This window comes from Microbacterium tenebrionis (assembly GCF_020682665.1).
Lineage (GTDB): Bacteria > Actinomycetota > Actinomycetes > Actinomycetales > Microbacteriaceae > Microbacterium > Microbacterium tenebrionis.
The window spans coordinates 169,022-280,863 of record NZ_JAGTTM010000001.1 but is presented as its reverse complement, the minus strand read 5'-3'; the positions used below and the strand labels follow the sequence as shown (position 1 = coordinate 280,863).

The 111,842-nt window shown below is 69.0% G+C and carries 107 protein-coding genes, 2 pseudogenes and 1 riboswitch (2 of these 110 running past the window's edge); of the genes and pseudogenes, 68 read left to right on the top strand and 41 right to left on the bottom strand.

All coding sequences use genetic code 11. The annotated features are described in order from the left end of the window. Both KEC56_RS01405 and KEC56_RS01400 read left to right on the top strand, forming a co-directional pair. On the top strand, positions 1 to 206 hold the end of the coding sequence (locus tag KEC56_RS01405) for a glutamate-1-semialdehyde 2,1-aminomutase (RefSeq protein ID WP_227529518.1). It extends 1,123 nt beyond the left edge of the window; the window shows 206 of its 1,329 coding nt (coding positions 1,124-1,329); the start codon falls outside the window, past its left edge; it ends in the stop codon at positions 204 to 206. A 168-nt stretch (positions 207 to 374) separates the two neighbouring features. After that, complete coding sequence (locus KEC56_RS01400; protein ID WP_175984952.1) at positions 375 to 824, top strand: hypothetical protein; 450 nt, start codon at positions 375 to 377, stop codon at positions 822 to 824. A gap of 2 nt (positions 825 to 826) precedes the next feature. Here the strand turns inward: KEC56_RS01400 and KEC56_RS01395 are convergent, their stop codons facing one another. After that, positions 827 to 2,401 (bottom strand): ABC transporter ATP-binding protein, encoded by a 1,575-nt coding sequence (locus KEC56_RS01395; protein ID WP_227529517.1) that lies wholly within the window; start codon positions 2,399 to 2,401, stop codon positions 827 to 829. Between the two features lie 109 nt (positions 2,402 to 2,510). On the opposite strand from KEC56_RS01395, the gene KEC56_RS01390 reads away from it, so the two are divergent. The 3 genes from KEC56_RS01390 (at position 2,511) to KEC56_RS01380 (ending at position 7,609) form a co-directional block, all read left to right on the top strand. Then, positions 2,511 to 3,572 (top strand): enoyl-CoA hydratase/isomerase family protein, encoded by a 1,062-nt coding sequence (locus KEC56_RS01390; protein ID WP_227529516.1) that lies wholly within the window; start codon positions 2,511 to 2,513, stop codon positions 3,570 to 3,572. Between the two features lie 162 nt (positions 3,573 to 3,734). Further along, positions 3,735 to 5,462 carry an ABC transporter ATP-binding protein gene (locus tag KEC56_RS01385; RefSeq protein ID WP_227529515.1) on the top strand — a complete coding sequence of 576 codons (1,728 nt, stop codon included), beginning with the start codon at positions 3,735 to 3,737 and terminating at the stop codon, positions 5,460 to 5,462. After that, positions 5,459 to 7,609 (top strand): ABC transporter ATP-binding protein, encoded by a 2,151-nt coding sequence (locus KEC56_RS01380; RefSeq protein WP_227529514.1) that lies wholly within the window; start codon positions 5,459 to 5,461, stop codon positions 7,607 to 7,609. Before KEC56_RS01385 ends, KEC56_RS01380 begins: the two co-directional genes overlap by 4 nt. 94 nt (positions 7,610 to 7,703) lie before the next feature. Here the strand turns inward: KEC56_RS01380 and KEC56_RS01375 are convergent, their stop codons facing one another. Continuing rightward, positions 7,704 to 9,215 carry a D-alanyl-D-alanine carboxypeptidase family protein gene (locus KEC56_RS01375; RefSeq protein WP_227529513.1) on the bottom strand — a complete coding sequence of 504 codons (1,512 nt, stop codon included), beginning with the start codon at positions 9,213 to 9,215 and terminating at the stop codon, positions 7,704 to 7,706. Positions 9,216 to 9,282: 67 nt separating this feature from the next. Next, positions 9,283 to 9,394: riboswitch (TPP riboswitch) on the top strand. Here KEC56_RS01375 and KEC56_RS01370 point away from each other — a divergent pair. The 3 genes from KEC56_RS01370 to KEC56_RS01360 all read left to right on the top strand — a co-directional run bounded on the left by KEC56_RS01370 (position 9,387) and on the right by KEC56_RS01360 (position 12,329). Continuing rightward, positions 9,387 to 10,025, top strand: coding sequence for an ECF transporter S component (locus tag KEC56_RS01370; RefSeq protein WP_227529512.1), 639 nt, complete (start codon positions 9,387 to 9,389; stop codon positions 10,023 to 10,025). It overlaps the preceding riboswitch by 8 nt. A 1-nt stretch (position 10,026) precedes the next feature. Next, on the top strand, positions 10,027 to 11,523 hold the full coding sequence (locus KEC56_RS01365; RefSeq protein WP_227529511.1) for an ABC transporter ATP-binding protein: 1,497 nt from the start codon (positions 10,027 to 10,029) through the stop codon (positions 11,521 to 11,523). Beyond that, on the top strand, positions 11,520 to 12,329 hold the full coding sequence (locus KEC56_RS01360; RefSeq protein WP_227529510.1) for an energy-coupling factor transporter transmembrane component T family protein: 810 nt from the start codon (positions 11,520 to 11,522) through the stop codon (positions 12,327 to 12,329). Before KEC56_RS01365 ends, KEC56_RS01360 begins: the two co-directional genes overlap by 4 nt. Here KEC56_RS01360 and KEC56_RS01355 read toward each other — a convergent pair. Together KEC56_RS01355 and KEC56_RS01350 are read right to left on the bottom strand one after the other, a co-directional pair. Next, on the bottom strand, positions 12,326 to 12,607 hold the full coding sequence (locus tag KEC56_RS01355; RefSeq protein ID WP_227529509.1) for an MmcQ/YjbR family DNA-binding protein: 282 nt from the start codon (positions 12,605 to 12,607) through the stop codon (positions 12,326 to 12,328). The two genes, KEC56_RS01360 and KEC56_RS01355, sit on opposite strands and share 4 nt — an antisense overlap. Continuing rightward, positions 12,604 to 12,966, bottom strand: coding sequence for a DUF488 domain-containing protein (locus tag KEC56_RS01350; RefSeq protein ID WP_227529508.1), 363 nt, complete (start codon positions 12,964 to 12,966; stop codon positions 12,604 to 12,606). Before KEC56_RS01350 ends, KEC56_RS01355 begins: the two co-directional genes overlap by 4 nt. 95 nt (positions 12,967 to 13,061) lie before the next feature. Between KEC56_RS01350 and KEC56_RS01345 the strand changes: the two genes are divergently transcribed. Beyond that, entirely contained in the window at positions 13,062 to 13,823 is a 762-nt protein-coding gene (locus tag KEC56_RS01345; protein ID WP_227529507.1) for an SDR family NAD(P)-dependent oxidoreductase, read from the top strand. 31 nt (positions 13,824 to 13,854) lie between these two features. Further along, on the top strand, positions 13,855 to 14,688 hold the full coding sequence (locus KEC56_RS01340; protein ID WP_227529506.1) for an SDR family oxidoreductase: 834 nt from the start codon (positions 13,855 to 13,857) through the stop codon (positions 14,686 to 14,688). A 30-nt stretch (positions 14,689 to 14,718) separates the two neighbouring features. On the opposite strand, the gene KEC56_RS01335 is transcribed toward KEC56_RS01340, so the two are convergent. Beyond that, positions 14,719 to 15,456 carry a sulfite exporter TauE/SafE family protein gene (locus KEC56_RS01335; RefSeq protein WP_227530121.1) on the bottom strand — a complete coding sequence of 246 codons (738 nt, stop codon included), beginning with the start codon at positions 15,454 to 15,456 and terminating at the stop codon, positions 14,719 to 14,721. A 2-nt stretch (positions 15,457 to 15,458) separates the two neighbouring features. After that, entirely contained in the window at positions 15,459 to 16,097 is a 639-nt protein-coding gene (locus KEC56_RS01330; RefSeq protein ID WP_227529505.1) for a bifunctional 4-hydroxy-2-oxoglutarate aldolase/2-dehydro-3-deoxy-phosphogluconate aldolase, read from the bottom strand. Positions 16,098 to 16,211: 114 nt separating this feature from the next. On the opposite strand from KEC56_RS01330, the gene rlmN reads away from it, so the two are divergent. The 3 genes from rlmN to KEC56_RS01315 all read left to right on the top strand — a co-directional run bounded on the left by rlmN (position 16,212) and on the right by KEC56_RS01315 (position 20,330). After that, complete coding sequence (gene rlmN / locus KEC56_RS01325; protein ID WP_227529504.1) at positions 16,212 to 17,462, top strand: dual-specificity RNA methyltransferase RlmN; 1,251 nt, start codon at positions 16,212 to 16,214, stop codon at positions 17,460 to 17,462. Between the two features lie 43 nt (positions 17,463 to 17,505). Then, a complete protein-coding gene (locus KEC56_RS01320; RefSeq protein WP_227529503.1) occupies positions 17,506 to 19,125 on the top strand; it encodes a DUF4407 domain-containing protein in 1,620 nt (539 codons plus the stop codon). 191 nt (positions 19,126 to 19,316) lie between these two features. Continuing rightward, a complete protein-coding gene (locus tag KEC56_RS01315; protein ID WP_227529502.1) occupies positions 19,317 to 20,330 on the top strand; it encodes an aldo/keto reductase family protein in 1,014 nt (337 codons plus the stop codon). An 18-nt stretch (positions 20,331 to 20,348) separates the two neighbouring features. On the opposite strand, the gene KEC56_RS01310 is transcribed toward KEC56_RS01315, so the two are convergent. The 6 genes from KEC56_RS01310 to KEC56_RS01285 are packed head-to-tail and all read right to left on the bottom strand — an operon-like array spanning position 20,349 to position 23,578. After that, the gene (locus KEC56_RS01310) at positions 20,349 to 20,852 is read right to left on the bottom strand and encodes a glycine cleavage system transcriptional repressor (RefSeq protein ID WP_227529501.1); all 504 of its coding nucleotides are present in this window, start codon (positions 20,850 to 20,852) and stop codon (positions 20,349 to 20,351) included. 18 nt (positions 20,853 to 20,870) lie between these two features. Beyond that, positions 20,871 to 21,041, bottom strand: a complete 171-nt coding sequence (locus KEC56_RS01305; protein ID WP_308012988.1) for a hypothetical protein — start codon at positions 21,039 to 21,041, stop codon at positions 20,871 to 20,873. A 52-nt stretch (positions 21,042 to 21,093) separates the two neighbouring features. Next, positions 21,094 to 21,345, bottom strand: coding sequence for a hypothetical protein (locus KEC56_RS01300; protein WP_227529500.1), 252 nt, complete (start codon positions 21,343 to 21,345; stop codon positions 21,094 to 21,096). A 32-nt stretch (positions 21,346 to 21,377) separates the two neighbouring features. Then, a complete protein-coding gene (locus KEC56_RS01295; RefSeq protein WP_227529499.1) occupies positions 21,378 to 22,193 on the bottom strand; it encodes a GntR family transcriptional regulator in 816 nt (271 codons plus the stop codon). Continuing rightward, the gene (gene rbsD / locus KEC56_RS01290; RefSeq protein ID WP_227529498.1) at positions 22,194 to 22,592 is read right to left on the bottom strand and encodes a D-ribose pyranase; all 399 of its coding nucleotides are present in this window, start codon (positions 22,590 to 22,592) and stop codon (positions 22,194 to 22,196) included. Between the two features lie 17 nt (positions 22,593 to 22,609). Next, on the bottom strand, positions 22,610 to 23,578 hold the full coding sequence (locus tag KEC56_RS01285) for a ribokinase (RefSeq protein WP_227529497.1): 969 nt from the start codon (positions 23,576 to 23,578) through the stop codon (positions 22,610 to 22,612). A 98-nt stretch (positions 23,579 to 23,676) separates the two neighbouring features. On the opposite strand from KEC56_RS01285, the gene KEC56_RS01280 reads away from it, so the two are divergent. After that, positions 23,677 to 24,345 (top strand): transaldolase family protein, encoded by a 669-nt coding sequence (locus KEC56_RS01280; RefSeq protein ID WP_227529496.1) that lies wholly within the window; start codon positions 23,677 to 23,679, stop codon positions 24,343 to 24,345. Between the two features lie 75 nt (positions 24,346 to 24,420). On the opposite strand, the gene KEC56_RS01275 is transcribed toward KEC56_RS01280, so the two are convergent. Beyond that, the gene (locus KEC56_RS01275) at positions 24,421 to 25,098 is read right to left on the bottom strand and encodes a FadR/GntR family transcriptional regulator (RefSeq protein WP_175984974.1); all 678 of its coding nucleotides are present in this window, start codon (positions 25,096 to 25,098) and stop codon (positions 24,421 to 24,423) included. A gap of 55 nt (positions 25,099 to 25,153) precedes the next feature. Here KEC56_RS01275 and KEC56_RS01270 point away from each other — a divergent pair, with 55 nt between their 5' ends. Then, positions 25,154 to 26,035, top strand: coding sequence for an amidohydrolase family protein (locus KEC56_RS01270; protein ID WP_227529495.1), 882 nt, complete (start codon positions 25,154 to 25,156; stop codon positions 26,033 to 26,035). A gap of 19 nt (positions 26,036 to 26,054) precedes the next feature. Here KEC56_RS01270 and KEC56_RS01265 read toward each other — a convergent pair whose 3' ends face one another. Further along, entirely contained in the window at positions 26,055 to 26,807 is a 753-nt protein-coding gene (locus tag KEC56_RS01265) for an SDR family NAD(P)-dependent oxidoreductase (RefSeq protein ID WP_227529494.1), read from the bottom strand. Then, on the bottom strand, positions 26,804 to 27,664 hold the full coding sequence (locus KEC56_RS01260) for a fumarylacetoacetate hydrolase family protein (RefSeq protein ID WP_227529493.1): 861 nt from the start codon (positions 27,662 to 27,664) through the stop codon (positions 26,804 to 26,806). Before KEC56_RS01260 ends, KEC56_RS01265 begins: the two co-directional genes overlap by 4 nt. A gap of 139 nt (positions 27,665 to 27,803) precedes the next feature. On the opposite strand from KEC56_RS01260, the gene KEC56_RS01255 reads away from it, so the two are divergent. The 3 genes from KEC56_RS01255 (at position 27,804) to KEC56_RS01245 (ending at position 30,569) form a co-directional block, all read left to right on the top strand. Further along, a complete protein-coding gene (locus KEC56_RS01255; protein WP_227529492.1) occupies positions 27,804 to 29,099 on the top strand; it encodes an L-fuconate dehydratase in 1,296 nt (431 codons plus the stop codon). Between the two features lie 76 nt (positions 29,100 to 29,175). Continuing rightward, a complete protein-coding gene (locus tag KEC56_RS01250) occupies positions 29,176 to 30,150 on the top strand; it encodes an aldo/keto reductase (protein ID WP_227529491.1) in 975 nt (324 codons plus the stop codon). Beyond that, a complete protein-coding gene (locus tag KEC56_RS01245; RefSeq protein WP_175984980.1) occupies positions 30,150 to 30,569 on the top strand; it encodes an RbsD/FucU family protein in 420 nt (139 codons plus the stop codon). The genes KEC56_RS01250 and KEC56_RS01245 overlap by 1 nt, the downstream gene beginning before the upstream one ends. A gap of 7 nt (positions 30,570 to 30,576) precedes the next feature. Here KEC56_RS01245 and KEC56_RS01240 read toward each other — a convergent pair whose 3' ends face one another. Further along, positions 30,577 to 31,449, bottom strand: coding sequence for a sugar phosphate isomerase/epimerase family protein (locus KEC56_RS01240; RefSeq protein WP_227529490.1), 873 nt, complete (start codon positions 31,447 to 31,449; stop codon positions 30,577 to 30,579). 195 nt (positions 31,450 to 31,644) lie between these two features. Between KEC56_RS01240 and KEC56_RS01235 the strand changes: the two genes are divergently transcribed. The 3 genes from KEC56_RS01235 (at position 31,645) to KEC56_RS01225 (ending at position 35,249) form a co-directional block, all read left to right on the top strand. Next, positions 31,645 to 33,147, top strand: a complete 1,503-nt coding sequence (locus KEC56_RS01235) for a sugar ABC transporter ATP-binding protein (protein ID WP_227529489.1) — start codon at positions 31,645 to 31,647, stop codon at positions 33,145 to 33,147. Next, a complete protein-coding gene (locus KEC56_RS01230; protein WP_175984983.1) occupies positions 33,147 to 34,181 on the top strand; it encodes an ABC transporter permease in 1,035 nt (344 codons plus the stop codon). Before KEC56_RS01235 ends, KEC56_RS01230 begins: the two co-directional genes overlap by 1 nt. A 66-nt stretch (positions 34,182 to 34,247) precedes the next feature. Next, complete coding sequence (locus KEC56_RS01225) at positions 34,248 to 35,249, top strand: ABC transporter substrate-binding protein (RefSeq protein ID WP_175984984.1); 1,002 nt, start codon at positions 34,248 to 34,250, stop codon at positions 35,247 to 35,249. Between the two features lie 182 nt (positions 35,250 to 35,431). Here the strand turns inward: KEC56_RS01225 and KEC56_RS01220 are convergent, their stop codons facing one another. From KEC56_RS01220 to xylB, 4 genes are read right to left on the bottom strand one after another with little or no spacing between them, the layout of a single operon-like run. After that, a complete protein-coding gene (locus KEC56_RS01220) occupies positions 35,432 to 36,397 on the bottom strand; it encodes a phosphotriesterase family protein (RefSeq protein ID WP_227529488.1) in 966 nt (321 codons plus the stop codon). Further along, the gene (locus KEC56_RS01215; protein WP_227529487.1) at positions 36,397 to 37,326 is read right to left on the bottom strand and encodes a shikimate dehydrogenase family protein; all 930 of its coding nucleotides are present in this window, start codon (positions 37,324 to 37,326) and stop codon (positions 36,397 to 36,399) included. The genes KEC56_RS01220 and KEC56_RS01215 overlap by 1 nt, the downstream gene beginning before the upstream one ends. Continuing rightward, a complete protein-coding gene (locus tag KEC56_RS01210) occupies positions 37,323 to 38,279 on the bottom strand; it encodes a phosphoglycerate dehydrogenase (protein ID WP_227529486.1) in 957 nt (318 codons plus the stop codon). The genes KEC56_RS01215 and KEC56_RS01210 overlap by 4 nt, the downstream gene beginning before the upstream one ends. Next, positions 38,279 to 39,766: a xylulokinase gene (xylB, locus tag KEC56_RS01205; protein WP_227529485.1), complete on the bottom strand. Its 1,488-nt coding sequence runs from the start codon at positions 39,764 to 39,766 to the stop codon at positions 38,279 to 38,281. The genes KEC56_RS01210 and xylB overlap by 1 nt, the downstream gene beginning before the upstream one ends. Positions 39,767 to 39,864: 98 nt before the next feature. On the opposite strand from xylB, the gene KEC56_RS01200 reads away from it, so the two are divergent. Continuing rightward, positions 39,865 to 40,467, top strand: coding sequence for a glucose-6-phosphate isomerase family protein (locus KEC56_RS01200; protein WP_227529484.1), 603 nt, complete (start codon positions 39,865 to 39,867; stop codon positions 40,465 to 40,467). A 4-nt stretch (positions 40,468 to 40,471) separates the two neighbouring features. On the opposite strand, the gene KEC56_RS01195 is transcribed toward KEC56_RS01200, so the two are convergent. Further along, positions 40,472 to 40,807 (bottom strand): CGNR zinc finger domain-containing protein, encoded by a 336-nt coding sequence (locus tag KEC56_RS01195; protein WP_372456220.1) that lies wholly within the window; start codon positions 40,805 to 40,807, stop codon positions 40,472 to 40,474. A gap of 54 nt (positions 40,808 to 40,861) precedes the next feature. Between KEC56_RS01195 and KEC56_RS01190 the strand changes: the two genes are divergently transcribed. From KEC56_RS01190 to KEC56_RS01165, 6 genes are all read left to right on the top strand, one after another. After that, complete coding sequence (locus KEC56_RS01190) at positions 40,862 to 41,233, top strand: EamA family transporter (RefSeq protein ID WP_227529483.1); 372 nt, start codon at positions 40,862 to 40,864, stop codon at positions 41,231 to 41,233. Positions 41,234 to 41,310: 77 nt separating this feature from the next. Next, entirely contained in the window at positions 41,311 to 41,670 is a 360-nt protein-coding gene (locus tag KEC56_RS01185) for a VOC family protein (protein WP_227529482.1), read from the top strand. A gap of 73 nt (positions 41,671 to 41,743) precedes the next feature. After that, positions 41,744 to 42,442 (top strand): GntR family transcriptional regulator, encoded by a 699-nt coding sequence (locus KEC56_RS01180; RefSeq protein WP_227529481.1) that lies wholly within the window; start codon positions 41,744 to 41,746, stop codon positions 42,440 to 42,442. Then, positions 42,439 to 43,956: an MmgE/PrpD family protein gene (locus KEC56_RS01175; RefSeq protein WP_227529480.1), complete on the top strand. Its 1,518-nt coding sequence runs from the start codon at positions 42,439 to 42,441 to the stop codon at positions 43,954 to 43,956. The genes KEC56_RS01180 and KEC56_RS01175 overlap by 4 nt, the downstream gene beginning before the upstream one ends. A gap of 142 nt (positions 43,957 to 44,098) precedes the next feature. After that, positions 44,099 to 44,998: a methylisocitrate lyase gene (prpB, locus tag KEC56_RS01170; RefSeq protein ID WP_227529479.1), complete on the top strand. Its 900-nt coding sequence runs from the start codon at positions 44,099 to 44,101 to the stop codon at positions 44,996 to 44,998. A gap of 31 nt (positions 44,999 to 45,029) precedes the next feature. Continuing rightward, positions 45,030 to 46,214: a bifunctional 2-methylcitrate synthase/citrate synthase gene (locus KEC56_RS01165; protein ID WP_227529478.1), complete on the top strand. Its 1,185-nt coding sequence runs from the start codon at positions 45,030 to 45,032 to the stop codon at positions 46,212 to 46,214. A 6-nt stretch (positions 46,215 to 46,220) separates the two neighbouring features. Here KEC56_RS01165 and KEC56_RS01160 read toward each other — a convergent pair whose 3' ends face one another. After that, complete coding sequence (locus tag KEC56_RS01160) at positions 46,221 to 46,808, bottom strand: antibiotic biosynthesis monooxygenase (RefSeq protein WP_175984997.1); 588 nt, start codon at positions 46,806 to 46,808, stop codon at positions 46,221 to 46,223. Between the two features lie 121 nt (positions 46,809 to 46,929). On the opposite strand from KEC56_RS01160, the gene KEC56_RS01155 reads away from it, so the two are divergent. Beyond that, positions 46,930 to 48,108, top strand: coding sequence for a thiolase family protein (locus KEC56_RS01155; RefSeq protein WP_227529477.1), 1,179 nt, complete (start codon positions 46,930 to 46,932; stop codon positions 48,106 to 48,108). Between the two features lie 55 nt (positions 48,109 to 48,163). Here KEC56_RS01155 and KEC56_RS01150 read toward each other — a convergent pair whose 3' ends face one another. Continuing rightward, on the bottom strand, positions 48,164 to 49,063 hold the full coding sequence (locus tag KEC56_RS01150) for a putative endonuclease domain-containing protein (protein ID WP_227529476.1): 900 nt from the start codon (positions 49,061 to 49,063) through the stop codon (positions 48,164 to 48,166). A gap of 503 nt (positions 49,064 to 49,566) precedes the next feature. Here KEC56_RS01150 and pulA point away from each other — a divergent pair. The 5 genes from pulA (at position 49,567) to KEC56_RS01125 (ending at position 60,349) form a co-directional block, all read left to right on the top strand. Then, on the top strand, positions 49,567 to 55,773 hold the full coding sequence (gene pulA / locus KEC56_RS01145; protein ID WP_227529475.1) for a pullulanase-type alpha-1,6-glucosidase: 6,207 nt from the start codon (positions 49,567 to 49,569) through the stop codon (positions 55,771 to 55,773). A 141-nt stretch (positions 55,774 to 55,914) separates the two neighbouring features. Beyond that, on the top strand, positions 55,915 to 57,417 hold the full coding sequence (locus tag KEC56_RS01140) for a CoA-acylating methylmalonate-semialdehyde dehydrogenase (RefSeq protein WP_227529474.1): 1,503 nt from the start codon (positions 55,915 to 55,917) through the stop codon (positions 57,415 to 57,417). Between the two features lie 17 nt (positions 57,418 to 57,434). Then, a complete protein-coding gene (locus KEC56_RS01135) occupies positions 57,435 to 58,643 on the top strand; it encodes an acyl-CoA dehydrogenase family protein (protein WP_227529473.1) in 1,209 nt (402 codons plus the stop codon). Continuing rightward, positions 58,640 to 59,527: a 3-hydroxyisobutyrate dehydrogenase gene (mmsB, locus tag KEC56_RS01130; protein ID WP_227529472.1), complete on the top strand. Its 888-nt coding sequence runs from the start codon at positions 58,640 to 58,642 to the stop codon at positions 59,525 to 59,527. The genes KEC56_RS01135 and mmsB overlap by 4 nt, the downstream gene beginning before the upstream one ends. 45 nt (positions 59,528 to 59,572) lie before the next feature. Next, on the top strand, positions 59,573 to 60,349 hold the full coding sequence (locus KEC56_RS01125; protein ID WP_227529471.1) for an enoyl-CoA hydratase: 777 nt from the start codon (positions 59,573 to 59,575) through the stop codon (positions 60,347 to 60,349). A 218-nt stretch (positions 60,350 to 60,567) separates the two neighbouring features. On the opposite strand, the gene KEC56_RS01120 is transcribed toward KEC56_RS01125, so the two are convergent. Beyond that, positions 60,568 to 61,104 (bottom strand): MarR family winged helix-turn-helix transcriptional regulator, encoded by a 537-nt coding sequence (locus KEC56_RS01120; protein WP_227529470.1) that lies wholly within the window; start codon positions 61,102 to 61,104, stop codon positions 60,568 to 60,570. A 128-nt stretch (positions 61,105 to 61,232) separates the two neighbouring features. Between KEC56_RS01120 and KEC56_RS01115 the strand changes: the two genes are divergently transcribed. Genes KEC56_RS01115 through KEC56_RS01105 form a run of 3 tightly spaced genes read left to right on the top strand, consistent with a single transcriptional unit; the run spans position 61,233 to position 64,608 of the window. Beyond that, positions 61,233 to 62,009 (top strand): electron transfer flavoprotein subunit beta/FixA family protein, encoded by a 777-nt coding sequence (locus KEC56_RS01115; protein WP_227529469.1) that lies wholly within the window; start codon positions 61,233 to 61,235, stop codon positions 62,007 to 62,009. A 2-nt stretch (positions 62,010 to 62,011) separates the two neighbouring features. Next, positions 62,012 to 62,983, top strand: coding sequence for an electron transfer flavoprotein subunit alpha/FixB family protein (locus KEC56_RS01110; protein ID WP_175985007.1), 972 nt, complete (start codon positions 62,012 to 62,014; stop codon positions 62,981 to 62,983). A 2-nt stretch (positions 62,984 to 62,985) separates the two neighbouring features. Continuing rightward, positions 62,986 to 64,608: a cytochrome b/b6 domain-containing protein gene (locus tag KEC56_RS01105; RefSeq protein WP_227529468.1), complete on the top strand. Its 1,623-nt coding sequence runs from the start codon at positions 62,986 to 62,988 to the stop codon at positions 64,606 to 64,608. A 91-nt stretch (positions 64,609 to 64,699) separates the two neighbouring features. On the opposite strand, the gene KEC56_RS01100 is transcribed toward KEC56_RS01105, so the two are convergent. After that, positions 64,700 to 65,209: a GNAT family N-acetyltransferase gene (locus KEC56_RS01100; RefSeq protein WP_175985009.1), complete on the bottom strand. Its 510-nt coding sequence runs from the start codon at positions 65,207 to 65,209 to the stop codon at positions 64,700 to 64,702. A gap of 130 nt (positions 65,210 to 65,339) precedes the next feature. On the opposite strand from KEC56_RS01100, the gene KEC56_RS01095 reads away from it, so the two are divergent. The 9 genes from KEC56_RS01095 (at position 65,340) to rocD (ending at position 73,758) form a co-directional block, all read left to right on the top strand. Next, positions 65,340 to 65,900 carry an acyl-CoA thioesterase gene (locus KEC56_RS01095; RefSeq protein WP_227529467.1) on the top strand — a complete coding sequence of 187 codons (561 nt, stop codon included), beginning with the start codon at positions 65,340 to 65,342 and terminating at the stop codon, positions 65,898 to 65,900. 73 nt (positions 65,901 to 65,973) lie between these two features. Beyond that, positions 65,974 to 66,411 (top strand): DUF4190 domain-containing protein, encoded by a 438-nt coding sequence (locus KEC56_RS01090; protein ID WP_227529466.1) that lies wholly within the window; start codon positions 65,974 to 65,976, stop codon positions 66,409 to 66,411. Between the two features lie 4 nt (positions 66,412 to 66,415). Next, a complete protein-coding gene (locus KEC56_RS01085; protein WP_227529465.1) occupies positions 66,416 to 66,874 on the top strand; it encodes a hypothetical protein in 459 nt (152 codons plus the stop codon). A gap of 43 nt (positions 66,875 to 66,917) precedes the next feature. Continuing rightward, positions 66,918 to 70,565 (top strand): proline dehydrogenase family protein, encoded by a 3,648-nt coding sequence (locus KEC56_RS01080; protein ID WP_227529464.1) that lies wholly within the window; start codon positions 66,918 to 66,920, stop codon positions 70,563 to 70,565. A 101-nt stretch (positions 70,566 to 70,666) separates the two neighbouring features. Beyond that, positions 70,667 to 70,879 (top strand): hypothetical protein, encoded by a 213-nt coding sequence (locus tag KEC56_RS01075; protein ID WP_227529463.1) that lies wholly within the window; start codon positions 70,667 to 70,669, stop codon positions 70,877 to 70,879. Beyond that, positions 70,879 to 71,094 carry a helix-turn-helix transcriptional regulator gene (locus KEC56_RS01070; protein ID WP_227529462.1) on the top strand — a complete coding sequence of 72 codons (216 nt, stop codon included), beginning with the start codon at positions 70,879 to 70,881 and terminating at the stop codon, positions 71,092 to 71,094. The genes KEC56_RS01075 and KEC56_RS01070 overlap by 1 nt, the downstream gene beginning before the upstream one ends. A 3-nt stretch (positions 71,095 to 71,097) precedes the next feature. Beyond that, a complete protein-coding gene (locus tag KEC56_RS01065) occupies positions 71,098 to 71,520 on the top strand; it encodes a zinc-binding dehydrogenase (RefSeq protein WP_227529461.1) in 423 nt (140 codons plus the stop codon). A 145-nt stretch (positions 71,521 to 71,665) separates the two neighbouring features. Continuing rightward, entirely contained in the window at positions 71,666 to 72,562 is an 897-nt protein-coding gene (gene ddaH, locus KEC56_RS01060; RefSeq protein WP_227529460.1) for a dimethylargininase, read from the top strand. Next, positions 72,559 to 73,758 carry an ornithine--oxo-acid transaminase gene (gene rocD, locus KEC56_RS01055; protein WP_227529459.1) on the top strand — a complete coding sequence of 400 codons (1,200 nt, stop codon included), beginning with the start codon at positions 72,559 to 72,561 and terminating at the stop codon, positions 73,756 to 73,758. The genes ddaH and rocD overlap by 4 nt, the downstream gene beginning before the upstream one ends. 76 nt (positions 73,759 to 73,834) lie before the next feature. On the opposite strand, the gene KEC56_RS01050 is transcribed toward rocD, so the two are convergent. Genes KEC56_RS01050 through KEC56_RS01040 form a run of 3 tightly spaced genes read right to left on the bottom strand, consistent with a single transcriptional unit; the run spans position 73,835 to position 77,545 of the window. After that, positions 73,835 to 75,736: a BCCT family transporter gene (locus tag KEC56_RS01050; protein ID WP_227529458.1), complete on the bottom strand. Its 1,902-nt coding sequence runs from the start codon at positions 75,734 to 75,736 to the stop codon at positions 73,835 to 73,837. A gap of 37 nt (positions 75,737 to 75,773) precedes the next feature. Next, positions 75,774 to 77,099, bottom strand: a complete 1,326-nt coding sequence (locus tag KEC56_RS01045) for an MFS transporter (RefSeq protein ID WP_227530120.1) — start codon at positions 77,097 to 77,099, stop codon at positions 75,774 to 75,776. 5 nt (positions 77,100 to 77,104) lie between these two features. Further along, complete coding sequence (locus tag KEC56_RS01040; RefSeq protein WP_227529457.1) at positions 77,105 to 77,545, bottom strand: MarR family winged helix-turn-helix transcriptional regulator; 441 nt, start codon at positions 77,543 to 77,545, stop codon at positions 77,105 to 77,107. Positions 77,546 to 77,589: 44 nt separating this feature from the next. Here KEC56_RS01040 and KEC56_RS01035 point away from each other — a divergent pair. The 4 genes and pseudogenes from KEC56_RS01035 to KEC56_RS01020 all read left to right on the top strand — a co-directional run bounded on the left by KEC56_RS01035 (position 77,590) and on the right by KEC56_RS01020 (position 81,022). Then, positions 77,590 to 78,158: pseudogene (locus KEC56_RS01035) on the top strand (copper homeostasis protein CutC). Positions 78,159 to 78,190: 32 nt separating this feature from the next. After that, positions 78,191 to 79,045, top strand: coding sequence for an alpha/beta hydrolase (locus KEC56_RS01030; RefSeq protein ID WP_227529456.1), 855 nt, complete (start codon positions 78,191 to 78,193; stop codon positions 79,043 to 79,045). Positions 79,046 to 79,070: 25 nt separating this feature from the next. Further along, entirely contained in the window at positions 79,071 to 80,120 is a 1,050-nt protein-coding gene (gene lplAB / locus KEC56_RS01025) for a lipoate-protein ligase LplAB (protein WP_227529455.1), read from the top strand. Next, positions 80,117 to 81,022, top strand: coding sequence for a DNA-methyltransferase (locus KEC56_RS01020; protein WP_372456219.1), 906 nt, complete (start codon positions 80,117 to 80,119; stop codon positions 81,020 to 81,022). The genes lplAB and KEC56_RS01020 overlap by 4 nt, the downstream gene beginning before the upstream one ends. 201 nt (positions 81,023 to 81,223) lie before the next feature. Here KEC56_RS01020 and KEC56_RS01015 read toward each other — a convergent pair whose 3' ends face one another. The 3 genes from KEC56_RS01015 to galE form a co-directional block, all read right to left on the bottom strand. Then, positions 81,224 to 82,705, bottom strand: a complete 1,482-nt coding sequence (locus tag KEC56_RS01015) for a carboxylesterase/lipase family protein (RefSeq protein WP_227529454.1) — start codon at positions 82,703 to 82,705, stop codon at positions 81,224 to 81,226. Between the two features lie 110 nt (positions 82,706 to 82,815). Then, a complete protein-coding gene (locus KEC56_RS01010; RefSeq protein ID WP_175985022.1) occupies positions 82,816 to 83,349 on the bottom strand; it encodes a GNAT family N-acetyltransferase in 534 nt (177 codons plus the stop codon). Positions 83,350 to 83,352: 3 nt separating this feature from the next. Then, entirely contained in the window at positions 83,353 to 84,330 is a 978-nt protein-coding gene (galE, locus tag KEC56_RS01005) for a UDP-glucose 4-epimerase GalE (RefSeq protein WP_227529453.1), read from the bottom strand. 113 nt (positions 84,331 to 84,443) lie between these two features. Here galE and KEC56_RS01000 point away from each other — a divergent pair, with 113 nt between their 5' ends. After that, positions 84,444 to 85,547: a glycerate kinase gene (locus KEC56_RS01000; protein ID WP_227529452.1), complete on the top strand. Its 1,104-nt coding sequence runs from the start codon at positions 84,444 to 84,446 to the stop codon at positions 85,545 to 85,547. Here KEC56_RS01000 and pgm read toward each other — a convergent pair. After that, complete coding sequence (gene pgm / locus KEC56_RS00995; RefSeq protein WP_175985025.1) at positions 85,544 to 87,187, bottom strand: phosphoglucomutase (alpha-D-glucose-1,6-bisphosphate-dependent); 1,644 nt, start codon at positions 87,185 to 87,187, stop codon at positions 85,544 to 85,546. The genes KEC56_RS01000 and pgm overlap by 4 nt on opposite strands. A gap of 51 nt (positions 87,188 to 87,238) precedes the next feature. On the opposite strand from pgm, the gene pheA reads away from it, so the two are divergent. Next, positions 87,239 to 88,189, top strand: coding sequence for a prephenate dehydratase (gene pheA, locus KEC56_RS00990; RefSeq protein WP_227529451.1), 951 nt, complete (start codon positions 87,239 to 87,241; stop codon positions 88,187 to 88,189). 7 nt (positions 88,190 to 88,196) lie between these two features. On the opposite strand, the gene KEC56_RS00985 is transcribed toward pheA, so the two are convergent. Together KEC56_RS00985 and KEC56_RS00980 are read right to left on the bottom strand one after the other, a co-directional pair. Continuing rightward, positions 88,197 to 88,406 carry a methyltransferase gene (locus KEC56_RS00985; RefSeq protein ID WP_175985027.1) on the bottom strand — a complete coding sequence of 70 codons (210 nt, stop codon included), beginning with the start codon at positions 88,404 to 88,406 and terminating at the stop codon, positions 88,197 to 88,199. A gap of 66 nt (positions 88,407 to 88,472) precedes the next feature. Next, positions 88,473 to 89,519: an LLM class flavin-dependent oxidoreductase gene (locus KEC56_RS00980; RefSeq protein ID WP_227529450.1), complete on the bottom strand. Its 1,047-nt coding sequence runs from the start codon at positions 89,517 to 89,519 to the stop codon at positions 88,473 to 88,475. Positions 89,520 to 89,573: 54 nt separating this feature from the next. On the opposite strand from KEC56_RS00980, the gene KEC56_RS00975 reads away from it, so the two are divergent. The 5 genes from KEC56_RS00975 to KEC56_RS00955 all read left to right on the top strand — a co-directional run bounded on the left by KEC56_RS00975 (position 89,574) and on the right by KEC56_RS00955 (position 94,107). Beyond that, complete coding sequence (locus tag KEC56_RS00975; RefSeq protein WP_227529449.1) at positions 89,574 to 89,756, top strand: hypothetical protein; 183 nt, start codon at positions 89,574 to 89,576, stop codon at positions 89,754 to 89,756. Then, positions 89,747 to 90,460 (top strand): cation:proton antiporter domain-containing protein, encoded by a 714-nt coding sequence (locus tag KEC56_RS00970; RefSeq protein ID WP_227529448.1) that lies wholly within the window; start codon positions 89,747 to 89,749, stop codon positions 90,458 to 90,460. Before KEC56_RS00975 ends, KEC56_RS00970 begins: the two co-directional genes overlap by 10 nt. A gap of 304 nt (positions 90,461 to 90,764) precedes the next feature. Next, positions 90,765 to 91,820 carry a tyrosine-type recombinase/integrase gene (locus tag KEC56_RS00965; RefSeq protein ID WP_227529447.1) on the top strand — a complete coding sequence of 352 codons (1,056 nt, stop codon included), beginning with the start codon at positions 90,765 to 90,767 and terminating at the stop codon, positions 91,818 to 91,820. Continuing rightward, positions 91,810 to 92,145, top strand: coding sequence for a helix-turn-helix domain-containing protein (locus tag KEC56_RS00960; RefSeq protein ID WP_175985030.1), 336 nt, complete (start codon positions 91,810 to 91,812; stop codon positions 92,143 to 92,145). The genes KEC56_RS00965 and KEC56_RS00960 overlap by 11 nt, the downstream gene beginning before the upstream one ends. A gap of 732 nt (positions 92,146 to 92,877) precedes the next feature. Beyond that, positions 92,878 to 94,107 carry a hypothetical protein gene (locus KEC56_RS00955; protein ID WP_227530118.1) on the top strand — a complete coding sequence of 410 codons (1,230 nt, stop codon included), beginning with the start codon at positions 92,878 to 92,880 and terminating at the stop codon, positions 94,105 to 94,107. 68 nt (positions 94,108 to 94,175) lie between these two features. On the opposite strand, the gene KEC56_RS00950 is transcribed toward KEC56_RS00955, so the two are convergent. Beyond that, entirely contained in the window at positions 94,176 to 94,565 is a 390-nt protein-coding gene (locus tag KEC56_RS00950) for a heavy metal-responsive transcriptional regulator (RefSeq protein WP_017828519.1), read from the bottom strand. A gap of 116 nt (positions 94,566 to 94,681) precedes the next feature. Here KEC56_RS00950 and merA point away from each other — a divergent pair, with 116 nt between their 5' ends. Genes merA through KEC56_RS14160 form a run of 3 tightly spaced genes read left to right on the top strand, consistent with a single transcriptional unit; the run spans position 94,682 to position 97,166 of the window. Continuing rightward, the gene (merA, locus tag KEC56_RS00945) at positions 94,682 to 96,106 is read left to right on the top strand and encodes a mercury(II) reductase (RefSeq protein ID WP_227529446.1); all 1,425 of its coding nucleotides are present in this window, start codon (positions 94,682 to 94,684) and stop codon (positions 96,104 to 96,106) included. 48 nt (positions 96,107 to 96,154) lie between these two features. Further along, entirely contained in the window at positions 96,155 to 96,817 is a 663-nt protein-coding gene (gene merB / locus KEC56_RS00940; protein WP_017828517.1) for an organomercurial lyase MerB, read from the top strand. Positions 96,818 to 96,845: 28 nt separating this feature from the next. Continuing rightward, on the top strand, positions 96,846 to 97,166 hold the full coding sequence (locus tag KEC56_RS14160) for a MerC domain-containing protein (RefSeq protein ID WP_081603833.1): 321 nt from the start codon (positions 96,846 to 96,848) through the stop codon (positions 97,164 to 97,166). Between the two features lie 154 nt (positions 97,167 to 97,320). Here the strand turns inward: KEC56_RS14160 and KEC56_RS00935 are convergent, their stop codons facing one another. Together KEC56_RS00935 and cmtR are read right to left on the bottom strand one after the other, a co-directional pair. Beyond that, entirely contained in the window at positions 97,321 to 99,234 is a 1,914-nt protein-coding gene (locus tag KEC56_RS00935) for a heavy metal translocating P-type ATPase (protein WP_227529445.1), read from the bottom strand. Then, a complete protein-coding gene (cmtR, locus tag KEC56_RS00930) occupies positions 99,231 to 99,590 on the bottom strand; it encodes a Cd(II)/Pb(II)-sensing metalloregulatory transcriptional regulator CmtR (RefSeq protein ID WP_060960787.1) in 360 nt (119 codons plus the stop codon). The genes KEC56_RS00935 and cmtR overlap by 4 nt, the downstream gene beginning before the upstream one ends. Before the next feature lie 315 nt (positions 99,591 to 99,905). On the opposite strand from cmtR, the gene KEC56_RS00925 reads away from it, so the two are divergent. From KEC56_RS00925 to KEC56_RS00895, 7 genes and pseudogenes are all read left to right on the top strand, one after another. Beyond that, on the top strand, positions 99,906 to 100,211 hold the full coding sequence (locus KEC56_RS00925; protein ID WP_175985033.1) for a nucleotidyltransferase family protein: 306 nt from the start codon (positions 99,906 to 99,908) through the stop codon (positions 100,209 to 100,211). Then, positions 100,201 to 100,554 (top strand): HepT-like ribonuclease domain-containing protein, encoded by a 354-nt coding sequence (locus KEC56_RS00920; protein WP_227529444.1) that lies wholly within the window; start codon positions 100,201 to 100,203, stop codon positions 100,552 to 100,554. The genes KEC56_RS00925 and KEC56_RS00920 overlap by 11 nt, the downstream gene beginning before the upstream one ends. Before the next feature lie 70 nt (positions 100,555 to 100,624). Then, positions 100,625 to 102,116: pseudogene (locus tag KEC56_RS00915) on the top strand (DUF3375 domain-containing protein). Beyond that, positions 102,113 to 102,805: a DUF4194 domain-containing protein gene (locus tag KEC56_RS00910; protein ID WP_227529443.1), complete on the top strand. Its 693-nt coding sequence runs from the start codon at positions 102,113 to 102,115 to the stop codon at positions 102,803 to 102,805. The pseudogene KEC56_RS00915 and the gene KEC56_RS00910 overlap by 4 nt, the downstream one beginning before the upstream one ends. Then, positions 102,792 to 106,115 (top strand): ATP-binding protein, encoded by a 3,324-nt coding sequence (locus KEC56_RS00905; protein ID WP_227529442.1) that lies wholly within the window; start codon positions 102,792 to 102,794, stop codon positions 106,113 to 106,115. The genes KEC56_RS00910 and KEC56_RS00905 overlap by 14 nt, the downstream gene beginning before the upstream one ends. Beyond that, entirely contained in the window at positions 106,115 to 107,269 is a 1,155-nt protein-coding gene (locus tag KEC56_RS00900) for a Wadjet anti-phage system protein JetD domain-containing protein (RefSeq protein ID WP_175985037.1), read from the top strand. Before KEC56_RS00905 ends, KEC56_RS00900 begins: the two co-directional genes overlap by 1 nt. 59 nt (positions 107,270 to 107,328) lie before the next feature. Next, positions 107,329 to 108,840 (top strand): HNH endonuclease signature motif containing protein, encoded by a 1,512-nt coding sequence (locus KEC56_RS00895; protein ID WP_227529441.1) that lies wholly within the window; start codon positions 107,329 to 107,331, stop codon positions 108,838 to 108,840. Between the two features lies 1 nt (position 108,841). Here KEC56_RS00895 and KEC56_RS00890 read toward each other — a convergent pair whose 3' ends face one another. Genes KEC56_RS00890 through KEC56_RS00875 form a run of 4 tightly spaced genes read right to left on the bottom strand, consistent with a single transcriptional unit; the run spans position 108,842 to position 110,752 of the window. Further along, complete coding sequence (locus KEC56_RS00890) at positions 108,842 to 109,060, bottom strand: hypothetical protein (protein WP_175985039.1); 219 nt, start codon at positions 109,058 to 109,060, stop codon at positions 108,842 to 108,844. Further along, positions 109,060 to 109,320: a helix-turn-helix domain-containing protein gene (locus KEC56_RS00885; protein ID WP_227529440.1), complete on the bottom strand. Its 261-nt coding sequence runs from the start codon at positions 109,318 to 109,320 to the stop codon at positions 109,060 to 109,062. The genes KEC56_RS00890 and KEC56_RS00885 overlap by 1 nt, the downstream gene beginning before the upstream one ends. Further along, the gene (locus KEC56_RS00880) at positions 109,317 to 109,991 is read right to left on the bottom strand and encodes a hypothetical protein (protein ID WP_227529439.1); all 675 of its coding nucleotides are present in this window, start codon (positions 109,989 to 109,991) and stop codon (positions 109,317 to 109,319) included. Before KEC56_RS00880 ends, KEC56_RS00885 begins: the two co-directional genes overlap by 4 nt. Beyond that, entirely contained in the window at positions 109,991 to 110,752 is a 762-nt protein-coding gene (locus KEC56_RS00875; protein ID WP_227529438.1) for a hypothetical protein, read from the bottom strand. Before KEC56_RS00875 ends, KEC56_RS00880 begins: the two co-directional genes overlap by 1 nt. Positions 110,753 to 110,925: 173 nt before the next feature. Between KEC56_RS00875 and KEC56_RS00870 the strand changes: the two genes are divergently transcribed. Continuing rightward, positions 110,926 to 111,842, top strand: partial view of an ATP-dependent Clp protease ATP-binding subunit gene (locus KEC56_RS00870; RefSeq protein ID WP_175985043.1) — the 5' end (the start) only. 1,618 nt of this gene lie beyond the right edge of the window; 917 of the gene's 2,535 nt are visible here — the first part of the coding sequence; it begins with the start codon at positions 110,926 to 110,928; its stop codon lies beyond the right edge, outside the window.

Below are 111,842 nucleotides of genomic sequence, written 5' to 3'. Positions count from 1 at the left end.
GCACCTACGCCGAAGCCCAGGCGCAGGAGTCCTTCCGCTACGCGCCCTTCTTCCACGCCATGCGCGAGCAGGGCGTCGCGCTGCCGCCGAGCGTGTTCGAGGCGTGGTTCCTCACCGCGGCCCACGACGACGAGGCGCTGAGCCGCATCGAGGCTGCGCTGCCGGCGGCTGCGCGGGCCGCGGCATCCGCCTCCCGTCCGGCATAGCTCCGGAGTTTCTTCCGATTTCCGCTGTCTTCGTCGCGCCGCACAGCGACGGAGCGCACTTTCTCCGGAGTTGTGCTCGGCGCGACTGAGGAACCGCACAACGCGATCGTTGTCGGGCTGTGAGGAAGTCGCACGCCGTTTACAGGTCGACGCTGGCAGACTGGACGAATGGTGACCCTGTTCCTGGACCAGACGCAGCTCGAGGTTGTGCTCTCTCCGGTCGAGCGTGCGGCCACGTTCCACCGCGAGAACCTGCGGATCGCGCGGGAGACCATCACGAAGGTGCAGCTCACCGATGACGCGTGGACCTGGTTGCGCGGCGTCCCGGGGCCGGGCACGCACCTCCCCGGCATCCTCGCCGCGGGCACCTGGAAGGCGGCTGCGACGACGGACTTCGTCCTCATCCGCCGGCGCCGGCCGAGCGTGGTCATCGATCTCGACGGCGACGAGCAGTTCCAGCGGTTGATCTTCACCACCCGGCACGGACTCGCGCTCACGCAGGCGCTTCGGCTCGATGCATCGGAGGAGCCGGTGGACGTCGTCGAACTCGCGGGAACGGCGCCGATTCCGGTCGTGACGGGACGTCAGCGGCCGGTCATCCGGCCGCGCCCGGTCTGAGCTCAGCCCCGGTGGGACTCTTCGGAGTCGTGCTCGGGCGCGCCCTCTGCTGCGCTCTCATCGGGTGCAGTTCCCTCGTGCGGTGCCTCGCCGTCGGCCGGAGCGTCTTCGGGTGCGGCGTCGTCAGTGGCGGCCTCGTCAGGGGCGGCCTCGTCGAACCCCGGGACGATGTCGATCACGCGGGTGGCGTCGTCGGCATCGGCGGTTTCGGACTCTGCTTGGCCCTCGGCTGCTTCGGGTTCCTCCGCGGCCCCGGCCTCGACGGCCCCGGCCTCGACGGCCCCGGCCTCGACGGCCTCGACCTCGGCCGCCGCGCCGCTCGGGTCGGTGACCGGGTTCGCGAACATGCTGGCGACAGCGGCGAGACCGGCCAGGCCCGGCAGTGGGCGCTCGTCGGCGGATGCTTCGGAGGAAGTCGACGCTTCGCCCGCCTCCGTGGTCTCAGCGTCGACCAGCGCAGTGTCGTCGTCGCGCGGAGCGTCGTCCAGCGGTGCGTCGTCGTCCTGCGACGCGGCGTCGTCGCGCGACGAGTCGTCCTCCTGCGACGCGGCGTCGAGCGAAGCGAGTCGAAGCCGCTCGTCCTCGGCGGAGGCTTCCCCGGCAGCAGCCGGCTCCGCATCCCCGGCATCCGTCATCTCGAACAGCGTGTCCGCGTCTGTCGTCGCAGCCGGCTCCGGGCGGACGTACCGGTCGTTGACGAGGTCGAGGAAGACGTCCTCGAGCGTCGGACCGCGCTGCTGCAGAGTTGTCAGCGCGACGCCGGCGCGCGCCGTGACGCGACCGATCGTCGCGGCGTCGCTGCCGCGGACGGTGAGGCCGGATCGCAGGATCTCGTACTCGTATCCGGCATCCGCCAGCGCACCCGACAGGGCATCGCGATCGGGAGCATCCACGACGACGGGCCCGCTGCGGGGGTCGGCGAGATCTTCCATGGTGCCGGCGAACTTCAGCTCGCCGCGCGCGATCACGAGGATCTCGTCGGCGATCTGCTCGACCTCCGACAGGACGTGCGACGAGACCAGGACGGTGCGTCCTTCGTCGGCGAGGCCGCGGATGAGCGTGCGCATCCAGCGGATGCCCTCGGGATCGAGCCCGTTGGCCGGCTCGTCGAGCACGAGGACTCCGGGGTCTCCGAGCAGAGCGGTCGCCGCGCTCAGGCGCTGGCGCATCCCGAGCGACAGGGCGGCGATGCGGGTGTCGACGTCGGCATCGAGTCCGACGAAGGAGATGAGCTCGCCGACGCGGCCCAGCGGGATGCCGTTCGCCTTGGCCGTCGTGATCAGGTGGCGCTCGACCGTGCGACGGGCGCGGAAGCCGGGGTCGTCGAGCATCGCGCCGATGACGCGGGCGGGGCTGCGCAGCTCCGCGTAGCGGGAGCCGCCGATCGTGGCCGTGCCGCTGGTCGGCCGCTCGAGCCCGAGCAGCATCCGCAGAGTCGTGGTCTTGCCCGCGCCGTTGGGCCCGAGGAACCCGGTGACGACCCCCGGATTGACGCGCGCGGAGAAGTCCGACACCGCGGCGACCGCGCCGAAGCGCTTGGTCGCACGGTCGAACTCGATCAGCTGTCCGTCTGCCATCAAGTGCCTTTCCTGCATGGGCGTTCTCCCCATCTTGCCGGAAAACACGCAGAGTTCCGCATCGACCGAGCGCAGAAACCCCAGAACAGGCCCATGTAACGTGGCCAGGGTGACTGACATCGACGCCGAGCCCACCGTTCTCGTTCGCACCGAGGGTGCGCTGGGGCGGCTCACCCTCAACCGGCCGAAGGCGATCAACGCGCTCGACCTCGACATGATCGGGCAGCTCACCGCCGCCCTCGACGCCTGGCGCGCCGACACCGACATCGACATCGTCCTGCTCGACGGGGCCGGCGACCGCGGGCTGTGCGCCGGCGGCGACGTGCGCGCTCTCTACGACCAGGTCACAGCCGGCGAGGCGCAGAGGACGGCAGATTTCTTCCGTGCCGAGTACGCCTTGAACCTCATGATCTCCGAGTATCCGAAGCCGATCGTCGCGATCGCCGACGGCATCACGATGGGCGGCGGCATCGGCCTCGCCGGCCACGCCGCGATCCGCATCGTCACCGAGCGCAGCCGGCTGGCGATGCCCGAGACCCGCATCGGATTCACCCCCGACGTCGGCGGCACGTATCTGCTGGGCCGGTCCCCGGGACGCCTCGGCGAATACCTGGGGCTCACCGGGGGCATCATGACGGCGGCGGATGCGGTGTACGCCGGCTTCGCGGATCACTACGTGCCCTCGCAGCGGCTCGACGACCTGCGCGAGGCGCTGCGCAACCGCGCCGATCCGACGAGCCCGTCCGAACTCGTGCTGCTGTTCGATGAGACGCCCGAGGCCTCGGCGCTCGCGGGGGAGCGCGCCTGGATCGACGAGTTCTTCTCCGCGGACTCCATGGGCGAGATCGCGGATCGGCTCTCCGCACGCGCAGAGGTGTCGGCATCCGCCACCGCAGCCACGCTCGCCGAGCTGTCGCCGACGGGCCTCGCGGTGACGCTGGATGCCGTGCGCGAGGCGCGCGAGGGCACCCTTCGGGATGCGCTGATCGGCGAGTACCGGCGCGTGATGTGGTTCGCGACGCAGCATCCCGACCTCGCCGAGGGCATTCGAGCGCAACTGGTCGACAAGGACCGCTCGCCGCGGTGGCAGCCGGCGACGATCGCGGAACTCGCCGAGGATGCCGGTGCCGGCGCTCGCGGATACGTCCCGGAGACCCCGCTGTTCGGCTGACGACGACGTCGCAGGTTCTTGGACGCGGGTGAGAAATCCGGTCTCATCTGCGGGTCGTTCGCCTTGAGCGGATAATCCTCACGGGGGATGGGCAATGTCGGCGGGTCGTGGCACGCTAGCTTCTGGCCCTTTCGGGCTCTTCTCCAGAAGGACCCCTCCTCCATGCTCGGAAAACTCCTCTTCCGCTATCTCTCCAAGTACTGGCCGTTGCTGGTCGGCGTGCTGGTCTTCCAGTTCGCCAGCGCCCTGGCCACGCTCTACCTGCCCCGCCTGAACGCCGACATCATCGACCAGGGCGTCGCGGCCGCCGACACCGGGTACATCTGGCGCACCGGCGCCTGGATGCTCGTCGTGTCGCTGGGCCAGATCGTCTGCTCGGTCGTCGCCACGTACTTCGCCGCGAAGGCGGCCATGAGCGTCGGCCGCGACATCCGCTCCGACGTGTTCGCGCGCGTGAGCGGCTTCTCGGAGCGCGAGGTGTCGCAGTTCGGCGCCGGCTCCCTCATCACCCGCAACACCAATGACGTGCAGCAGGTGCAGATGCTGGCGATGATGGGCGCGACCATGTTCGTCACCGCGCCGCTGCTCGCCATCGGCGGCATCATCATGGCCGTGCAGCAGGACGTCGGCCTCAGCTGGCTGATCGCCGTCTCCGTGCCCGTGCTGCTGATCGTCGCCGTGCTGATCATCACGCGGATGGTCCCGCTGTTCCGCAAGAACCAGGGCAAGCTCGACCAGATCAACCGCGTCATGCGCGAGCAGCTCACCGGCGTCCGCGTCGTCCGCGCCTTCGTGCGCGAACGCGTCGAGGAGGAGCGGTTCCGCGAGACGAACACCGACCTCATGAAGCTCGGCCGCAACATCGGCTCGCTGTTCGTGCTGCTGTTCCCGCTGTTCATGCTGATCCTCAACGTCACCGTGGTCGGCGTCATCTGGTTCGGCGGACTCGAGGTGCAGAACGGCAACGTCGAGGTCGGCACGCTGTTCGCCTTCATGCAGTACATCGGCCAGATCATGATGGGCGTCATCATGTCGAGCTTCATGGCGATGATGATCCCGCGTGCGGCCGTCTCGGCAGAGCGCGTCGGTGAGGTGCTCGACGCCGAGTCGAGCCTCGAGCGTCCCGAGGACGGCGCAACCGACTTCCCGGTGCCCGGCACCGTGATGTTCGAGGACGTCGAGTTCACCTACCCCGGAGCCGACTCCGCGGTGCTCAGGAACATCTCGTTCGGCGCGGAGCGCGGCCAGACCGTCGCGATCGTCGGATCCACCGGCGCCGGCAAGACCACGCTGGTCTCGCTCATCCCGCGGCTGTTCGACGTCACCGGCGGCACGGTGCGGGTCGGCGGCGTCGATGTGCGCGAGGCCGACATGGACGCGCTGTGGAAGACGATCGGCCTCGTGCCGCAGCGTCCGTTCCTGTTCACCGGAACGATCGCGTCGAACCTGCGCTACGGCCGGTCGGATGCCACGGACGAGGAGCTGTGGCATGCGCTCGAGATCGCGCAGGCCAAGGACTTCGTCTCCGAGATGCCCGACGGGCTCGAGACCCGCATCGCCCAGGGCGGCACCAACGTCTCCGGCGGTCAGCGCCAGCGTCTGGCGATCGCCCGAGCCCTGGTGCACCAGCCCGAGATCCTCGTCTTCGACGACTCGTTCTCGGCGCTCGACCTGACGACGGACGCCAGGCTCCGGCAGGCGCTCTGGCGAGAACTGCCGCAGGTGACGAAGATCGTCGTCGCCCAGCGCGTTTCCACGATCACGGATGCCGACCGCATCGTGGTCCTTGAAGGAGGAGAGATGGTCGGCGTCGGCACGCACGACGAACTCGTCGAGACCAACGACACCTACCGCGAGATCGTCGAGTCGCAGCTGGGGGTGGACGCATGAGCGGCAACGCCCCCACTCCTGGGTCCGACGCACAGGTGGGCCCCACCGAGACGCTGACTCCCGAGGAGCAGTACGAGGCGGAGCTCGCCGAGGCGGCGCGTCAGAACTCCGGCGACTGGGACGCCATCAAGCCGGGCAAGGCCGACAACTTCGGCAAGAGCTTCGCCCGCATGATCGGGCTGCTCAAGCCCTCCGCCGCCTGGTTCGTGCTGGTGTCGTTCTTCGGCGCCGTCGGCGTCGTGCTCACGGTCGCCGCACCCAAGGTGCTCGGCGAGGCGACCAACCTCATCTATGAGGGATACATCTCGAAGGTCCTCGGCGACAACGGCGTACCCGCCGGAACGACGCAGGAGCAGGTCGTCGAGATGCTGCGCTCGCAGGGGCAGGACGACTTCGCGAACATGGTGGCCGCGTTCAGCGACTTCCAGGTCGGCGCGGGCATCGACTTCGACCGCCTGCGCTGGGTGATCATCGCGGTGCTGGCGATCTACGTCGTCGCGGCGCTCCTGAGCTGGCTGCAGGGCTACGTCATCAACGTGATCATGGTCCGCACCATGTGGCGCCTGCGCGAGTCCGTCGAGGCGAAGATCAACCGCCTGCCGCTGTCGTACTTCGACAAGGTGCAGCGCGGTGAGCTCATCTCGCGCGTCACGAACGACATCGACAACATCACCCAGACGATGCAGCAGTCGCTGTCGGGCGCGCTGACCTCGGTGCTGACCGTCATCGGCGTGCTCGTCATGATGTTCTCGATCTCGTGGCAGCTCGCCCTGGTCGCCCTCGTCGCGCTCCCGCTGATGGGCGTCATCTTCGGCATCATCGGCCCGCGCTCGCAGAAGGCGTTCGGAACGCAGTGGCGCAAGGTCGGGCGCCTGAACGCCCGCGTCGAGGAGTCCTTCTCGGGCCACGCGCTCGTCAAGGTCTTCGGCCGCGAGCAGGAGGCCCTCGAGAGCTTCCAGGCCGAGAACGAGGAGCTGTACCAGGCGAGCTTCAAGGCGCAGTTCCTGTCGGGCATCATCATGCCCGCCATGACCTTCGTCGGCAGCCTGACCTTCGTCGGCATCGCAGTGCTCGGCGGTCTGATGGTCGCCAGCGGCCAACTGCGCCTGGGCGACGTGCAGGCGTTCATCCAGTACTCGCAGCAGTTCACCCAGCCGCTGTCGGAGCTCGGCGGCATGGCGGCGGTCGTGCAGTCCGGCACCGCGTCGGCCGAGCGCGTGTTCGACTTCCTCGACGCCGACGAGCAGGAACCGGATGCCGAGGACGCTGCGGCCCTGCCCGACCCCGATGTCGCCGGCCGTGGCGTCATCGAGTTCGAGGACGTGTGCTTCTCCTACACGCCGGACCGTCCGCTGATCAAGGATCTGTCGTTCCGGGTCGAGCCGGGTCAGACCGTCGCGATCGTCGGGCCGACAGGTGCGGGCAAGACGACTCTGGTGAACCTCATCATGCGGTTCTACGAGCTGAGCTCCGGCCGGATCCTCATCGACGGACAGGACATCGCCAGCGTCACCAGGGAGGAGCTGCGCTCGCGCACCGGCATGGTGCTGCAGGACCCGTGGCTGTTCGCCGGGTCCATCCTCGAGAACATCCGCTACGGCCGTGCCACCGCGACCGATGAGGAAGTCGTCGAGGCGGCCACGGCGACCTACGTCGACCGGTTCGTGCGCTCGCTCCCCGACGGGTACGAGACGATACTCGATGAGGACGCCTCGAACGTGTCGGCCGGTGAGCGTCAGCTGATCACGATCGCGCGCGCGTTCGTGTCGCAGCCGTCGATCCTCATTCTCGACGAGGCGACGAGCGCGGTCGACACGCGCACCGAGCTCCTGCTGCAGCACGCCATGGCGGCACTGCGACAGGGGCGCACGTCGTTCGTGATCGCGCACCGCCTGTCGACGATCCGCGACGCCGACCTCATCCTCGTGATGGAGCACGGCGACATCGTCGAGAAAGGCTCGCACGACGAGCTCATCGCGGCGCAGGGCGCGTACTGGCGTCTGTACCGGTCGCAGTTCGAGCAGGCCGCGACCGACATCGACGCCGAAGAGGCGCTGACCGATTCGGTCCCCGTCGTCGTGACGGGCGAGGCGTCGGATGCCGAGAGCGTCGATGCGGGAAGCGCCGAACAGCGCGGCGACAACTGACGCAGGAGTGAGGGGCGGGGCGACCGGGAGGGCGCCCCGCCCCTCAGCGTTCCGGTCCGGTCACTTCGTGATGACGGTCACTTCGTGATGACGGTCACTTCGTGATGATGCCGAGCAGCTGCAGCGGGTGCGTCAGGCGCCACCAGGGGCTCGGACCCGTGACCTCTTCGGCGAGCGAGACATCGACGGACTCGGCATCCACGGGTCCCTGCACGGCGAGCGTGCCGACGTCATCGCCCTCGGCCCGTTGATCCATCAGATCGAGGGTCACGGTCGCGGCCGAGGCTGCTCCGTTCCACTGCACGACGGTGGCGTCGTCGTCCGTGACGATGTCGACCGTCGTGCCCCAGTCGGTCTGGACTCTGCCGACGACCGTGCCGGCGGCGACGGTCGGTCCGGCAGCTGTGAGGTCGGCCTCGACCTGCGTGAACAGGGAGCGCGTCGCCGCGAGCCGGCCCTCGTCATCGTCCTGGCCGAGGACGGCCGCGTACAGGTGCACCGTGACGTCGTCGACCGTCACGTCCTTGGCGGTGAGGAGGTTCCAGTCCTCGCCGAGCGTGCCGGTCTTGATGCCGACGACGCCGGCGTCTGCCAGCATCCCGTTAGTGTTCGTCACCACCCCCGCGCCGGGCAGCTCCACGCTCTTCGTGCCGACGATCTCGGCGAAGACGGGGTTCTGCATGGCGCGATCGCCGAGCTTCAGCAGGGCGGCGGGTGTGGCCGTGTTGCGGTCGTCGAAGCCCGACGGCGTGACGATCGTGATGTCGCTCAGGCCGCGATCGGCGAGCCACGTCTTCGCCGCAGCGGCGAATTGCGCCTCCGACCCCCAGATCTCCCGCGCGAGCCGGTCGATGTAGTTGTTCGCCGATCCGAGCAGGGTCCCCTGCAGCAGCTGGTACTCGGTCAGTACGCCGTCGACGGGAACATCGAGTGCGGACTGGTCCGAGACGCGGTAGTCCCAGTACTCGACGCTGTCGGCGTACGTGAACGCGTATTCCGGTCCCTGTTCGCCCAGCGCCAGCGGCAGTCGGTCGAGCACCATCAGGCTCGAGACCACCTTCGTCACGCTGGCGATCGGCACGGCTCCGGTCGCCGACGCGACGGAGGACACTCCTGCGATCCCGACGCCCGAGCTGCCCCCGGACGGCCACGTGATGTCGGATGCCGCGGCCGGCGCGATCCGCACCTCGACGGCCGCGGCCACCGGGGCGACGGCGTGCAGCGGCCACAGGAGCATGGAAGCGCCGTAGGCGACCGTGCACAGCGCGAGGGTGCCCAGCGGTACGAGCCAACGCGTGCGCAGCAGTCCGGAACGGGTCCCGGCGAGCAGGTCGTCACCGGACGGGCGGGTCGCCGCAGCACCCAGATCGGCGGGAAGCGTGGTCTCGATGACATCGGCTGTCTCGAGCCAGAGGAGTGCGGTCGCGGGCCGTTCGGCATCCGCCCACTGGACGGCAGGCTCTTGATCCTCGGGCGACTCCGGCGGCGGAACGGGAAGCGGCGCCTCGACGGATGCCGGTGCCGAACCGGTGGGGACCGTGGTGCGTTCCCGGTGAGCACGGAAGGCGCGACGGGTCGTCACAGGCGTCGCATCGTCAATGGTCACCTGCCCACGCTACCCAATCCCCGGTGTCGATCTTGTAACGCCGGGCGCGGGAGGCGGGTATGATCGAGGGCACAACCACGGGAGTCCGGGCGATGCCGGGCTGAGAGGGAGCGAAAAGCGCTTCGACCGTCGAACCTGATCCGGATCATGCCGGCGCAGGGAGGAGCTCAGATGAGTACGTCTACACGCACGCCCGCGATCGCCCAGACGGTCGCACCGAGTCGCTGGCGCTGGCGCGTCGTCGACATCGTCGTCGCCGCCGTCCTCGGCGTCGCGATCGGCCTCGTCTTCTGGGGCTGGAACACCATCGGCTACGCATGGTTCAGCGCCGCCGACGCGCTGACCCCCGGCTTCGGCGGCATCGCGGTGGGCATCTGGCTGCTCGGCGGCGTCGTCGGCGGCCTCGTGATCCGCAAGCCGGGCGCCGCCCTCGTCGTCGAACTCGTCGCGGCCATCGTCTCGATGCTGATCGGCAACGTCTGGGGAGTATCGACGATCCTCTCCGGCATCGTGCAGGGTCTCGGGGCCGAGCTCATCTTCGCGCTGTTCCTGTACCGCCGCTTCGGCATCGTCGTCGCCGGTCTCGCCGGTGCGGGCGCCGGCATCGCCGCGTGGATCTTCGAGCTGTTCTACGGCAGCTCCCCGAACATCCTGAAGTCCCTCGAGTTCAACACGATCTACCTCGTGTGCCTGATCGTGTCGGGCATCGTGCTCGCCGGTGTCGTGGGCTGGCTGCTGGTGCGCGCCCTCGCCGCCACAGGGGCGCTCAGCCGCTTCGCGGCAGGGCGAGAGCGCATCCGCGAGGTCTGAGATGAGCGGGGCTGGGACCACCCCGGCCCGCGTGCAGGCGGCGGGCTGGGGCTGGCGTTACGCGGGCCGCAGGCGTCCGGCGGTCTCAGACGTCACCTTCACGATCGAGCCCGGCGAGCGCGTACTGCTGCTCGGCGCATCCGGCGCGGGCAAGTCGACCCTGCTCGCCGGGCTCGCAGGAGTCCTCGGCGACGCCGATGAGGGTGAGCGGACCGGCTCGCTGCTCGTCGACGGCGCGGCCCCCGAGGCCCGCCGAGGGCAGGCGGGGCTCGTGATGCAGGACCCGGATGCCGGGATCGTGCTGTCCAAGGTGGGAGACGACGTCGCGTTCGGATGCGAGAACCTCGGCGTGCCGGCATCCGAGATCCCCGGTCGTGTCGCGGAGGCCATGGAAGCCGTCGGCCTCGCCGTGCCTCTGCAACGCGCGACCAAGGCGCTCTCCGGAGGGCAGAAGCAGCGTCTCGTGCTCGCCGGTGTCCTGGCGATGCGGCCCGGTCTGCTTCTGCTCGACGAGCCGACCGCGAACCTGGATCCGGAAGGGATCGCCGAGGTGCGGGCGAGCGTCGAGCGCGTCGTCGAGGCGAGTGGCGCCACGCTCGTGGTGGTCGAGCACCGCACGCCGGTATGGGTCGATCTGATGACCCGCGTGATCGTGCTCGGCGCCGACGGGGGGCTGCTTGCCGATGGTGCACCGGATCGGGTGTTCGCCGAGCACGGCCAGATACTGGCGGATGCCGGCGTGTGGGTGCCCGGGCTCGACGTCGAGCTGCCTGAGCTGCCGCCGGCGCCTTCGGGCGCGGAGCCGGTGCTCAGTGATTTCGGCGAGCCAGTGCTCGCGGCATCCGGTCTTGCGATCGCCCGCGAACCGCGCACGATCGTGCAGTCCGGGCTCGAGGTGCGGGTGCCGGGCGGTCACGCGACCGTGATCACCGGACCGAACGGGGTCGGCAAGTCGACGCTCGCTCTCACCCTCGCCGGGCTCATCCCGGAGCGGGCGGGCAGCATCGAATCGGCGGAGTCGCTCGCAGGAAAGAGCGGGCGGCGGCCGATCCGCTGGACCTCGCGAGAACTGCTCACCCGCATCGGCACGGTTTTCCAAGAGCCCGAACACCAGTTCCTCACCCAGACCCTGCGCGACGAGCTCGCCGTAGGGCCGAAGGCGCTCGGCCGGACGGCATCCCGAACGGCATTCGTCGTCGACGGGCTGCTCGAACGCCTCCATCTCGCACCGCTCGCCCTCGCGAACCCGTTCACGCTGTCGGGTGGGCAGAAGCGCCGTCTCTCCGTGGCGACCGTGCTCGCGGCATCCCCCGAGGTCGTCGTGCTCGATGAACCGACTTTCGGGCAGGATCGCCGCGGCTGGGTGGAGCTGGTCGCGCTGCTCCAGGAGGAGATCGCCTCCGGGACGTCGGTCATCGCGGTGACGCATGACGAGGGCGTGGTCCGGCACCTCGGCGGTCACCGTATCGAGCTGAGCCCGCAGGCGGTGCGCGCATGACGGACTCGCGCCTGAACGATTCGCAGGCGGGTGCTGTCGACCTGGAGCCGCGCGCCTGGCTCGATGGCGTCAATCCGGTCACGAAGATCGTTCTCGCACTGCTGCTGTCCGTGCCGCTGTTCGCCTCGATCGACGTCGTCAGCGGACTCGTCGCGATCGCGTTGCAGCTGCTGTGCCTACCGCTCACCGGCCTGCGTCTGCGGACCGTGATCCGGCGTATTCTGCCGATCGTCGTGTTCGCCCCGATCGCCGGTCTCAGTATGCTGCTCTACGCCGAGCCCGCAGGTCACATCTACTGGAGCTTCGGCTTCGCGACGATCAGCGACGACTCGATCTCGCTCGCGATCGCGGTGAGCCTGCGGGTCGTTGCGCTCGGGCTGCCGACGATCATGCTGTTCGGGCGCACCGACCCCACCGAGCTCGCCGACGCCCTGGCGCAGATCGCGAAGCTGCCCAGCCGGTTCGTGCTCGGCATCCTCGCCGGAACCCGGATGCTCGGACTGTTCCTCGACGACTGGCGCACGATGAGCCTCGCGCGCCGCGCGCGCGGGGTGGGCGACGGCGGAGCGATCCGGCGCTTCTTCTCGATGGCGTTCGTGCTGCTCGTGTTCGCGGTGCGCCGGGGGACCAGGCTCGCGCTCGCGATGGAGGCCCGCGGGTTCGGCTCCGGCATCCCGCGCACCTGGTCTCGGCCGTCGAGCCTGCATGGACGGGATGCCGTCGCGCTGCTCGGTGCGCTGGCGATCATGGCCCTCGCGCTCGCCGCCGCCGTGCTCGCCGGCACCTTCCGGTTCGTCTGGAGCTAGTCCTCGTCGAGCCGCTTCACGAGCCGGCGGCGCGCGGTCACCCGGTAGGAGGCGTCGACGAGCTCGGAGATCTCCTGCCAGTCGGTGCCGGCGGTGAGGTCGACACCCAGCCAGCCAGACGGCCCGAGATAGGCGGGCAGAACATCAGCGGATGCGCCATCCCGAACCCCTGAAATCGGGTCGCCGCGCCGTGCACAGCTTCGGAACCCCGGTGCGACCCGCCGTCGATTCGGCCGCCGTCGCGGCGTGTCGAGCGCCGGATCCGAAGTTGTGCTCATGGCAGCAGTGCTCGCAGCGACTGCTCGAGGATCACGGCGTGGTTGTGCTTCTCATCATGCGCGGCGTAGACGAGGGTGACGGTGTCGTGCATCTTCAGTTCGCCGGCCAGAGCGTCGAGTGCCGCGGCGGACTCGCCGTCGAGCTCGGCGCGGTAGCGGTCGGCGTAGGTGCCCCAGTCATCATCGGATGCCGCATGCCAGGCCTTGCGCAGCTCCGGGCTCGGAGCGGTGTCCTTGGCCCACAGATCGATCGCCGCGCGCTCCTTCGACAGACCCCGCGGCCACAGCCGATCGACCAGCACACGGAACCCGTCGGAGGATTCGGCGGTGTCGTAGGCTCGCTTGCGACGCAGTTGCATGACCCCAGCCAACACCTCCGTGATCGGAATGGCCAGAGGTGACACTGAGAACCGCGTATGCTGACACTGAGTTGCAATCCGTTCGAGGGAGAACCATGCAGATCCAGGGATCCGGTGCGCTGATCACCGGCGGAGCCTCAGGGCTCGGCCTCGCCACCGCCCGCGCGCTCGCTGCCGCGGGTGCGCACGTCACGCTTCTCGACCTGCCGTCGTCGGCCGGCGCCGAGATGGCCGCAGAGCTCGGCGGAGCGTTCGCCCCCGGTGACGTCACCAACGCCGAGGATGCCGCATCCGCCGTCACCGCCGCGAACGAGCACGCGCCGTTGCGCATCGTCGTCAACTGCGCCGGCGTCGCGACCCCGGCCAAGGTGCTCGACCGCGACGGCAACCCCACCGCGCTCGCCGACTTCGAGCGCGTCATCCGCATCAACCTCGTCGGCACGTTCAACGTGACCTCCCAGGCCGCGGCCGTGATCGCGAAGAACGACCCCGCCGACGGCGGAGACCGCGGGGTCATCGTGAACACGGCATCCGTCGCCGCGTTCGACGGTCAGATCGGTCAGCCCGCCTACTCGTCGTCGAAGGGCGGCGTGCACGCCATGACGCTGCCGATCGCTCGCGAGCTCGCGCGCTACGGCATCCGCGTGTGCACGATCGCACCGGGGATCATGGAGACCCCGATGCTCGCCGGCCTGCCGGAGGCGGCGCAGGCGTCGCTCGGCCAGCAGGTGCCGTACCCCGCGCGCCTCGGCAAGCCCGCCGAGTACGCCGCCCTCGTGCAGAGCATCATCGAGAACGGCTACCTCAACGGCGAGACGATCCGCCTCGACGGCGCGATCCGCATGGCGCCCAAGTAAGCATCCGCAGAACCACCACCCAGGGAGACCCATGAGCACCCTCGCCGGAAAGACCATCCTGATGTCGGGCGGCAGCCGCGGCATCGGCCTCGCCATCGCCCTGCGCGCCGCCCGCGACGGCGCCAACATCGCGATGCTCGCCAAGACCGACACCCCGCATCCGAAGCTCGAGGGCACCGTGCACACTGCCGCCGAGCAGATCCGGGCGGCCGGGGGCAACGCCCTCCCCATCGTCGGCGACGTGCGCGACGACGATGACATCACCGAAGCGGTCATGAAGACGCAGGGCGAGTTCGGCGGCATCGACATCGTCATCAACAACGCCAGCGTCATCGACCTCTCGCGCTCGCTCGACCTGGGCGCGAAGAAGTACGACCTCATGCAGGACGTCAACGTCCGCGGGACGTTCATGCTCTCGCGCGCCGCCGTGCCGGTGCTGCGCGGCTCGGCGAACCCGCACATCCTGTCGCTGTCGCCTCCGCTGAACCCGACGCCGAAGTGGCTCGGTGCGCACACCGGCTACACGCTCGCGAAATTCGGCATGACGATGGTGACGCTCGGGCTCGCCGCCGAGTTCGCCGAGGACGGCATCGCGGCGAACACGCTGTGGCCGCGCACGACGATCGCGACCGCGGCGGTGCAGAACCTGCTCGGCGGCGACAAGGTCATGGCCGCCAGCCGCACGGCCGACATCTACGCGGATGCCGCGTATTCGGTGCTCACCAAGCCCGCGGCGTCGTATACGGGCCAGTCGCTCATCGTCGAGGATGTGCTCGAGGCCGACGGTGTGACGGACTTCTCCGGCTACGCTGCGATCCCCGGCACGCCCGACGACCGCCTGTTCCCGGACATCTTCCTGGACTGAGCAGCCTTCGCTCGCGCGCGGGTCTCGGCGTCAGAACAGCAGGTAGACCGCCCCGACGATCGTCAGACCGATGACGATCCGGTCGAAGAGGCGCTGATCGATCCGCCGGGCGATGCGCAGGCCGATCAGCGCGCCGATCACGACCAGCGGTGCGAGCACGGCATCCATCAGCAGCACCGGGCCGGGGAACAGCCCGAGACCGGCGAGGAACGGCACCTTGACGATGTTCACGATCGCGAAGAACCATGCCGACGTGCCGAGGAACGTCATGACCTGCGCGCGTGTGGCGAGGAAGTACATCGACATCACGGGGCCGCCCGCGTTGGCGACCATGGTCGTGAAGCCGCCGAGCGTGCCGTACGTGCCCGCCAGCAGCAGATTGCCCCGGGGCGATGGCGTGGTGGGCCGCGAACGCCGCCACAGCGTCACCGCGATCATGACCAGCAGGATGACGCCGATCGCGCGGCGCACGATGCCGTCGCCGGCGAGAGCGAGGAACGCGAAACCGGCGAGGAGGCCGAGGACGACGGCGGGTGCGAGGCGCAGCAGCGTCGGCCAGTGCGCGTGCCGCCGGTAGGAGATGAGCGCGAACACATCGCCGACGATGAGCAGGAGGAGCATCGCCGCCGTGGAGGTGCGAGCGGGGAGCACTGAGGCGAACAGCGCGATCGCGAGTGTGCTGCCGCCCGGCAGCGCGGTCTTCGAGATGCCGATCGTGACGGCGGCCGCCCCGAGCGCCACCCACGCCCAGGGCAGCAGGTCGGGCAGGGTCACCCGCGCACGGCGGCCAGCGCCGCAGCGAACCGAGCGGCGCGCGCCGTGATGTCGTCCCAGTCCTGCGCGGCGATCGACGCCGAGTTCGCGAGGTCGCCTCCCGCGCCCACTGCGACCGATCCGGCGGCGAACCACGCGGCGAGGTTGTCGGGGCTGACGCCGCCGGTGGGCATGAGTGGAGCATCCGGGAACGGTCCGCGCAGCGCGCCGAAGTAGGACGGCCCGCCGAGGGATGCCGGGAACACCTTCACGACGTCGACGCCGAGCCCCAGTGCCCCCATGATCTCGGTCGGCGTCAGCGCGCCGGTCATCACGACCGCTCCGGTGTCGAGCATCGTGTGGGTGAGGTCGGGCAGGGTGCCGGGGCTCACGAGGAACTCCGCGCCCGCCTCGACGGCGGCGTGGGCCTCGTCGGCCGAGGTCACGGTTCCCGCGCCGACGTACGCGGCATCCCCATGGCGGGCGATGAGCTCGCGGATCACCGCCGGCGCATCGGGTGTGGAGTACGTGACCTCGATGCCCGTCACCCCACCGCGGATGATCGCCTCGGCGGTCTCGAGGGCGGACTCGGGGGAGGGGGCGCGGAGGACGGCGAGGACGCCGGAGGTGCGGGCGCGCGCGAGGCGGTCGGTCATCGGGCTCCTTCATCGGGGAATGCCCCATTCTCGCGGACCCCAGCCTGTAATGACAAGTGCCGTGACTCACGCCGCCCCAGGGCCTTTCCACCTCCCAGCCCGTACCCTGGAGGTATGACCGAGAAATCTCCCATCCGCCTGACGGGGCCTGCGAACCCGCAGGTGCGCCCACGCACCGAGGGCTGGACCCAGAAGAAGGATGAGAGCGGTCGTCCACTGCTGCAGTTCGCCAGCCCGAAGCGCGGCAAGCCGCCGGTGCACCTGGCGGATCTGACGCCGGCCGAGCGCATCGAGAAGGTCAAGGAACTCGGTCTGCCGGGCTTTCGCGCCAAGCAGCTCGCGACGCACTACTTCACGCACTACACGTCCGACCCCGCCGAGATGACCGACCTCCCCGCCGCCCAGCGCGAGGAGCTCGTCGCGGGGATGCTTCCGCCGCTGCTCACCGAGGTGCGGCGCCTCGAGACCGATCGCGGCGACACGATCAAGTTCCTGTGGCGTCTGCATGACGGCGCGCTCGTCGAGTCCGTTCTCATGCGCTACCCGGGCCGGATCACGCTGTGCGTGTCGAGCCAGGCCGGATGCGGCATGAACTGCCCGTTCTGCGCCACCGGACAGGCCGGGCTCACCCGCAACATGTCCACCGCCGAGATCGTCGAGCAGATCGTCCGCGCGAACCGCCTGATCGCCGAGGGCGGTCTCGGTGGCAAGAAGGCCGACGACCACAGCATGGAGCGCGTCAGCAACATCGTCTTCATGGGCATGGGAGAACCGCTCGCGAACTACAAGCGCGTGATGGACGCCGTGCGCATCATGGTCGCCCCGCAGCCCGACGGCCTCGGCATGAGCGCTCGCGGCATCACCGTGTCGACGGTCGGCCTGGTGCCGGCCATCAGAAAGCTGGCGGACGAGAACATCCCCGTCACCTTCGCACTGTCCCTGCACGCGCCCGACGATCATCTGCGCGACGAGCTCATCCCGGTGAACTCGCGCTGGAAGGTGGACGAGGCGCTGGATGCCGCGCACGAGTACTACGAGAAGACCGGTCGCCGCGTCTCGATCGAGTACGCGCTCATCAAGGACATGAACGACCACGCCTGGCGCGCCGACCTGCTGGCGGAGAAGCTCAATCAGCGGGGCCGCGGATGGGTGCACGTCAACCCGATCCCGCTGAACCCGACGCCCGAGTCGGTGTGGACGGCATCCGAGAAGGACGTCACCGACGAGTTCGTCCGCCGGCTCAACGATGCCGGCATCCCGACGACCCTCCGCGACACCCGCGGCAAGGAGATCGACGGCGCCTGCGGCCAGCTCGTCGCGACCACCGAGGATGAGGTCGCCGCGGCCGCCCTCTCCGCGGACTGACGCTTCCGGCTGTCGCTCAGGCGGAGTTTCGTAGCCTCTAGGGATGTCCTATTCCGCGCATCGCCCTGGCCGTATGGGCTCCGACGGGCAGATTTCGATCGACGGCGAAACCCCTGAGGGCTCCGTCACCGACGAGGATCTCGACTTCCTCCGCAGCTACGAGCCCACCGGCAGCGAGGCGTCCGCGACCGGCGACCAGCCACGCAGGGCCGAACCCGCAGCTGATGAGCTGGGCGACCTCGAGCGGGCGCAGGGCGTGTTCGGACCCACGAAGATGAAGCGCGCGCAGCGCCGCGCCGCGAAGGCGAAGCGCGAGAACAAGCCGCGCACGCGCGGGTCTCGACTGCGCACCATGGCGATCCTCGGCGGCGCGGACGGTGAGATCCTCGACCGGGTTCCCGGCGAGACGCCCCGATTCGTGCAGATGTTCTTCGTGCTCGCAGGTACCGCGCTCGTCTCGGCGATCTCGATGTTCTTCGCCCTCACCACGGGCGTGCAGGCCGCGATGTGGATCGCCGTTCCCCTCGCGATCGTGTGGGCCGGCATCATCTTCAACCTCGACCGGTTCCTGACATCGACCATGACGTCGACGCGCAGCATCGGAAAGCTCATCGGACTCGCGCTTCCCCGAGTCGCCATGGCGGTCCTGATCGGATTCCTCGTCGCCGAGCCGCTGGTTCTGCAGGTGTTCCACAACGACATCAACCGCGAGGTCGCCGCGACGAACATCGTGCAGGCGCAGTCGGACCAGGATGCTCTCGAGAGCGGTCCGGAGAAGAAGGCGCTGGATGCTGCGACCGCACGGGTCGCCGCGCTCGAGAACCAGGCGGCCACGGGAATCGTCGCCGACACCGTGTCGGGTTCGGCATCCACGACCGCCGCGCAGGCCGCCGTCGACGACATCACGTCGAAGATGGCCGAGCAGCAGAAGGTCATCGACCAGGCACGCGCGCTCTACCAATGCGAGCTCACCGGTGAAGGCGCGGGCGAGGTCCCCGGCTGCACCGGGGTAAACGGCGAGGGGTCGAGCTCGGATGCCGCCCAGGCGCAGCTCGCGCAGGCCCAGCAGACCTACGACGCGCTGGCCGCACAGCTGCGCACGGCGAACGACGACCTCGCCGCCGCGGAGACCTCCGCCAAGGAGAGCACGGCCTCGTCCGAGTCGGCGAACCGCCAGCAGGCGAACGACCAGCTGCCCGCGGCTCGTGACACCTACGAGCAGGCGCTCGCCGCATACAACGCCCGCGCCGATTCGGTCGCGCAGGGCAACGCCGGAGCGGTCGGTCTGCTGAGTCAGATCAGCGGCCTGAACCGCCTCGCCGAGAAGGAGCCGACCATCTGGTGGGCGCACTGGCTCATCGCGGCGCTGTTCTTCATGATCGAGCTGCTCCCCGTCATCGTGAAGGTGCTGACGAGTTACGGCGACCCGTCGCTGTACGAGAAGGCGTATGCGATCCGCAAGCAGGTCGATCTGGATCGGGTGACCGCCGAGGGCTTCCGCGATCGGGCGTCGATCGTGACGACGGCGGATGCTGGGGCATCCGCCCCATCTCCGGCATCCGAGGCGCCGGCATCCGCTGCCTCGACCGCCGCCCCCTCGACCACCGACGTGCCGACGCAGCCGATCACCCGCGCCGACCTGCGCGAATCGGTCGACGCCTGACTCTCGGAGAAGAGTTCCCGAGCCCGCGATCGATTCCGGGCCCGGAAACTCTTCTTCGCTGAGTCGTGAGCGTCGCCGCCGCGCTCGGATGCGTCGTGCTCGGGGCGATCGTCAGTGGGCGAAGCAGGCCGGCACGCGTGATGATCTGACATACCGGCGCCGTGCCGGCCGAGTGGCCGTAGCGTTGAGACATGGTCAACTATCGCTATCTCGGTAACAGCGGCTTCAAGGTCTCGGAGATCACCTACGGCAACTGGGTGACGCACGCCTCTCAGGTCGAGGACGACGCCGCGGTGAAGACGGTGCACGCCGCGCTGGATGCCGGCATCACGACGTTCGACACGGCCGACACCTATGCCAACACCGCGGCTGAGGTCATCCTCGGCAAGGCGCTCGAGGGCCAGAGGCGTGAGAGCCTCGAGATCTTCACCAAGGTGTACTTCCCGACCGGGCCCAAGGGCCCGAACGACACCGGGCTGTCGCGCAAGCACATCCTCGAGTCGATCAACGGTTCGCTGAAGCGTCTCGGCACCGACTACGTCGACCTGTACCAGGCGCACCGCTTCGACTACGAGACACCGCTGGAGGAGACGTTCCAAGCGTTCGCCGACGTCGTCCGGGCCGGCAAGGCCCTCTACATCGGCGTGAGCGAGTGGACGGCAGAGCAGCTGCGCGAGGGCCACGCCCTGGCGAAGCAGCTGGGCGTGCAGCTCATCTCGAACCAGCCGCAGTACTCCATGCTGCACCGCGTCATCGAGGGCAAGGTCGTCCCGGCATCCGAAGAGCTCGGCATCTCGCAGATCGTCTGGTCGCCGATGGCGCAGGGCGTGCTCAGCGGCAAGTATCTGCCGGGCCAGCCCGTGCCGGAGGGCTCGCGCGCGACCGATCCGCACAGCGGCGCCCACTTCATCCAGCGGTTCCTGCAGGATGACATCCTCGAAGCCGTCCAGAAGCTGAAGCCCATCGCCCAGCAGGCGGGCCTCACGATGCCGCAGCTCGCGATCGCCTGGGTGCTGCAGAACAAGAACGTCGCGGCTGCGCTGGTCGGAGCATCCCGCCCCGAGCAGCTCACCGACACCGTCAAGGCGTCGGGCGTGACGCTGGATTCCGACACGCTCACCGCGATCGACGAGGCACTCGGCGACACGGTGAACCGCGACCCGGAGGACACGTACTCGGTCTCCCCGAAGGAGCGACTGGTCTGAGTCGATCTGCGATCGCGCTCAGTCGAGCGTGATGTCGACCTGGAGCTCGGAGGTCAGACGCTCCAGGTCGACACGCAAGGCGGCGAGATCGGCGGCTGCCGGGACCGTCGCCGCAACGGACGCCTCGAACAGGCGTCCGCCGGCCATCGCCGCATCCCGGGTCTCGGTCGTCATGTCGTGGATGCTGAGGTCATGAGCGCGGAGCACGGCAGAGACCTCGCGCACGATCCCCGGTCGGTCGTTGCCGAGGATCTGCAGGGTGATGGGCTGATCGCGAGCCTGAGCATCCGCACCGGTGTGCACCGAGACCGTCAGCGTCCCGTCCAGCGCCCGCAGCGCCTGCTGCAAGTCGGCCTCATGCTCGGCGGCGACCGAGACCTGAATCACTCCCGCGAACACGCCCGCGAGCTCGGCGAGCTGGCTGCTCTCCCAGTTGCCGCCATGCGCGTCGACGATGTCGGCGACGGCGGCGACGAGGCCAGGGCGATCGGATCCGGCGACGGTGAGGATCAGAGTGGTCATGCCGTCATCGTAACCGGGTCAGTCATTCCAGACCCCGGTCTCGAGGAACCGCTCGAGACGCGCCCGGTGCGGGGCGAGATCCCAGCCCTGCTCGGACACCCAGTCGTCGGAATAGTACGTTCCGGCGCAACGGACCCCGCCGTCGCAGATCAGCGTGACGACGCTGCCGGTGCGTCCGGCGGCGAGCATGCGTGCGATCAGCTCGAACGCGCCGACGAGATTGGTGCCCTGGTCCAGGAGGTCAGGCGATCCCGGACTGCGTCACCTGCCAGGCGATCACGGCGCCAGCGACGGCGGCGAGCACGACGACGACGATGACGGGCACAAGCCAGCGCGCAGCGCGCTTGGGCGGCCGCACGACCGGAGCGGGCTTCGTCAACGGCCCGGGAGTCGGCGCCGGGCGGTCGGTCAGATCGGCGATCGGCGGTACGGAGCCGGTCTCGGGCTTCTGGGTGGCATCGCCCGGGGCGGCGTCATCTGCGGCGTCGACCATCGTCCGTCATCCTCTCCGAGGCGGCACTCGCCTCAGACAGAGACTGTACCCGCCTGGAACGTGCCTCCGCTGCCATCGACATGCAGAAGCGACGCCTGCGACTGCTCCTGACGCAGCTGGAACTCGAACCGCGACCGGTCGCCGCGGTGCAGGGCGATGAAGTACTCGATCGGCGTTCCCGACGCATCCCGGCTGATGCTGCGCAGACGCAGCAGCGCCGACCCGGCGCTGATCCCGAGGTGGTGAGCCTGGTCGTGCGTCGCGACGGTGGCCTCGGCCGAGCGGACTCCGTCCGTCGCCTGGACTCCGTGCTCCGCGAGCAGCCGGTAGAGGGATGCCTCGGACAGGTCGACGTCGAGAGTCAGCGCACCGACCGCTTCCGGCATCCACGTCGTCGACAGCGACCAGGGCTCGCCGTCGACGTGGCGGAGGCGCTCGAGGGCGATGACCGGTGAGCCGAGGGGGATCTCGAGGGCCGCCGCGACATCGGCGTCCGCCTCTTCGCGCTTGTGCCGGAGGATGTCGCTGTGCACGTGGCCGCCGCGGCGCTCCACATCGTCGAACAGGCCGATCAGCGTGTGCACGAGAGACTCACTGGTGCGGGGGCGCGAGACGAACGTTCCCTTGCCCTTGACCCGCTCGACCATCCCTTCGTGCTCGAGCTGGGCGAGCGCCTGCCGGACGACCGTGCGCGAGATGCCGTAGCGCTCGCAGAGCCGGTGCTCGCCGGGGAGCGGGTCGCCGGGCTGGAGTCCGTCCCGCTCGATGCCGTCGACGATCAGCTGCCGGAGCTGGTCGTACATCGGGGCGGCCGAGTGCCGATCGATCGTGTCGACGGTGGGGGACATCTAGTACGCCACCCCCGCGTGCAGGATCACGTTCGCGTACGGTGTGAACTCGCCGGAGCGGACGAAGGCGCGGGCGTCGTGGGTGAGCTTTTTGAACTCCACGTGCGGCACGAGCTCGATCTCGATGCCGGGGAGGCGTTCTCGCAGCTGCTCCAGCACCTGGGGGCTGTGATCGGCGACCTCGGCAGAGACGGTCGCACCCTCCACGACGAGCTCGGCGAGCACGGTGTCGAGCACGTCGAAGAACGCCGGCGCACCCGGGCGGTAGGCGAGGTCGATCCGCTCCGATCCCGGCGGGATGGGCAGCCCCGCATCGGTCACGACGATGAGGTCGGTGTGGCCGGTCTCGCTGATCACGCGGGACAGCGCGGGATTGATCGTCGTGGACGTCTTTCGCATGGTGGTGGGGCTCCTGTTCAGGATGCGGCGCGCGCAGCGCTCTCGGTGCGCTCGGCGAGGAAGGCGTCGACCTCATGGCGCTCGGGGAGACTCGGTGATGCCCCCTGCTTCGTGACGGTCAGAGCGCCGGCGGCGGTGGCCAGGCGCACGGCATCCGTCAACGTCGCGCCGTTCGCGAGCGCCGCGCCCAGGTAGCCCGCGTAGGCGTCGCCGGCGGCGGTGGTGTCGACGGCGTCGACGGGCAGCGGTGGGACGATCGTCGTGCCCTCGGAGGTGACGACGCAGGAGCCCTGAGCCGCCAGAGTGATGACGGCCGCACCGACGCCCTGGTCGAGGAACCAGCAGCCGGCCTGCTCTGCGGATGCCGCATCGGTCACCTCGATGCCGCTGAGCACCGAGGCCTCGGTCTCGTTCGGGGTGACGATGTCGATGCTCTGCCACACGTCGGCTGCCAGCGGTGCGGCAGGCGCCGGGTCGAGGATGACCGTGAAGCCGAGCTCGCGGCCGCGTCCGGTGATGTGCGCGGTCAGAGCCGACGGCGTCTCGAGCTGCGTGAGCAGCACGGAGCTCGAGCTCGCCAGCGCATCCAGCGCGGTGTCGATCTGCTCCGTGTTCAGCTCGGCGTTGGCGAGCGGGACCATGACGATGTCGTTCTGGGCCGAGGCGTCCACACGGATGTGCGCGATGCCGGTCGGGCCGGGCACGGTGCGCAGATGGGCGAGGTCGACGCCGGCCTCGGTGAGCCCGTCGACGACGAGGTCTCGGAACAGGTCGTCGCCCACGCACCCGACGAAGCTGGTGCGAGCACCGGCTAGACCGGCCGCGACGGCCTGGTTCGCACCCTTGCCGCCGAGGAACAGGGTGAACTGATCGCCGAGGATCGTCTCACCGCGGGCGGGGAGCCGCTGGGAGAAGGTGGTCACGTCCGCCGTGACGCTCCCGACGATGACGACGCCGGTGCGCCCTTCGGTGGGGGAGGTGGGCATGGGGCTCCTTTGACTTCGCCGTTCGCTGTCATTACATTAGCCGAATCCGCACCTGTAACGACAGGTTGCCGGTCCCCTGCGCTCTCGAGGAGTCCCGCATGCCTGTTGCCGCCATCGCTCCGCGTCTGTACGTCGACAGCGCCGACGTCGAACGGGTCTCGCGCCTGCTCGCGGCGCGGGTCGTGCATGGCGTTACGACGAATCCCACGATCCTCGAGCGGGGTGGTTGCTCGGCCGCGCAGATCCCCGAGCTCTACGCCCGGTGGGAGGGCGAGGGCGCGCCCGAGATCTTCTTCCAGACCTGGGGCGGCAGCGCGGCCGAGATGCTCCGCAACGCCGACGCGATCCGCGCGCTGGGCGACCGGGCTGCCATCAAGGTCCCCGCGACCGCAGCGGGCTTCGCCGCGGCATCCGCCCTCGTCGCCGATGGAGCGAGCGTTCTCGTGACGGCCGTGTACTCCGTCGGGCAGGCGCTCGCCGCGGCGAGCATCGGCGCGCGGTACATCGCCCCCTACCTCGGGCGCCTGCGGGATGCCGGTGTCGACGGCGACGCTCTCATCGCCCGGATGCAGGAGGTCTGCGCGAGCAGCGAGACGAACGTCCTCGCTGCCAGCCTGCGCTCCGCGGACGACATCGTGTCCCTGCGTCTGGTCGGTGTGCCGTACTTCACCGCCGCACCGGACGTGCTCGACGCACTGCTGCAGCACGACGTCAGCGATTCCTCGGCCGCCGAGTTCGAGGCAGCCATGGGGCGGATCGGCGCGTAACTCTCGAGGCTGCCAGGCCGCCCCGAGACAGCGCAGTGATGGTGCAGTCTCGGCGCGGCCCGGGGGATTCGAGGATCAGGCTGTGGCGGCCTGACGCAGCCAGCGCTCGACTCCGGCGATGTGCGCCGTGGCGAGCGAGGTGGCCAGGTTCGGGTCGTGCTGGGCGATCGCGTCGGCGATCGCACGGTGCTCCGACAGTGTCCGTTCGACCGCGTCCTGCTCGGTGAGACCGCGCCAGATGCGCGCCCGGACCGTCTGGCCGCTGAGGCTCTCGATGAGGCTGGCGAGATACGCGTTGCCCGCCATGCGGACGATCTCGCGATGGAAGCGGATGTCGTGCGCGACGAGGTCGTCGATGCTGACCTCGGAGCTGACGGCGTCGAGCTCCTGCTGCAGCGCGCCGATCGCGTCGTCGGAGCCGAGCGTGGCAGCGAGGCCCGTCGCCTGGGACTCCAGCATCCGCCGCACGGCGAAGATCTCGAGGAGCGAGTCGTCGTCGTGCATGTCGGCGACGAACGAGATCGCCTCCAGCAGCAGGTGCGGCTCCAAGCTCGTCACGTACGTGCCGTCGCCGCGCCGCACATCGAGCACGCGGATGACCTCGAGCGCCTTGACCGCCTCGCGCATCGAGTTGCGGCTGAGGCCGAGGCGCTCGGCGAGCTCCTTCTCGGGAGGCAGGCGGTCGCCGGGGGAGAGCTCCCCCGACACGATCATCGCCTTGATCTTCTCGATCGCCTCATCGGTGACAGCCATGAGGGCATCCTAGCGATTGATCGGATGTCTGCTCGGGCTGTGTGAGGATGGGGTCATGCGTGTCGTCGACAGCCATCTGCACCTGTGGGACCCCGACGTCCTCGCATACGACTGGCTCCAGGGCGAGCTGGACGGCACCTTCGCCGCGGAAGCCCTGCGCGAGGACCAGATCGAGGACGTCGAGCAGCAGGTCGCGGTGTTCGTCCAGGCGGACCCTCTCCCCAAGCAGGCGCTCGCCGAAGTCCGGTGGGTCGAGTCGATCGCCCGGGAAGCCGGAGTGGTCGCCATCGTGGCGGGCGCCCGATTGGACCGCGTGCGCAAGCTCCGCAAGCACCTCGACGCTCTGGCCGAGCACGAACTCGTCGTCGGCGTCCGACACCTGCTCCAGGGAGAGGGGGACGGCTTCGCCCGTCGCCCCGCGTTCATCGAAGGAGCTCGCGAGCTCGCCGCCCGCGGCCTCACCTTCGACGCCTGCGTCCGTGCGCATCAGATCCCCGACGTCACCGCGCTCGCCGAGGCGGTACCAGGGCTGCGGATTGTGCTCGACCATCTCGGCAAGCCGGCGATCGGCACGCGGGAGCAGCCTCTCGCGCCCAGCGCGGAGTGGATCCGCGATCTGCGCGCGCTCGCGGCCAACCCGCAGGTCTCGGTCAAGCTCTCCGGGCTCCCCGCCGAATCCCAGGGGCAGATCGACGAGGAGCAGATGGAGCCCTTCCTCGACGTCGCCGCGGAGGCGTTCGGCGAGAACCGTCTGATGTGGGGGAGTGACTGGCCCGTCTCGTCGTCCACCCACGACGGCAGCCCCGAGGACACGTACTACTGGTCCGGCAACCGGGACGACTGGTGCCACACGGTCCGCAACTGGGCCGAGGCGCGCGGCCTCGACACCGAGAAGCTGTTCTGGTCGAACGCGGTCCGCTTCTACGGCATCCGCTGAGGTTTCGCCGCGGCGCCGGTCACTCGGCCCGCAGACGCAGCTGCGCCATGCCTCCGTCGACCTCGATGAAGGTTCCGGTCGTCGAGCCCGCCGCAGGCGACACGAGGTAGGCGACGGCGGCTGCGACCTCGTCCGGCGAGACCAGCCGTCCGTGCGGCTGGCGTGCCTCGAGCGCCGCGCGCTCGGCCCCGGGGTCGCTCGCCTGATCCAGCAGGCGCCCGACCCACGGAGTGTCGGCGGTGCCCGGGTTCACGGCGTTGACGCGGATGCCCTCGCGCAGGTGGTCGGCGGCCATGGCGCGCGTCAGCGCCGAGACCGCGCCCTTGGACGCGGAGTACAGCGCGCGCTGGGGGAGGCCGGTCGTCGACGCGATGGAGGCCGTATTGCACACCGCGGCAGACGGCGACTGCCGCAGCCACGGGAGCGCTGCCGAGGTGACCCGTGCGATGCCCGTCACGTTCACGGAGAGCACCCTGGCCCACTCGTCGTCGTCGTTCGCGGCGATGTCGCCGACGGCGCCGATGCCGGCGTTGTTGACGACGATGTCGATGCGGCCGAAGCGCTCGGCGACCGCGGCGACCGCGGCATCCACGCTCGCGCGGTCCGAGACGTCGGCCGTGAACGCGGCGAAGCGCTCATCGGCGCCCGACGGGTCGCGGTCGAGGACGGCGATCTGCGCGCCGTCGGCGTGCAGGCGGGCCGCCACCGCGGCGCCGATGCCCGAGGCGCCTCCGGTGACGATCGCGACGAGCCCCTCCAGCGGCGCGCTCATCGCTGCGCCTCCCAGGCGGTGAAGGTCTGCCGCTGATGACCCAGACCGTCGATCTCGATGTCGACGACGTCGCCGTCCTTCAGGTACGGGAACCGGCCGGAGAGTGCGACGCCCTGGGGCGTGCCGGTGAGGATGAGGTCGCCCGGCTCGAGGGTGACGTACTGCGACAGGTGGTGGACGATCGTGCGGACGTCGAAGATCATGTCGGAGGTGTTCGAGTCCTGGCGGGGCTCGCCGTTGACGAAGCTGCGCAGGTTCAGATCGTCGACGTCGACCTCGTCGGGGGTGACCAGCCACGGGCCGGTCGGGTTGAAGCCGGCCGCGATCTTGCCCTTCGACCACTGACCGCCCGAGACCGCCATCTGGAAGTCGCGCTCCGAGACGTCGTTGGCGACGACGTAGCCGGCGATGTGGGCGTCGGCCTCGTCGGGGGAGTCCAGGTACGCGGCTCTGGCACCGATGACGATGCCGAGTTCGACCTCCCAGTCCGTCTTCTCGCTGCCGCGGGGGATCGTCACGGTGTCGTTCGGGCCGACGACGGTGTTCGGAGTCTTCAGGAAGATGATCGGGATGCTGGGCGGCTCGGAGTTCGACTCGGCGGCGTGCTCGGCGTAGTTCATGCCGATGCAGATCACCGCGCTCGGGCGGGCGATCGGGGCGCCGATGCGCAGTTCGCCGGCGTTCTCGAGCTCGGGCAGTTTGCCGGATGCTTGTGCCGAGGTAACGCGAGCGCGGAAGTCGCTCTCCAGGAAGTCGCCGTTGACATCGGATGTCACGGGGCGGAGGTCGAGATGGCGATCGCCGTCGATCAGGACGGGAATCTCGGATCCAGGGGCGCCAAGCCGCGCGAACTTCATGGTTCTCCTACTTCGTCGGGGGATCCGCCATGCGGCGGTGCATCTGATTGACAGTATAGACATCGGATGTTTACACTCCAAGGGATCCGTCGAGAATCCCTTCTCGAGAGGATCGGGACTGCACAAGGAGACCATCGCAGTGAGCCGCATCGTCGCACTCGACACGACCGACATCCGCTTTCCGACGTCGCTGAGCCTGGACGGCTCGGATGCGATGAATCCCGACCCCGACTACTCGGCCGCCTATGTCGTGATCCGCACCGATGATGCCGACGGCATCGCCGGGCACTCCTTCGTCTTCACGATCGGCCGCGGGAACGACGTGCAGGTCGCGGCCATCGACGCGCTCGCCGATCACCTCGTCGGGCGCGAGATCGAGCCGCTGCTGGACGACATGGGCGGAACCTTCCGCGAGATCATCGGCGACTCGCAGCTGCGGTGGCTGGGCCCGGAGAAGGGCGTCATGCACATGGCCATCGGCGCCGTGACCAACGCGCTGTGGGACATCAAGGCCAAGCGCGCGGAGCTCCCGCTGTGGCAGCTGCTCGGCCGCATGAGCCCGGAGGAGCTCGTCGACCTCGTCGATTTCCGCTACCTCACCAACGCCCTCACGCGCGAAGAGGCGCTCGAGATCCTCCGCGCGGGTGCCGTCGGTCGCGAGGAGCGGGAGACCGAACTCCTCGCGACCGGCTATCCCGCCTACACGACCAGCCCTGGTTGGCTCGGCTACTCCGACGAGAAGCTCGAGCGGCTCGCCCGTGAAGCCCTCGCCGACGGCTTCACGCAGATCAAACTCAAGGTCGGGGACGACCTCGACGACGACATCCGTCGCTTCCGCAAGGCGCGCGAGGTCGTCGGCCCCGACTTCCCCATCGCGATCGACGCCAATCAGCGCTGGGAGGTCTCCGAGGCGATCGAGTGGGTGAACGCCCTCGCCGAGTTCCAGCCGGCATGGGTGGAGGAGCCCACGAGCCCCGACGACGTCCTCGGCCATGCCGAGATCGCCCGTGCGATCGCTCCGATCCGCGTCGCGACGGGCGAGCACGCGCAGAACCGCGTGATCTTCAAGCAGCTGCTGCAGGCGGGGGCGATCAGCGTCATGCAGATCGACGCGGTGCGCGTCGCCGGTGTCAACGAGAACATCGCCAACCTGCTGCTCGCCGCCAAGTTCGGCGTTCCGGTCTGTCCGCACGCCGGCGGCGTGGGGCTCTGCGAGGCCGTGCAGCATCTGTCGATGTTCGACTTCGTCGCCGTCAGCGGCGCGCGCGAGGGCCGCCTGATCGAATACGTCGATCATCTGCACGAGCACTTCGTCGTGCCCACCGACATCCGGGGCGGCTCCTACATGGCCCCGACGGCACCGGGCGCGGGCATGGAGATGAAAGCCGAGAGCATCGCGGAATACACCTGGACGGGCGCGCATGTCGCAGCCTGACACGTCGGGGGCCGACACGACAGATGTCGGAAGATCCGCGACGAACGGTCCGACACGTGACGCATCGGCCCCCAGAATGTCGCCGGCCGGCTTCCCGACGCTCGGGTACGGCGCCGCGAACGTCGGGAACCTCTTCCGCGAACTCACCGACGATGAGGCGTGGGCGGTGCTGGATGCCGCATGGGAGAGCGGCATCCGCTACTTCGACACCGCTCCGCACTACGGTCTCGGGCTGTCGGAGCGGCGCCTGGGCGCGTTCCTGCGGACGAAGCCGCGCGACGAGTTCGTGTTGTCGACCAAGGCCGGGCGCCTCCTGCGGACGAACCCGGCTCATGAGCCGGGCGGCCTCGACACGGCTAACGACTTCTTCGTGCCCGACGACCTGCAGCGGGTGTGGGACTTCTCGCATGCCGGCATCCGCGCGTCCCTCGACGAATCACGCGAGCGGCTGGGTATCGACCGCATCGACATCGTCTACCTGCACGACCCCGAGCGCCACGATCTCGATCTCGCGCTCGCCGAGGGCTACCCCGCGCTGGAGGCGCTGCGCGCCGAGGGCGCGATCGGGCTGATCGGCGTCGGGTCCATGGTCAGCGATGCACTCGCCCGATCCGTGCGCGAAGCCGACCTCGACATCGTCATGATCGCCGGCCGCTACACGCTGCTCGAGCAGCCCGCGGCAGCCGACGTGCTGCCGGTGTGCGTCGACCGCGGCACCGGGGCGGTCGCCGCATCCGTCTTCAACTCGGGCCTTCTCGCGAAGAGCGAGCCGGTCCGCGGCGATCGCTACGAGTACGGCGGCGTCCCCGACGAGATCTGGGACCGTCTGCAGCGCATCGTCGCCGTGTGCGCGGCGCACGATGTCGCACTGCCCGCCGCGGCGATCCAGTACCCGCTGCGCTCGTCCGTCGTGCAGTCGGTGGTCGTCGGAAGCTCCCGCCCCGAGCAGGTGCGGCAGAACGCCGACCTCGCCGTCGCTGAGATCCCGGAGCAGTTCTGGGACGACCTGACCGCCGACGGACTGATCCCGTCGGTCGCCGAGGAGGACTGATGCTCGAAGGAATCAACCCCCTGCTGACCGGTGAGCTGCTGCTGCACCTGGACCGGATGGGCCACTCCGACGCCGTCGTCATCGCCGACGCGCACTTCCCGGCGTGGGCGCTGGGGGAGCGCGTGATCGATCTGCCCGGCACCACGACACCCGAGGTCCTGGCGGCCATTCGCAGCGTGATCCCGCTCGATGACGCCCCTGCCCTCGATCTCATGGAGTCCGCGGACGGCGAGATCCTCTCGGTCCAGCGGGAGCTGATGGATGCCGCGGGCACGGCCGAGCAGACGACGCGCTTCGTCGAGCGCTTCGCGTACTACGACGTCGCCCGCCCCGCCTACCTGATGGTGCGGACGGGGGAGACGCGGAAGTACGGCAATGCGCTGCTGCGGAAGGGCGTTGTCGGCCATGCCTCTGCATAGCGAGGCCCTAGTGGCGGTCGATCGTCGCGACCGCATGCATCGCGTCGCGGATGTACCGGTTCGCGTGCGCGGCGAGGTCGTCGGAGTCCTGCCACAGGTTGCGCCAGATGCCGAGCGTGTTGCTGAGCTCGGCGCTCACCACGGCCGAGGAGAACGACTCGAACACGACCGGTCCGTCGTACGCGACATCGTGCAGGGCGCGGAAGAAGGTCGCGAAGTCGACGGTGCCCGTGCCGAGGTAGCCGCGATGGCTGTCGCCGATGTGCGCGTAGCCGAGCTTTCCGGACGCGGCGACGTCGTGCACGGGCTGGAAGAAGTCGGACTCCTCGATGTTCATGTGGTACGTGTCCAGGTGAACACCGACATCGCCCGCGACGCCGTCCAGGAACCGCAGTGCGCCGCGGCCGGTGTTGAAGACGTTCGACTCGTAACGGTTGACGACCTCGAGGGAGAGCCGGACGCCGCGCTCCGCCGCGAAGGCTGCGAGTCCGCTGATCGCCTCCTGGCTGTGTGCGACGCCGCGCTCGGTCACCGGCGCCATGTACTTGCCCATCGCCGAGTAGATGACCCCGCACAGCACGTCGCCGCCCATCGTCGCCACGTGATCGATGCAGTGTTCGAGCAGTGCCCGCCCGGCGGCGACGACTGCCGGGTCGTCGCTGGACAGGTCCGTCGCCGGGGTCAGTCCGAGGGATGCCGTGACGGCGAGGTCGTTGTCGCGCAGCATCCGTCCGGCCAGGGTCGAGTCGAAGGCCGCGGCATCCATCAGAGGGATCTCGATGAGGTCGAATCCCGCGTTCTTCGTGCCCTCGATCGCGCGCCGCAGGCCCGCCTCGTCGAAGGTTCCGGTGAAGACAAGGCCGTGCGCGCCGATGAGCATGTCGATCCCTTCCGGTGCGCATCCGCGCGCACCCGTGACAAAGTTGTTATTACAGGTCTACCATCTGAGACAGCGCTTAGGTACATTTAGGTACAACTTGCGTCGCCGTATCCTGAGCGGCACAATTGATCCGATGTTTGAAATGGATTCCACGACGGAATCGACAGCACGACCTTCAAGGAAGCAGGTGAGCACATGAGTGATCCCATCCTCCGGGTGGAAGGCATCAGCAAGGGGTTCCCCGGGGTGCAGGCGCTCCAGGATGTGCATCTCGAGGTGCGCGCGGGTGAGGTTCTCGTCCTCGTCGGCGAGAACGGCGCCGGCAAGTCGACGCTCATGAAGATCCTCTCGGGGATCTACACGCGGGACGAGGGGACGATCCGCTTCGAGGGTCAGGAGGTCGAGTTGACCGGCCCGCTCCAGGCTCAGCAGCTCGGCATCACGATCATCCATCAGGAGCTGAACCTGATGCCCGACCTGACGGTCGCGCAGAACATCTTCATCGGCCGTGAGCCGGTCTCTGCGGGGATCCTGTCGGAGCGGAAGCTGAATCGTCAGACCGCGGAGCTGCTGGCCAGGCTGAAGATCCGGCTCGATCCGCGCCAGAAGGTGGGCGAGCTGACGGTCGCCGAGCAGCAGATGGTCGAGATCGCGAAGGCGCTGTCGTTCAACGCCAAGGTGCTCATCATGGATGAGCCGACCTCGGCGCTCACCGACAGCGAGGTCGAGACGCTGTTCACGCTCATCGAGCAGCTCAAGCAGAGCGGCACGGGCATCGTGTACATCTCGCACCGGATGGACGAGCTGCGCCGGCTCGCGGATCGGGTGACGGTGCTCCGCGACGGGCAGTACATCGGATCGCTCGAGAAGGACGAGATCAGCATCCCCAGGATCATCGAGATGATGGTCGGGCGTGCGATCGACGAGGGGACGCGTCCGGCGCCGCGCGATCACGCCTCGGCGCCGATCGTGCTCGACGTCGTGGGGCTGTCGACGCGGCAGCTGCTGAAGGACGTCTCGTTCCAGCTGCACAAGGGCGAGATCCTCGGGTTCGCCGGGCTCATGGGCGCGGGGCGCACTGAAACCGCACGTGCGGTGATCGGCGCCGATCCGCGCACGGCGGGGACGATCACGATCAATGGCCGGGATGCGCGCATCCACAAGCCGGCGGATGCCGTCCGCCGCGGTGTCGGATACCTCTCCGAGGACCGCAAGCAGCTGGGCCTCATGCTCGAGCAGGATGTCACGTTCAACACGGTTCTCGCGTCGCTGAGCAGCTACGCCGGGGCTATCGGCTGGATGCGCGACGGCAAGGCCAAGAACCAGACCAAGCAGTACGTGCAGCAACTGCGCATCAAGACCCCGTCGGTGAATCAGATCGTCAAGCTTCTCTCCGGCGGCAACCAGCAGAAGGTCGTCATCGCCCGATGGCTGATGCGCGACTGCGACATCCTCATCTTCGACGAACCGACCCGCGGCATCGACGTCGGTGCGAAGGAGGAGATCTACCGGCTGATGCAGCAGCTCGCCGACGCCGGAAAGTCCATCATCGTCATCTCGTCGGAGCTCCCCGAGATCCTTCGCGTAGCCGGCCGCATCGCCGTGTTCGCGAACGGCCGGATCACCGGGACCCTCCGCAACGAGGAAGCCAGCCAGGAGAAGATCATGCAACTCGCAGCCCACGCGGAGGAAGACTGATGAGCACCCCACAGAAGTCCGCCGGAGAGACGACGACTCTCATCCAGCAGGCCGTGAACGAGAACACCGACAAGCGTGACATCGCAGGCTTCCTCAAGCGCCAGCTCCAGCAATCGCTGGCGTTCGGAACGCTCGTGATCCTGGTGATCTTCTTCGCCATCGCGAGCCCGAATTTCTTCACGTTCAGCAACATCGCCACCGTGCTTCTGTCGACCGCGGTGATCGGCATCCTCGCCCTGGGCACGACGTTCGTGATCATCACCGGCGGCATCGATCTGTCGTTGGGAACCGGTATGGCGCTGTGCGCCGTGATGACCGGTGTGATCATCACGAACTGGGGCCTGCCCGTCTGGGTCGGCATCCTCGGCGGCATCGCGACCGGTGTGCTCATGGGGCTCGTCAACGGCGTGAACATCACATTCCTGCGGCTTCCTCCGTTCATCGCGACGCTCGCGATGATGATGATCGCCGGCGGTCTCGCGCTGGTCGTCTCCAACGTCGCGCCGATCTACTTCTCCACGTCCGCCCCGGACTTCAAGAAGATCGCGCTGGGCGTCATCATCCCCGGCATCCCGAACGCCGTCCTCATCACCGCGGTCCTCGCGATCATCGCGGCGATCGTGCTGTCCAAGACGCTGCTGGGCCGCTACACGTTCGCGATCGGCTCGAACGAGGAGGCCACGCGCCTGTCGGGTGTGAACACCCGCCGCTGGACGATCCTCATCTACATGTTCGCCGGCGCCTTCACCGGCATCGCGGGCATCATCATCGCCTCCAGGCTCGACTCGGCACAGCCGCAGATCGGCACCGGATACGAGCTCCAGGCGATCGCCGCGGTGATCATCGGCGGCACCTCGCTGCTCGGCGGCCGCGGCTCGATCCTCGGCACCGTGATCGGCGCCCTCATCATGAGCGTGCTCGTCAACGGTCTGCGGATCATGTCGATCCAGACCGAGTGGCAGAACGTCGTCGTCGGCTTCGTCGTGCTGCTGGCCGTGTTCCTCGACTCGCTGCGCAACCGTCAGCGGACCTGACCGTTCCTTCCCTGTCCACCACCGCCGGCCCCGGCCGGCATCAATCACAGAACAATGGAGTTTCCAATGCGATTTGGCAAGAAGACCGCATTCGCGGCCCTGGTGGCCGCATCCGCTCTCGTCATGGCCGGCTGTGCCGGCGGCGGCGACGTCATCGAAGAGGGTGGCGGAACCGACACCGGCAGCGGCGACGGCGAGATGTACATCGCCCTCGTCTCGAAGGGCTTCCAGCACCAGTTCTGGCAGGCCGTCAAGAAGGGCGCGGAGCAGAAGGCTGAAGAGCTCGGCGTCAGGATCACCTTCGAAGGTCCGGCCGCCGAGACCGAGATCGCCCAGCAGCTCGAGATGCTGACCGCCGCGATCGACAAGAACCCGGACGCCATCGCCTACGCCGCCCTCGACCCGGAGGCGTGCGTCGCCCCGCTCGAGCAGGCGAAGTCGAAGGACATCCCGGTCGTCTACTTCGACGCCCCGTGCAACGGCGACGTGGGCCTGAGCCTGTCGGCCACCGACAGCAAGGTCGCCGGAGCGCTGGCCGCGGAGCACATGGCCGAGCTCATCGGCGGCGAGGGCGAGGTCGGCATCGTCGGCCACTCGCAGATCAACTCCACCGGAGTCGAGCGCCGCGACGGCTTCGTCGAGAAGATCGAGGCGGACTACCCCGACATCAAGATCGTCGACATCCAGTACGGTGACGGCGACCACTTGAAGTCGGCTGACATCGCGAAGGCCATGATCGCCGCTCACCCCGACCTCAAGGGCATCTACGGCACCAACGAGGGCTCGGCCATCGGCGTCGTGAACGCGGCGAACGAGCTGGGCCTCGAGAAGGGCAAGATCAAGATCGTCGGCTTCGACTCCGGCGCCGCTCAGATCAACGCGATCAAGGACGGGACGATGGCCGGCGCCATCACGCAGGACCCGATCGGCATCGGCGAGCAGGTCGTGCAGGCGGCGTACGACGCAGCCAACGGAGACTCGGTCGAGGAGTTCTACGACACCGGTTCGTACTGGTACGACGCCGACAACCTGGACGACGAGAAGATCGCCGCGGTCCTCTACGAGTGATCGTCGTCTGACACGGGCGGCCCCGCACCTTCGGGTGCGGGGCCGCTTCGCGTTGGCGGCTACAGGAATCGTCCCGCCTCGGTACAGATGCAGGACGAATGAACGGATGCAGGGCAGATCCTCGGCCTGTCGCCCTGCATCCGTTCAGGGCCCCGACGTCTGTACCCGGGCCGTACTTCGCCTCAGCGCGGCAGCTCGAGCAGCCGCGCGGGGCCTGCGACCAGCATCCGCTCGACGGCATCCGCGCCGATCGCCGACCGCAGCCGCGGCAGGTACCGTTCGCCGAGGTAGGCCAGGCCCGGCATGCCGCCGTAGGCGATGTACCGGGTGCGCCGGGCGACGTCGCCGCCGAGCAGGATGTGGTCGGCGCCGACGTGGCCGACGACGCGTTCGGTCAGGGCGAGCAGCTCGGCATCGGAGCGCGTGCGGGGTCGGGCGAAGCCGTCGTAGCCGAGATAGGTCCCGCGTTCGACGAGCGAGGCGTGCAGGCCCGCATCCGGGTCACGGTCGGCGTGGGCGAGGACGACCCGGTCGGATGCCACGCCCGCAGCATTCAGCAGATCGAGGACCTCGTGCGCCGCGGTGCAGAATTCCAGGTGCACCATGACCGGGGCGCTCGTGGTCCGGTGCGCGGCGGCCAGCGCGTCGAGCGTGGTGCGCTCGAACGGGCTGATGCGCCAGTAGTCGATGCCGGCCTTGAGCATGCCGGCGCGCACCGGGCGTCCGTCCGGCGTCCGCGCGGGCGCACCTGCACCACCGGGGGACACGTGCGCGGCATCCGAGAGCGCCATCCCGTGCTCGAGGTCGGCGATGAACAGTGCGGCGAGCCGGTCGGCACTCCAGGAGCGGGTCGGGTGGTCGGAGCCGTAGTGCGCCTCGCGGTGCCTTCCCGTCGTTGCGACGATGTTCAGGCCCGTCCCGGCGCTGATGCGCGCGACGGCCTCGGGATCGCGCCCGAGGCCGAAGGGCGTGGCATCCACCATCGCGGCGAAGCCGCTCGCCTGCAGGAGTCCGGCCTCGCGGCCCGACGCATCCTCGTCGTCGAGCTCGTCTCCGGGCAGCAGGGGCGTGACCTGGAAGAGGTGCTCGTGATAGTTCGTCGGCCCCAGCTGAGCGGGATCGATGTCGCCGAGCACCGTGCGGATCATCAGCGCACATCCTCCGCGGCCTGCGCGAGCTGCTCGACCATCTCGGGGGTGAGCTCGAGCTCGAAGACGTCCGCGACGACCTGCGACCATCCGTGGATGAAGTATCGCCAGCCGTCGACGACGTGCAGATTCCGAGCGGCCTCCTGGGCGCGCGCCTGGTGCAGGAACTCCAGCGACCCGCGGTAGTTGAACTCCCAGACGTAGGCGTCGTCGGGGAAGACCGCGTCGTCGGGCAGCGGGGACCCGGGGCGGTCCTTGCCGAGCCCGGTCGCATTGACGATCAGGGAGCCGCGGGGAGCGGCCGCGACGAGGGATGCGGCATCGTCGACCGTGTCCGTCCGCACGTACTCGATGAGACCCTCGCGGGTGCCGTGCTGGCGGTGCACCTCGCGCAGGTGCTCGAGCTTGGCGTCGTCGCGCGCCGTTACGGTCACCTTCGCGGGTGCGTCATCGCGCTCCGACAGCGCCCAGCTGAGCGCCGTCCCCGACCCGCCCGCACCGAGGATGACGACCTCGGCGTCGGTGGTCGCGAAGTGGTCGGCCGGCAGGAAGTCGTTCAGCGCCAGATCGACCGTGATCGGGTCCTTGGCGCGGCCGGACAGGCGCGTGCCGCGCTTGGCGACGCTCGAGATCTCCGAGCACGAGACGGCGAACGGGTCGAGTTCGTCGAACAGGTCGGATGCCGCGGCGTACACGTTCATCTTGTGGGTGGTCACGAGCGCGCCGCGGTGGCGGGGGTCGTCGCGCATCTGCTCGACGAGTGCGCGGTACTGCTCGGGGGAGGCATCCATCGGCAGGTCGTGGCCGATGAGCCGGCGGGTGGGGAGCCCCAGGATGTCGGCCCACAGCGGGAAAACCTTCATGATCGAGGACGAGCCGGTGGTCACGCCGACGAAGCCCATGTAGTCGGCGTCGGGAGTGCTGGTCATGAGGAGCCTTTCACGGGATGGGCGGGCGTGCGACCCGCGAGGACGGCGAGCGCATCGTCGAGCGACATGGAGCCCATGTTGTCGACCGCCTGTGTGGTCTGCGCGCCCAGGTGCGGGGTGACGATCACGCGATCGGCCAGGTCGTCGGCGAGGAGCGCGCTGGATGAGGCCGCGGTGTCGCCGTCGAGAGTGTCGGCGGCGTAGCCGGAGACGCGGCCGTCGCGCAGCGCGGCGGCGAGAGCGGACTCGTCGACGAGGTCGGGTCGTGCAGTGTTCACGATGACCGCGCCGGGGCGGATGCCGGCGAGCCGCTGCGCGTCGATGAGGCGCTGCCCGCCGGGGGCGTGCAGCGTGATGAGGTCGGCGGTGCGGAACAGTTCGTCGAGGCCGGTGGGCTCGGCGCCGAGATCGCGGACGCGGCCTGCATCGAGGAACGGATCGGCAGCGAGGATGCGCGGGCCGAAGCCCGTCAGGCGCCCCGCGACGCCCTGCCCGATCCGGCCGAAGCCGACGATCCCGACCGTGGCGGCGCCGAGCTCGCGGCCGCGGCGGACGCTCCAGTCGCCCTGTCTGACGCGGCGGTCTCCGTCCGGGATGAGCCGGAGCGCCGCGAGCATGAGGCCCACAGCGTGGTCGGCGACGGCATTCGCGTTCGCGCCGGGGGTGTTGGTGACGGGGATGCCGCGAGCGGCGGCCGCGTCGAGATCCACGGCCTCGGTGCCGACGCCGTAGCGTGCGACGATCTTCAAGCGGGGGCCGGCGTCGAGATGCGCGGCGGTGACCGGGCCGGTGCCGGCGATCCAGGCATCCGCGTTCGCAAGGAGCGGGGCCAGTTCGCCGAGGTCGTGGTGCGCGGGACCACGGACGATCTCGTGCCCGGCGGCGGCGGCGCGTGCGACGAAGTCGATGTCGCCGTCCGAGAACGACCGGCTGGTGGCGAGGATGACGCCCATCAGCGCGCGCCTCCCGCGAACCAGGGCGCGAGGGCGTCGTAGGCGGCGGTGAAGCGGCCGTGCCGCTCGGCGTAGACGTCGTGGCGCGCGGCATCCGGCGTGAACTCCGCCGTCACCTCGCTCAGCGCCCTGGCCGCGGCGAAGTCGGCGAGTCCGAGGCCGACCGCCCCGGTCACCGCCGCGCCGAGGCTGTTCGCCTCTTCGACGATCGTGCGCCGCCGCACCGGCACGCCCCACACGTCTGCGAGGACCTGCAGCAGCACATCGCTCTGTGCCCCGCCACCGACGGCGTCGATCCGGTCGATCATCGCGCCCGACTCGCGGAACGCGTGGATGCTGCTGAGCAGATTGAACCCGATCCCCTCGAGCACGGCGCGGACGAGGTGGCTGCGCGTGTGGTGGCGGCCGATGCCGAGGAACGCGCCGCGGGCGTTCGGGTCCCAGATGGGGGAGCGCTCGCCGAGCAGGTACGGCAGGAAGTAGAGGTCCGCGGTGTCGGCGTCCTCGGCCTCGGCGGTCAGTCGCGCCGTCTCCGGATGCCGGGGATCCGCGGAGAGCGCCTCGGCGATCCATTGGATCGATGCGCCGCCAGCCTGCATCGTCGCGGTCGGCACGAACGACCCGGATACGACGTTGTCGAATGTGAAGGTGCGCAGGCCGCGGTCGATCAACGGTGCGTCAGCGGCGAACGAGATCCACGAGGAGGTGCCGAGGCACACGTAGGCGCCGTCCTCGGGCGCGACGATCCCGGATCCGACCGCCGCCATCGGGCCGTCGCCGCCGCCCATGAGCACGCGGACCCCGGCGTTCAGGCCGAGGGCGGATGCCGCGGCATCCGTCAGCGTGCCGGCGATCGCGGTCGAATCGAGGATCTCCGGGAACAGCGCGCGGTCGAGGCCGGCTGCAGCCAGCACCTCACCCGACCAGTCGCCCGTGCGCTGGTCGTAGGCGTTCGTGCCGGATGCATCCGAGCGGTCCGTCGCCAGGCGTCCGGTGAGGCCGAGGACGATGTAGTCCTTGGCGACGCAGAACCGCCGCACGCGCTCCCAGACCTCCGGCTCGTTGTCGCGCACCCACATGACCTTCTCGACGGAATAGGTCGGGCTGAGCCGGTGGCCGAGCAGTTCGTAGGCGTGCTCGGCGCCGAGGGCCCGCTCGAGCTCGCGCTGCTGGGCGCCGGCACGGGTGTCGGCCCAGATGATCGCCGGGCGCACCGGCCGTCCCTCTCCGTCGAGCAGCACGGCGCCCATCATCTGGCCGCTCACGACGAGTCCGCCCACATCGCCGGGCGCGGTGTCCGTGCTCGAGAGGAGGTCGCGGGTGGCTCGGACGACGGCATCCCACCAGTCGTCGGGGTTCTGTTCGGCGACTCCGCCGACGGCGAAGTGCGCCGGGTAGCCGACGGTCGTGGCAGCCACGAGCCTGCCGTCGTCGTGGTGCAGCGAGGCCTTGTTCCCGGTGGTGCCGAGGTCGTGGGCGATGATCACAGTTCGTGCCTGCTTCGTTGGTTGCGGTTCCGGATCGTGCTGAGATGGAGTATACCTGTAATTACAAGTCCTGTAGTTACAAGTCGTAGGAGAACATCGTGAGCACCCCCGTCGTGGACGTCCCCGCCCTGCTGGAGATCTCGCCGGAGGGCGGCATCGAGGGGCGGTCGCGCCGCTACGAGAAGTTCCTCGGCGACATGGACGGCGTGTACCGCGACGATCGGGCCTGGCAGGACGCCGTCGGCGAGCGCGGCACGGACGAGCTCGTCTACTGGGTCGACGACCACCGCTACCAGGAGGGGGCCGGAGCACTGATCGTCGGCACGAGCACGCTGCTGCCGGGACGCTACGGCGAGGAGTTCGCGGTCACGCGCGGACACCTGCACGCCGTCGCAGACCGCGCCGAGCTGTACTACTGCCTCAGTGGACGCGGGGTGATGCTGCTCGAAACGCTCGACGGTCAGAGTTCGGCCATCGAGCTCACGCCGGGCAAGGCCGTCGACGTGCCGGGGCACTGGATCCACCGCAGCGTCAACGTCGGCGACGAGCCGTTCGTCACGCTCTTCTGCTACGCGGCCGACGCCGGACAGGATTATGAGGTGATCGCCGAAGCCGGCGGCATGAAGAACCTCGTCGTGGCGGACGGCGACGGGTGGAAGCTCGCGCCGAACCCGGACCACACCGGGTATCGGGTGCGCTGATGCCTCAGCGCTGCCGGGCGCGATACGCCGCGACGGCGTTGCGGTTCGTGCAGGCGACCGAGCAGTAGCGGCGCGAGCGGTTGCGCGACAGGTCGAGCACGACGCCCTCGCAGTCGTCGTCCGCGCACACCGCGAGCCGGCTGCCCTCGTCGGCGCGGACGACGTCGAGGAGCGCCATCGCCGTCTCGGCGAGGATGCGCTCGGCGAGCGGACGGTCGTCGGCGACAGCGTGCAGGGGCCAGTCGGCGCCGTCGTGGCGGACGACATGCGCGTCGAAGACGATGTCGCGGAACGCGTCGTTGATCTCGTCGACCATCTCGTCGCGCGGGGCGAGGAGCATCCGGCGCAGCCGCGGTCGATCGCGCTCGCAGGGTCCGGGCTGCTCGTGGGAGCCGTGGGGCTCACCGTCGCCGGAGTCGTCGGCATCCTGCCGATCGCCTGGAACACGGATGACGTGACCTACCGGTTCGGAACCGTGTCGTGGTTTGTCCCGGTGCTGGCCATCGGGATCATCGCGACCGCGCTCGCGTACGTGCTCGGCATCGCCTCGACGCGGCTTCTCGGATCGCGATTGGCGTCGTTCATCGCGCTCGCCGAAGTTGTCGCCGCGCTGCTGCTCGGGTGGCTGCTGCTCGGCCAACTGCCGAACCTGCTGCAGGGGCTCGGTGCTGTTCTCGTGCTCGCGGGGGTCGTCGTCGCGAAGCTCGGCGAGCCTGCGGCATCCGTCTCGGGCGATCCCGTGCTGGACTTCGCCGAGACCCCTTGATCTCGGGCCGGGGCAGGGCGAGACTTGCCGTGCCGGCGCCTCCTGGCGTCGTCCACGAAGCGACGGAAGGACTCGACATGGCACACGGCGACATCACGCACATCGACATCCCGGTCAGCGATCTGGCGAAGGCGCAGGCCTTCTATTCGGGGCTGTTCGGCTGGGAGATCTCGGAGATGCCCGGCTACGAGGGCTACCCGATGTGGCAGGCGCCGAACAAGATCTCCGGCGGCGGCCTCGCGCCGCGCAGCGATGACTTCACCCAGCCGCGCTCCTACGTCGAGGTCGATTCGATCGAGGAGACGGTCGCCGCGGCCGTCGCCTCCGGCGCGACGGTGCTGATGGAGAAGCAGCCGATCAGCGAGACGAGCTGGTGGGCGGTCATCAGCGACCCCGACGGGAACTCGATCGGCCTGTACGAGGGCGCGTCCGAGTAGGCCTCTGTATACCTTCGCAACCGTCTGAGGGGCCGCCGTACCCCGGAGCGCGAACTATGTATACACTGATCGTGTGAGCACCACTGTCGAGCGCACTGCCCCCGAGCGCACCCGCGCCAGCGATCGCGCGTATGCGACGTTGCTGGATGAGATCCAGTCCGGCGTGCTCGCGCCTGGCGCCGTGCTCGCCGAGGTCGAGCAGGCGGCCCGCCTCGGCGTCAGCCGCACGCCGCTGCGCGAAGCCCTGCAGCAGCTGAGCGCCGACGGACTCGTCGAGCAGCAGTCGCCCCGCGTGACCGTCGTCGCCGGCGTCGACGCGGATGACATCCGCTCACTGTTCGAGCTCCGTCGTGCGCTCGAGGAATCGGGCGCACGGCTGGCCGCCGTTCGCGGCGACGCCGCGCTGTTCGGGTCTCTGGCCGACGAGTTCGCCCGGGCTGCGGCATCCCTCGACGCCGACACCGGACGCGACGACTACTACGCCCTCATCGCCCGCTTCGACGCCGCCGTCGATGCGGCGGTCGCGAACGATTACATGGCCGCGGCCCTGCGCACCGTCCGCACGCACCTCGTGCGGGTGCGGCGCATGGCCCGCGACAAGCCGGAGCGGCTCGCGGCATCCGTCGCCGAGCACCGGCTCATCGCCGAGGCGCTCGCCGAGCGCGACGGCGACCTCGCAGCCCATGCCACGCACGTGCACCTGCGCAATGCGCTCACGAGCATCCTCGACTCTTTGGAACAGCAGAGTTCTCTGCCGGAAGGAACGAAATGACCGTCAACCACCACGTCCGCGTCTACAAGAGCGAAGAGGACCTGCCCCGTGAGGAGCAGCTGGCCTGGAAGATCGCCGAGGTCGCCGCCGACCCCGTCGCGGTCGAGCAGGACGTCGTCGACATGATCATCAACCGCATCATCGACAACGCGTCGGTCGCCGCGGCATCCCTCACCCGAGGCCCGATCGTCGCCGCCCGCGACCAGGCGTTCACCCACCCGGTCTCGACCGGCGGCGCCGGCGCGACCGTCTTCGGCGCACCCCTCGAGAAGCGCACGAGCCCCGAGTGGGCGGCGTGGGCGAACGGCGTCGCCGTGCGCGAGCTCGACTACCACGACACGTTCCTCGCCGCCGAGTACTCGCACCCCGGCGACAACATCCCGCCGATCCTCGCGGTCGCGCAGCATGCGGGCAGTGACGGTGCGGCCCTCGTGCGCGCCATCGCGACGGGCTACGAGATCCAGGTCGACCTTGTGAAGGCGATCTGCCTGCACAAGCACAAGATCGACCACGTCGCCCACCTCGGCCCGTCGGCCGCGGCAGGCATCGGCACCCTGCTCGGACTCGATACCGAGACGATCTATCAGGCCATCGGCCAGGCGCTCCACACCACGACCGCGACGCGGCAGAGCCGCAAGGGCGAGATCTCGACGTGGAAGGCGCACGCCCCGGCCTTCGCCGGCAAGATGGCCGTCGAGGCCGTCGACCGCGCCATGCGGGGCCAGACCAGCCCGTCGCCCATCTACGAAGGCGAAGACGGCGTCCTCGCCTGGATGCTGGACGGCAAGGATGCCGCATACGATGTGCCGCTTCCTGCGAAGGGCGAGGCCAAGCGGGCCATCCTCGACACGTACACGAAGGAGCACTCCGCCGAGTACCAGGCGCAGGCGTGGATCGACCTGGCGCGGAAGCTGCACAACGACGGCGTCGACACGTCGTCGATCGCGTCGGTGGTGCTGCACACGTCGCACCACACCCACTACGTGATCGGCTCGGGCGCGAACGACCCGCAGAAGTACGACCCGACGGCATCGCGCGAGACGCTCGATCACTCGATCCCGTACATCTTCACGGTCGCCCTGCAGGACGGCGCCTGGCACCACGTCGACTCGTACGCTCCTTCACGGGCTTCGCGGGCCGACACGGTCGCGTTGTGGAACAAGGTCACCACGCTCGAGGATGCCGAGTGGACGCGTCGCTACCACTCGAACGACATCAGCGAGAAGGCCTTCGGCGGTCGCGTCGAGATCACGTTCGAGGACGGCACGACTCTCGTCGACGAGATCGCCGTCGCGGATGCTCACCCGCTCGGTGCTCGTCCGTTCGCGCGGGAGAACTACATCGCGAAGTTCCGTCTGCTGGCTTCTCCTGTCCTGGACGACGCAGAGATCGAGCGGTTCCTGTCGCTCGTGCAGCGCCTGCCCGAACTGAGCGCTTCCGAGGTCGCGGAGCTGTCGATCATCGCGAAGCCGGGCGTCGTGGCATCCGAGGCCGTCACGCGGGGGCTGTTCTGATGAACGCAACCCCAGCGCCTTCGTCCCCGGTGTGCACGATTTCGGATCCGGCACGCGACACGCCGGGTGTCGGAGCATCCGATCGGCGCGTCGTCGCCGCGATCCGAAGCTGTGCCCGGGAGATGCAGGAAGGACCCCGCTGATGCTGTACTCCACGACCCCGGCGGCCGAGAAGCGGCGGCTGTTCCGCGAGCGACTTGCGACCGGTGAGCTGCTGCGGTTCCCCGGCGCGTTCAACCCGCTGTCGGCTCGGCTCATCGAACAGAAGGGCTTCGAGGGCGTCTACATCTCGGGCGCCGTGCTGGCGGCCGATCTCGGTCTGCCCGACATCGGGCTGACCACGCTCACCGAGGTCGCCGGCCGCGGTCAGCAGATCGCGCGGATGACCGAGCTGCCGGCCATCATCGACGCCGACACCGGATTCGGCGAGCCGATGAACGTGGCGCGCACGATCCAGACTCTCGAGGAGGCCGGGATCGCCGGCGCCCACATCGAGGACCAGGTCAATCCGAAGCGGTGCGGCCACCTCGACGGCAAGGCCGTCGTCGACGCCGATACGGCGGTCAAGCGCATCCGCGCCGCCGTCGACGCCCGGCGCGATGCGAACTTCCTCATCATGGCGCGCACCGACATCGCCGCCGTCGACGGTCTGGAGGCAGCGAAGGACCGCGCGAAGGCGCTGGTGGATGCCGGCGCCGACGCGATCTTCCCCGAGGCGATGCGGTCGCTCGAGGAGTTCGCCGCGATCCGGGACGCCGTCGACGTGCCGATCCTGGCGAACATGACCGAGTTCGGGAAGTCGGACCTCTTCTCGGTCGACCAGCTGCGCGATGTCGGCGTGAACATCGTCATCTGGCCGGTGTCGCTGCTGCGTCTGGCGATGGGCGCGGCCGGGCGGGGCCTCGATACCCTGCTGGAGGAAGGACACCTGACCGGCAGGCTCGGCGAGATGCAGCACCGCGCCGACCTCTACGAACTGATCGACTACGAGTCGTACAACCATTTCGACTCCGGCGTCTTCAACTTCACCATTGACCGCTGATCCAGCAAAACGCACTGCGAAGGAGCACAGCATGACCGACATCAAGAAGGGCCTGGCCGGCGTCGTCGCCGACGAGACGGCGATCAGCAAGGTCAACCCCGAGACGAACAGTCTGCTCTACCGCGGATACCCCGTGCAGGAGCTCGCCGCCACGCAGCCCTTCGAGGCGGTCGCGTATCTGCTGTGGCACGGCGAGCTGCCGACCGATGAGCAACTGGCAGAGTTCCGCGCGACCGAGCGTGCGAACCGTTCCCTCCCCGCCGAGGTCAAGGAGGCGATCGACCGCCTGCCGCTCGACTCGCACCCGATGGACGAGGTGCGCACGGCGGTCAGCGTGATCGGCGCGATCGAGACGGCCGGCATCGCCAATGTTCTGGATGCCGTCGGTACCGCGGAGGAGAACCTGGAGCGGAGCCTGAAGCTGTTCGCGGTGCTGCCGGCGATCGTGTCGTACGGCCAGCGGCGTCGCCGCGGCCAGGAGCTCGTCGAATCGCGGGATGATCTGGACTACGCGGCGAACTTCCTGTGGCTGACCTTCGGCGAGGAGTCGGATGCCGTGGTCGTGGATGCCTTCAACCGCTCGATGATCCTGTACGCGGAGCACTCCTTCAACGCGTCCACGTTCACGGCGCGCGTGATCACGTCGACGCTGAGCGACATCTATTCGGCCGTCGTCGGCGCGATCGGCGCGCTGAAGGGCCCGCTGCACGGCGGTGCGAACGAGGCCGTGATGCGCATCTTCGACGAGATCGGCACGGCATCTGAGGTTTCTGCGTGGTTGGACACCGCGCTCGCCGAGAAGCGCAAGATCATGGGCTTCGGTCACCGCGTCTACAAGCGCGGCGACTCGCGGGTGCCGACGATGAAGGCCGCACTCGACACTCTTGTCGAGCACTACGACCGGCCGGATGTCGCGGAGCTCTACGAGACCCTCGAGGACGAGTTCGTCTCGCGCAAGGGCATCTACCCGAACCTCGACTACCCGTCGGGCCCGGCCTACAACCTCATCGGCTATGACACGCTCACCTTCACACCGCTGTTCATCGCGGCGCGGGTCACCGGATGGACGGCCCACATCATCGAGCAGCAGGCGTCGAACGCACTGATCCGCCCGTTGTCGGCATACAACGGCGTGGATGAGCGGCACATCGAGGGGTACGTCCCCGACACGGCTGCGGTCGAGGTGCAGGAGCGGCCCGAGGAGGCGGCGGGCTGAATCGGCTCAGCGCCCGAGCCACCCGCGCAGCATCCGCGTCACCCACGGCAGCACCCAGTACGTCATGATCGGGGTGAGCACGACGGTGGTGGCGAGCGCGCGCAGCCAGATCGGCAGCTGATCCCAGCCGGGGACGGGCGCGATGGCGTAGTTGAACGCGACGTTCACCGGGAAGAACCCCAGCCAGATCGACACGGCCTGCTTCCACCGCGGCGGCGTGTGCACGACGGCCACCGTCGTCGTCCCTCCGGTGTCGGGGTTGGGAATCGTGATCGTCCCGGTCGTCGGCTCGTCGAACCATCCCTCGATCCCGGTTCGCCGCTGGACGCGTTCGCTGAGCACGAAGCCCTCGCCCATGGAGAGCCACCCCGCGCGCTCGGGCGAGCGCTCCCACTGCTCCAGATCCTCGTCCGTCGCGAACCGGTAGAGCATGTGCCAGACACGGGAGTCCGCGCCCTCGCGCACCCAGCCCGATCCGAGGAATCCCGGGTAGCGGTTGGCGAGGTTGACGCCGGTCTGCACCCAGGCGGTGGCCTCGGGGATGCGGTCGGGGTCGACTTCGCGGCGGATGGAGACGGTGATGGGCTCGGACAAGGTGGGTCCTCAGGATGCTGCTGCTCGGGTCTGAGCGGTACGGGGCGGCGGATGCCCGGATACGAGTGTAGATGAGCGGGGGCGGCCCCGGCTGGGCTGCAGCCGAGGCACAATCGAAGGCATGAGCAACGAAGCCGTGATCGTCGACGTCATCCGCACACCCGTGGGCCGGGGCAAGCCGGGCGGGATGCTGTCGGGCGTGCACCCCGTCGATCTCGCTGCAGGCGTGCTGCAGGCGCTCCTGGAACGCAACGGCCTCGAGTCGGCGCAGATCGACGACGTGCTGCTCGGCTGCGTCAGCCAGGTCGGCGAGCAGGCGATGAACATTGCACGGCAGGCGGTGCTCGCGGCCGGCTTCGACGAGCAGGTCCCGGCGACGACGATCGACCGCCAGTGCGGATCGAGTCAGCAGGCGGTGCACTTCGCCGCTCAGGGCATCGCCGCCGGCGCCTACGACGTCGTGGTCGTCGGGGGAGTGGAATCGATGAGCCGCGTGCCGCTCGGGTCCTCGCTCGGCGGGGCCTCGCCGATGTCGCCGCGGATGCGGAGGCGCTATCCGGACGGGCTCGTGAACCAAGGAGTGAGCGCCGAGCTCATCGCCCAGAAATGGGGCCTCGGGCGTGAGGAGTTGGATGCGTTCGCCGCCGAGTCGCACCGCCGGGCCGCGCAGGCGTGGGAGGACGGATTCTTCGATCCCACTGTCGTCCCCGTTGCCGAGGCTCCCGAAGCGCGCATCGACGAGACCGTGCGGGCAGGCACCACCGTCGAGAAGCTCGCCGGGCTCCCGGCATCCTTCCGCACCGACACACTCGCCGAGCGCTTTCCCGACCTCGACTGGCGAATCACGCCGGGCAACTCCTCACCGCTCACCGACGGCGCCTCCGCCGCGCTGATGATGAGTGCGGAGCGCGCGGATGCCCTGGGACTCGCTTCCCGCGCCCGCATCCGAGCTGTGGACGTGATCGGCGACGACCCGATGTTCATGCTCACGGGCCCCATCCCCGCGACCCGGCGCGTCCTCGAGCGCGCTGGGCTCGGCATCGACGACCTCGACGCATACGAAGTCAACGAGGCGTTCGCCTCGGTGCCTCTGGCGTGGGCGGCCGAGCTCGGCGCGGACCCGTCCAAGCTCAATCCGCGCGGCGGAGCGATCGCCCTCGGGCACGCGCTCGGGTCTTCGGGGACGCGGCTGCTGGGCACCCTGATCGACCACCTCGATGCGACGGGTGGTCGCTACGGTCTGCAGACCATGTGCGAGGGCGGCGGCATGGCCAACGCTCTGATCCTCGAGCGGCTCTGAACCCGTTCAAGTAACGCAAATGGCCCGATCCGCGCCGTGGATGCGGTCATTTGCGTTACTTGAACGCAGCCAGGGCCGCGGCCACACGTCGGACCAACTCATCGGGATGCTTCAGGAGCGGCGACGTGACCTCCAGAACGTTCCACCCGGCGGCGCGCAGCCGGGCGATGCGCTCCACGTCTTGCGCCCAGCTCGCGCCGTGCAGCATCCCCAGGTATTCGATCGCGACCTTGCGCTCGGGGTACGCCATGTCTACGCAACCGAGGAAGCGGCCCTCGTTGTCGAAGACGTCGATGTTCAGGCGCGGTTCCGGGAGGCCCGCGGCCACCAGGATGATGCGCACAGCACTTTCCCTCGGCGACCACGAGTCCTCGCGGATCAGGTCGAGGGCCGTCCGCAAGCGGGCTGCGCCGCGCCGACGACCGGCTTCCAACAAGGTCCGCAGTTCGTCGATCTCGGCGAGGGGTGGCGTTCCCACGTTCGGCCGCCCGTAGCCCGGACGCCATCTGCGGCAGAAGTAGTCGCCTGCGGCGACGATGTCCTTGAGCGCGAGGTGGCCGAGTTGCACCCATGTAGCCGCCGGTGACGGCACGCGCAGACCATCGTGTTCGTCCGGAACCGTGAGGCTTGCATAGGTCTTGTGCCGGGTCACCCCTGCGGTGCGCGGTATGGGCGCGGGGCCGACGGCGCACACGTGCAGTTCAAGATCCTTCGCCTCGGCGATACGGCCGAACGAGTCGAAGAAGAGAGGCAGCGGCGCACCCCAGATCGCGGCCGCTGTCTCGTGACTGAAGAGGTGTCCGGTGTGCAGCCGCGGCGCGTACTGGCGTGCACGAGCGATCCTTCCATGGCGTTGACGCTCGTACGGATCGTCGGATGCGGACTCGGACTCGGTGGGTGGCTCCGTCCGGATGCGAACGCCATGGAAGGGAGCATCCAGGTCGCTCCCGTTCAAGCGCGAGCGACTGGTGCCATGTCCTCGCGCGAGCGCGGTGGAGAACGCGGTTGGAAGTTCCGTCGGCAGCGGGGTTCGTCGTCCCATCGCTGCAGGTTGGCACGTTCGCTGACCTCGGTGACGGCGTTATCCACAGCCCCTCGTCTGTTCAGGTAACGCAAATGACCCGATTCAACGCGGAGATCGGGTCATTTGCGTTACTTGAACGCGGTGGGGAGGCAAGACCCCCGCCGACCCGATTCGGCGGGGGTCTTTTCGGGAGCCGAGCTCACCGAGGCGCGGAAAGCTTCTGACTACCCGATCCGGTCTGAGTCGCTCCGCGCACCAGCAGTTGTATGCGTTCCGGGTGACGTTCGGGTGAACCGCACCTGAACGGCGGGGAGCACCTGGGTCGTGCGCACTCAGTCCCCTTTCTGAAAACGCTTGCACATCGGCGTCGGGTGCTGGTACTTTCGCTTCCACGCACATCGTCGTGCCTGCCGCCGATCCCCCACGGAGCCCCAGTGTCGAAGCCGACCGCCGTACGCCCTGCCGCTTTCCTGACCGCGACAGCTCTTGCCGTCTCGGCGCTCGCCGCCGTCGCCCTCGCCCCGGCGCCGGCATCCGCCGCCGACCGCACGGTCGCGGTGGTCGGCAGCCTGCAGTCCGAGCTCGGCTGCACCGCCGATTGGGCACCCGACTGCGCCGAGAGCGAGCTCGCCCCGACCGGGGCCGAGGGCATCTACTCCACCGAGTTCGAGGTGCCCGCAGGCACTTACGAGTACAAGGTCGCGATCAACGACGCGTGGGACGAGGCATACGGCCTCGACGGCGGCGCCGACAACATCCCGCTCACGATCGCGGGGCCGGCGACGCTGCGCTTCACGTTCGACGACAACCTCAAGCGAGTCGGCGTGGAGGTCGTCGATCTGCGCGGCGCCTACACCGCCGACGACGAGGATCTGATCGCCGACCCGGTGCGTCAGGCCGGTGCGGGGGAGCAGTTCTACTTCGTCATGACCGACCGCTTCGCCAACGGAGACGCGTCGAACGACACCGGTGGGCTGACGGGCGACCGCCTCGTGACGGGGTTCGACCCGACCGACAAGGGCTTCTACCAGGGCGGCGACATCGCGGGTCTGCGCGACAACCTCGACTACATCGAGGGTCTGGGCACGACGGCGATCTGGCTCACCCCGAGCTTCGCGAACAAGCCCGTGCAGGGCGAGGGCGCGAACGCCTCAGCGGGCTACCACGGCTACTGGATCACCGACTTCACCCGCATCGACCCGCACCTCGGCACGAACGAGGAGCTCGAGGCGCTGATCGCCGAGGCGCACGACCGCGGCATCAAGGTCTACTTCGACATCATCACCAACCACACCGCCGACGTCATCGACTACGAAGAGGGCGAGTACGGCTACATCGACCAGGCGACGAGCCCCTACACGAACGCCGACGGCGAGGCGTTCGACCCGGCCGAGTACGCCGGCACCGACGGCTTCCCGGCCCTCGACCGCGCGACGAGCTTCCCGTACACCCCGGTCGTCTCCGAAGCCGAGGCTGACGTCAAGGTTCCCGCCTGGCTGAACGACCCCACGCTCTACCACAACCGCGGAAACTCCACATGGTCGGGCGAGTCGGTCACCTACGGGGACTTCGACGGCCTCGACGACCTCATGACCGAGCATCCGACCGTCGTGAACGGCTTCGTGCAGGTGTACGACCAGTGGATCGACCTCGGCATCGACGGCTTCCGCATCGACACGGTCAAGCACGTGAACTTCGAGTTCTGGCAGAAGTGGACGACCGCCGTCCTCGACTACGCCCACGGCCAGGGCAAGGACGACTTCTTCATGTTCGGCGAGGTGTACGACGCCGATCCTGTCAAGCTCGCCCCCTACGTGCGCGACACCGACATGAACTCCGTGCTCGACTTCACCTTCCAGTCGTCGGCGGTGAGCTACGCCTCGGGCAACTCGGCCAAGGGCCTGCAGACGCTCTTCGCGGGAGACGACCGCTACACCACGCCGGAGTCCTCGGCGACGGCGCTGCCGACCTTCCTCGGCAACCACGACATGGGTCGCGTGGGCTCGTTCCTGCGATCCACCGACGCGCCTCTCGAGCGCGACGAGCTCGCCCACGAGCTGATGTTCCTCACCCGCGGCCAGCCGGTCGTCTACTACGGCGACGAGCAGGGCTTCGCCGGCACGGGCGGCGACAAGGACGCCCGCCAGACGCTGTTCGCGACGCAGGTGGCCGAGTACGCGAACCAGCCGCTGGTGACCGGAGAGAACGCCGGCTCAGTCGATCGCTACGACACGGATGCCGCGCTGTATCGTCACATCGCCGAGCTCTCGGCGCTCCGCTCGGAGACCCCTGCGCTCAGCGACGGCGCCCAGATCGAGCGGTACGCGGCATCCGGCGCGGGCGTGTACGCGTTCTCGCGCGTCGACGCCGACGAGAAGGTCGAGTACCTCGTCGCGGTGAACAACGCCGCGACCGCGCAGACGGTCGACCTCACGACCCTCACGGCGGGAGCGTCGTACGCCGTGGTCTACGGCGACGGTTCGCCGATCACGACGGATGCCGGGGCCGCGACCTCCATCACGGTCCCGGCCCGCTCGGCGGTGGTCTGGAAGGCCGGCGCGACCGTCACGGCTCCCGAAGAGGCGGCCGCCCTGTCGGTGAGGGCACCGGCCGCGGGCGCCGGCATCTCGGGGCAGTCCGCCGTGCAGGCCGACATCGCCGACCAGTGGGCGCAGACGAGCTTCGCGTGGCGCGTCGTCGGTTCCGACGAGTGGCACGCGCTCGGCACGGCGGAGAACACCGAGCCCCGGGTCTTCCACGACGTCCGCGGGCTCGCGAAGGGCACGCTCGTCGAGTACCGCGCGATCACGACCGATGCCGCCGGCGATCACGCCGCCGCATCGACGTTCGCCTCGGTCGGCAACGCGGTCACGCTCGAGGTCGGCGAGGAGCCGGAGTCGCCGATCGACATGGTCACGGTGTCGGGCAGCCTGAACTCCGAGATGGGCTGCGCGGGCGACTGGGATCCCGCGTGCGAGAAGGCCAAGCTGACGCTGCGCGCCGATGGTGTGTGGGCCGGCACCTTCGACCTGCCCGCGGGCGACTACGAGTACAAGGCGGCCCTGAACGGCAGCTGGGCCGTCAACTACGGCGCGAACGGCATGCTCGACGGCCCCAACATCGCGATCAGCCACGACGGCGGTCCGATCACGTTCTACTTCGACCCGCGCACGAACGTCGTGCAGTCGACCGCCGAGGGCCCCGTCGTGACGCTCCCCGGCTCGCTCCAGGACGAGCTGGGCTGCTCCGGTGACTGGATGCCCGACTGCCTCGGCACGCTCATGGCCGACGGCGACCACGACGGCGTCTACGAGTTCAGCACCTCCGACCTCCCGACGGGCGCGTACGAGCTCAAGGTCGCGCACGGCCTGAGCTGGGCCGAGAACTACGGCGTCGACGGCGTCCGCGACGGCGCGAACATCTCGTTCAGCGCCGCCGAGGGCAAGGTCACGACCTTCCGGTACACGCTCGAGACGCATGTCCTCGACATCTCCAGCGACGACACGCCGCTGCCGGGAGCAGGACAGCTGCGTGCGCAGTGGATCGACGAGACCACCATCGCGTGGCCGGCGACCCTCGGTGCGATCGACCGCGCATCGTACGAGATGTACTCGTCCGAAGACGCGTCGGTCGCGGTCGTCGACGGCGAGGTCGAGGGAGGCGGCCCCATCGCCCTCTCGGTCGTGGACGGCGGACTCACGTCGGAGCAGCTCGAGCGCTTCCCCGCGCTCGAGGGCTACCTCGCGCTCCGCGTCGACGACGCGGATGCCGCGGAACGGCTGCGCACGCAGCTGGCCGTCGCCCAGCGCGACACGTCGGGCGCGCTGACGGCCTTCACGGGCGTTCAGATCGCCGGCGTACTCGACGATCTCTACGCGGATGCGCTCGACGCGGCCGAGCTCGGAGTCGACTTCTCCGGCAAGGCGCCCGCGTTCCGCGTCTGGGCTCCGACCGCGCAGCAGACGACGCTACTCACGTGGGATGCCGGCTCCGACGACGAGCCGGTGCGTCACGAAGCCAAGCGCGACGACGCGACCGGCGTGTGGGAGGTCGCGGGCGCTGCGGGGCTCGCGGGCGATGAGTACGCCTGGGAGGTCCGCGTCTACGCTCCCTCCACCGGTGCGATCGAGACGAACGTGGTCACCGACCCCTACTCGGTGGCACTGACGCTCAACTCGGAGCGTTCGGTCGCCGTCGATCTGGCCGACGAGGAGTGGCAGCCGAAGCAGTGGCGGACGACCACGGCACCCGTCGTCGAGCGTCCGGTCGATCGAGCGATCTACGAGCTGCACATCCGTGACTTCTCGATCGGCGACGACAGCGTGCCCGAGACCGAGCGCGGCACGTACCTCGCGTTCACGCGCGATAGCGCCGGCACCGCGCAGCTGCGCGAGCTGGCCGACGCCGGCATCAACACGGTGCACCTGCTGCCGTCGTTCGACATCGCCACGATCGAGGAGGACCGCGAGGCGCAGGCCGTGCCGGACTGCGATCTGGCGTCCTACGGTCCTGCTGACGACGCGCAGCAGGCGTGCATCCAGGCCGTCGCAGACGAGGACGGCTTCAACTGGGGCTACGACCCGTACCACTTCTCGACCCCCGAGGGCTCGTACGCGGTCGACGCCGACGGCGGTGCACGCGTGAGCGAGTTCCGTTCGATGGTCGGTGCGCTGCACGGCATGGGCCTGCAAGTCGTGCTCGACCAGGTCTTCAATCACACGGCGGAGTCGGGCCAGGGCGAGCGCTCGGTGCTCGATCAGGTAGTGCCCGGGTACTACCACCGGCTGAACGCCGCCGGTTCGGTCGAGACGTCGACGTGCTGCCAGAACGTCGCCACCGAGCACCTGGCTGCGCAGAAGCTCATGGTCGACTCGATCGTGACCTGGGCGCGCGACTACAAGGTCGACGGGTTCCGCTTCGACCTGATGGGGCACCACTCGACCGCCAACATGCAGGCGATCCGCGATGCGCTCGACGAGCTGACGCTCAAGAAGGACGGTGTCGACGGCCGGGCGATCTACCTGTACGGCGAGGGCTGGAACTTCGGCGAGGTCGCCGACAACGCTCTGTTCGAGCAGGCCACGCAGGGGCAGCTCGGCGGTACGGGGATCGGCACGTTCAACGACCGGCTGCGCGATGCCGTGCACGGCGGCAGCCCGGTCGACGGCGCGTCGACGTTCCAGCAGGGCTTCGGCACGGGGCTGGGCACCGACCCCAACGGCAACGCGATCAACGGGACGACCGAGGAGGCTCTCGCCGATCTCGGGCACCAGACCGATCTCGTGAAGCTCGGGCTCGCGGGCAACCTGCGCGACTTCTCGTTCGTCACCAGCGACGGCGAAGTGACGGCCGGAGAGGACATCGACTATCGCGGTGCCCCGGCCGGCTACGCCGACGAGCCCGACGAGGTGATCAACTACGTCGACGCGCACGACAACGAGACGCTGTACGACCTGTCCGTTCTCAAGCTGCCGGTCGACACGTCGATGGAGGACCGGGTGCGCATGAACACGCTGTCGCTGGCGACCGTCGCGCTCTCGCAGTCGCCGTCGTTCTGGCACGCCGGAACCGAGCTGCTGCGTTCGAAGTCGCTCGATCGCGACAGCTACAACTCCGGCGACTGGTTCAACCGCATCGACTGGACGGGCCAGGAGTCGACATTCGGCTCCGGACTGCCGACCGCGGCAGCGAACCAGGAGAAGTGGTCGATCATGGAGCCGCTCCTGTCGAACGCCGACCTCAAGCCCGGCGCGGCGGACATCGGCTCGGCTGAGGCGCAGGCGCTCGAACTGCTGAAGGTGCGTCAGGAGGTGCCGCTGCTGCGTCTGGGCTCGGCCGACCTGATCGAGCAGAAGGTCACCTTCCCGAACAGCGGCGCTGACGCCACCCCCGGCGTGATCGTGATGCAGATCGACGATCTCGTCGGCACGGATGCCGATCCCGCACTCGACGGAGCACTCGTCGTCTTCAACGCCTCGCCCGACGCGGTCACCGAGACCGTGGCCGGTCTCGCCGGTCGCGAGTTCGAGCTGACCCCCGCTCAGGCGGACGGCGTGGATGAGGTCGTGGTCTCGACGACGTGGGAATCGGCGACGGGAACTGTGTCGGTGCCGGCGCGCTCCGTGGCCGTCCTGGTCGACGACCAGAAGACGCCGCCCACCGGCCCGGGCGATGGCGATGGCGACGGCGACGGTGATGGCGACGGAAACGGTGATGGCGACGGTAGCGGCGACGGCGATGACTCCGACGCGTGGGGCACGCTCTCACTGTCGGCCGATCGGGTCGAGCAGGGCGGCTCCTTCACGGCGACCGTGACCGGCCTCGAGCCCGGGCAGAAGATCACGGCGACGTTGCACAGCGACCCGCTGGAGATCTCCGGCATCCCCGCAGCCGACGCGTCAGGGCGCGTGAGCTTCGAGGTCGTGATCCCCGTCGACTTCGCGCTCGGCGAGCACACGCTCGTGATCGAATCGGGATCGCTGACGCCGCTCGAGGGATCGATCACGGTCGTCCGCGCGGGCGAGCTCGCCACCACGGGGGCCCAGGCGCCGTGGGGCTGGGCGCTCGGCGCCGTGCTGGTGCTCGTGGCGGGAGGAGTCCTGTACGCCACCCGCCGTCGCGGCGTGTTCGTCGCCCACTGAAACGACCCGGTGCGCACCGCCGCCTGGTGCGCACCGGGTCACCACCCCAGATCTCCGATATACAAGGGCATCCTCGTAATTATCCGGGTGGCAGAGTAATCTGTTCATCACGCCAACGGCGGCGTGAAGGGACAGTGCACAATGACTCGTACGATCCCGCATCTCATAGGCGGATCGCTGACAGCACCCGAGAGCGGCCGCTTCGGCGACGTGTTCGACCCGAGCACGGGGGCCGTGCAGGCCCGAGTGCCGCTGGCATCCTCCGACGAGGTGCGCCGTGTGATCGGGAACGCCGAGGCGGCGCAGCCGGAATGGGCCGCCACCAACGCGCAGAAGCGCGCTCGGGTCCTCATGCGCTTCGTCGATCTCGTGAACCGTGACATGGACGAACTGGCCAAGCTTCTCTCCAGCGAGCACGGCAAGACCTTCGACGACGCCAAGGGCGACATCCAGCGCGGGCTCGAGGTCATCGAGTTCGCCGCAGGCGCGCCGCATCTGCTCAAGGGCGAGTACTCGACGGGCGTCGGAACCGGGATCGATGTCTATTCGATGCGGCAGCCGCTTGGCGTCGTCGCCGGCATCACCCCGTTCAACTTCCCGGCCATGATCCCGCTGTGGAAGGCAGGGCCCGCGCTCGCCGCCGGCAACGCCTTCATCCTCAAGCCCAGTGAGCGCGACCCATCGGTGCCGGTGCGCCTGGCCGAGCTGTTCCTCGAGGCGGGACTGCCCGAAGGCATCCTCAACGTCGTCCACGGCGACAAGGAGGCCGTCGACACCCTGCTCACCGACGACCGCGTCAAGGCCGTCGGCTTCGTCGGATCCACCCCCATCGCGCAGTACATCTACGAGACCGCCGCCGCACACGGCAAGCGCGCGCAGTGCTTCGGCGGCGCCAAGAACCACATGATCGTGATGCCCGATGCCGACCTCGACCAGGCGGTCGACGCGCTCATCGGCTCCGGCTACGGCTCGGCGGGCGAGCGCTGCATGGCGATCTCCGTCGCGGTTCCCGTGGGCACAGAGACCGCGGACGCGCTCGCCGCGAAGCTCACCGAGCGGGTCGCGCAGCTGAAGATCGGACCTTCGCTCGCTGAGGGCGTCGACTACGGGCCGCTGGTCAGCCGCGCCGCGGTCGAGCGCGTCGAGGACTACATCCAGCAGGGCGTGGATGCCGGCGCCGCCCTCCTCGCCGACGGCCGAGGCTTCTGCGTCGAAGGCCACGAGGAGGGCTTCTATCTCGGCCCGACCTTGTTCGACCACGTCACCACCGACATGTCGATCTACCGCGAGGAGATCTTCGGACCCGTGCTCGTGATCGCCAGGGCGAACGACTACGAAGAGGCGCTCGCGATGGCATCCGACCACGAATTCGGCAACGGCGTCGCGATCTTCACGCGCGACGGCGATGCTGCCCGCGACTTCACCGCTCGCGTGAACGTCGGAATGGTCGGCGTCAACGTGCCGATCCCCGTGCCGATCGCCTACTTCACGTTCGGCGGCTGGAAGAAGTCCGGGTTCGGCGACCTCAACCAGCACGGCGCCGACGCCTTCCGCTTCTACACGAAGACCAAGACCGTGACGAGCCGCTGGCTGTCTCACGACACCCGTGACGGCGCCAGCTTCGTCATCCCGACCATGCACTGAGCCCACGAGGACGCACCATGACGATGATCACCACCACGACCGCCGAGGAGCGCGAGGCCATCCTCGGCGCCGTGCGCGAATACGCCGAGACCGAACTCGCCCCGTTCTCGAGCGAGCGCGACGAGAAGCACCTCTTTCCGCGGGAGTCGCTGCACCGCGGCGGCGAACTGGGCCTGGGCGGCATCTACGTCCGCGAGGAGAACGGCGGCACCGGGCTCTCCCGGGTCGACACCGTCGCGATCTTCGAGGAGCTCGCGAAGGGCGACCCCGCCGTCGCGTCGTACATCTCCATCCACAACATGGTCGCCTGGATGATCGACACCTACGGCGATGACGCCCAGCAGAGCCGCTGGCTGCCCGAGCTCACCGCCATGGAAGGGTTCGGCAGCTATTGCCTGACTGAGCCCGGCGCCGGATCGGATGCCGCGGCGATCGCGACGAGCGCCGTCCGCGAGGGCGACGAGTTCGTGCTCACCGGGGTGAAGCAGTTCATCTCGGGCGCGGGAGAGGCGGCGGTCTACGTCGTCATGGCGCGCACCGGCGACGCCGGCAGCGGTGCCCGCGGCATCAGCGCGTTCCTCGTTCCCGGCGACGCCGAGGGCCTGAGCTTCGGCGCGCTGGAGAAGAAGATGGGCTGGCACGCCCAGCCCACCCGTCAGGTGATCTTCGACGGCGTCCGTGTTCCGGCATCCGCGATGCTCGGCGACGAGGGAACCGGATTCGCGATCGCGATGTCGGCTCTCAACGGCGGGCGCCTCAACATCGCCGCCTGCTCGCTCGGCGGCGCGCAGTGGGCGCTCGACCGCGCCGTGCAGTACGTGCACGAACGGGTTGCGTTCGGCGAGCCGCTCGCCGAGAAGCAGTCGATCCTGTTCGCCGTCGCCGACATGCGCACCGAACTGCAGGCCGCGCGACTGATGGTGAGGGACGGCGCGCAGGCCGTCGACGAGAAGGCGCCGGATGCCACGATGCGCTGCGCCATGGCCAAGCGCTTCGCGACGGATGCCGGATTCGACGTCGCCAACCGTGCCCTCCAGCTGCACGGCGGGTACGGCTACCTTCAGGACTACGGGATCGAGAAGGTCGTCCGCGACCTGCGCGTGCACCAGATCCTGGAGGGCACCAACGAGATCATGCGGCTCATCGTGGGCCGCGAGATGCTTCGCCCCGCGGGCTCCGCGTCCATGCGCAGCGGCGCGAGCGAAGCGGTGAGGAGCGCGTCATGACCCGCATCGCCTTTCTGGGGCTCGGCCACATGGGGCTGCCGATGGCCCGGAATCTGGTCAAGGCAGGTCACGACGTCGTCGCCTTCGACGTGATGGATGCTGCGCGCTCCGCGGCTGCCGACGCCGGTCTGTTCGTCGCTCCGTCTGGGCCGGATGCCGCCTCCGGCGCTGAGGTCGTCATCACGATGTTCCCGGCGGGCAGGCACGTGCTCGAGGCGTACCAGGGCGGGCTGCTGGACGCAGCGGCGCCGGGCACGCTGTTCATCGATTCGTCGACGATCGCCGTCGATGAGGCGCGCACGGCGCATTCCCTTGCTGTGGAGGCCGGGCACCGCAACATCGACGCCCCCGTGTCGGGCGGCGTGGTCGGGGCGGAGAACGGGACGCTCGCGTTCATGGTCGGCGCATCCGATGCGGACTTCGAGGCGGCCAAGCCGCTGCTCGAGGCGATGGGCAAGCGCATCGTGCACTGCGGCGGACCGGGTCTCGGCCAGGCGGCGAAGGTGTGCAACAACATGATCCTCGCGGTCTCGCAGATCGTGGTGGGGGAGGCGTTCGTGCTCGGGGAGCGGCTGGGACTCTCGCACGATGCACTGTACGACGTCGCCGCGAACGCCTCCGGGCAGTGCTGGGCGCTGTCGACGAACTGCCCCGTGCCGGGGCCGGTGCCGACGAGTCCGGCCAACCGCGACTACCAGCCCGGGTTCGCCGGGGCGCTCATGGCGAAGGATCTCGGTCTCGCGCTCAAGGCGATCGAGCAGACCGGCACCGACGCGAAGATGGGGCGCCTGGCACAGGAGCTGTACGCCGCGTTCGCCTCGGGCGATGGGGCGGGCCGCGACTTCTCCAGCATCATCACCGACATCCGTGACGGGCGGGTCTGACCGGCATCCGGCAGACTGAACACGACCCCGATGGAGAGGAATCCGATGACCGAGTACGAGACGATCCTGGTCGAGCAGCGCGGACGCGTGGGCTGGATCACGCTGAACCGCCCGCAGGCGCTGAACGCGCTGAACTCGCAGCTCGCCGAGGAGGTCACCGCAGCCGCGACCGCCTTCGACGCCGACGAGGGCATCGGGGCGATCGTCGTGACCGGTTCGGAGAAGGCTTTCGCTGCCGGTGCCGACATCAAAGAGATGGAGGGGATGACGGCATCCGACATGCTCTCCACCGACCACTTCGGAATCTGGCGCGACTTCGCCGCAGTGCGCACTCCCGTGATCGCGGCTGTCAGCGGGTTCGCGCTCGGCGGCGGATGCGAGCTGGCAATGATGTGCGACATCATCCTCGCCGCCGACACCGCGAAGTTCGGCCAGCCCGAGATCAACCTCGGTGTCATCCCCGGCATGGGCGGCACGCAGCGCCTGATCCGCGCCGTCGGCTATTACAAGGCCGCTGAGCTTGTGCTTTCCGGCCGGCTCATGGGGGCCGAGGAGGCCGAGCGCGCCGGTCTCGTGTCACGGGTGGTGCCGGCATCCGATCTTCTCGACGAGGCGACCGCGCTCGCCGACACGATCGCGTCGAAGAGCCTGCCGTCGCTCTATGCGGCGAAGGCGGCGCTGGATGCCGCGATGGAGACGACCCTCACCGAGGGGCTCGCTCACGAGAAGCAGGCGTTCGCGGAGCTCTTCGACACCGTGGATCAGAAGGAGGGCATGTCCGCCTTCCGCGAGAAGCGGGCGCCGAACTTCACGAACAGCTAGGGTCGCCGGCGCGTGCCCTGCGCGCGCGTGCCGCGGGCATGCCGTGGCCAGGCGCTGCACGCGCAAACGGCTGGCCGTTGGACGCATGGCTGGCGATCGGGGGATGCTCCTCCAGCCGTGCGAATCGCCGGCCATCTGGGCGCGGACTCACTCGCGAAACGGCGGGGTCGGGGTACCGGCCCGCGAACTCACGCTGGACGGACGGTGCGCAGCGGGGGTCAGAGGGGATCGGGCTGCGGTCGCGGATCCGTGAAGTCGCCCGCGTTCCGGCGGAGACGGGCGACGATGGCCGTGAGGTCGGCGGTGTCCTCGTCGCTCAGCCCCGGATTGGCGAAGACCTGGCTGTTCAGCGCCGCGGTCGCCCGCTCGACGAGATCCCGTCCGGCCTCGGTCAGCGCGAGCATCGCAGCGCGGCCGTCGTGCGGATGCGGCTCGCGCACGACGAGCTCGTCGCGCACCAGACGCTCCGCTGTGCTCGTGACGGTCGTCGCATGCACCTGGAGGCGCGCGACGACGCTCGACAGCGGAAGGCGCCCGGCGCGGCTGAATGCCAGCAGCCGCAGCACCTCGTACCTGGCGAACGACAGGCGGAACGGCTTGAGCGCGGCATCCACCCGCGCCAGCAGCAGCTGCTGCGCCCGCATCACCGAGATGACGGCGGTCATGCCGTCGGCGGCATCCGTCCACCCGTGCGCGAGCCACTGCCGCTTCGCCTCGGCGAGCGGATCGATCGGTAGCGGACGGGGACGGGCCATAGGTCTACGGTATCGGGTGCGCACAGCCTCCACTGAGAGCCTCTTTATGAATCTGAGTATCATGGTTTATGACACTCGATTCCACACCTTTCCGCGGTTAGACTCGACTCAGTCGTGAGGAGCATTCGATGAAGATCTTCGTCTTGGTCAAAGAGGTGCCTGACACCTACGGCGACCGCAAGCTGAATCTGGAGACCGGATTGGCCGATCGTGCGGCCGGGGATGTCGTCCTGGATGAGATCACCGAGCGTGCGCTCGAGGTCGCGTTGAGCTACGCCGACAAGAACGATGGCACCGAGGTCGTGGCGCTCGCGATGGCTCCGGAGTCGTCGACGGCATCCATCCGTCGTGCGCTCGCGATCGGTGCGGCGTCGGCGGTGCATGTCGTGGATGCGGAGCTCACCGGCGCCGACCTCGGACTCACCGCCGAGGTTCTGGCTGCTGCGATCCGCCGTGCCGAGCCCGACCTCGTCATCACGGGCAACCTGTCGACGGATGGCTCGGGCGGCATGATCCCGGCGATGCTCGCCGAACATCTCGGTTTCGCGCAGGCGACGGCGCTGAACGCGGTCGAGATAACCTCCGACGGCGTTTCCGGAACGCGCGCCGCGGACGACGGCAACCAGTCGGTTTCGGTGCCGTTCCCGGCGGTCATCTCGATCACCGAGGCTCTGCCGGATGCGCGTTTCCCGAACTTCAAGGGCATCATGGCGGCCAAGAAGAAGCCGCTGGAGGTGCTGTCGCTCGCCGATCTGGGCGTCTCGGCCGACCCGGCCGCAGCGCCCCGCACGATCATGACGACAGTGTCCGAGAAGCCCCCGCGCGCGGCGGGCGTGAAGATCACCGATGAGGGCGATGCCGGCGCACAGCTGGTGGAGTTCCTCGTGCAGAACAGGCTGGTGTGAGCATGTCGTACCCCGCAGATTCGATTCTCGTCCTCGTCGACGTGACCCCCGCAGGCGATGCCGCGTCATCGACGGCGGCGCTGATCGGCGCCGCGTCCCAGATCGGTTCACCGGTCGCGCTCGTTCCCGGTGGTTCGCAGGCGGCGGTGGATGCCGCGGCTGCCGCCGGTGCATCCGTCGTGCTGACGGCATCCGTGGACGCTGAGGCGCTCACGGTCCCGCTGGTCGACGCGGTTCAGGCCGCTTACAAGCAGGTGCAGCCCGACGCCGTGCTGATCTCGAACTCGATCACCGGCCGCGATGTCGCCGGCCGCCTCGCCGTGCGCGAGAAGCTCGCCGTCTCGGTCGACGCGATCGGCGTCTCGCGTGACGACGAGGGCATCGTCGCGCACCACTCCGTGTACGGCGGGGCGTATCTCACGGATTCCGCGCCGACGTTCGGCGCGCCTGTCATCACGATCCGTCAGGGGGCGGTCGACCACCGTGCGGAAGCTGTCGCGTCGCCGACTGTCGAGGCGCTCGAGGTGGCCGCATCCGGTGCCGTTGCGGCGAAGGCCGGTGCGGTCGAAGTCGTCGAGGTCGAGTCCTCTCGTCCCGAGCTGCGCGGAGCGGCGAAGGTCGTCTCGGGCGGCCGCGGGCTGGGCTCGAAGGAGCAGTTCGTGCTCGTCGAGCAGCTCGCCGACGCACTCGGCGCCGCGATCGGCGCATCGCGCGCAGCCGTGGACGCCGGGTACATCCCCTACGCGCACCAGGTCGGTCAGACCGGTGTCTCGGTGTCGCCGCAACTGTATGTCGCGGTCGGCATCTCGGGTGCGATCCAGCACCGTGCCGGAATGCAGACCGCGAAGACGATCGTCGCGATCAACAAAGACGGTGAGGCCCCGATCTTCGACATCGCCGACTTCGGCATCGTCGGCGACCTGTTCACCATCGTTCCGCAGGTCGTCGAGGCGCTCGAAGCGCGGAAGAAGTAACCATGGCGACGCGGATGCTCCGGCGCGGTCTGCCGCGCGTCGCAGGGGGCGACCCCTGGCCCCCGGCCGGGGATGCCCCGGTGGCGGATGCCGCGGATGTTCCGGCTGAGGCTCCTTCGGCGGGAGAAGGCTTCGATTCCCTGACGGTCGCTCAGCCGGTCCCTGAGTCCGTCGAAGGGTCGTCTGCGCAGCCTGCGGCTGCTCCGCTCAACGACCCGCAGGCTCAGCCCGCCGGAGACGTGACTCTGCGGCGGGGGCTTCCGCGCACTCCCGGCGGAGGGCCGTGGCCTCCGGCTGGTGCCGCTGCAACCGTCGACCCTTCGACAGGCTCAGGGATCGACTCCGTTCCCGAGGAGAGTCCTGCGCGTGTCGCCCCGCGAGTGGAGCGAGCCGAAATCGCTTCCGCCCCCGCAGCATCTGGCGAATCCCTGCGCCGCGGTCTGCCGCGCACGCCCGGTGGGGAGCCGTGGCCGCCGGAAGGGACCGCTGCAACTGTCGCAGTCAAGACCGTCGACCCTTCGACAGGCTCAGGGATCGACTCGAAAGGCTCAGGGATCGACTCTGACCTCATCGAGGCATCCGACATCCCGGCATCCACCGCTGTCTCGACGGTCGACGTGAGCACCCCGTTGCCGTTCCAGCAGACCGTGTTCCCCGGCGCGACCGCGTTCGAGCGCCCGGCGCCGAAGCCGGAGCCCGAGCGCGTCGGACCGTTCACCAGGGCCCAGTGGGCGGGCGCCGTCATCGTCGGCGGGGCCGCGCTCCTGGGCGCCGCGGCGATGGCCGTGCTGCTCGTCCGCTGGCTGCTGAGCTTCGGCGCCCTGCAGGACTTCGTCGCGACGTTCCCCGGCGAGTACCACCTGCCCGAGGGAGCCCCGGTCGGGTTCCCCGGCTGGCTGGGCTGGCAGCACTTCCTCAACGTGTTCCTCATGGTGCTGATCATTCGGTCGGGTCTGCGCATCCGAAACGAGAAGCGGCCCACCGCGTTCTGGACGCCTAAGAACAACCCCAAGGGCAAGGTCAGCCTGACGATCTGGTTCCACCAGGCCCTCGACATCCTCTGGCTCGTCAACGGCATCGTGTTCGTGATCCTGCTGTTCGTGTCCGGGCAGTGGATGCGGGTGATCCCCACCAGCTGGGAGGTCATCCCCAACGCGATCTCCGCCGCACTGCAGTACGTGTCGCTGGACTGGCCCACCGAGAACGGCTGGGTCAACTACAACTCCCTGCAGCAGCTCGCCTACGGCACGACGATCTTCATCGCGGCGCCCCTCGCCGCCGTCACCGGATTCCGGATGAGCGGCATGTGGCCCAAGAACGCCGAGAAGCTCAGCAAGGCCTACCCGATCGAGTGGGCGCGCGCCGTGCACTTCCCGGTCATGCTCTACTTCGTCGTGTTCATCGCGATCCACGTATTCCTCGTGTTCGCCACCGGAGCGCTGCGGAACCTCAACCACATGTACGCCGCGCAGGGCTCGACAGACCCGAACGCCTACGCCGACAACTGGACCGGGTTCTGGTTCTTCGTGGCATCCCTCGTCGTCATCGCCGCAGCCTGGGTCGCCGCCAGACCTCTCGTGCTCGCCCCCATCGCGAAACTCTTCGGCAACGTCAGCAGTCGCTGACCGCGCACAGACCCCGCGTTATCGACGAGACCCCGCCCTGCCGACGTCAGCAGGACGGGGTCTCGTCGCGAAGACGGGGTCTGTCGAGGCGTCAGGGGCGGACGAAGCGGACTTCGGTCAGCGTCTCGCCGAGGAAAGGCTCGGTGTGCGTCGCGCCGTCGAGGTGGAACCCGTTGCGCTCATAGAAGCGGTGGGCGCGCGGGTTGTCCTCGGCGACCCACAGGTACAGCGGCTGGTCCTGCTCGACAGCAGCATCGAACAGCTTCTGGCCGAGACCGGTGGAGTGCCACTCGTCGAGCAGGTAGATGAAGTACAGCTCGCGGAACGCGGGAGCATCCTTGTCGCGGGCAGGACCCGAGCCGACGAATCCGACGATCTCGCCGTCGACGAGTGCGGCGCGCATCGTGAAGTCGTCACCCTGCGAGGCCCAGTGCGTCCAGAGCTCGGCCATGCGGCGAGGGGAGACGCGCTCGAGCGCAGCCTTGCTGATCAGGTGGTCGTAGGTCTCGTGCCAGCACTTGGCGTGCACGCGCCCCAGGGCCTCCGCATCCACATCACGGACCGGACGGACAATGACTTCAGGCTGGGCTTCGGCGCTCATGCCGCGACTCTACGCGCGCCCTCTGCTAACGGGAAATCGAGAGCGGGTGAACGGGGAATCGGCCGACGCGACTGTGGGAACTCCACAAACGTCTCAGTGCATCGTGCGCCTGTGGCTACCATCAGACATCGTGAACGTGATCTGGCGAACCCTTCTGGTGATGTGGCGAGCGCGCCGCCGAGTCCGACGTGAGGGACGCCTCGCTCCGGCGGAGATCGGCCGCATCCGCGTGACGACGCTGCCCACCGACATCGACATCCTCCGGCACATGAACAACGGCCGCTACCTGTCGCTCTTCGACCTCGGCCGCTGGGATCTGCTCGTGCGCACCGGGATGCTGGACGTGATGAAGCGCAACGACTGGTACGCGGTCGTCTCGTCCGAGACGATCACGTTCCGCAAGTCGCTCGAGCTCTGGCAGCCGTTCGACGTCGAGTCCCGCATGATCGGTCACGACGACAAAGCCATCTACCTGGAGCACCGGGCGGTCGTCGACGGCGAGGTCTACGCGCGGGCGATCATCCGCAGCCGCATGCTCAAGCGGAGCGGCGGCACCCTGTCGCACGAAGAGCTGTTCGCGGCGGTCGGCCGCCCGGAGGGCGTCCCCGAGATCGAGCCGTGGATCCACGACTGGGCCGACGCCACAGCGCTCCCGCCGACGAGGGCCGAGGCCCCCAGCGTGTGGAAGTGAGCCCCGGAACCTGGTGACCCGGCCGCCGACCTATTAGTGTCGAGCGCACAGGCAGGCGATGAGGGAGCACAGGATGTCTGACGAGCGCATGAACTCCGACCCCGAGAAGTACGGAACACCCGACTACCCCGACCCCATCGCCCCCGTCGCCTATCCGGGTGCCACCGGCCCGGCGAACATGGCAGGCGCGCCCGGCAGCATGCACGAGCAGTACCCCGGCTACACCGGGCCGTCGCCGTACCCGCCCGCACCGATCACCGCGAGCAACGGACCCGGCGGCATGGCGATCGCCGCGCTCATCGTCGGGATCGCCGCGTTCGTCCTCGGCTGGGTGCCCTTCGCAGGCCTCATCCTCGGCGTCGGCGGCGTCGTGCTCGGCATCCTGGCGCTGCGCGGCCAGCGCGGCAAGGGATTCGGCGTCGCCGGGCTCGTCCTGTCGGGGCTCGCCGTGCTCATCGGACTGATGATGCTGTTCCTCATCTTCATGTGGTTGCCGTTGGCCGTATCCTGAGCGTGTGCTGCCGATACTGACGACTGCGGGGCGCGTGCTGTGGCGGCACTGGCCTGCGCTCATGGCGTGGTACCTCGCCGGCATCCTGGTGCACTATGTCATCACCCAGGTCGCCGGTTTCATCGGGGCCTCATCGGCGACCCCCGGCTTCCTCGTGCTGCCGATCGCGATCCTCGCCCGCCTCGTGAGCCTCGTGGCGATGTTCCTCGTGCTGCGAGACGGACTGCGCAATCTGCAGGAGGTCGCGCCGCTGCCCGAGCCCGTGGCAGAACGGCGCCGCACGTTCCTGACCGCTCTGCTCGCCGGCATTCTGCCGTTCTTCGCGGTGTACTGGGCGCAGGGGCTGCTCAGCGAGGACGTCCGGGCCTACTCGCTGCGCGCTCTGGAGGTGCGCAGCGGCATCATCGCGACGTCGATCTTCGACGGTGGCGAGCCGGTGAGCTCCGTCACGGCAACAGCATAGAGTGTCGCCGCCCCGCTGACTGCCCGCGATCTAGGCTGATCACATGTCAGTGTCGCCCGATCACACGGCGTCTCTCGCCGACCGCGCCGTCGAGCTCGCGCAGCGGTGGATCTTCGAAGCATCCGAAGCCGAGGTCGACCCCGCGGCGGGCCGGCTCGCCGCCGTCCTGCAGGACGACAACGGCCTCCCGTTCACCCTCGGGTTCGTCGACGGCGTGATGCGACCGGAGAGCCTGTCGGCCGCGGCGGCGCAGCTGCAGAGGATCGCCCCGATCGTCCCCGAGTTCCTGCCCTGGTACCTGCGCGGCGCGGTGCGCGTGGGCGGGGCGGTGGCACCGGCGCTGCCCTCGCCGGTCGTGCCCATCGCCCGCCGGGTGCTCCGCGAGATGGTCGGTCATCTCGTCGTCGATGCGCGGCCGGCCAAACTCGGCGCGGCGATCGAGAAGCTGCGCGAGAGCGGCGCCCGCCTGAACCTCAACCTGCTCGGCGAGGCCGTGCTCGGGGAAGAGGAGGCGAGGCGCCGGCTCGACGGCATCCACGAGCTCATCCGTCGCGACGACGTGGACTACGTCTCGGTCAAGGTCTCGTCCGTCATCAGCCACGTCTCGATGTGGGCCTTCGACGAGATCGTCGACCGCGTCGTCGAACGGCTCACCCCGCTCTACATCACCGCGGCGAAGACCGCGACGTTCATCAACCTCGACATGGAGGAGTACCACGACCTCGACCTGACGATCGCGGTGTTCACGCGCATCCTCGAGGACCCGCGGCTGCAGCTGCTCGAGGCGGGCATCGTGCTGCAGGCGTACCTGCCCGATGCTCTCGGCGCCTATCGCGAGCTCGCAGCATGGTCCAGGGATCGCATCGCGCACGGCGGAGCAGCCATCAAGGTCCGCCTCGTCAAGGGCGCGAATCTGCCGATGGAACGCGTGGATGCCACGATGCACGGATGGCCGCTGGCCACCTACGACACCAAGCTCGACAGCGACGCCAACTACATCCGGGTTCTCGATGAAGCCCTGCGCCCCGAGAACGTCGAGGCCGTGCGGCTGGGCATCGCCGGACACAACCTGTTCGGCATCGCGTACGCCTGGTTGCTCGCGGGGGAGCGCGGGGTGCGCGGGCGCATCGAGTTCGAGATGCTGCTGGGCATGGCGCAGGGCCAGGTGCAGGCCGTCTCGCGCGAGGTCGGACATGTGCTGCTCTACGTTCCGGTCGTGAAGCCCGCGGAGTTCGACGTCGCCATCAGCTATCTCGTGCGCCGGCTGGAGGAGAACGCCGAGAACGACAACTTCCTCTCGGCCGCGTTCCACCTGCACGACGACGAGAGCCTGTTCGCGCGCGAGCGCGACCGGTTCCTGCGGGCTCTGGAGCGCGCGGATGACCCGACGCTCCGCACGGCGCCGTTCCGCACGCAGAACCGGCAGACGCCCGTCCACGAGTCTTTGCGTCCGTCGGCTCCGACGACCGTCGACGACGGCGACCTGACCAAGGCCGTGCTCGGCATCGCGCGCGGTTCCGGTTCGAGCTCCGGCGGCGACGCGTTCACCGAGACCGCCGTCTACGCGCCGCGCGAGATCGAGGCGGAATCCGCCGGGGCGCCGGGCTTCCACAACGCTCCGGACAGCGATCCCGCTCTGCCGGCGAACCGCGAGTGGGCGCGCGGCATCCGGGCGAACATCGAGACATCGACGGTGGGCGACGACACTCTGCGCGCCGCGCTCGTCGATGACGAGGGGCTGCTAGACGAAGTCATCCAGAAGGTGACCGCCGCCGCGCCCGCGTGGGGCGCCAGGCCGGCTGCCGAGCGCGCCGAGACGCTGCTGCGCGCCGCCGCCGCCCTCGAGTCGCGTCGCGCCAAACTCATCGAGGTCGCCGCCTCCGAGACGGGCAAGGTGCTCGCCGAGGCCGACATCGAGGTGAGCGAGGCCGTCGACTTCGCGCGCTACTACGCCGCGAAGGCGCGCGAACTGGATGCCGTGTCCGGCGCCGCGTTCGAGCCGGCACGCCTCACGGTGGTCACCCCGCCGTGGAACTTCCCGTTGGCGATCCCCGCCGGCGGCGTGCTCGCGGCGCTCGCCGCAGGATCCGGCGTCGTGTTCAAGCCGGCACCGCAGGCGCGGCGCTGCGCGGCGGTGATCGCCGAGGCTCTGTGGGAAGCCGGTATCCCGCGCGACGTGCTCGCTCTCGTCGACATCGCAGAGGGCGATCTCGGGCAGCAGCTGATCTCGCACGAGGCCGTCGATCGCGTCATCCTCACCGGGTCATGGGACACCGCGGCTCTGTTCCGGTCGTGGCGTCCGGACCTTCCGCTGCTCGCCGAGACCAGCGGCAAGAACGCGATCGTCATCACGCCGTCCGCCGATCTGGATCTCGCCGTTGCCGATCTCGTCAAGAGCGCCTTCGGCCATGCCGGTCAGAAGTGCTCGGCCGCATCGCTGGCGATCCTCGTCGGCCCGGTCGGGCGATCCAAGCGCTTCGCGCGGCAGCTGGTGGATGCCGTCCGTTCGCTGCACGTCGGCTGGCCGGCGGATGCCCTGAGCGAGGTGGGCCCGGTGATCGAGAAGCCGCAGGGCAAGCTCGCCTGGGCCCTCACCGAGCTCGAAGGAGACGAGCAGTGGCTCGTCGAGCCGGAGCCTGTCGTCGGCGATGAGACCGGACGGCTGTGGCGACCTGGCGTGCGCGTCGGCGTGCAGCCCGGATCGCGCTTCCATCTCGAGGAGTTCTTCGGCCCTGTGCTCGGCATCATGCACGCTTCGAGCCTGGAGCGGGCCGTCGAAATCCAGAACGCCGTCGACTACGGGCTGACCGCCGGCCTGCACACGCAGGACCCGCAGGACCTCGCCACTTGGCTCGACCGCGTGCAGGCCGGAAACCTGTACGTCAACCGGGGCATCACCGGCGCCATCGTTCAGCGTCAGCCCTTCGGCGGCTGGAAGCGCTCGTCCGTCGGGCCCGGTGCGAAGGCGGGAGGGCCGAACTACCTGATCGGGCTCGGCACCTGGCGGGCGAGCAGCCGTGGTGCGACATCCAGCACGCTGCACCTGCGAGGACTCGACTCGCGGATCACGGATCTCATCGAGGCGGCCCAGCCATCCCTGGACTTCGAGAGCTTCGAGTGGTTGCGGCGCGCGGCGCTGTCCGACGCCCTCGCCTGGGATCGCGAATTCGGCCGGGTGCGCGATGTCTCCGGGCTGGTCGTGGAGCGGAACCTGTTCCGCTACCGGCCGCTGCCGGTCATGATCCGGGCGGTCGGGGGCGCCGGATGGCACGAGCTGCTGCGCGTGGTCGTCGCCGGCATCCGCACCGGTTCGAGGTTCTTCCTCTCGACGCCGGTGGGCCTGCCCGCCGAGGTGCGCCGCACGTTGTCGGAGCTGCGCGTCGCCGTCGCGGTCGAGAGCGACGACGAATGGATCGCGAGGATGGCAGCCGAGCCCGAGAACGAGATCCTCGAGGCGGATGCTCCGCCGCGGGCGTCCCGCGTGCGCCTGGTGGGCCCGCGGGATGCCGTGGCGGCTCTGCATCGCGCGCTCGCGACCGCCACGGGCGGCGATCCCGATCTCGCGGTGTACGACGGCGAGGTCACGTCGGCCGGCCGGATCGAACTGCTGCCGTTCGTGCACGAGCAGGCCATCGCCATCACCGCGCATCGCTTCGGCAATCCGGACGACTGGAGCGCCGACATCATCTGACGCACGATGTAAAAGATTCTTGACATGGCTGCTGCTGCGGCGGCATCCTCATCACGATCCTCTGGGGGATCGTGGCCGGCATCCGCGATCGTGATGGCGCGATGACCGGTGACATCCGCGACCGCGACATCAGTCGCCTGGGCGGACGCGTGGAGTCTTCGTTCTTCACGATCGCCGGGCTCGGCGTGATCGCGCTGTGCGCCGTCGGCGCCGACGTCTTCTGGATTGCGAACACCATGTTCCTCGGCGTCGCGGTGGCGGCCTTCACCGGCGGCGTCGCCCGCGTCATCGCCTACCGCCGCGGACTCGTCTGATGGTCAGGCCCACGCTCGTCACCAACAGCATCCGCTCGCGCCGCGAGGAGGCCGGCATCACGCAGGCCGACCTCGCCGGCCGCATCGGCGTCACCAGGCAGACGCTGATCGCCATCGAGCAGGGCAAGTACTCGCCCACGCTCGAACTCGCCTTCCAGATCGCCCGAGCCTTCGAGGTCGGCATCGACGATCTCTTCCAGTACCCGGAGGACTGACGCATGAACATCGCGATCCCGGTCACCATGCCCGCCTGGCTGCGCGAGACGGATGCGTCGAGCATCCCGGCATCCTTCGACGCGATCATCGATATCGCAGGCGACCTGCCGCTGCGCCGCCTGCGCAGGCTCCTCACCCCGACCGGCACCATCGCGATGGTCGGCGGGGAGGGCGGGCGCGTGCTCGGCCCCATCCCGCGGATGCTACGGGCGATGCTCCTCTCGATCGGCTCTCGCCGGCGCATCCGCATGGTCATGGCCGTGGCGAAGCGCGAGGTCAACGCGCAGCTCGTCGCGCTCGCCGCGGACGGCCGCAGCACCCCGGTCATCGAGCGGGTTCTGCCCTGGGATGCCGCGGTTTCGGGTCTGGAGCGCCTGGAATCGGGTCGCACGGTGGGCAAGGTCGTGGTGCTCGGGCGGGAGTGAGTTCCGTCGCGGCGGTGGCGGATGCTCAGGGGCGGATGCCAGAATATGAACTGGCGTGCCCTGAGCGCATCTTCCCCGAGTACGGGTCGAACTTCCGCCGGGCCCCTGGACAGCGTCCGCCGCGTCCCCCCTTCCAAGGAGCACCATGTCGACGCCTGAGACCACGCTTTCCGCAGCTGCGACCCGTACCGCGCAGCATCGCCGCTACCTGATGTGCCGCCCGGAGCACTTCACGGTCAGCTACAAGATCAACCCGTGGATGGAGCCCGCCAAGCCCACCGACACGGCCAAGGCCATTGCGCAGTGGCAGAAGCTGTACGACCTGTACCTCGAACTCGGCCACGAGGTCGAGCTCATCGAGCCGCTCGCCGGATACCCCGACATGGTCTACACCGCCAACGGCGGATTCCTGATCGACAACCGCGCGTACGTGCCGAAGTTCTACTTCGAGCAGCGTGCCGGCGAGGCGCCCGCGTTCGCCGAGTGGTTCCGCGCCAACGGCTTCGACACCGTGGAGCCCGAAGAGGTCAACGAGGGCGAAGGCGACTTCCTGCTCGCCGGCGACACGATCCTCGCCGGCACCGGCTTCCGGTCGGCCGGTGACAGCCACCGCGAGGTCGCCGAGGTGTTCGGCCGCGAGGTCGTCACCCTCACACTCATCGACCCGCGCTTCTACCACCTCGACACCGCACTCACCGTGCTCGACCCGGTCATCGGCGCAGAGAACGGCGGGCCCGAGAAGGCCAACATCGCCTACCTGCCCGGCGCGTTCGACGACGCGAGCCGCGCGATCCTGGAAGAGCGCTTCCCCGACGCCATCCTCGTCTCGGATGAGGACGGCGCAGTGTTCGGCCTGAACTCCGCCAGCGACGGCTACAACGTCATCATCTCGCCGCGCGCCACGGGGTTCGAGAAGCAGCTGCGCGAGCGCGGCTACAACCCCATCACCGTCGACCTGTCCGAGCTCCTGCTCGGCGGCGGCGGCATCAAGTGCTGCACGCTCGAACTGCGCGGTGCACTGAGCGAGAGCGGTGCGAAGTGACCACGGCGGAGACGCACGTGGCCGTCGAGGCGCACGTCGCGGAGAACTACCACCCGCTGCCCGTCACCATCTCCTCCGGTGAGGGCGTGTGGGTCACGGACGTCGACGGCAAGCGCTACCTCGACCTGCTCGCCGCCTACTCGGCGGTGAACTTCGGGCACCGGCATCCCTCGCTCGTCGAGGCGACCGTACAGCAGCTCGGACGCGTGACTCTCACCAGCCGGGCGTTCATGAACGACCGGCTCGAGCCGTTCGCCGAGGCGCTCGCGCGCCTGTGCGGCAAGGAGCTCGTGCTGCCGATGAACACCGGCGCCGAGGCCGTCGAGACGGGCATCAAGGTCGCTCGCGCCTGGGGCTACCGCGTCAAGGGCATCCCCGCGGGCAAGGCGCGCATCGTCGTCGCCGCCGGCAACTTCCACGGCCGCACGACGACCATCGTCAGCTTCAGCGACGACGACACCGCGCGCGACGGGTTCGGCCCGTTCACGCCCGGCTTCGACGCCGTGCCCTACGGGGATGCGGATGCCATCGCCGCCGCCATCACCGACGAGACCGCAGCGGTCCTCGTCGAGCCCATCCAGGGCGAGGCCGGCGTCATCATCCCGCCGGAGGGCTACCTGAAGCGCATCCGCGAGATCTGCGACGAGAAGAACGTGCTGTTCATCGCCGACGAGATCCAGGCGGGCCTCGGCCGCGTCGGCGAGACGTTCGCCTGCGACCGCGAGGGCGTCGTCCCGGACCTGTACCTGCTCGGCAAGGCTCTCGGCGGCGGCATCCTGCCCGTCTCCGCCGTCGTGGGGAACCGCGACGTCCTCGGTGTCATCCGCCCCGGCGAGCACGGCTCGACGTTCGGCGGCAACCCGCTCGCCGCCGCGGTCGGACTCCGTGTGGTCGAGATGCTCGAGACCGGCGAGTTCCAGGATCGGGCCCGCCAGCTCGGGGAGCACCTGCGCGCAGGGCTCGAGAAGCTCATGGGCGACGGCGTCACCGGCATCCGCGTCGCGGGCCTGTGGGCCGGTGTCGACATCGACCCGGCACGCGGCACCGGACGCGAGATCAGCGAGAAGCTCATGGAGCGCGGCGTGCTTGTCAAGGACACGCACGGCCAGACGATCCGCATCGCGCCGCCGCTGGTCATCCGCGCGACCGAGATCGACTGGGCGCTCGAGCAGCTGCGCGTGGTCCTCGAGGGCTGACCCACTTTCAAGTAACGCAAATGACCCCATCCGCTGCCCGGATGGGGTCATTTGCGTTACTTGAGCGCCGAGAGGGCTACCTCACCGGCGGGGCCTCGTCGTCGCCGCGGGAGGGGACGTCGTGGTCGTCGTACCCGGACAGTTCGTCCGACGACACCAGATCGTCGACGTCGAGGGTGGCAGGTCCCGAGTCCGCGCTGCGCTCCGCATCGAGGATCGCCTGCGGAATGCGGATGGGCGTCGCGGGCGACACCGGCATGCCCAGCCGCTTCTGCAGCTGGCGCAGCCAGCGCGGCTGCGCACCGATGATCCCGCGCTCATCGCGCGACTCGACCTCGAGGCCGTAGTAGTCGCCGATCTTGTCGATGAGCTGTGCGCGTTCTGCTCGCGCGTACGCACGACGTTCGCGCGTGAACGCGACGATCGTCGACCAGCAGATCAGCAGCATGACCACGCTGAACGGCAGGGCGATCGTGATAGCGGCCGTCTGCAGGGCCGTAAGCCCGCCGGCCAGCAGCAGCGCGATCGCGAGCGCCGCGGTGACGGCGACGAAGAACGTGCGGATCCAGCGCTTCGGGTTCTGCTGCCCGCCCGTGGCGATCATGCCCATCACGAGGGCCCCGGAGTCCGCCGAGGTGATGAAGAAGATCGCGATCAGCAGCAGCACGCCGATGCTGACGATGCTGCTTCCCGGCACGTGCTGGAGCATCTCGAACAGCGCGCCCTGCAGGTCGACCCCGCCTTCGCTGTTGCGGAGGATGCCCGGGTTCTCCAGCTCCATCGCCAGGGCGGACCCGCCCATGACCGCGAACCAGAGGATGCCGATCACGGTCGGCACGAGGATGACGCCTGCGACGAACTGGCGGACCGTGCGCCCCTTCGAGATGCGGGCGATGAAGATGCCGACGAACGGCGCCCACGACATCCACCATCCCCAGTAGAACGAGGTCCAGCTCGCCTGCCAGGCCTCGCCTGCCTCGCCCTGGAAGGCGCTGACGTTGAACGAGAGCCCGATGAAGTTCTGGATGTAGTAACCCATCGACTGCACGAAGTCGCGCAGCAGGAACTCGCTCGGGCCGACCACCAGCAGGTACAGCACGAGGATGCCGGCCATGATCAGGTTGATGTTCGACAGCCACTTCATGCCCTTCGTGACTCCCGAGAGCACGGAGGCGAGCACGAACACCGAGATGATGAGGATGATGACGATCTGCGTCGTCTCATCGGGATCGGCGATGCCGGCGACGTCGAGGCCCGCGCTGATCTGCAGCACGCCGAGGCCGAGCGAGGTGGCCACGCCGAACAGGGTGCCGACGAGCGCGATGACGTCGATCACGTGCCCCCAGCCGCCTTCCACGCGCTTGCCGAGCAGCGGCTCGAGCGTCCATCGGATCGAGATCGGACGGCGCCGGCGGTGGATCGCGTAGGCGAGGGCCAGACCGACGACGACGTAGATCGACCAGGCGTGCACGCCCCAGTGCAGGTAGGTCTGCCCGAGGGCCGCCTGCGCGAGCTGCTCAGGGGTGCCGGTCACGCCGGGCCGCGGGTCGACGAAATGGGTCAGGGGCTCCGAGACGCCGTAGAAGACGAGTCCGATGCCCATGCCGGCGGCGAACAGCAGCGAGAACCAGCTCATCAGCGAGAACTCGGGCTCGTCGTCGTCCTTGCCGAGCTTGATGTCGCCGTACTTGCTGAACCCGAGGAACAGGCTGAACGCGACGAACACTGCGGCGATCAGCACGTAGTACCAGTTGAACGCGTTGACGATGCTCGTCTGGATGGTCGTGAACAGGCTCTCGGCGACGCCGGGGACGATGAGCGTGAACGCGACGAAGGCGATGACGATCACCGCCGCGGGCCAGAACACCCAGCGCTGCACGGGAGGCAGAGACCGGTGGGGCGGTGCCGCAGCATCCGTCGCATCCGAGACGGTGGATGCCGCGGCATCCCGGTTCTGTGCTTCCCCCGAAGAGCTCATGGCTACACGGTACCGAGAAGCCCCCGGACCCGCAGGATCAGTCGGCGCGTTCCGTGCGGATCGGGGTCGTCGCCGCTGCGACCTCGTCGCTGAACTCCACCGGATCCACCGGCGCGATCGTGATCGGCCGGGTCTCGTCGAGCGTCAGGCGGAACCGCGCGCCGGTCTCGCGGCGCAGCCGTCCTGAGGCGATGATCCACGTCAGTCCGACGCCCGCGGCGACGAGCCCGGCGACGCCGCCGAAGATGATGGCCGCACGCGGACCTGCGGCATCCGTGATCCATCCGGCGATGGGGGCTCCGATCGGGGTCGAGCCCATCACGACGGCCATGTACAGGGCGAGCACGCGCCCGCGCAGCGCCGGGTCGGTCGTCGTCTGCACGTACCCGTTCGCGGTGGTCAGCATGGTGACGGTCGAGAACCCGACGACGACGAGGACGGCGGCGTACGTCCCGTACGTCGGCATGGCCGACGAGACGATGGATGCCGCGCCGAAGAGCCCCGCCGCGACGATCAGCACGCGCACGCGCGCCCGATCGCGCCGGGCCGCGAGCAGTGCTCCTGCCAGCGAGCCGATCGCGAGGATCGAACTGAGGATGCCGTACCCGTCGGCCTCTCGGTCGAACTCCAGCGCCATCGTGGACGCGTAGATCGGGAAGTTCATGCCGAACGCGCCGATCAGGAATACCATGACGAACACGACCTTGAGGTCGCTGCGCGCCCAGACGTACCGGAAGCCCTCGGCCAGACCGCCGCGGCCGCTGTTTTTCGCGCGGGGGATGAGCTCGCCGCGGCGGATCAGCATCAGCGCCACGAGCATCGCCAGGAACGTGGCCGCGTTGACGACGAACACCCACCCGGTGCCGACCGCGACGATGAGCAGGCCGCCGACGGCCGGTCCGATCAGGCGTGCCATGTTGAAGGAGGCCGAGTTCAGGGCGACGGCGTTCGAGGCATCCTCGAGGGTCACCATGTCGGACACGAACGCCTGACGCGCCGGGGCGTCGAACGCGTTCGTGATGCCGAACGCGAGGGCGAAGCAGAACATCAGCGGGAGCGTCATGACGCCGGTCAGCAGCAGGGCGGCGACGCCGAGCGCGAGCAGCATGAGCACGGACTGGGTCAGCAGCAGGATGCGCCGGCGGTCGAACCGGTCGGCGACCCAGCCCGTGAGGCTGACGAGCACGAGCGGCGGACCGAACTGCAGCGCCATGGTCACGCCCATCGCAGTCGCGTCGTTGTCGGTGAGCTCGGTGAGCACGACCCAGTCCTGGGCCGTCGCCTGCATCCATCCGCCGATGTTGGAGACGAGGGCGCCGAGGAACCAGATGCGGTAGTTGACGTTCGTGAACGAGCGGAACATGGCGCTCATCGTTCGACCACCTTCCGCATCAAGGCCGAGGCTTCGCGCAGCGTGCGCAGCTCCTTCGCCGTGAAATCGAGCTCGGCGAGGGCGTCGGCGAGGGCGGCGTCGCGCTTGCGGACGGTCGCGGTGACGATCTCGATTCCGGCATCCGTGATCTCGATGTAGACCCGGCGGCGATCCTCCTCGGAGGGCACACGGATAACGAGGCCCGCCTCGGCGAGGGCGTCGACGCTGCTGGACATGCTCGGAGCGCTCACCCGCTCGCGCTGGGCGAGCTCGCCGATGGCCATGCGGCCGTGCGCTTTCAGATTGGCGAGGACGGCGAAGTGCGCGTCGCTGACGTCGTCGCGGGCGCGCTCGCGGCGCAGCCGTCGTGCGAGCCGGAACGTCGCCAGGCGCAGATCGGTGGCGGTGTCGTGGAGGAGGTCGTCATCGTGGGTCATTACTTAGGTAGTCTAACTAAGTTTTCGGGGAACGGGGGTGCAGAATGGGGGAGGGCGGACCCGAGATCCACGTCCTCATCCGCCCGCGCGCGGGCGGATTCCGCTACGACGCCGACGAGATCGCCGTGTCGGTGCGCGACGTCGAACGGGCCGTCGCAGCGGGAGCGACCGGTGTCGTCGTCGGGGATCTCGACCCGGCGGGCTCGACACGGATGCGCTCGCACGGCTGCGGGATGCCGCCGGCGCCGCATCGGTCACGCTGCATCGGGCGATCGACGTCACCGCGGACCCGGTCGCGACGCTCGAGCAGGCGATCGATCTGGGTCTGCGCCGCGTGCTCAGCTCCGGTGGAGCATCCACGGCGCAGAGCGCCATCGACACCCTGCGCGCGATGGTGGATGCGGCTTCCGGGCGCATCGAGGTCATGGCAGGCAGCGGCGTGAATGCGGCATCCGCCCCGGCGCTCGCCGCCGTCGGCGTGGACGCGCTGCACTTCTCGGCCAAGCGCACGATCGCCGCTCCCGCGGACGGATCGGTCGCCGCGAGCATGGGCGGGCACGACGTCACCGACCGCGACGCCGCATTCGCCGTGCGGAAAGCCCTCGGCCTCTGACGCGCGAGGCTCCGCGACCCTAGACTCGACGCATGCCCCAGACCTCGGAGTTCACCGACGCGCACGGCGTCGCGATCGTCTACGACGTTCACGCGGCCGAGGGTGCGCCCCGAGGCGTCGTGCAACTGCTGCACGGCGTCGGCGAGCACGCGGGGCGGTACGGCAAGCTCATCGCCGCCCTCACGGCGGCCGGATTCATCGTCTACGCCGACGATCACCGCGGGCACGGGCGCACCGGAATCCGTCAGCACGGAGGACCTGCGAAGCTCGGGCACCTCGGCAAGGGCGGTCTGCGTGCGGCGAAGGATGCCGTCTGGCAGCTGACCGGGATCATCAAGGACGAGCATCCGGATCTTCCGCTCGTGCTGCTCGGGCACTCGTGGGGGTCGTTCCTCGCGCAGATGCTCGTGAACGAGCATCCGGAAGCCTGGGACGCCGTCGTGCTCTCCGGCTCGGCGCTGCGCACGATCCGCGATCTGAACGCTGCACCGCTGAATGCCAAGTGGGAGGGCAAGGACGCCACCGGGTACGAATGGCTCAGCCGCGACAAGACCGTCTGGCAGGAGTTCGACGACGACCCGTTGACGACCAACGTGCCGCTGCTGAAGCTGTTCGGGCCGATCGAGGCGTTCAAGCTCTACGGACGGCCGGCGAAGGACCTCGGCCGCGACATCCCGATGCTGCTCATGGTGGGGCGCGACGATCCGGTCGGCGGTCCGCACAGCGTGCACAAGCTCGCGGACGAGTACCGCTCGCGCTCGGGTCTGACCGACGTCACGACGCTCGTGTATCCGGATGCCCGTCACGAGATCTTCAATGAACTGCAGCAGCAGGAGGTCCGCGCCGACCTGCTCGCCTGGCTCGACAAGCACATCCCGAGCCGCTGACGCCGCGGGTGGTTAAGCTGGTCTCGTGCATGGTGAGTACAAGGTCCCCGGTGGAAAGCTCGTCGTCGTCGACGTCGAGGTCGCTGACGGCAGACTGACGGACTTCCGGCTCGCCGGCGACTTCTTCCTCGAGCCGGACTCGGCTCTCGATGACATCAATGCCGCCGTCAACGGTCTGCCTGCGGAGTCCGACGCCACGGTCATCGCCGACGCCGTGCGGGCGGCCCTGCCCGCAGGTGCCCAGCTGCTCGGCTTCAACCCCGAATCCATCGGGGCCGCCGTGCGCCGTGCCCTCGTCACGGCTCCCGGCTGGCGCGACTTCGACTGGGAGATCGTGCACGAGAAAGCCGTCTCGCCGCGGATGAATCTCGCGCTCGACGAGGTGCTCACCTCGCGGGTCGGCGAGGGGCGACGGCGCCCGACGCTGCGCATCTGGGAGTGGGACGATTCCGCCGTCGTCATCGGCTCGTTCCAGTCGTACCGCAACGAGGTCGACCCCGAGGGCGCGGCGAAGCACGGCTTCGACGTCGTCCGCCGCATCTCCGGCGGAGGCGCGATGATGATGGCCGCGGGTCAGATCATCACGTACTCGCTGTATGTGCCGGCATCCCTCGTGCAGGGTCTGACGTTCGCGGACTCGTACGCTTTCCTCGACGACTGGGTGCTGCAGGCGCTGCGCTCGCTCGGAATCGATGCGACCTACCAGCCGCTCAACGACATCGCGAGCCCCACGGGAAAGATCGGCGGCGCCGCGCAGAAGCGCCTCGCCAACGGCGGCGTGCTCCACCACGCGACCATCTCGTACGACATCGACGGCCAGGTCATGACCGAGGTGCTGCGCATCGGGCGCGAGAAGCTCAGCGACAAGGGCACGACATCTGCCGCCAAGCGCGTCGACCCGCTGCGCACGCAGACCGGACTCAGCCGCGCCGAGATCATCGATCGCTTCACAGACACCTTCCGTTCGTTGACGAATGCCGAGGACGGCGCGATCACGCCCGACGAGTACGCGGATGCCGAGGCGCTCGTCGAGTCGAAGTTCTCGACCGAGGCGTGGCTGCACCGTGTGCCGTGAGTGAGGCAGCATCGGCCGACCCTTCGACCCCTGAGTCCGTCGAAGGGTCAGGGACCGGCGCCGTCCGGATCATCGAGGGAGACAACCTCGATGTCGCGCGCACCCTGCCGTCGGCATCCTTCACGCTGATCTATCTCGACCCGCCGTTCAACACAGGCCGCGCGCAGGAGCGGCAGGTCGTCACCGCCCGCCGGAAATCTGCGGATGACGAGCCGGGCGGCGAGGTCCGGCACGGGTTCCACGGGCACGAGTACGAGCGGGTGCGCGGGATGCTGCGCACGTACGACGACCGGTTCGACGATTACGGCGACTTCCTCATGCCGCGGCTCGAGGAGGCCTGGCGGCTGCTCGCGGACGACGGCACGCTCTACCTGCACCTCGACTACCGCGAGGCGCACTATGCCAAGGTCATGCTCGATGCCGTGTTCGGGCGCGACGCCTTCCTCAATGAGCTCATCTGGGCGTACGACTACGGCGCGAAGTCGCGGCGGCGTTGGCCGACCAAGCACGACACGATCCTCGTGTACGTGAAGACGCCCGGAGGGCACGTGTTCAACTCGGACGACGTGGACCGCGAGCCATACATGGCTCCGGGGCTGGTCACCCCCGAGAAGGCCGCGCGCGGCAAGCTCCCCACGGATGTCTGGTGGCACACGATCGTACCGACCACGGGTCGGGAGAAGACCGGCTACCCGACGCAGAAGCCGGAGGGGATCCTGCGCCGGATCGTCCAGGCATCCAGCCGTCCTGGCGATCGGGTGCTCGACCTGTTCGCCGGCTCAGGGACGACGGGGGCCGTGGCATCCGCGCTCGGCCGCGATGCCGTGCTCGTGGACGACAACCCGGAGGCCATCCGCGTGATGCGCGAGCGGATGCCGCACGCCGAGGTCGCCGGTCCTTGAGGGCAGGCCCGCCCGATGCGGCGGGTTGGTCGGACAGCACTCGCATCCCCCGGCATCCGCCGCTGAAAGAAGAGTTTCCCGCGCCCGAGAGGTATTGGAGGCGGGAAACTCTTCGTTCAGGACGCGGGAGACTCTGGGCGTGCCGGTCACGGATGGCGTCGAGCTGTCCTGCGACGCCAGCAGAGCGCAGTCGAAACGATGTCAGACGAGCGGGAGCACGCTGTCGTAGGCATCCTCCGCGATGTCCGCACCGTCGCCGCCGAACACCCGCGCGATGCCGGGAGCGCTCGACCATGCAGGCCAACCCGGGTTTCCGCCGACGATGAACGCCACGGCCGCGGCGTGCATCTCATCCGCCAGGGCCTGCGGCGGGTGCTCCCCTGCAAGGTTCGCCACCCTCTCGCGGTCGAGCCCGTCGAACCAGAACGGCACATCGAGGCAGTGGCACGCCCAGCCCAACGCCTGCGACACCCACGAGAACCGGTATGCCCAGGTGCCGGCATCCGCGTCGCCGCCGCTGCGTCTGCTGCGCGCCTCGGCGACGCGCGGAACGAGCGCGCGGAACACGTGGTCGCTGATGAAGCGGCCGATCATCGCCGCCCCGCCCTTGCGGCGCTGGGCGCGATTGGCGGCCAGGTATGCGCGGCGGACGCGCCATGGTCGCAGGAACGGCAGCAGCAGGAGCCAGGACGGCAGCCAGCGGATCCTGGCACCCTCGCGCTCGGCGACCATCGTGAACTCGTCGTCGGCCGCACCGATCAGCAGCGGCTTGTCGGCGCCCACGCCCTCGGCGAGCGAGTCGACGGCCGGGCGCCGGATCAGCTCGCCGTCGATCATCGGCCCCCACGGCAGCCCGTCCTCCAGCAGATCCAGCACCATGCCGATGCCGGTGCGGGGCGTGGCGGCTTGGGGTTGCAGCTGTCGGATGCGGCGCTCGGTGAGCGTGCGCAGCCCGTCGACGTCCGCAGAGACGCCGCCCAGATCGGCCAGCCGCCGGCCGCGGGCCTTCGCCGTGGCGAGCGGCACGTCGGCGAGAGCGCCCGAGAACGACATCGCCCGGTGGAAGAGGTGCTGCGTCTGCGGCATCCCGAGCAGCGTGAGCACCGCGCCGCCGCCGGCCGACTGCCCGCCGATCGTCACGCGGGACGGGTCTCCGCCGAAGGCGGCGATGTTCTGCTGCACCCACTCGAGCGCGGCGATCCAGTCGAGCACGCCACGGTTCGCCGGAGCCCCTTCGATGTGCCCGAAACCGTCGAAGCCGATGCGGTACGAGATCGTCACGGTCACGACGCCGTCGCGGTTGAAGCGTGCCCCGTCGTACCAGGGGCTCGCCGGCGACCCCTCGGTGTACCCGCCGCCGTGGATCCAGACCAGCACGGGGAGGGCGCCGTCGAGGGCAGGTGTGAAGACGTTGACGTTCAGCGTGCTCTTGCCGGGGATCGCGGGCTCCGGGATGAGGTTGTCGACGCCGGTGATGCGCAGCGGCGTGGCGCCGTACTCGGTGGCATCCAGGGGCTCCGTCCAGCGCTCGGGCGGAACCGGTGCCGCGAACCGCAGCGTCCCCGTCGGTGGTTTCGCGAACGGGATGCCGAGGAACGCGGCCGACGCGTCCGGCGTGCCGTGGTCGCGCCAGAAACCGCGCACCGGGCCCGAGGCCGTCTCGACGACGGGGGAGTCGGTCACGCGATGCCTCCTTCGATCAAGAGCGCGTGCTTCGCAGAAATGCACGAACTTCGCACGAATTTACTGAGTTCCTGCGAGATGAGTGCAGATCTGCGAGCGAGGCGCACAGCTCAGTCCGCGCTGCCGGTGGGTGCGGCCGTGAGCGCCCTCGTGTGCCGCCGCTCGTGCAGCACCAGTCCTGGTCGTTCCTCGACCTTGGCCCCGCCGTCGGCGTTCCAGCCGTGGCGCTCGTAGAACGCGGCAGCCCGCTCGTTGCCGTCGAGTACCCACAGGTATGCGGTGGCGTGCCCGGCATCAATCAGTTCGCGTTCGACGGCCGCGATCATCGCGTGTCCGATCCCTGACGACCACGACTCGGGCAGCGCGTAGATGCCCCACAGCTCGCCGGTGCCCGGGGCATCCGCATCGCGCGCGGCGCCGAAGCTCGCCCACCCGACGATGCGCCCCTCGTGCTCGGCGACGAGCGTCCGCGAGGCGCGCGACATATCGCCGAGGATGCCGCGCCACCCCTCCGCGCGCTGCTCGACGGACAGCCCGTCGAGCACCTCCTGCGGCATGAGGTCGCGATATGCGGCCTGCCACGAACGGACGTGCACCTCGGCGACGCCGTCCGCGTCTGCGGGAACAGCCGGGCGGACGATCATGACTCAGCCCGCGTTGCGGCGGGCCTCCCAGCCGGTCTGCACCATCTCGTCGACCGTGTAGCGCATCTGCCAGTCGAGGTCGCGGGCGGCGAGCTCGCCGGTGGCGACGATGCGGTCCGGGTCGCCGGGGCGGCGGGGCCCGATCTCGGGGACGAAGTCGATACCCGTGACGCGCACCATGGCGTCCATGATCTGCTTCACCGACAGGCCGTCGCCCGAGCCGAGGTTGTACGCGGCCTCGATCGGCTCGCCGGATGCCAGGCGCTTGGCGGCCTCGACGTGGGCTGCGGCGATGTCGCCGACGTGCACGTAGTCGCGCACGTTCGTGCCGTCGGGGGTGTCGTAGTCGTCGCCGTTGATCCGCGGGGTCTCACCCGCGAGCAGCTTCTCGAACACGATCGGGAAGAGATTGTGGGGGCTCACGTCGTACACGGTCGGATCGGCCGAGCCGACGACGTTGAAGTACCGCAGCGAGGTGTGCCGCAGGGGTGCGGCGGACTCGGCCGTCGCGATGGCCTGGTCGCGCAGTATCCACTCGCCGATGAGCTTGGACTCGCCGTAGGGGCTCGCGGGCCGCTTGGCGGTGTCTTCGACGACGAGCTCGACATCGGGCGTGCCGAACACCGCGGCCGAGGAGGAGAACACGATATTGCTGACGCCCGCGGCATCCATCGCCTCGAGGATCACGCGGGTGCCCTCGACGTTCTGCGCGTAGGTGTACAGCGGGCGCTGCACCGAGACACCCGCGTACTTGAACCCGGCGACGTGGATGACGCCCTCGGCCGCGTGATCGCGCAGCGTCTTCTCGACGAGATCGCGATCGAGGATGCTGCCCTCGACGAGGGTCACGTCCTCGGGCACGAACGACGGGATGCCGGAGGAGAGGTCGTCGAGGACGACCGGGGTGAGCCCGGCTGCTGCGAGTGCGCGCACGACGTGCGCTCCGATGTAGCCGGCGCCGCCGGTGACGATCCAGGACATGTGCTCTCCTCGTGCTCGATTCGCAGTGTCTCCATCCTCGCACTCTGCCAACCGCGCGACGTGCGAGCCCGCGCCGTGACGGGTGCGCTCCGCGCGCTCGCTAAGCTCCGAGGATGACGACTGTTGTGATGGCTCCCGACAGCTTCAAGGGGACGATCTCGGCCGCGGAGGCGGCCAGGGCACTCGCTGACGGCTGGCGCCGCATCGATCCGGCTGCGGTTATCCTGTCGCGCCCGATGGCGGATGGCGGCGAGGGGACCGTCGATGCGTTCGTCACGGCTGTTCCGGGTGCCCAGCGGATGCCGATCGCCGTCGACGGTCCGGCCGGGACGCCGACCGATACATCCTGGCTGCTGCTGCCGCCGACGCCGGACTCTCCCGCCGGCACCGCCGTGATCGACATCGGTTCGACGTCGGGCATCGAGATGCTCGACGAGCTGCGTCCCTGGGATGCCGACACCTCTGGCTTCGGACAGGCGATCGTGGCGGCCCTCGACCACGGCGTCTCCCGTCTGGTGCTCGGCATCGGGTCGAGCGCATCGACCGACGGCGGCGCGGGTCTGCTCAGTGTGCTCGGCGCTCGATTCCTCGACGAGTCCGGCGCACCCGTAGCGCCCGGCGCGCGCGGTCTCCTCGACGTCGCGGCCGTCGACCTGACAGGGCTGCGTCCGATCCCCGACGCCGTCGTGCTCACCGACGTCACCAACCCGCTGACCGGCGATCGCGGCGCCGCGGCCGTGTTCGGTCCGCAGAAGGGCTTCGCGGCGGATGCCGACATCCGACGGCTGGATCGCTCGCTCGCCCGCCTGGCAGGTCTGATCGGCGTCGACCCGAGCCTGCCCGGGGCCGGCGCCGCCGGTGGTGCCGGTGCCGCCCTGATGAGATGCGGCGCGCGGATCGAGCCCGGTGCAGCCGAAGTCTCCCGTCTGATCGGACTGGCGGATTCCGTCACCGGTGCCGACGTCGTCATCACGGGCGAGGGCTCCTATGACGGGCAGTCCGGAGACGGCAAGGTCCCCTCGTACGTCGCCGGGATCGCCGCAGCCGCAGGAGCGCGCGCCGCGGTCGTGGCCGGTCGCATCGCACCGGAGGCGGACACCGGCCTGTTCGCGGCAGCCGTCTCGCTCACCGATCTCGCCGGCTCCGCTGAGGAGTCCCTCGGTGAACCCGCCCGGTGGCTGAGAGCCGCCGGTGCGGACCTCGCTCGGCGGCTCTAGCCGCCCAGCGCCTCAGCAACGACCGCCCTGGCCTCCTCCTGGACCTCAGCGAGGTGCTCGGGGCCCTTCAGGCTCTCGGCGTACAGCTTGTAGACGTCCTCGGTGCCGGACGGGCGCGCCGCGAACCAGGCGTGCTCGGTCTGCACCTTCAGGCCGCCGATCGCGGCGCCGTTGCCCGGCGCGTGCGACAGCTTCGCGGTGATCTCCTCGCCGGCGAGCGTCGTCGCCGTGACGGACTCGGGTGTGAGCTTTCCGAGCTTCGCCTTCTGCTCGGGCGTCGCCGGGGCGTCGACCCGCTGGTAGGCGGATGCCCCGAACGCCTGCTCGAGCTCGGCGTAGCGCTCAGACGGGGTCTTGCCCGTGACGGCGATGATCTCGGCCGCGAGCAAGCACAGCAGGATGCCGTCCTTGTCGGTCGACCACACGGATCCGTCGCGGCGCAGGAACGATGCGCCGGCGGACTCCTCGCCGCCGAACGCGACGGAGCCGTCGAGGAGGCCGGGCACGAACCACTTGAATCCGACCGGGACCTCGAGGAGTCTGCGCCCGAGCGACTCGGCGACGCGGTCGATGATCATGGACGACACGAGGGTTTTGCCGACCGCGGCATCCCGTGGCCAGTCCGCGCGGTGCGAGAACAGGTAGTCGATCGCGACGGCGAGGTAGTGGTTCGGGTTCATGAGCCCGGCATCCGGAGTCACGATGCCGTGCCGGTCGGCGTCGGCGTCGTTGCCGGTGAGGACGTCGAAGTCGCCCTTCTTCGCGACGAGGGACGCCATGGCGTTCGGCGAGGACGGATCCATGCGGATCTTCTCGTCCCAGTCCAGGGTCATGAAGCGCCACGTGGGGTCGACCTCGGGGTTGACGACGGTCAGCTCGATGCCGTGCATCTCCTTGATGAGCGCCCAGTAGTCGACCGAGGCTCCGCCGAGAGGGTCGGCGCCGATGCGGACGCCGGCCTTCTTGATCGCCTCGATGTCGATGATCGTCGGCAGATCACGGACGTACGCGTCGCGGAAGTCATAGTTCGGCAGGGCATCCCAGTCGATGTCGGCGAAGCTCTGCGCCTTCACGCCGTCGAGGCCGCCCTCGATCAGCTCGTTCGCACGGTTCGCGATCCAGCTCGTCGCGTCGGTGTCGGCGGGGCCGCCGTGCGGAGGGTTGTACTTGAAGCCGCCGTCGCGCGGCGGGTTGTGCGACGGCGTGACGACGATGCCGTCGGCCCGGCCCGCGGCATCCGCGTCGAGGCCCTTGTTGTACGTGAGGATCGCGTGGCTGAGCGCGGGCGTCGGCACCCACGAGTCGCGGGCGTCGACGCGGATGTCGACGCCGTTCGCGACGAGCACTTCGATCGCGCTGCGCTCGGCGGGGAGCGAGAGCGCGTGCGTGTCGCGGCCGAGGAACAGCGGGCCTTCGATGCCCTGCTGGCGGCGGTAATCGACGATCGCCTGGGTCGTGGCGAGGATGTGGTTCTCGTTGAAGCTGCCCGACAGCGACGAACCCCGGTGACCGCTCGTGCCGAACACGACGCGCTGCGCGGGGTCTGACGGATCCGGATGCCGGTCGTAGTACGCGGCGATCAAGGCGTCGACATCGATGAGGTCACTTTCCTCCGCGGGGAGGCCGGCACGACTGGTCATGGGAACAGTCTGCCCCGATCCGCGCGCCAGCGCATCATCCGCAGGGCTAAGGTGAAACGCGTGACGGAACGGCGCACCTACAGCTACCTGGGTCCTGCGGGCACCTTCACCGAAGCAGCACTGGACCAGGTCGCCGAGGCCCGAGGGCAGGAGTGGCGGCCCGTGCACAACGTCGGCGAGGCGCTCGCGGACGTGCTCGAGGGGCGCAGCCACGCCGCGATGATCGCGATCGAGAACTCGATCGAGGGCGGCGTCTCGACGACGCAGGATGCTCTGGCGACGCTTCCGGGTCTGCGGATCGTGGGCGAGTACCTGGTGAAGGTGAACTTCGTTCTCGTGGCCCCGCGTGGCACGACGCTCGAGGACGTCACGGTGATCGCCGCGCATCCGGTCGCGTACGCGCAGTGCCACGGCTGGCTCGGCGAGCACCTGCCGAACCACGCCCATGTGCCTGCGGCGAGCAATGTGGCATCCGCGATCGGCGTCCTCGACGGATCGTCGCCTGCGCAGGCCGCGATCGCTCCGCCCGGAATCGTGCAGCACTACGACGTGGACGTGCTCGCGTCCGAGATCGGCGACAGCACCTCGGCCGTGACGCGCTTCGTGCTCGTCACCCGCACCACCATGCCGCCCGAGCCGACCGGCGCCGACAAGACCTCGCTCATCGTCGAGCTGCCCGACGACCACCCCGGCGCGCTGCTCGACATGCTCGAGCAGTTCTCGACGCGCGGCATCAACCTGTCGCTCATCGAGTCGCGTCCGATCGGCGACGCGCTCGGGCGCTACCGGTTCGTGATCGACGCGGACGGCCACGTGGCCGACGAGCGGATGGCGGACGCGCTGCTCGGTATCCGCCGGTTCAGCCCGCGCGTGGTGTTCCTGGGGTCGTACCCGAGGGCCGACCGGAAGATCGTGCAGTATCCGGATCGCTACGCCGACGAGGTCTTCGTCGAGGCGCGCGACTGGCTGCGCGGGCTCATCACCGGCGAGCCCGAGGTCTGACCGTCGGTCAGTGCTCCTGGTACCGGGGCCAGGAGCTGCCCGGCGACATGTGCGAGTACAGGGCGCCCTTGGCGACTTCGAGACTCGGATAGCGCCCCGTCTCGGCATCAGCTGCGGCCATCACGACGATGTAGTCGTCGTCCTCGTGGCGGATGCTGCCGACGACCCCGTTCGATCCGTACGCGACCCAGAGTCCGCGCGTCTGCGTTGCGCTCATGAGAGCTCCCTTCCGACTCGATACTGCTGACCGTACTCCCGCACCGACGTTTCGGCCAGAGGCTGGTCAGAGTGCGGCGGAGATCAGCTCGAGGGTCTGCGCGCGGCCGGTCGCGGCATCCATCGCCTCGGTGTCGTAGGCGCCGGCGACGGGGGAGAGCATGACTTCGTCGACGCCGAACTTCTCCGCGAACTCGCGCAGCTCGGCGGCCACCGACTCGCCGGTGCCGACGAACCAGCGCGAGCGCGCGGCTTCGATCACCTGGTCAGTTGCGGGGTCGGATGCCGCGGCGAGGGCCTCGTCGACGGTCTCGAGCGCGATGAGCGGCTTGTTCAGGCGCAGGCGGGCCATCATGCGCAGCTGCGGGAGTGCCCTCTCCTCGGCCTCTTCAGCGGTCGGTGCGGCGACGGCGTTGACGGTGAGGAATGTGCGGGGCGTCGGGTGCGCCTCGCTCGGCTGATATCCGGTGCGGTACAGGTCGAGGGCGCGCTCAAGTCCCTGGCCCGAGAAGTGATTCGCGAACACGTAGGGCAGGCCCTGAGATGCCGCGAGCTGGGCGGAGTAGTCGCTGGAGCCCAGCAGCCACACCTCGGGTGTGCCGGTGGCCGCCGGGGTGGCGTGCACGGTGTACTCGCCGCCCGACGTGAAGCGCAGGCTGGCGCCCTCGGCGCTGAGGAGCAGCGCGATGTCCTGCACGTGGCGGGGGAACTGCTCCACGTCGCTGGTCGTTCCGGCGGTGCGCAGCAGCTGGGTGATCACCGGGTCGCTGCCCGGAGCGCGGCCGAGACCGAGGTCGATGCGGCCGGGCGCGATGGCCTCGAGGGCGGCGAACTGCTCGGCGACGATGAGCGGAGCGTGGTTGGGGAGCATGACGCCGCCCGAGCCCAGGCGCATCGTGGTCGTGCGCGACGTCGCTGCGGCAATGAGCACGGGGGGAGTGGTGGATGCCACGGCAGGCATGTTGTGGTGCTCGGCGAACCAGTAGCGGCGGTAGCCGAGCCGGTCGGCGGTCTCGGCGAGGGCGAGGGAGGCGGCGATCGCCTCGGAGCTGGTCTGACCGGTTCGCACCGGAACGAGGTCGAGCACGGACAGGGCGGGGGCTGCAGCAGTCATCATCTCTGATAACCGGGCGGCGGGCCCCGGCATTCCCCCGCGTAGTCGTTCGGCATGGACGCCACGCTGTTCTCGGTTCTCGGTTCTCGGTTCTCGGTTCTCGTCGGCTCGGTGGTCGTGGCGGCGATCGCGCGGTGGCGGGGGTGGCCGGCGCCGCTGCTCGTGACGGTCGTGGCGCTCGCGGCATCCTTCCTGCCCTTCATCCCCGAGATGGAGATCGACGGCACGTGCGGCTGAACATCGTGCTGCCGCCGCTGCTGTACTCGGCGGCGCTGGACGTCTCGTTCGTGGGGTTCAAGCGCAGCCTGCCGCAGATCCGGCGGCTGGGGATCTGGCTGGTGCTGCTGACGGCGGTCGCCGCCGGACTCGTCGCCTGGCTGATCTTCCCGGCTCTGACGCTTCCCGGGGCTCTGATGCTGGGGGCGATCGTGGCGCCGCCGGATGCTGTGTCGGCGGCCGCGATCGGCCGAAAGCTCGGACTGCCACGGCGGATCATGACGGTGCTGTCGGGGGAGAGCCTCGTCAACGACGCGACGTCGCTGACGCTGTATCGGGTCTTCGCGGCGATCGTCGCGGGTGCGACGCTCACGGTGTGGGACGGCGTCTGCAGTTCGCGCTGGCCGTCGTGCTCGGCGTCGTCGTCGGGCTGGTATGTCGGGTTCAACGCGCCGCGCACGGACTACACGACGAGGCAGCAGGAGGCGCGGCTGTGGTTGTCGGCCGCCTCGACCTCGGGGCCGGTGAGGCCGATGACGTGCTGCTTCGGAGCCTGCGGTGAGGTTCATCTGGGCGACCCGCGGGCGGACGTGGGGGTTCACATTCCTCTCGACAGCAGGTTTGCCGGACCCGCTCCTCTCCTACGAAGCAGTCATGTCCAGACTCGGATCAGCATCGAATGGTTGCGTGCGCATCGGCGAAGCGGTGGCGCTGAGGTTCCATGATCCCGAACGGCGCACGGACCGCTCGGGCCGACCCCTTCCGCACAACTTCGTGCTCTACGACGAACTTGCCGAGCGGGTCGAAAACCATCGACTGTTGCAGTGAATGCAACTGTCTACACCTGCTGGCGAGGACTACTGGGATTTCTCAGGCCTTGATGCTCTGACCGTATCAGCGGAATGTCGGGAACCTGTCCGTTCGACTTGACTCGGTGATGCATCCTGTCGCACTTTGTTGCATCTAATGCAAGAGTTTGGTGGTTCCCCTGCGTCACTTCGACTGCTCACGTCGACGTCGAACATCGCGTTGGCGAACCCGGAGCAGCAGATCTTCGATGCGATGGTGGAGGGGTGGCGCAGCCAGCAGCGTTCTCGCGGGCTGCGTGAGCAGACCATCCAGAATCGACTGGCGACGGTCACGCGGTTTCGCGACTTCGTCGACAAGCCGCCGTGGAAGTGGACCGTCGCAGACGTCGATGAGTTCACCGCCGATTCGATGGGCCGGGTTCGAGCGTTGTCGACGCTGCGGAACAACCACGGTTCAATCCATGGATTCTGCGAGTACTTGACGAGCCCGTTGTATGACTGGATGGAGATCTGCGAGCGAGAGTTCGCGGAGATTCCGTCGCAGGTGTGCTTGCCATGGAACACCGTCGCGCATCGGTTCGAGTTCGAGGGTGATGGAAAGCGTCGCCCGTTGGCCTATGACGAGGTGGAGCGTCTCTTCGACACGGCTGATGCGCGCGTGGAGACACTGGTCGGGTCCGGGCGCAAAGGGGCGCTCGGCGCGCTACGTGATGCGCAGCTGTTGAAGACGGTCTACGCGTTCGGGTTGCGGCGCACAGAAGCGGTGATGCTCGACACGGTTGACTTGCACTACAACGCGAAGATGCGGCAGTGGGGCCGCTATGGCGCGATCCACGTACGGTGGGCGAAGGCCGCGGGAGGTGGCGCGCCACGACGACGTACCGTGCTGCTGGTGCCGGAGTTCGATTGGTGGGTGCCGGGCATGGAGCAGTGGGTGGAGCAGGCGCGCGATCGTTTCGCCCCGGGCAGTGATCTTGACGCGCTGTGGGTGACGGAACGCCGCACCCGACTGTCGGCCGGCTATCTCGACCGGCGGTTCGCGGAGCTGCGGGACGAGGCCGGCTTGTCAAAGGCCCTGACTCTGCACAGCCTCCGGCATTCGTACGTGACGCACCTGCTCGAGTTCGGCTACGCCGACCGATTCGTCCAGGAGCAGGTCGGGCACATGCATGCTTCGACGACCTCGATCTACGCCTCCGTCAGCTCGGACTTCAAGAACCGGGTACTCGCGGACGCATTGAAGGCCCTCATGGAAGGAGAAGCAGATGACCGTTGAGCTCGAGACCGCATGGAACCTCCGCAGCGTGATGGCCTCGCGCGGGATCTTCCAGACCTCCAAGCTGAAGCCGTTGCTCGAGGAGCGGGGCGTCGACCTGTCCCGGGAACAGGTGTACCGACTGGTGACGCAAGCACCGCAGCGGGTTCGCATCGACGTGCTCGCCGCGCTGTGCGACGCGTTGGAGTGCTCGCTCGACGACCTCGTGCAGGTCACCCGCCGGGAGGCTGCGGCCCCGGTCGCGGTGGGTGAAGACGCGACGCGGGGTGCGATCGGCGATCTGCGGCCCGTGCGGGCCACGATCCGTCGCCCGCGCTCGAAGTAGGCCGCGGTGGCGAAGCCTCCGCAGGAGCCCAGGGTTGCTGAGGTCGCCGGGCTCGTCCACGCGATCGCGCCGGAGATCCCGGTGGAGCGCCTTGTTGAGATCGTGGCTGAAGTCGCACCCGTGCCGCTCACCCAACGGCGTCTCGAACTCGCACTCCTCAAACAACCTGGAGTCCTCGAAGGGCGACACCGGAACGTACCGGTGACGGTGCAGGATCTGGTCCACGCTCTCGTGAACGAGGGTGCCGGGCGGGTCGTCTTGCCTACATGCGATTCCTGTGGACGTGCCGTTCGGATGCCTCACAAGACGCAGACCGGCGGTCGCCACTGCTCGCGCTGTGAACGGAATGCCCGATCGGTCGCGTGTGCCAGATGCGGACGAGTTCAGCCCGTGCAGCGCACCGTCGATGGGCAACGGTTCTGCCGGGACTGCTGGCGAGCCGATCCGCGGTCGTTCGGCGACTGCTCGCGATGCGGGCAGAACGCCACGATTATCGTCCGTCGCCCCGCGCTCGTCTGTCTCGCGTGCTATACCGCGCCGGTCAAGATGTGCGAGCTCTGCGGGGAGCCGGGCCGCGTAGCGACGCACCTGGACGGCCGACGGGTCTGCGCCCGCTGCTACTACGCGATGCGACGCCCCCAGCCGTGCCCGGAGTGCGGGCGGAAGGTGTTCCTCACTGGCTTCATGAATGGGCACAAGGTCTGCGCCGAGTGCGCAGGAGCTCCCGTGACGATGGCATGCCCGGGATGCGGGACGATCGAAGAGGTGCGCAAGCACCGGCTATGCGTAGAGTGCCGGCGACCTATCGCCACCCAGCAACTGCTTGCTGACGACAGCGGAGAGATCCGCCCCGAGCTGCACCCGCTCGCGGAGTATCTGGTGACGCACCACGGCAGTGCGATCTCCCTCGAGGGGTGGCTGTACAAGAGCCGCTGTGCGGTCGTCCTCCGTGAGCTCGCCGATGGCACGCTGCCCCTCACCGCGGACGCGATCATGACCAGAGCGCACGCCGGCCAGTCCGTGGCATTCCTGCTCTCGCTCCTCATCCGCTCAGGCGTGCTGCCCGATTTCGACATCCAAGCGGCGAGGTTCGAGCACTGGTTCCAACGGTGGCTTCCGACCGTCCCCCATCCCGAGGACCGGCTCCTCCTACGGCGGTACTGCACCTGGGAGCTGCTGCCGTCGGGCAGATCACTCAGGGGCAGACCAGCTACGGCCGTCCGATCCGGCTCCACCTATCAGAAGGTGCGTGCGGCGCTGAAGCGGTGCGCGGCCCTCCTGCAGCAGATCCGCGCGAGCGGCGAAACGCTGACGACATACCCGCAGCGATCTCTCGACGGCTTCCTCACCGGTTCGCCCTCACAACGGGATGCCCTCGCGCCGTTCACCCGGTGGCTGCGACGGCACCGCCTGAGCCGCCTCCGGGTCGAGTTCCGCAGCCATCGCCTCGAAGGGCGCGACTACGCCGCCGACCATCGGTGGACGATGGCACGCGCGTTCATCACGCGAGACGACATGGATCCCGTGACGCGAGTCAGCGGATTGCTCGTCCTGTTCTACGGGCTCCACCTGACCCGCACCGCAGCGATCACCCGCGCACAAGTCGATACGACCGCGCGCCCCATGACGCTGACGGTCGGAACTGAACCGATCGAGCTGCCCGAAGTCCTCGCCGAAGCAATGGTCCAGCTGCTCGACGGCAACCGCTCCGACACTTGGCTCTTCCCGGGCAGGAACCCGGGCCGACCGATCACCCCCGGGCCGCTCAGCCGTCGACTCCGTCAAGAAGGACTCCTCGCCGGCAGCGCTCGTGTCACCGCGCTGATGGACCTCACCCGACAACTGCATCCTCGAATCGTGTCCGACCTGCTCGGCATCACGGCGTCATCAGCTGCCGCCTGGGCACGCCTGTCCGGGGGCGAATGGTCCGACTATCCCGCGCTGCGCTCAACCTCGACCTGAGCACCAATGGCCTCCCGCTACGCTTGCGCCTCCAGTGGGTGAATTATCGGACAGACCCCCGGGCTTGGCTACAGATAGCGGCAGACCTGATCCGAGCTGCACGTGTCGGGCTCGACGTGCTCGGCCTGGTCGCGGAGCCCGGCGAGGGTGTCGCGCAGGTCGTGGAGCTGCCTGAGCTGCTGGTCGATATCGGTGAGGCGTGCGTCGAGGAGGTCGCGGACGTGGCTGCAGGGCGCTTGGCCGTGGTCGCGGATGTGGAGGATCTGCTGGATCTGGGCGAGGGTGAGTCCAGCGGCTTGGCCGCGGTGGATGAAGTCGATTCGGGCGATGGTCTCGGCGGTGTAGTTGCGGTAGCCGCTGGGCGTGCGCCCGGCCGGCGGCAGGAGCCCCTGGTCCTCGTAGAACCGCAACGTCTTCGCCGTGGTGCCGGCCGCGTCGGCGAGCTCTCCGATCCGCATTCCCCGCCCCCCCCTTTTCGCTGGTCGCAAATTTCGTGCTTGACCTTCCCCTGTGGTGGAAGGTTCATGATGAGTGTATCAGCGGGATGTTCCAAGATGTCCAGGGAGGAATAAGGATGCCATCGAGGTTTGATCTGGCCGTGATTGGGTCGGGTGGCGCGGCATTCGCCGCGGCGATCCGCGCCACCACACTGGGAAAGTCGGTGGTGATGATCGAGCGCGGCACGTTGGGCGGCACGTGCGTGAACACGGGGTGCGTTCCGTCCAAGGCGCTACTCGCGGCCGCCGAGGCCCGCCACGTGGCCGCGGATGCGGGCTCCCGGTTCCCGGGGATCGCCGCCACCGCTGGCCCGGTAGACATGCACGGGCTGGTGGGTGGCAAGCAGGACCTGGTCGAGGCGATGCGGAGTGAGAAGTACATCGACGTGGCAGAAGCCTACGGCTGGCCGGTCCGCCAGGGCGAGGCGGCGTTCGCCGGCACGCCGGATGCGTCGGTCCTCGAGGTCACCGCCGCGGACGGCACCGTCGAAACCATCGAGGCCGCCCACTACCTCATCGCCACAGGCTCCCGCCCGTGGGCTCCTGCCATCGAGGGGCTGGACGGCGTCGACTTTCTCACCTCGACGTCGGCGATGGAGCTGTCCGAGGTGCCTGACTCGCTGCTGGTGCTCGGCGGGGGCTATGTGGCGCTGGAGATGGCACAGTTGTTCGCCCGGCTCGGCTCGAAGGTGACTCTGCTGGTGAGGTCCCGGCTGGCGTCGAAGGAGGAGCCGGAAGTCTCCAAGGCGTTGCAGGAAATCTTCGCCGACGAGGGCATCCGAGTGGTCCGCCGCGCCATCCCCACCCGCGTCACCCGCGACCCGGGCACCGGCCAGATCGTCGCCGCGGCCGAGGTCTCGGGCGGCGTGCAGGAGTTCCGTGCCGACGAGATCCTCGTCGCGCTCGGCCGCGCCCCGGTCACCGACGGGCTCAACCTCGAGACCGTGCAAGTGAAGACCGGCGAGGCCGGAGAGGTCGTGGTCACCGACCAGTTGCAGTCCTCCAACCCTCGCGTCTGGGCGGCTGGGGATGTCACCGGGCACCCCGAGTTCGTCTACGTCGCAGCCCGGCACGGCACATTGGTCGCCGAGAACGCCTTCACTGACGCCAGCACGTCGGTCGACTACACGCGGATGCCGCGGGTCACATTCACGAGCCCTGCCGTCGGCGCGGTCGGGATGACCGAGAAGGAGGTCATCGCGGCCGGGATCCGCTGCGACTGCCGTGTCCTGCCACTGGAGTACGTGCCCCGCGCGCTGGTGAACCGGGACACCCGCGGGTTCATCAAGATGGTCGCCAACGCGTACACCGGCGAGATCCTCGGCCTGACCGCGGTCGCCAAGGACGCCGGCGAACTCGCCGCCGCAGGTGTCCACATCCTCGGCAAGACCATCACCGAGGTCGCCGACGCGTGGGCCCCGTACCTGACCACGGCCGAAGGCATCCGGATCGTCGCCAAGGCCTTCACTACCGATGTGTCGATGCTGTCCTGCTGCGCCTGACCGCGCGCCAGACAGCGGATCCACCCCATCAGAAACTGGAGCCTCGCCATGACGCCCCTCACTACCGACCTGACCGATCGGCTCGCCCGGTCCGAGGAGACAGCCCTGCTGGTTCCGCTCCTGCGGCTGCTTGTCGCCGGTGACCCGGTCACCATCGAGCAGCTCGCGACCGCCACCGCTCTCACCGCCGACGAGGTCCGCACCCGCCTCGCCGCGTCACCGGACACCGAGTACGACGACCAGGGGCGGATTATCGGTCAGGGCCTGACCCTGCGCCCCACCACCCACCGGTTCACCGTCGCCGGTGAGGAGCTCTACACCTGGTGCGCCTTCGATACCCTGATCTTCCCCACGCTCCTCGATCGGCCCGCCCGGGTCGAATCGATCTCCCCGGCCAGCGGCGACACGATCCGCGTCACCGTCGACTCGACCGCCGGTGTCACTAGCGTGGAACCGGCGACCGCGGTGGTGTCCTTGGTCAGCCCCGAGGCCATGCACTCGATTCGCTCCTCGTTCTGCAACCAGGTCCACTACTTCGCTTCCCGCGAGGACGCCGCCGGATGGCTCACGGAACACCCGATGGCCCAAATCCTCACGGTCGCCGATGCCTTCGAGGTTGGCAGCACCCTGATCACCGAGATGCTCGAGCGCCCCCGGACCGGTGCCGACGAACTGTCTGGAAGCTGCTGCGGTCCCGAGACCTGCTGCTGAGACGGCACCACGAGAGGACAGAACACCAATGCCTCCCAACCAGGACGACCAGCGAGGCGGCCGTGGCCTGCTCCTTGGGGCCGTCGCCGCACTGCTCGTGGTCGGCTGCTGCGCCCTCCTTCCACTTCTCGTCGTCGGAGGCACGATCACAGGGATCGGCACCCTCCTCCGCAACCCGTGGGTGATCACGGGCGGTGCCGCACTCCTGATCCTCGCGGTGGTTGCAAGCATCGTGATGACAGCGCGTGCCAGGCGACACCGCCGCGAAAACGACCCCGACTGCTGCCCGCCCCTTCGCCCGACCATAACGAAGACAGACCCGAGGCGAAGGGAAACCGGAACCAAATGATCATGGCCATTAGACCCCGGCATACGGCCCGCCCGATAGGCCCCTAGCCAGCAGGCAAGTCGCCGATCAACGCGCGCGAACTCTGATGTGAAATCTAAAGGTCATCCGCATGGTCCCGGATCAAGCCGTCACGCGGCGGCGACGTCCTGCGCGGTCACGTGCTTGCCTTCCGCGTCGACGCGGCGCGCAGGCCGTTGAGGATCACGATCACCTCGGCGATCTCGTGCACCAGCACCACCGCCGCAAGCCCCAGGACGCCAAAGAGGGCGAGCGGGAGCAGGGCGGTGATGATCAGCAGCGACAGGATGATGTTCTGGTTGATGATGTGCCGCCCCCGACGGGCATGGGCGAACGCGCGCGGGAGAAGCCGCAGATCGTGACCGGTGAAGGCCACGTCGGCCGACTCGATCGCGGCGTCGGAGCCCGTCGCGTCCATCGCGATCCCGATGTCCGCGGCGGCCAGCGCAGGGGCGTCGTTGATGCCGTCGCCGATCATCGCGACCGGCCCCTTCGCACCGAGCTCTGCGATCGCGGCGGCCTTGTCTTCGGGGCGCAGCTCGGCGCAGACGTCATCGATCCCTGCATGCGCAGCGAGGGCGCGGGCGGTGCGGGCGTTGTCGCCGGTGAGCATGGTCACCCCGATGCCCTGGGTCGCGAGGGTGCGGACCACTTCAGGGACCTCGGGGCGCAGCTCGTCGCGGACGCCGATCGCGGCGACCGGGACGCCGCCGCGGTGGACGATCACGACTGTCATGCCCTGCTCCTCCAGCCCCGCGACCCGGTCGCCGAGGGTCCCGGCGTCGAGCCAGCGCGGGCTGCCGACGGTGATCCGCGCGCCGGCGAGCTCGCCCTCGATGCCGTGCCCGGCCTGCTCGGTCACGCCCTCCGCCGCAGGGGCATCCGGCGCTGCGGCGGTGATCGCGGCGGCGAGAGGGTGGGTGCTGTGCTGCTCCAGAGCGGCCGCCCACGCCAGCGCCTCCGCCTCGCTCACACCGTCCACGGTGAGGACGGCGGTGACGGCGGGCTCGTTGCGGGTGAGGGTGCCGGTCTTGTCGACGGCGACGTGGCGGATCACGCCGAACCGCTCGAACGCGGCACCGGACTTGATGATCACGCCGAACTTGCTCGCCGAGCCGATCGCCGCGACCACGGTCAGCGGCACGGAGATCGCCAGTGCGCAGGGCGATGCCGCGACCAGCACGACCAGGGCGCGGGTGATCCACAGCTCCGGGTCGCCGAGCAGCGAGCCGATGATCGCGACCAGGGCGGCGAGGATCAGCACGCCCGGGACGAGAGGGCGGGCGATGCGGTCGGCGAGGCGGGCGCGGTCGCCCTTCTCCGCCTGAGCCTTCTCCACGAGGTCGACGATCGTGGTCAGTGAGTTGTCGGTGCCTGCCGCGGTCGTTTCGACCTCCAGTGCCCCGGCGGTGTTGATTGCGCCGGCGGAGACGGCATCGCCGGGTTCGACCTCGACCGGGATCGACTCCCCGGTGATCGCGGACGTGTCCAGGCTGGAACGTCCCGTGCGGACGACGCCGTCGGTCGCGATCCGCTCACCCGGCCGCACCAACATCAGCTGCCCGACAGCCAGATCCTTCGCGGCGACCTCGACCGAGACGCCGTCGCGGCGGATGGTGGCGGTCTCCGGGACGAGCTTGAGCAGTGCCCGCAGCCCGCCGCGGGCACGGTCCATCGCCTTGTCCTCCAGCGCCTCGGCGATCGAGTACAGGAATGCCAGCGCTGCGGCCTCCTCGACGTAGCCGAGGAACACCGCGCCGACCGCGCTGATGGTCATCAGCAGCCCGATGCCGAGCTTGCCCTTGAAGAGGTTCCGGATCGCGCCCGGCGTGAACGTCGACGCGCCCAGCAGCAGGCCGATCCAGAACAGCACCAGCGCAGGGATCTCCATCCCGGACCACTCCAGCGCCAGACCGGTGAGGAACGCCACACCGGAGAAGACCGGGACCATGATCCTGCGGTCCCGCCACCAGGGGCGCTCCGCCTCCTCGGCCTCTTCGCCGACTGCGGTCTCAGGCTCGTCGTGCTCGCAGCCGCACGCCGCGCTCACGCGCCCGCTCCCGTCCCGCAGCAGCCCGGCACCGTGCACGAAGCGTCCATGCAGGGCGCGTGCTCGTCCACCGCGAGCGTCACGTCCACCAGCGCGGTCAGCGCCGCCGCGAGGTGCGGGTCCGCGATCTCGTAGCGCGTCTGCCGCCCTTCCGGCTCGGCGACCACGATGCCGCAGTCGCGCAGGCAGGTCAGGTGGTTCGAGACGTTCGAGCGGGTCAGCTCCAGCTCACGCGAGAGCACCGCCGGGTAGCTGGGGCCGTCGAGCAGGGTCATCAGTATCCGGGAGCGCGTCGGGTCCGCCATGGCCCGGCCGAGCCGGTTCATGACGTCGAGACGTGGAGCAATGGTCAGCATGCACTGATCATACAGTGTTGACTGAACTAATCCCAGGATGAATAGTGCACCCTGCGACATGCGGCCCTACCAGTAACGGTCGAAGACGGGCTGCGCGAGGTGTGGCCGCTTGTCGCCGATGATCTCGCTCGCGTTTGGGATCTGCCGAGGGCGCCGCATCCACTCAGGTAGTTGCGGACCTCACAGTCCGGCATCCGACCCGCGCAACGGCGCCAGCCCGATCATCCGGAGCTGAGCCCCGCGGTCTTGTGTTGAGCGCAATCGTGTGCTGTACACGGCATAGCTCCCGGGCCTCTGATCTGGGAGACTGGAGACATGGTCACCGCCGTGCTGTTCGATTCTGAGGCGATCGCTCGCGTCAGTGAGCGTTTCGGTGTGCGCCGGCTCCGTGTGTTCGGCTCGGTGCTGACGGATCGGTTCGATTCGGAGAACAGCGATGTGGACTTCCTCGTGGACTTTCACCCGAATCGCGAGGACCGCCTGGACGACTACCTCGGCCTGAGAGACGCGCTTGCCGAGATCGTCGGTCGCGACGTCGACCTCGTCGTCGCCGACGCGGTGCGGAATCCCTACTTCAAGAAAGCCGCCTTCGGGAGCGCGCAGGACATCTATGCGGCTTGAGAGCGCCAAGCTGCTCTGGGATGCGGGCCAGGCCGCACACGCCGTGCGCACATTCACCGACGGCGTGACCAAGGAGCAGTTCTTCACCGATCTCCTTCTGCGTTCGGCCGTTGAGCGGCAACTCGAGATCCTGGGCGAGTCGCTCGTCCGTCTCCGCCGCGACGACTTCGGGGCGGCTGGACGGATCCCGGAACTCCACAAGATCATCGGTATGCGCAACGTCATCGCACACGAATACGGCGACATCGACTACGAGACGGTTTGGGTCGCCGTCACGAGGTACATCGGACCGCTGATCTCCGACCTCGATCGCCTACTGGCAGAAGCCGACCCTCCCAACTGATATGTCGTCCGGCCTGGGCCGAAGCTCGTGAACACGCAGAGCCGTGTCACGGCATCCGCCGCGCCGACTCATGTCCGTGGCATCCGTCAAGATAGTCGTATCCGACCCCGGGAGAATCATGACGGCACTCGTGCGGGCGCACGCGCTCTCGCGCCTGCTCGACGAGCACGTCGCGTGGCGCATGCTGCGAGCGGACATGGCGCCCGTCATCGTCGCCATCCTCAGCGACCACCTCGGCGGCGAGGAGCGGCGCATCGAGAGCGAGGACCTCTACGAGCGCATCGACGCAGACCTCGACGAGCTGCGCGCTCACGGATTCGATCTGCCCGGCACGGCGAAGGCGTACTGCGCGCAGTGGCGGGCATCCGGTTACCTCGTTCGTCGCCCGGCGGAGACCAGCCGGGGCGAGACGTTCGAGCTGTCGCCGGCTGCGCTGACGGCGACGCGCTTTCTCGCCCAGCTCGCGCAGCCACGGCAGTCGGCCACGGAATCGCGGTTGACGAGCATCGCGGCGCAACTGCATCGTCTCGCGGTCGACTCCGATCCGGACGCCCGCACGCGCATCGCCCGGCTCGAAGAGCAGCGCGCGCAGATCGACGCCGAGATCGAGGCGATAGGTCGCGGTGAGGCGCCTCCCCTCGATCAGGAGCGCGCTGTCGAACGGGTGCGCGACGTGCTCGCGATGGCGGAGGACATCCCGAGTGATTTCGCCCGCGTGCGCGCCGAGTTCGAAGGACTCAACCGTGACCTGCGCGCCCGGGTGCTCGAGTCGGATGCCGCGCAGCGCGCCGTGCTTGACGACATCTTCCGCGGCGTGAACATGATCGACGAGTCCGACGCCGGGCGCAGCTTCAGTGGTTTCGCAGGGCTGGTGCTCGACCCGGAGCGCGGCGAGGAGTTTGAGGAAGACATCCGCCGCGTGCTCGAGCGCGACTTCACGAACGCGCTGAGCGCGGCCGAACGCCGCTTCCTGCGCCGACTGCTGCTAACGCTGAAAGAGCGCAGCGGCGAGATCCACGACGTCATCACCACTTTCGCCCGGGGCCTGCGCCGTTACGTCCAGTCGCAGGAGTACGAGCGCGACCGCGTGCTGCGTCGCGAGCTGCGCGCTCGCGACCGGTCACGCGGCGAGCGGCCGGATCAAGCCCTACAAGCCGACCCGGGTCGGCCTGTCGCTGTCGGCCGTGCCGATGCACAGCGCCGGGTTGCTCCGGCTGCACGACCCCGCCGCGTATGACGCTCCCGAGGAGGTCGTCACACACGAGGCCGCAGCCGTGAGTATCGAGGAACTCCGCGCGCTGGCCCGCGAGACCGAGATCGACTTCGACGAGCTCACCGGCAACATCAATGCGGCACTGCAGGACGTCGATGAGATCTCGATCGCCGAGGTGCTCGAGCGGTTCCCGGCCACACAGGGCGTGGCCAGCGTCGTCGGTCTGCTGGCGCTCGGCGCGGCCCAGGGGGCGGCGAGCGCATCCGAACACGTCGAGTGGGTGGGGTCGGATGCCGTAGCACGTGCTGCATGGATACCCAGTTATCGCTTCACCGGGAGGGTGCTGTGACCGAGAAGGACGGGATGCCGGAGACGGCGACGCCCGAAGAGCAGCCGGCTGCGGAACCAGGGGCGTGGCCCGGAGACACCGGGACCCTGAGCATCGACGCGCGGCGCGCACTGCTCAAGCTGATCCAGGGGCCGTATCTCTCGGCCGCGCGAGCGCCCGGCCCGTGGTCGGCGCTGCTCGCCGACGAATCGCGCATCCGCTCGCGGCTGCACGACCTCTTCCTCGATCTCGTCCTCGATCGGGATGCCGGCTTCGCCTTCGTGCGCAACGCGGCGACAGGGGAGCAGGAGGCCCCCGTCGCCGTCCGCTCCGAGCAGCTCACCTTCATCGACACGGCGATGCTGCTCGTGCTTCGTCAGATGCTGCTCAGCGGCGAACAGGACGGACGGGTCATCGTCGGGCGAGACGACGTCTTCGAGCAGCTCGCACCGTTCCGTACCGCTGATCGCGATGAGACCGACTTCGCGAAGCGGCTCAACGCCTCGTGGCTGAAGATGCGCAACAAGCTGCGGGTGGTCCACGCGCTCTCGGACGAGCGCGTCGAGATCTCCCCGGTGCTGCGGATGCTGGTCGACGCCGACCAGGTGCGCACCATCGCCGCCGAGTACGAGCGCATCCGCGCGGGCGAGAGCGCCCCATCCGCGCAGTCAGGAGCCGATGACGAGGAGGCGGACGATGACGTTGCTTGATCTGGGCCTCGAGCAGGCGGATGCCGATGAGCAGAGTCCTGGCCAGTGGCGCCTCGCGCGCATCGAGGTGGTCAACTGGGGCACGTTCGACGGCGCCCACCGCATCGACGTGTCCCGCAAGGGGCACCTGATCACCGGAGCATCCGGATCGGGCAAGTCATCGCTGCTCGACGCGATCGCGGCCGTCCTCACGCCCGAGCGGTGGTTGCGCTTCAACGCGGCTGCGCAGGACGCGTCGTCGCGCGCCGACGACCGCGGCCTCGTCAGCTACGTGCGCGGTGCCTGGACGAAAGAGGCCGACGAACTCGAGGATCGCGCCGTCAGCGCCTATCTCCGCCCGCGTGCGACGTGGAGCGGCATCCTGCTGCGCTTCGAGAACCAGGGCGATGCGCCGGTGACCCTCGTTCGACTGTTCCATCTGCCGGGCTCGTCCACCGCCCGTGCCGAGCTCAAGGACGCGTTCGTCCTGCTGCGCAGCGAGGTCGTCCTCACCGACCTCGCCCCGTTCGTCGCGAAGGGCATCGAAGCGCGCAGGCTCAAGGCTGCGTTCCCCGACGGCGTCGTCTCGACGGGCAGCCACGGCGGCTTCTTCACGCGGATGCGACGCCTGTTCGGCATCGGCAGCGACAACGCCCTGCACCTGCTGCACAAGACGCAGTCGGCGAAGAACCTCGGCAACCTCGACACGCTGTTCCGCGCCTTCATGCTCGATCGCCCCGGCACCTTCGATCAGGCCCGCACTGCCACCGAGCAGTTCCGCGAGCTCAACGCCGCGCACGTGCACGTGGTCGAACTGCGCCGTCAGGCCGAGCATCTCGAACGCGTCGAGGAGGCGATGGTCGAGTACGAGCGCCAAGCGCAGGCCGTGACCGAGCTGCAGCATCTCATCGAGGTGCAGGAGCCGTTCCAGGACCGTATGCATCTGAAGCTGGCCCAGGCTCAGCGCGAAGAGCAGACGGCGCAGCTCGCGAGGGCCGCCGAGCGTGCGGCTGCGGCCGGCGCCGCACGCGGCGAGGCCGAAAGCATCCTCAACGAGGCGCGGATGCGGGAGGCCCGGCTCGGCGGAGGGGATGCCGGCCTCATGCGCCGCAGCATCGATGATGCGCGCCGCGAAGCCGACCGCATCCGCGACCATGCCGAGCGATTCGCCTCCGAGCTGCGTGCCGCCGGCATCGAGCACGCACCGACGGATGCCGCCGAGTTCGCCGCTCTGCAGGAATCCGCGCGCGCCGACCTCGCCGTGGCTCCCGAGGCCGACGACAGCCACGCCGTGCACGAGCGGCATGCCGACGCGCGCCGTCGGGTGGCCGAGCTCGACGAGCAGCTGACGGCGCTGAGGAATCGCCGCAGCAACATCGAGCCGCGACTGATCGCCGTGCGCGAGTGGCTGGCGGGCGAGCTGCGCGTCAGCGAGAAGAGCCTTCCGTTCGGTGGCGAGCTGATCGACGTGCTCCCCGAGTTCGCGGAGTGGACGGGTGCGATCGAGCGCGTGCTGCGTCCTCTCGCATCGGCTCTGCTGGTGCCGGACGGCGACCTCGTCCGCGTCCGGCGGCTCATCGAGAAGCGCTCGCTCGGGACGCGGCTGGTGATCGAGGCGGTGCCGAGGGAGGCCGCCGCGCCTCGACCGTCCACGGCTCGCGACTCGTTGCTGCACCGCATCCGTGTCTCCGACGGCCCGTTCCAGACGTGGATGCAGTCGCGGCTCTCCGAATCCTTCGACCTCTCCTGCGTCGCCGGACCCGACGATCTCGACGACGTCGAACGCGGCGTGACCATCGGCGGCCAGATCAAGACATCCTCGCGCCGGTACGAGAAGAACGACCGGGTGGCGATCGACAACAGGGAGCACTGGGTCCTCGGATCCGACAACCAGGCGAAGATCGATCACCTCCTCGATCGCCGCGCCGATGCGCAGCGCGAGCTCGACCGTGCGCGTGCCGTTCGCGATGAGCACGTGGCCGTCGGGCAGGCCGCACTGACCAGGCGCCTTCTGCTGCAGCGGGTGATCGAGCGCGCCTGGACCGAGTTCGATGCCACGGCCGCAGATCAGACGATCGCCGACCGCGAGGCGGAGCTCGCGCGGCTCACGGCGAAGAGCCACGATCTCGCGGACGCTTCGCATGCCGTCGCAGATGCCGAGGAGCACAAGCGCGTCGCCGATCGGGAGGCGGATGCGGCGAATGCCGCGCGGGCGCTCGCCGAGAGCGCTCTGAACGCCTCGGACGATCTGATCCAGCACCTCACCGGGCGGCTCGACGGCGTCACCGTGTCGGATGACGATTCCGCCCTGCTCGAAGCCCGCTACCGCTCGGTCCAGCGGCGCATCGACACCGCGAACATCGCGGAGATCGGCGCGAAGGTGGTCAAGGTCCTGAACGCCGCGGCGCAGGAGGCCGACGAGGCGCGCTCGCGCTCGATGGCCTCGTTCGCCCGGCTGACCGTGGACTTCCAGCGCACGTGGCCGACGGCGGCGCCGAACCTCACGCCGGAGATCGAGGACCGCGCCGGCTACCGCGCACTGCTCGACGGCATCCGCACCCGGGGTCTGCCGACGCACGAGGAGAACTTCCGCCGACTGCTGCGGGAGAAGTCGCGAGACTTGATCGGGCATCTGCTCAGCGAGATCCGGGATGCGCCGAAGCAGATCGAGGAGCGCATCGATCCGGTGAACGCGTCGCTGGGCCGGTCGCTGTTCGACGCCGACCGCTACCTGCGGATCCGGGTGAGGACCAAGCGCTCGCCCGAGGCCGCCGAGTTCATGACCGAGCTGAAGGGGATCGTCGACGGCTCGTGGGACCAGAACGACCTGCGCGCTGAGGAGCGGTTCGCCGCGCTCAAGCGCATCATGGACCGGCTCGAGTCGGCCGAGAACGGTGAACGCGCGGACTATGTGTGGCGCCAGCGCTGCCTCGACACCCGCGAGCACGTGACATTCCAGGCGCAGGAGGTCGATCGCGCCGGGCGGGTGCTCAGCGTGCACGATTCGAGCGCCGGCCTCTCAGGAGGGCAGAGGCAGAAGCTCGTGATCTTCTGTCTCGCCGCAGCGCTGCGATACCAGCTCACGGACGACGACCAGGACATCCCCACCTATGGCACGATCGTGCTCGATGAGGCGTTCGACAAGGCCGACAGCCAGTACACCCGTATGGCGATGGACGTGTTCCACGAGTTCGGGTTCCACATGATCCTCGCCACCCCGCAGAAGCTGCTGCAGACGATCGAGAGCTACGTCGGAGCGGTCACCTCGGTCTCGAACCCGACACGCAGGCAGTCGCTGCTGTCGAACGTGCCGTTCGAACAGGTGAACTGATGCCGGTCACGGTCGCGGAAGCTCGAGCCCGAGCGGCCAAAGCGGTTGAGAAGGGGCGGCGGGAGTGGGCGGCGCGTGCGGACGGCGATGATGCGGTGCTCGACATTCCATTGAAACCGCCGACGGAGGCCGCTGTGCTCGCCGGTCCGCGCGCGGCGAGCGAATGGGCCGACTCCTGGCGTGCCGTGGACGGAGGCGACATTCTGGTGCGCTGGGCGCACAAGAACTGGCCCAGCGTCGGCAGGCAAGAGCTTCCGGAGCGGCTGACGCTGTATACGGCGGACGCGATCGCGCGGTTCGCCGGACGCGACGTGAACCGGGACTGGGCGCGGATGCGCGACCGCGCCGCGATGCTCCGCGAGAGATTCGGCGCTCACGATGAGATCGTCGCGGCGATCCGGGCGCGCGGCACCGCCATCGATCGTCTGACGGGCGTCGACTTCGCGCTTCTGCTCGAGGTGCTGGCCTGGCTGCGCCAGCATCCATCCTCCGGCTATCGCCTCAGGCAGGTGCCGATACCCGGGATGCACACCAAATGGCTCGGTGCCCACCGGGCGATGGTCGAGTCGCTGTATGCGGCTATCAGCGGCGAACAGGATCTCGGTCTTGTGCCGTCGCCGGAGAGGCTGCGGATCAGAATTCTCGACCCCGGGATGCGGCCCGGAGGTCTCATCGACGTCACCGCGCCTCTCGAGGAACTCGCCGCGCTGGCGATCCAGCCCCGTGCGATCATCGTCTGCGAGAACCTCGAATCGGTGCTGGCTCTGCCCGAGTGGCCGGGCGTCGTCGCCGTCCACGGCGGCGGGTACGCGGTTCCGATCCACCGACTGCCCTGGGCGCTGTCGGCGCGGGTACTGTACTGGGGCGACTTGGATGCCGACGGGTTCGCGATCCTGCATCGGTTGCGTTCGAACGGCGTGGATGCGGTAAGCGTGCTCATGGATGAGGGCACGCTTCTCGCGCACCGAGAGCTGTGGGTACCCGACCCGAACGGTGCCGCGGCGCGCACGCTGCCGTCGCTCAGCCCGTCGGAGCAGACGGCCCTCGAGAGGATCGCTGCGGAGAGCGGCGTTCGTCTCGAACAGGAGCGCCTTCCTTGGCCGATGGCGCTGGAAGCGTTGCGCGCGGCGGTGGGGCGGTCGCTGGGGAACTGAGTTCTCCACAGGCATAGGAATCTTTGTTCGAATGTCTGTGGCCTCTGAGAGTACGAGATATGGCAACGTTCACCGATGTCGCGGCGTTGATCCCCACCCTGTGCGGTGGCGGCGTCGTAGTCGATGATGCTGCCGCTGCGCAGGGTGTGCTGATGCTGATGCCGGATGCCGATGTGGTCGCGATTCTGCGTGAGGCGGCGTCAGTGGCGAAGCAGCTGGAGCAGATCCAGGTCGCGGCATCCGGTGTGATCGCGGTGCGGTCCTCGCGGGAGCGGGGCCATTCCGGGCTGTCGCAGTCGCGTGGGCATCGGTCGGCGGCGTCGCTGATTCAGGATGTGACGGGGTCGACGAAGGCGGATGCGAATCGGAAGGTGCGGGTGGGTGAAGCGCTGCTCGACAACGAGCTCGAGGAACAGTTACCCATCGGGGAGGGCGTGCCGGAGTCTCGGCCAGCACCCCGCGCCTGGCATCAGCCGCTGCGCGACGCACTCCGCGATGGTCGGGTGACGTCGGCGCAGTTCGATGCGATCAAACGCGGGCTCGGAGACCCGCCCCTGATCGATGCGAACTCGGGCGATGAATCGAGTGACGGTCTGGATGCTGCGGCGCGGGCGGATGCGCAGGATGCTGCGCGTGCGGCGTGGTCGCAGGCGGCGGAGCAGTTGGTCGGTGAGGTGTCGGAGCGGACAGTGGAGGAGTTGTGGCAGGCGGCGCGGACGGTGCGTGACCTGCTCGACCCGGAGGGTGCGGAGGCGCGGTATCTGGCGCGGTTCGACGACCGGTCGTTCCGCACCTATCGCGGGCAGGACGGGCAGAAGCGCGCGAGCATGGTGTTCGAAGACGACGGGGACCTGTTCGTCGAGACGATGATGGCGGCAGCGCTGCGTCCACGTCGGGGCGGACCGCGGTTCGTCGACCCGGACGAGAAAGCGCAGGCCGCGTCGCTGGCGGATGATCCGCGCACGACGGACCAGCTCGCGTACGACCTGCTCATGGACGTGATCCGGTCCGGCGCCCTGGCCGACGCGGAGTCCGTGTTCGGCGCACGCCAGCCGGGTGTGCGTCTCGTGCAGGTCATCGACGCCGACGGTGCACCGGCCACGGTCGCGCACAGCGAGGACGGACTGGTCTCCATTCCCGGAGCCGCCGTCGCGCAGCACATCTGCGACAGCGGGACCGTGCCCGTCGCGGTCGATTCGTGCGGAAATCCACTCGATGTCGGCCGCGAGCATCGTCTGTTCACGCCGAAGCAGCGCATCGCGCTCGCGATCCGTGACGGCGGATGCCGGTGGCGGGGCTGCGACCGGCCCTCCTCGTACTGCGAAGCGCATCACATCGACGAATGGCACCGAGATCAGGGGCGCACGGACATCGACCGCGGGATCCTGCTGTGCCGATATCATCACATGACTCTGCATCACGGCGGGTGGTGGATCACCCGCGACGGCACAGGCGACTTCGTCCTCCATCACCCCTCGGGTGAGACGTTCCCCATGCGACCACGCGCCGCGCTGAGCTACGCGTGGGGCGGGATCGACCCACCCCCGAAACGCTTCCGACCCGCCGCCTGAGTCAGCGCTGGTTGCGGGGATGCTGCCGCGCCGCGCGCTCGTTGCCGCGCTTGTAGTTGCCGGTCCAGCGAGCCATCGCACCCTGCGGATCCGCCTCGGCATCCGCCAGGAACTCCGCGGCACGCGCACCGCGCAACACCGTCGCCTTGCGCCCGTGGTGAGTGATGAGGATGCTCCCGTCGCCGCGCTCCTCGAAAGCGAACCCGCCCGGCGTGCCCATCAGATGCCACCTCCGGTGGTGTGCCCCGCCGGCGCCAGCACGAGAAGCTCGCCCACTTCGCACTGCAACGCGTCGCAGATCGCTCGCAGCGTCGAGTACCGGATCGCCCGAGCCCGATCGTTCTTCAGCACCGACAGATTCACGATCGAGACGCCCACCCGCGCGCTCAGTTCCGTGAGTGTCATGCTCCGCTCGGCGAGCAGCTCATCGAGCCGGCAGTGGATGCCGGTCTCCTCCTCGTCGGTGGACGCGGGGGTCATACCAACCCCTCCGTGTCCTTCTGCAGCCGCGCGCCGTCCGCGACCATCATCCCGACGATCGCGATGATGACGCCGAGGAGCAGCAGCGTCACATCGACGCGACCGAGCACCCACAGCACATCCCACTGCGGCAGCACGATCATCTCCGGACCGTCAGCAGTCAGCGTGCCATCGGCGGCGACCGAAACCTCGTACCCGAGCGCACGGACTGCCGCGTCCACGGCCCAGGCGTGCAGCTGCGGGGCGATCGCGCCGGCGAGCATGGTCAGCACGCCGACTGAGCCGAGACCCCATGCCAGCATCCGCACGAACGGCCTGCCGCGCAGCATCCGCACCGCGAGCATCACTGCCAGCGCGCCACCGGCGATGATCACCAGGACGCCCAGCCCCTCCGCAGTCGCCTGCAGCACGCGCGGTAGCAGCAGCGGCTGGTCGCTGACGATGACGACCTCGCTGTAGTCGACACGGTCGGCCTCGCTCAGCGCTCCGGTAGAGCTGATCGACGGCTCCCGCCCGGTGAGCAGATCGCTGCGTCCGGTCCAGTAGCTCGTGAAGAAGCCGGTGATCCTCGGGATGCTGCTGATCGCCGAACCGATCAGCAGCATCCCGCCGAGTACCAGCGCGACGATCAGTGCGCCGCTGCGCCCCGGCCGAGAAGCTGTCGTGTTCATCAGACGAGCCCTTCCGTCTCGCGCTGCAGATCCGCGCCGTGACGCAGGATCGCCCCGAGAGCAGCGAATGCGAGGCCTGCCGCGATCGGCCAGAACGGGAAGTTCACGACGAACGCCTCCTGCGGCCACCACGCGGCGAGCGCGTCCTCCACGCCGGCCACCTCCTCATAGCCTCCGCCGGAATACGAGAGCAGCTCTGCGGATGCCATGCTCCCGGCGATGTCAGACAGCACCTGAGCGGCGACGCCGCCTGCGCTGATGATGACCGCGATCACCATCGATGCCTGCGCCAGGACCGGAGCGAAGGCGCGCCCGCGGATCAACTGGAAGCAGGCGAGAGCCACCATGCTCGCGATCGCACCCGGCAGGATCCACCACAGTGCCTGGCCGATCGCCCAGCAGATGCGCGCCCCGAAACTCAGACCGTTCACGACCACATCGGCGGACACGAACCCACCGCCCTCGCGCGTCGCCGTCGTCCCCTCCACGAACGCGCCGTCGGGTAGCGTCGGCCAGTACGTCTGCGTCGGGACGGTGATCGGCACCGCCGTCTGAACCAGCGTCGTGATCGTCGTGACGATCGCGCCGACCAGTGCGATTCCCGCCCACAGCACCGCGACGGCGAGAGTCACGCGAACGAGCGAGTGGGCGTCATCCGGCGCCATGCGCCGGCGCGCACTCGGACGGAGGAACACGACGATCACCGCGATGCACAGCGCGACGACGAGCGCAGCAGCGGCGACCCACAAGAACATGCCCATCAGAAGCCTCCATATCGATATTCGTTGTTATCGATGTTCGTTAACATAACGACTCTCGATAACTCCGTCAAGGGCCGGGTATGCCGACGGCGAACACGGCCTTGTGCACCTCGCCTGGTCGTTACTCTCGTAAACAAGCACTCCCGGACCGGAGAGTGCCCAAAGGAGTTGACATGTTCGAGAGATTCACGGACCGAGCCCGTCGTGTGGTCGTCCTCGCCCAGGAAGAGGCGAAGATGCTCAACCACAACTACATCGGCACGGAGCACATCCTGCTCGGCCTCATCCACGAGGGTGAGGGCGTCGCAGCCAAGGCCCTCGAGAGTCTCGGCATCTCCCTCGACGCCGTGCGCGAGCAGGTGCAGGACATCATCGGCCAGGGTCAGCAGCAGCCCACCGGCCACATCCCCTTCACGCCGCGTGCGAAGAAGGTGCTCGAGCTGAGCCTGCGCGAAGCGCTCCAGCTCGGCCACAACTACATCGGCACCGAGCACATCCTCCTCGGCCTCATCCGCGAGGGCGAGGGCGTGGCCGCTCAGGTGCTAGTCAAGCTCGGCGCCGACCTGAACAAGGTCCGCCAGCAGGTCATCCAGCTACTCTCCGGCGCCCCGGGCCGCGAGCCCGCCGCCGTCGGCGCGCAGGCGCACGAGAATGCGCAGAGCGGAGCCCAGGGCGGATCCGCCGTCCTCGACCAGTTCGGCCGCAACCTCACCCAGGCCGCGCGCGACAACAAGCTCGACCCGGTCATCGGGCGCGAGAAGGAGGCCGAGCGGGTCATGCAGATCCTCTCGCGCCGCTCCAAGAACAACCCCGTCCTGATCGGCGAGCCCGGCGTCGGCAAGACCGCCGTCGTCGAGGGCCTCGCGCAGGCCATCGTCAAGGGCGATGTGCCCGAGACGCTCAAGGACAAGCAGCTCTACTCGCTCGACCTCGGATCGCTCATCGCCGGATCCCGCTACCGCGGCGACTTCGAGGAGCGCCTGAAGAAGGTCACCAAGGAGATCCGCACCCGCGGCGACATCATCGTCTTCATCGACGAGATCCACACCCTCGTCGGTGCGGGCGCCGCCGAGGGCGCGATCGACGCCGC

Excerpts from the sequence above, each read along its gene's own strand:
- KEC56_RS01400 (WP_175984952.1), top strand. The coding sequence starts at position 375 with ATGGTGACCCTGTTCCTGGACCAGACGCAGCTCGAGGTTGTGCTCTCT.
- KEC56_RS01395 (WP_227529517.1), bottom strand. The coding sequence starts at position 2,401 with ATGGCAGACGGACAGCTGATCGAGTTCGACCGTGCGACCAAGCGCTTC.
- KEC56_RS01385 (WP_227529515.1), top strand. The coding sequence starts at position 3,735 with ATGCTCGGAAAACTCCTCTTCCGCTATCTCTCCAAGTACTGGCCGTTG.
- KEC56_RS01380 (WP_227529514.1), top strand. The coding sequence starts at position 5,459 with ATGAGCGGCAACGCCCCCACTCCTGGGTCCGACGCACAGGTGGGCCCC.
- KEC56_RS01370 (WP_227529512.1), top strand. The coding sequence starts at position 9,387 with ATGAGTACGTCTACACGCACGCCCGCGATCGCCCAGACGGTCGCACCG.
- KEC56_RS01365 (WP_227529511.1), top strand. The coding sequence starts at position 10,027 with ATGAGCGGGGCTGGGACCACCCCGGCCCGCGTGCAGGCGGCGGGCTGG.
- KEC56_RS01360 (WP_227529510.1), top strand. The coding sequence starts at position 11,520 with ATGACGGACTCGCGCCTGAACGATTCGCAGGCGGGTGCTGTCGACCTG.
- KEC56_RS01355 (WP_227529509.1), bottom strand. The coding sequence starts at position 12,607 with ATGAGCACAACTTCGGATCCGGCGCTCGACACGCCGCGACGGCGGCCG.
- KEC56_RS01350 (WP_227529508.1), bottom strand. The coding sequence starts at position 12,966 with ATGCAACTGCGTCGCAAGCGAGCCTACGACACCGCCGAATCCTCCGAC.
- KEC56_RS01345 (WP_227529507.1), top strand. The coding sequence starts at position 13,062 with ATGCAGATCCAGGGATCCGGTGCGCTGATCACCGGCGGAGCCTCAGGG.
- KEC56_RS01340 (WP_227529506.1), top strand. The coding sequence starts at position 13,855 with ATGAGCACCCTCGCCGGAAAGACCATCCTGATGTCGGGCGGCAGCCGC.
- KEC56_RS01330 (WP_227529505.1), bottom strand. The coding sequence starts at position 16,097 with ATGACCGACCGCCTCGCGCGCGCCCGCACCTCCGGCGTCCTCGCCGTC.
- rlmN (WP_227529504.1), top strand. The coding sequence starts at position 16,212 with ATGACCGAGAAATCTCCCATCCGCCTGACGGGGCCTGCGAACCCGCAG.
- KEC56_RS01320 (WP_227529503.1), top strand. The coding sequence starts at position 17,506 with ATGTCCTATTCCGCGCATCGCCCTGGCCGTATGGGCTCCGACGGGCAG.
- KEC56_RS01315 (WP_227529502.1), top strand. The coding sequence starts at position 19,317 with ATGGTCAACTATCGCTATCTCGGTAACAGCGGCTTCAAGGTCTCGGAG.
- KEC56_RS01310 (WP_227529501.1), bottom strand. The coding sequence starts at position 20,852 with ATGACCACTCTGATCCTCACCGTCGCCGGATCCGATCGCCCTGGCCTC.
- KEC56_RS01305 (WP_308012988.1), bottom strand. The coding sequence starts at position 21,041 with ATGCTCGCCGCCGGACGCACCGGCAGCGTCGTCACGCTGATCTGCGAC.
- KEC56_RS01300 (WP_227529500.1), bottom strand. The coding sequence starts at position 21,345 with ATGGTCGACGCCGCAGATGACGCCGCCCCGGGCGATGCCACCCAGAAG.
- KEC56_RS01295 (WP_227529499.1), bottom strand. The coding sequence starts at position 22,193 with ATGTCCCCCACCGTCGACACGATCGATCGGCACTCGGCCGCCCCGATG.
- rbsD (WP_227529498.1), bottom strand. The coding sequence starts at position 22,592 with ATGCGAAAGACGTCCACGACGATCAATCCCGCGCTGTCCCGCGTGATC.
- KEC56_RS01285 (WP_227529497.1), bottom strand. The coding sequence starts at position 23,578 with ATGCCCACCTCCCCCACCGAAGGGCGCACCGGCGTCGTCATCGTCGGG.
- KEC56_RS01280 (WP_227529496.1), top strand. The coding sequence starts at position 23,677 with ATGCCTGTTGCCGCCATCGCTCCGCGTCTGTACGTCGACAGCGCCGAC.
- KEC56_RS01275 (WP_175984974.1), bottom strand. The coding sequence starts at position 25,098 with ATGGCTGTCACCGATGAGGCGATCGAGAAGATCAAGGCGATGATCGTG.
- KEC56_RS01270 (WP_227529495.1), top strand. The coding sequence starts at position 25,154 with ATGCGTGTCGTCGACAGCCATCTGCACCTGTGGGACCCCGACGTCCTC.
- KEC56_RS01265 (WP_227529494.1), bottom strand. The coding sequence starts at position 26,807 with ATGAGCGCGCCGCTGGAGGGGCTCGTCGCGATCGTCACCGGAGGCGCC.
- KEC56_RS01260 (WP_227529493.1), bottom strand. The coding sequence starts at position 27,664 with ATGAAGTTCGCGCGGCTTGGCGCCCCTGGATCCGAGATTCCCGTCCTG.
- KEC56_RS01250 (WP_227529491.1), top strand. The coding sequence starts at position 29,176 with ATGTCGCCGGCCGGCTTCCCGACGCTCGGGTACGGCGCCGCGAACGTC.
- KEC56_RS01245 (WP_175984980.1), top strand. The coding sequence starts at position 30,150 with ATGCTCGAAGGAATCAACCCCCTGCTGACCGGTGAGCTGCTGCTGCAC.
- KEC56_RS01240 (WP_227529490.1), bottom strand. The coding sequence starts at position 31,449 with ATGCTCATCGGCGCGCACGGCCTTGTCTTCACCGGAACCTTCGACGAG.
- KEC56_RS01235 (WP_227529489.1), top strand. The coding sequence starts at position 31,645 with ATGAGTGATCCCATCCTCCGGGTGGAAGGCATCAGCAAGGGGTTCCCC.
- KEC56_RS01230 (WP_175984983.1), top strand. The coding sequence starts at position 33,147 with ATGAGCACCCCACAGAAGTCCGCCGGAGAGACGACGACTCTCATCCAG.
- KEC56_RS01225 (WP_175984984.1), top strand. The coding sequence starts at position 34,248 with ATGCGATTTGGCAAGAAGACCGCATTCGCGGCCCTGGTGGCCGCATCC.
- KEC56_RS01220 (WP_227529488.1), bottom strand. The coding sequence starts at position 36,397 with ATGATCCGCACGGTGCTCGGCGACATCGATCCCGCTCAGCTGGGGCCG.
- KEC56_RS01215 (WP_227529487.1), bottom strand. The coding sequence starts at position 37,326 with ATGACCAGCACTCCCGACGCCGACTACATGGGCTTCGTCGGCGTGACC.
- KEC56_RS01210 (WP_227529486.1), bottom strand. The coding sequence starts at position 38,279 with ATGGGCGTCATCCTCGCCACCAGCCGGTCGTTCTCGGACGGCGACATC.
- KEC56_RS01195 (WP_372456220.1), bottom strand. The coding sequence starts at position 40,807 with ATGCTCCTCGCCCCGCGCGACGAGATGGTCGACGAGATCAACGACGCG.
- KEC56_RS01185 (WP_227529482.1), top strand. The coding sequence starts at position 41,311 with ATGGCACACGGCGACATCACGCACATCGACATCCCGGTCAGCGATCTG.
- KEC56_RS01175 (WP_227529480.1), top strand. The coding sequence starts at position 42,439 with ATGACCGTCAACCACCACGTCCGCGTCTACAAGAGCGAAGAGGACCTG.
- prpB (WP_227529479.1), top strand. The coding sequence starts at position 44,099 with ATGCTGTACTCCACGACCCCGGCGGCCGAGAAGCGGCGGCTGTTCCGC.
- KEC56_RS01165 (WP_227529478.1), top strand. The coding sequence starts at position 45,030 with ATGACCGACATCAAGAAGGGCCTGGCCGGCGTCGTCGCCGACGAGACG.
- KEC56_RS01155 (WP_227529477.1), top strand. The coding sequence starts at position 46,930 with ATGAGCAACGAAGCCGTGATCGTCGACGTCATCCGCACACCCGTGGGC.
- KEC56_RS01140 (WP_227529474.1), top strand. The coding sequence starts at position 55,915 with ATGACTCGTACGATCCCGCATCTCATAGGCGGATCGCTGACAGCACCC.
- KEC56_RS01135 (WP_227529473.1), top strand. The coding sequence starts at position 57,435 with ATGACGATGATCACCACCACGACCGCCGAGGAGCGCGAGGCCATCCTC.
- mmsB (WP_227529472.1), top strand. The coding sequence starts at position 58,640 with ATGACCCGCATCGCCTTTCTGGGGCTCGGCCACATGGGGCTGCCGATG.
- KEC56_RS01125 (WP_227529471.1), top strand. The coding sequence starts at position 59,573 with ATGACCGAGTACGAGACGATCCTGGTCGAGCAGCGCGGACGCGTGGGC.
- KEC56_RS01120 (WP_227529470.1), bottom strand. The coding sequence starts at position 61,104 with ATGGCCCGTCCCCGTCCGCTACCGATCGATCCGCTCGCCGAGGCGAAG.
- KEC56_RS01115 (WP_227529469.1), top strand. The coding sequence starts at position 61,233 with ATGAAGATCTTCGTCTTGGTCAAAGAGGTGCCTGACACCTACGGCGAC.
- KEC56_RS01110 (WP_175985007.1), top strand. The coding sequence starts at position 62,012 with ATGTCGTACCCCGCAGATTCGATTCTCGTCCTCGTCGACGTGACCCCC.
- KEC56_RS01105 (WP_227529468.1), top strand. The coding sequence starts at position 62,986 with ATGGCGACGCGGATGCTCCGGCGCGGTCTGCCGCGCGTCGCAGGGGGC.
- KEC56_RS01100 (WP_175985009.1), bottom strand. The coding sequence starts at position 65,209 with ATGAGCGCCGAAGCCCAGCCTGAAGTCATTGTCCGTCCGGTCCGTGAT.
- KEC56_RS01090 (WP_227529466.1), top strand. The coding sequence starts at position 65,974 with ATGTCTGACGAGCGCATGAACTCCGACCCCGAGAAGTACGGAACACCC.
- KEC56_RS01080 (WP_227529464.1), top strand. The coding sequence starts at position 66,918 with ATGTCAGTGTCGCCCGATCACACGGCGTCTCTCGCCGACCGCGCCGTC.
- KEC56_RS01075 (WP_227529463.1), top strand. The coding sequence starts at position 70,667 with ATGACCGGTGACATCCGCGACCGCGACATCAGTCGCCTGGGCGGACGC.
- KEC56_RS01070 (WP_227529462.1), top strand. The coding sequence starts at position 70,879 with ATGGTCAGGCCCACGCTCGTCACCAACAGCATCCGCTCGCGCCGCGAG.
- KEC56_RS01065 (WP_227529461.1), top strand. The coding sequence starts at position 71,098 with ATGAACATCGCGATCCCGGTCACCATGCCCGCCTGGCTGCGCGAGACG.
- ddaH (WP_227529460.1), top strand. The coding sequence starts at position 71,666 with ATGTCGACGCCTGAGACCACGCTTTCCGCAGCTGCGACCCGTACCGCG.
- KEC56_RS01050 (WP_227529458.1), bottom strand. The coding sequence starts at position 75,736 with ATGAGCTCTTCGGGGGAAGCACAGAACCGGGATGCCGCGGCATCCACC.
- KEC56_RS01045 (WP_227530120.1), bottom strand. The coding sequence starts at position 77,099 with ATGTTCCGCTCGTTCACGAACGTCAACTACCGCATCTGGTTCCTCGGC.
- KEC56_RS01040 (WP_227529457.1), bottom strand. The coding sequence starts at position 77,545 with ATGACCCACGATGACGACCTCCTCCACGACACCGCCACCGATCTGCGC.
- KEC56_RS01030 (WP_227529456.1), top strand. The coding sequence starts at position 78,191 with ATGCCCCAGACCTCGGAGTTCACCGACGCGCACGGCGTCGCGATCGTC.
- KEC56_RS01010 (WP_175985022.1), bottom strand. The coding sequence starts at position 83,349 with ATGATCGTCCGCCCGGCTGTTCCCGCAGACGCGGACGGCGTCGCCGAG.
- galE (WP_227529453.1), bottom strand. The coding sequence starts at position 84,330 with ATGTCCTGGATCGTCACCGGCGGCGCCGGCTACATCGGAGCGCACGTC.
- KEC56_RS01000 (WP_227529452.1), top strand. The coding sequence starts at position 84,444 with ATGACGACTGTTGTGATGGCTCCCGACAGCTTCAAGGGGACGATCTCG.
- pgm (WP_175985025.1), bottom strand. The coding sequence starts at position 87,187 with ATGACCAGTCGTGCCGGCCTCCCCGCGGAGGAAAGTGACCTCATCGAT.
- KEC56_RS00985 (WP_175985027.1), bottom strand. The coding sequence starts at position 88,406 with ATGAGCGCAACGCAGACGCGCGGACTCTGGGTCGCGTACGGATCGAAC.
- KEC56_RS00980 (WP_227529450.1), bottom strand. The coding sequence starts at position 89,519 with ATGACTGCTGCAGCCCCCGCCCTGTCCGTGCTCGACCTCGTTCCGGTG.
- KEC56_RS00975 (WP_227529449.1), top strand. The coding sequence starts at position 89,574 with ATGGACGCCACGCTGTTCTCGGTTCTCGGTTCTCGGTTCTCGGTTCTC.
- KEC56_RS00960 (WP_175985030.1), top strand. The coding sequence starts at position 91,810 with ATGACCGTTGAGCTCGAGACCGCATGGAACCTCCGCAGCGTGATGGCC.
- KEC56_RS00955 (WP_227530118.1), top strand. The coding sequence starts at position 92,878 with ATGGCATGCCCGGGATGCGGGACGATCGAAGAGGTGCGCAAGCACCGG.
- KEC56_RS00950 (WP_017828519.1), bottom strand. The coding sequence starts at position 94,565 with ATGCGGATCGGAGAGCTCGCCGACGCGGCCGGCACCACGGCGAAGACG.
- merA (WP_227529446.1), top strand. The coding sequence starts at position 94,682 with ATGCCATCGAGGTTTGATCTGGCCGTGATTGGGTCGGGTGGCGCGGCA.
- merB (WP_017828517.1), top strand. The coding sequence starts at position 96,155 with ATGACGCCCCTCACTACCGACCTGACCGATCGGCTCGCCCGGTCCGAG.
- KEC56_RS14160 (WP_081603833.1), top strand. The coding sequence starts at position 96,846 with ATGCCTCCCAACCAGGACGACCAGCGAGGCGGCCGTGGCCTGCTCCTT.
- cmtR (WP_060960787.1), bottom strand. The coding sequence starts at position 99,590 with ATGCTGACCATTGCTCCACGTCTCGACGTCATGAACCGGCTCGGCCGG.
- KEC56_RS00925 (WP_175985033.1), top strand. The coding sequence starts at position 99,906 with ATGGTCACCGCCGTGCTGTTCGATTCTGAGGCGATCGCTCGCGTCAGT.
- KEC56_RS00920 (WP_227529444.1), top strand. The coding sequence starts at position 100,201 with ATGCGGCTTGAGAGCGCCAAGCTGCTCTGGGATGCGGGCCAGGCCGCA.
- KEC56_RS00905 (WP_227529442.1), top strand. The coding sequence starts at position 102,792 with ATGACGTTGCTTGATCTGGGCCTCGAGCAGGCGGATGCCGATGAGCAG.
- KEC56_RS00900 (WP_175985037.1), top strand. The coding sequence starts at position 106,115 with ATGCCGGTCACGGTCGCGGAAGCTCGAGCCCGAGCGGCCAAAGCGGTT.
- KEC56_RS00895 (WP_227529441.1), top strand. The coding sequence starts at position 107,329 with ATGGCAACGTTCACCGATGTCGCGGCGTTGATCCCCACCCTGTGCGGT.
- KEC56_RS00890 (WP_175985039.1), bottom strand. The coding sequence starts at position 109,060 with ATGGGCACGCCGGGCGGGTTCGCTTTCGAGGAGCGCGGCGACGGGAGC.
- KEC56_RS00885 (WP_227529440.1), bottom strand. The coding sequence starts at position 109,320 with ATGACCCCCGCGTCCACCGACGAGGAGGAGACCGGCATCCACTGCCGG.
- KEC56_RS00880 (WP_227529439.1), bottom strand. The coding sequence starts at position 109,991 with ATGAACACGACAGCTTCTCGGCCGGGGCGCAGCGGCGCACTGATCGTC.
- KEC56_RS00875 (WP_227529438.1), bottom strand. The coding sequence starts at position 110,752 with ATGGGCATGTTCTTGTGGGTCGCCGCTGCTGCGCTCGTCGTCGCGCTG.